This is a genomic window from Pseudomonas sp. fls2-241-R2A-110 (genome assembly GCF_030209165.1).
Taxonomy (GTDB): Bacteria; Pseudomonadota; Gammaproteobacteria; order Pseudomonadales; family Pseudomonadaceae; genus Aquipseudomonas.
This window is the reverse complement of record NZ_JARVSN010000017.1, coordinates 170,908-284,659: the sequence shown is the minus strand read 5'-3', so window position 1 is coordinate 284,659 and position 113,752 is coordinate 170,908. Positions and strand designations below refer to the sequence as shown.

At 58.9% G+C, this 113,752-nt stretch carries 109 protein-coding genes, 4 tRNA genes and 2 pseudogenes (2 of these 115 running past the window's edge); 47 read left to right on the top strand and 68 right to left on the bottom strand.

Annotation, left to right across the window (positions count from 1 at the left end; genetic code table 11):
• On the bottom strand, positions 1-787 hold the 5' portion of the coding sequence (locus QRN31_RS14010) for an amino acid ABC transporter substrate-binding protein (RefSeq protein WP_285432565.1). Its footprint begins 119 nt before the window's first position; 787 of the gene's 906 nt are visible here — the first part of the coding sequence; the start codon lies at positions 785-787; the stop codon falls past the left edge of the window.
• A gap of 48 nt (positions 788-835) precedes the next feature.
• Positions 836-2,176: a putrescine-ornithine antiporter gene (potE, locus tag QRN31_RS14005; RefSeq protein WP_285432564.1), complete on the bottom strand. Its 1,341-nt coding sequence runs from the start codon at positions 2,174-2,176 to the stop codon at positions 836-838.
• Positions 2,177-2,885: 709 nt separating this feature from the next.
• Here potE and QRN31_RS14000 point away from each other — a divergent pair.
• The 5 genes from QRN31_RS14000 to QRN31_RS13980 all read left to right on the top strand — a co-directional run bounded on the left by QRN31_RS14000 (position 2,886) and on the right by QRN31_RS13980 (position 6,337).
• Positions 2,886-3,512, top strand: a complete 627-nt coding sequence (locus QRN31_RS14000; RefSeq protein ID WP_003228301.1) for a DUF1780 domain-containing protein — start codon at positions 2,886-2,888, stop codon at positions 3,510-3,512.
• The gene (locus QRN31_RS13995; RefSeq protein WP_285432563.1) at positions 3,509-4,036 is read left to right on the top strand and encodes an MOSC domain-containing protein; all 528 of its coding nucleotides are present in this window, start codon (positions 3,509-3,511) and stop codon (positions 4,034-4,036) included. Before QRN31_RS14000 ends, QRN31_RS13995 begins: the two co-directional genes overlap by 4 nt.
• Before the next feature lie 51 nt (positions 4,037-4,087).
• Positions 4,088-4,261, top strand: a complete 174-nt coding sequence (locus QRN31_RS13990; RefSeq protein ID WP_090179818.1) for a DUF3094 family protein — start codon at positions 4,088-4,090, stop codon at positions 4,259-4,261.
• A gap of 60 nt (positions 4,262-4,321) precedes the next feature.
• Entirely contained in the window at positions 4,322-5,620 is a 1,299-nt protein-coding gene (locus QRN31_RS13985) for an NAD(P)/FAD-dependent oxidoreductase (RefSeq protein ID WP_090179815.1), read from the top strand.
• Positions 5,621-5,938: 318 nt separating this feature from the next.
• Positions 5,939-6,337 carry an HvfA family oxazolone/thioamide-modified RiPP metallophore gene (locus QRN31_RS13980; RefSeq protein ID WP_285432562.1) on the top strand — a complete coding sequence of 133 codons (399 nt, stop codon included), beginning with the start codon at positions 5,939-5,941 and terminating at the stop codon, positions 6,335-6,337.
• 61 nt (positions 6,338-6,398) lie between these two features.
• Here the strand turns inward: QRN31_RS13980 and QRN31_RS13975 are convergent, their stop codons facing one another.
• The 8 genes from QRN31_RS13975 to rluD form a co-directional block, all read right to left on the bottom strand.
• Entirely contained in the window at positions 6,399-8,024 is a 1,626-nt protein-coding gene (locus QRN31_RS13975) for a methyl-accepting chemotaxis protein (RefSeq protein WP_285432561.1), read from the bottom strand.
• A gap of 152 nt (positions 8,025-8,176) precedes the next feature.
• Positions 8,177-8,253 (bottom strand) — tRNA-Pro (locus tag QRN31_RS13970).
• 95 nt (positions 8,254-8,348) lie between these two features.
• A tRNA-Lys gene (locus QRN31_RS13965) sits at positions 8,349-8,424 on the bottom strand.
• A 5-nt stretch (positions 8,425-8,429) separates the two neighbouring features.
• Positions 8,430-8,506, bottom strand: a tRNA-Pro gene (locus QRN31_RS13960).
• Between the two features lie 9 nt (positions 8,507-8,515).
• Positions 8,516-8,591, bottom strand: a tRNA-Asn gene (locus QRN31_RS13955).
• A 298-nt stretch (positions 8,592-8,889) separates the two neighbouring features.
• Positions 8,890-11,454: an ATP-dependent chaperone ClpB gene (gene clpB / locus QRN31_RS13950; protein ID WP_285432560.1), complete on the bottom strand. Its 2,565-nt coding sequence runs from the start codon at positions 11,452-11,454 to the stop codon at positions 8,890-8,892.
• 131 nt (positions 11,455-11,585) lie between these two features.
• Positions 11,586-12,311, bottom strand: a complete 726-nt coding sequence (pgeF, locus tag QRN31_RS13945) for a peptidoglycan editing factor PgeF (RefSeq protein ID WP_285432559.1) — start codon at positions 12,309-12,311, stop codon at positions 11,586-11,588.
• Positions 12,308-13,270, bottom strand: a complete 963-nt coding sequence (rluD, locus tag QRN31_RS13940; protein WP_007942311.1) for a 23S rRNA pseudouridine(1911/1915/1917) synthase RluD — start codon at positions 13,268-13,270, stop codon at positions 12,308-12,310. Before rluD ends, pgeF begins: the two co-directional genes overlap by 4 nt.
• Positions 13,271-13,421: 151 nt before the next feature.
• Between rluD and QRN31_RS13935 the strand changes: the two genes are divergently transcribed.
• The 4 genes from QRN31_RS13935 to QRN31_RS13920 all read left to right on the top strand — a co-directional run bounded on the left by QRN31_RS13935 (position 13,422) and on the right by QRN31_RS13920 (position 17,712).
• A complete protein-coding gene (locus QRN31_RS13935) occupies positions 13,422-14,444 on the top strand; it encodes an outer membrane protein assembly factor BamD (protein ID WP_285432558.1) in 1,023 nt (340 codons plus the stop codon).
• A gap of 112 nt (positions 14,445-14,556) precedes the next feature.
• Positions 14,557-14,790, top strand: coding sequence for a PP0621 family protein (locus tag QRN31_RS13930; protein WP_285432557.1), 234 nt, complete (start codon positions 14,557-14,559; stop codon positions 14,788-14,790).
• Entirely contained in the window at positions 14,780-16,369 is a 1,590-nt protein-coding gene (locus QRN31_RS13925; protein WP_285432556.1) for a sensor histidine kinase, read from the top strand. The genes QRN31_RS13930 and QRN31_RS13925 overlap by 11 nt, the downstream gene beginning before the upstream one ends.
• Positions 16,366-17,712, top strand: coding sequence for a sigma-54-dependent transcriptional regulator (locus QRN31_RS13920; RefSeq protein ID WP_285432555.1), 1,347 nt, complete (start codon positions 16,366-16,368; stop codon positions 17,710-17,712). Before QRN31_RS13925 ends, QRN31_RS13920 begins: the two co-directional genes overlap by 4 nt.
• A gap of 6 nt (positions 17,713-17,718) precedes the next feature.
• On the opposite strand, the gene thiO is transcribed toward QRN31_RS13920, so the two are convergent.
• Genes thiO through QRN31_RS13885 form a run of 7 tightly spaced genes read right to left on the bottom strand, consistent with a single transcriptional unit; the run spans position 17,719 to position 24,473 of the window.
• The gene (thiO, locus tag QRN31_RS13915; RefSeq protein WP_285432554.1) at positions 17,719-18,819 is read right to left on the bottom strand and encodes a glycine oxidase ThiO; all 1,101 of its coding nucleotides are present in this window, start codon (positions 18,817-18,819) and stop codon (positions 17,719-17,721) included.
• 53 nt (positions 18,820-18,872) lie between these two features.
• Positions 18,873-19,274 (bottom strand): type IV pilin protein, encoded by a 402-nt coding sequence (locus QRN31_RS13910; protein ID WP_285432553.1) that lies wholly within the window; start codon positions 19,272-19,274, stop codon positions 18,873-18,875.
• Positions 19,275-19,288: 14 nt separating this feature from the next.
• The gene (locus QRN31_RS13905; RefSeq protein ID WP_285432552.1) at positions 19,289-22,381 is read right to left on the bottom strand and encodes a pilus assembly protein; all 3,093 of its coding nucleotides are present in this window, start codon (positions 22,379-22,381) and stop codon (positions 19,289-19,291) included.
• The gene (locus QRN31_RS13900; RefSeq protein ID WP_285432551.1) at positions 22,368-22,847 is read right to left on the bottom strand and encodes a pilus assembly PilX family protein; all 480 of its coding nucleotides are present in this window, start codon (positions 22,845-22,847) and stop codon (positions 22,368-22,370) included. The genes QRN31_RS13905 and QRN31_RS13900 overlap by 14 nt, the downstream gene beginning before the upstream one ends.
• Positions 22,844-23,557 (bottom strand): PilW family protein, encoded by a 714-nt coding sequence (locus QRN31_RS13895; RefSeq protein ID WP_285432550.1) that lies wholly within the window; start codon positions 23,555-23,557, stop codon positions 22,844-22,846. Before QRN31_RS13895 ends, QRN31_RS13900 begins: the two co-directional genes overlap by 4 nt.
• Positions 23,554-24,003 (bottom strand): type IV pilus modification protein PilV, encoded by a 450-nt coding sequence (pilV, locus tag QRN31_RS13890; RefSeq protein ID WP_285432549.1) that lies wholly within the window; start codon positions 24,001-24,003, stop codon positions 23,554-23,556. Before pilV ends, QRN31_RS13895 begins: the two co-directional genes overlap by 4 nt.
• The gene (locus tag QRN31_RS13885; protein ID WP_285432548.1) at positions 24,000-24,473 is read right to left on the bottom strand and encodes a GspH/FimT family pseudopilin; all 474 of its coding nucleotides are present in this window, start codon (positions 24,471-24,473) and stop codon (positions 24,000-24,002) included. Before QRN31_RS13885 ends, pilV begins: the two co-directional genes overlap by 4 nt.
• Positions 24,474-24,604: 131 nt before the next feature.
• On the opposite strand from QRN31_RS13885, the gene QRN31_RS13880 reads away from it, so the two are divergent.
• Entirely contained in the window at positions 24,605-25,120 is a 516-nt protein-coding gene (locus QRN31_RS13880; protein WP_285432584.1) for a GspH/FimT family pseudopilin, read from the top strand.
• A gap of 3 nt (positions 25,121-25,123) precedes the next feature.
• On the opposite strand, the gene ispH is transcribed toward QRN31_RS13880, so the two are convergent.
• From ispH to murJ, 6 genes are all read right to left on the bottom strand, one after another.
• Positions 25,124-26,071, bottom strand: coding sequence for a 4-hydroxy-3-methylbut-2-enyl diphosphate reductase (gene ispH / locus QRN31_RS13875; protein WP_090179764.1), 948 nt, complete (start codon positions 26,069-26,071; stop codon positions 25,124-25,126).
• Between the two features lie 96 nt (positions 26,072-26,167).
• The gene (gene fkpB / locus QRN31_RS13870) at positions 26,168-26,605 is read right to left on the bottom strand and encodes an FKBP-type peptidyl-prolyl cis-trans isomerase (RefSeq protein WP_285432583.1); all 438 of its coding nucleotides are present in this window, start codon (positions 26,603-26,605) and stop codon (positions 26,168-26,170) included.
• A gap of 7 nt (positions 26,606-26,612) precedes the next feature.
• Complete coding sequence (gene lspA / locus QRN31_RS13865) at positions 26,613-27,125, bottom strand: signal peptidase II (protein WP_090179761.1); 513 nt, start codon at positions 27,123-27,125, stop codon at positions 26,613-26,615.
• Positions 27,118-29,949 carry an isoleucine--tRNA ligase gene (gene ileS, locus QRN31_RS13860; RefSeq protein WP_285432547.1) on the bottom strand — a complete coding sequence of 944 codons (2,832 nt, stop codon included), beginning with the start codon at positions 29,947-29,949 and terminating at the stop codon, positions 27,118-27,120. The genes lspA and ileS overlap by 8 nt, the downstream gene beginning before the upstream one ends.
• On the bottom strand, positions 29,950-30,900 hold the full coding sequence (gene ribF, locus QRN31_RS13855; protein ID WP_222588517.1) for a bifunctional riboflavin kinase/FAD synthetase: 951 nt from the start codon (positions 30,898-30,900) through the stop codon (positions 29,950-29,952).
• A 129-nt stretch (positions 30,901-31,029) separates the two neighbouring features.
• Positions 31,030-32,568 carry a murein biosynthesis integral membrane protein MurJ gene (gene murJ, locus QRN31_RS13850; RefSeq protein ID WP_285432546.1) on the bottom strand — a complete coding sequence of 513 codons (1,539 nt, stop codon included), beginning with the start codon at positions 32,566-32,568 and terminating at the stop codon, positions 31,030-31,032.
• Between the two features lie 252 nt (positions 32,569-32,820).
• Here murJ and rpsT point away from each other — a divergent pair, with 252 nt between their 5' ends.
• Positions 32,821-33,099 (top strand): 30S ribosomal protein S20, encoded by a 279-nt coding sequence (gene rpsT / locus QRN31_RS13845; protein ID WP_008154937.1) that lies wholly within the window; start codon positions 32,821-32,823, stop codon positions 33,097-33,099.
• Positions 33,100-33,284: 185 nt separating this feature from the next.
• Here the strand turns inward: rpsT and QRN31_RS13840 are convergent, their stop codons facing one another.
• The 5 genes from QRN31_RS13840 to rplU all read right to left on the bottom strand — a co-directional run bounded on the left by QRN31_RS13840 (position 33,285) and on the right by rplU (position 37,059).
• Positions 33,285-33,749 carry a CreA family protein gene (locus tag QRN31_RS13840; protein ID WP_285432545.1) on the bottom strand — a complete coding sequence of 155 codons (465 nt, stop codon included), beginning with the start codon at positions 33,747-33,749 and terminating at the stop codon, positions 33,285-33,287.
• 12 nt (positions 33,750-33,761) lie between these two features.
• A complete protein-coding gene (gene proB, locus QRN31_RS13835) occupies positions 33,762-34,880 on the bottom strand; it encodes a glutamate 5-kinase (RefSeq protein WP_285432582.1) in 1,119 nt (372 codons plus the stop codon).
• Between the two features lie 137 nt (positions 34,881-35,017).
• Positions 35,018-36,241 carry an Obg family GTPase CgtA gene (gene cgtA, locus QRN31_RS13830; RefSeq protein WP_285432544.1) on the bottom strand — a complete coding sequence of 408 codons (1,224 nt, stop codon included), beginning with the start codon at positions 36,239-36,241 and terminating at the stop codon, positions 35,018-35,020.
• Positions 36,242-36,434: 193 nt separating this feature from the next.
• Positions 36,435-36,710 carry a 50S ribosomal protein L27 gene (gene rpmA / locus QRN31_RS13825; protein WP_017340859.1) on the bottom strand — a complete coding sequence of 92 codons (276 nt, stop codon included), beginning with the start codon at positions 36,708-36,710 and terminating at the stop codon, positions 36,435-36,437.
• A gap of 34 nt (positions 36,711-36,744) precedes the next feature.
• A complete protein-coding gene (gene rplU / locus QRN31_RS13820; protein ID WP_003176051.1) occupies positions 36,745-37,059 on the bottom strand; it encodes a 50S ribosomal protein L21 in 315 nt (104 codons plus the stop codon).
• A gap of 240 nt (positions 37,060-37,299) precedes the next feature.
• Between rplU and QRN31_RS13815 the strand changes: the two genes are divergently transcribed.
• From QRN31_RS13815 to QRN31_RS13805, 3 genes are all read left to right on the top strand, one after another.
• Positions 37,300-38,268, top strand: coding sequence for a polyprenyl synthetase family protein (locus QRN31_RS13815; RefSeq protein ID WP_208671383.1), 969 nt, complete (start codon positions 37,300-37,302; stop codon positions 38,266-38,268).
• Positions 38,269-38,458: 190 nt separating this feature from the next.
• Positions 38,459-38,800 (top strand): zinc ribbon domain-containing protein YjdM, encoded by a 342-nt coding sequence (locus QRN31_RS13810; RefSeq protein WP_222588519.1) that lies wholly within the window; start codon positions 38,459-38,461, stop codon positions 38,798-38,800.
• A gap of 205 nt (positions 38,801-39,005) precedes the next feature.
• Complete coding sequence (locus QRN31_RS13805; protein ID WP_285432543.1) at positions 39,006-39,263, top strand: PA4570 family protein; 258 nt, start codon at positions 39,006-39,008, stop codon at positions 39,261-39,263.
• A gap of 72 nt (positions 39,264-39,335) precedes the next feature.
• On the opposite strand, the gene bamJ is transcribed toward QRN31_RS13805, so the two are convergent.
• The 3 genes from bamJ to QRN31_RS13790 form a co-directional block, all read right to left on the bottom strand.
• Positions 39,336-39,953, bottom strand: a complete 618-nt coding sequence (bamJ, locus tag QRN31_RS13800; RefSeq protein WP_285432542.1) for a BamJ family beta-barrel-assembly machinery protein — start codon at positions 39,951-39,953, stop codon at positions 39,336-39,338.
• A gap of 121 nt (positions 39,954-40,074) precedes the next feature.
• Positions 40,075-40,383 (bottom strand): DUF6482 family protein, encoded by a 309-nt coding sequence (locus QRN31_RS13795; RefSeq protein WP_259155886.1) that lies wholly within the window; start codon positions 40,381-40,383, stop codon positions 40,075-40,077.
• Between the two features lie 134 nt (positions 40,384-40,517).
• Complete coding sequence (locus tag QRN31_RS13790; RefSeq protein WP_149418392.1) at positions 40,518-41,006, bottom strand: TIGR00645 family protein; 489 nt, start codon at positions 41,004-41,006, stop codon at positions 40,518-40,520.
• Between the two features lie 171 nt (positions 41,007-41,177).
• On the opposite strand from QRN31_RS13790, the gene QRN31_RS13785 reads away from it, so the two are divergent.
• Positions 41,178-43,007 carry a hypothetical protein gene (locus QRN31_RS13785; RefSeq protein WP_285432541.1) on the top strand — a complete coding sequence of 610 codons (1,830 nt, stop codon included), beginning with the start codon at positions 41,178-41,180 and terminating at the stop codon, positions 43,005-43,007.
• 5 nt (positions 43,008-43,012) lie between these two features.
• On the opposite strand, the gene QRN31_RS13780 is transcribed toward QRN31_RS13785, so the two are convergent.
• Positions 43,013-43,354, bottom strand: coding sequence for a PA4575 family protein (locus tag QRN31_RS13780; protein ID WP_090179723.1), 342 nt, complete (start codon positions 43,352-43,354; stop codon positions 43,013-43,015).
• 254 nt (positions 43,355-43,608) lie between these two features.
• Positions 43,609-46,047: a Lon protease family protein gene (locus tag QRN31_RS13775; RefSeq protein WP_285432540.1), complete on the bottom strand. Its 2,439-nt coding sequence runs from the start codon at positions 46,045-46,047 to the stop codon at positions 43,609-43,611.
• A 277-nt stretch (positions 46,048-46,324) separates the two neighbouring features.
• On the opposite strand from QRN31_RS13775, the gene QRN31_RS13770 reads away from it, so the two are divergent.
• The 4 genes from QRN31_RS13770 (at position 46,325) to QRN31_RS13755 (ending at position 49,900) form a co-directional block, all read left to right on the top strand.
• Positions 46,325-46,813: a DUF3015 domain-containing protein gene (locus QRN31_RS13770; RefSeq protein ID WP_285432539.1), complete on the top strand. Its 489-nt coding sequence runs from the start codon at positions 46,325-46,327 to the stop codon at positions 46,811-46,813.
• A 94-nt stretch (positions 46,814-46,907) separates the two neighbouring features.
• Complete coding sequence (locus tag QRN31_RS13765; RefSeq protein WP_285432538.1) at positions 46,908-48,761, top strand: Lnb N-terminal periplasmic domain-containing protein; 1,854 nt, start codon at positions 46,908-46,910, stop codon at positions 48,759-48,761.
• 217 nt (positions 48,762-48,978) lie between these two features.
• The gene (locus QRN31_RS13760) at positions 48,979-49,335 is read left to right on the top strand and encodes a hypothetical protein (protein WP_285432537.1); all 357 of its coding nucleotides are present in this window, start codon (positions 48,979-48,981) and stop codon (positions 49,333-49,335) included.
• A 70-nt stretch (positions 49,336-49,405) separates the two neighbouring features.
• Positions 49,406-49,900: a GreA/GreB family elongation factor gene (locus QRN31_RS13755; protein WP_285432536.1), complete on the top strand. Its 495-nt coding sequence runs from the start codon at positions 49,406-49,408 to the stop codon at positions 49,898-49,900.
• Positions 49,901-50,088: 188 nt separating this feature from the next.
• Here QRN31_RS13755 and ettA read toward each other — a convergent pair whose 3' ends face one another.
• Positions 50,089-51,753: an energy-dependent translational throttle protein EttA gene (gene ettA, locus QRN31_RS13750; RefSeq protein WP_222588529.1), complete on the bottom strand. Its 1,665-nt coding sequence runs from the start codon at positions 51,751-51,753 to the stop codon at positions 50,089-50,091.
• A 282-nt stretch (positions 51,754-52,035) separates the two neighbouring features.
• Between ettA and QRN31_RS13745 the strand changes: the two genes are divergently transcribed.
• The 6 genes from QRN31_RS13745 to QRN31_RS13720 all read left to right on the top strand — a co-directional run bounded on the left by QRN31_RS13745 (position 52,036) and on the right by QRN31_RS13720 (position 61,377).
• A complete protein-coding gene (locus QRN31_RS13745) occupies positions 52,036-55,884 on the top strand; it encodes a bifunctional diguanylate cyclase/phosphodiesterase (RefSeq protein ID WP_285432535.1) in 3,849 nt (1,282 codons plus the stop codon).
• A 247-nt stretch (positions 55,885-56,131) separates the two neighbouring features.
• Positions 56,132-57,385, top strand: coding sequence for a serine hydroxymethyltransferase (gene glyA / locus QRN31_RS13740; protein ID WP_222588531.1), 1,254 nt, complete (start codon positions 56,132-56,134; stop codon positions 57,383-57,385).
• A gap of 273 nt (positions 57,386-57,658) precedes the next feature.
• Positions 57,659-58,225: a hypothetical protein gene (locus QRN31_RS13735; RefSeq protein ID WP_285432534.1), complete on the top strand. Its 567-nt coding sequence runs from the start codon at positions 57,659-57,661 to the stop codon at positions 58,223-58,225.
• A gap of 357 nt (positions 58,226-58,582) precedes the next feature.
• Positions 58,583-59,896 carry a C4-dicarboxylate transporter DctA gene (locus QRN31_RS13730; protein WP_285432533.1) on the top strand — a complete coding sequence of 438 codons (1,314 nt, stop codon included), beginning with the start codon at positions 58,583-58,585 and terminating at the stop codon, positions 59,894-59,896.
• A 67-nt stretch (positions 59,897-59,963) separates the two neighbouring features.
• Positions 59,964-60,668, top strand: a complete 705-nt coding sequence (locus tag QRN31_RS13725; protein WP_090179689.1) for a FadR/GntR family transcriptional regulator — start codon at positions 59,964-59,966, stop codon at positions 60,666-60,668.
• Between the two features lie 25 nt (positions 60,669-60,693).
• Complete coding sequence (locus QRN31_RS13720) at positions 60,694-61,377, top strand: GntR family transcriptional regulator (protein ID WP_285432532.1); 684 nt, start codon at positions 60,694-60,696, stop codon at positions 61,375-61,377.
• Positions 61,378-61,463: 86 nt separating this feature from the next.
• Here the strand turns inward: QRN31_RS13720 and yjiA are convergent, their stop codons facing one another.
• From yjiA to QRN31_RS13705, 3 genes are all read right to left on the bottom strand, one after another.
• A complete protein-coding gene (gene yjiA / locus QRN31_RS13715) occupies positions 61,464-62,435 on the bottom strand; it encodes a GTPase (protein WP_285432531.1) in 972 nt (323 codons plus the stop codon).
• A 170-nt stretch (positions 62,436-62,605) separates the two neighbouring features.
• Positions 62,606-62,803 carry a YbdD/YjiX family protein gene (locus QRN31_RS13710; RefSeq protein WP_007895266.1) on the bottom strand — a complete coding sequence of 66 codons (198 nt, stop codon included), beginning with the start codon at positions 62,801-62,803 and terminating at the stop codon, positions 62,606-62,608.
• 15 nt (positions 62,804-62,818) lie between these two features.
• Positions 62,819-64,885, bottom strand: coding sequence for a carbon starvation CstA family protein (locus tag QRN31_RS13705; RefSeq protein WP_285432530.1), 2,067 nt, complete (start codon positions 64,883-64,885; stop codon positions 62,819-62,821).
• Between the two features lie 158 nt (positions 64,886-65,043).
• On the opposite strand from QRN31_RS13705, the gene QRN31_RS13700 reads away from it, so the two are divergent.
• On the top strand, positions 65,044-65,412 hold the full coding sequence (locus tag QRN31_RS13700; RefSeq protein WP_285432529.1) for a PilZ domain-containing protein: 369 nt from the start codon (positions 65,044-65,046) through the stop codon (positions 65,410-65,412).
• 119 nt (positions 65,413-65,531) lie between these two features.
• Here the strand turns inward: QRN31_RS13700 and radA are convergent, their stop codons facing one another.
• The gene (gene radA / locus QRN31_RS13695) at positions 65,532-66,899 is read right to left on the bottom strand and encodes a DNA repair protein RadA (protein WP_010467488.1); all 1,368 of its coding nucleotides are present in this window, start codon (positions 66,897-66,899) and stop codon (positions 65,532-65,534) included.
• A 587-nt stretch (positions 66,900-67,486) separates the two neighbouring features.
• Between radA and mscL the strand changes: the two genes are divergently transcribed.
• A complete protein-coding gene (mscL, locus tag QRN31_RS13690) occupies positions 67,487-67,900 on the top strand; it encodes a large-conductance mechanosensitive channel protein MscL (RefSeq protein WP_285432528.1) in 414 nt (137 codons plus the stop codon).
• Positions 67,901-67,944: 44 nt separating this feature from the next.
• On the opposite strand, the gene QRN31_RS13685 is transcribed toward mscL, so the two are convergent.
• A complete protein-coding gene (locus tag QRN31_RS13685) occupies positions 67,945-68,721 on the bottom strand; it encodes a ferredoxin--NADP reductase (RefSeq protein WP_285432527.1) in 777 nt (258 codons plus the stop codon).
• Positions 68,722-69,068: 347 nt separating this feature from the next.
• Here QRN31_RS13685 and QRN31_RS13680 point away from each other — a divergent pair, with 347 nt between their 5' ends.
• Positions 69,069-69,779, top strand: a complete 711-nt coding sequence (locus QRN31_RS13680) for a LuxR family transcriptional regulator (protein WP_285432526.1) — start codon at positions 69,069-69,071, stop codon at positions 69,777-69,779.
• 188 nt (positions 69,780-69,967) lie between these two features.
• A complete protein-coding gene (locus QRN31_RS13675) occupies positions 69,968-71,092 on the top strand; it encodes a methyltransferase (protein WP_285432525.1) in 1,125 nt (374 codons plus the stop codon).
• Between the two features lie 78 nt (positions 71,093-71,170).
• Here the strand turns inward: QRN31_RS13675 and QRN31_RS13670 are convergent, their stop codons facing one another.
• From QRN31_RS13670 to QRN31_RS13660, 3 genes are read right to left on the bottom strand one after another with little or no spacing between them, the layout of a single operon-like run.
• Positions 71,171-71,338 carry a DUF2474 domain-containing protein gene (locus QRN31_RS13670; protein WP_222590291.1) on the bottom strand — a complete coding sequence of 56 codons (168 nt, stop codon included), beginning with the start codon at positions 71,336-71,338 and terminating at the stop codon, positions 71,171-71,173.
• A gap of 57 nt (positions 71,339-71,395) precedes the next feature.
• The gene (gene cydB / locus QRN31_RS13665; protein WP_285432524.1) at positions 71,396-72,403 is read right to left on the bottom strand and encodes a cytochrome d ubiquinol oxidase subunit II; all 1,008 of its coding nucleotides are present in this window, start codon (positions 72,401-72,403) and stop codon (positions 71,396-71,398) included.
• A 3-nt stretch (positions 72,404-72,406) separates the two neighbouring features.
• Positions 72,407-73,846: a cytochrome ubiquinol oxidase subunit I gene (locus QRN31_RS13660; protein WP_285432523.1), complete on the bottom strand. Its 1,440-nt coding sequence runs from the start codon at positions 73,844-73,846 to the stop codon at positions 72,407-72,409.
• A 485-nt stretch (positions 73,847-74,331) separates the two neighbouring features.
• On the opposite strand from QRN31_RS13660, the gene QRN31_RS13655 reads away from it, so the two are divergent.
• The gene (locus QRN31_RS13655; protein ID WP_285432522.1) at positions 74,332-75,570 is read left to right on the top strand and encodes an MFS transporter; all 1,239 of its coding nucleotides are present in this window, start codon (positions 74,332-74,334) and stop codon (positions 75,568-75,570) included.
• On the opposite strand, the gene QRN31_RS13650 is transcribed toward QRN31_RS13655, so the two are convergent.
• Genes QRN31_RS13650 through QRN31_RS13640 form a run of 3 tightly spaced genes read right to left on the bottom strand, consistent with a single transcriptional unit; the run spans position 75,567 to position 79,281 of the window.
• Positions 75,567-77,768: a xanthine dehydrogenase family protein molybdopterin-binding subunit gene (locus QRN31_RS13650; RefSeq protein ID WP_259155993.1), complete on the bottom strand. Its 2,202-nt coding sequence runs from the start codon at positions 77,766-77,768 to the stop codon at positions 75,567-75,569. The genes QRN31_RS13655 and QRN31_RS13650 overlap by 4 nt on opposite strands.
• Entirely contained in the window at positions 77,765-78,754 is a 990-nt protein-coding gene (locus tag QRN31_RS13645) for an FAD binding domain-containing protein (protein WP_285432521.1), read from the bottom strand. Before QRN31_RS13645 ends, QRN31_RS13650 begins: the two co-directional genes overlap by 4 nt.
• Entirely contained in the window at positions 78,751-79,281 is a 531-nt protein-coding gene (locus QRN31_RS13640; protein WP_285432520.1) for a (2Fe-2S)-binding protein, read from the bottom strand. Before QRN31_RS13640 ends, QRN31_RS13645 begins: the two co-directional genes overlap by 4 nt.
• Positions 79,282-79,482: 201 nt before the next feature.
• Here QRN31_RS13640 and QRN31_RS13635 point away from each other — a divergent pair, with 201 nt between their 5' ends.
• Together QRN31_RS13635 and QRN31_RS13630 are read left to right on the top strand one after the other, a co-directional pair.
• The gene (locus QRN31_RS13635; RefSeq protein ID WP_285432519.1) at positions 79,483-79,761 is read left to right on the top strand and encodes a type II toxin-antitoxin system RelE/ParE family toxin; all 279 of its coding nucleotides are present in this window, start codon (positions 79,483-79,485) and stop codon (positions 79,759-79,761) included.
• Between the two features lie 13 nt (positions 79,762-79,774).
• Positions 79,775-80,062, top strand: a complete 288-nt coding sequence (locus tag QRN31_RS13630; RefSeq protein ID WP_222588550.1) for a HigA family addiction module antitoxin — start codon at positions 79,775-79,777, stop codon at positions 80,060-80,062.
• A gap of 6 nt (positions 80,063-80,068) precedes the next feature.
• On the opposite strand, the gene QRN31_RS13625 is transcribed toward QRN31_RS13630, so the two are convergent.
• Positions 80,069-80,620: a DJ-1 family glyoxalase III gene (locus tag QRN31_RS13625; RefSeq protein WP_285432518.1), complete on the bottom strand. Its 552-nt coding sequence runs from the start codon at positions 80,618-80,620 to the stop codon at positions 80,069-80,071.
• Positions 80,621-80,687: 67 nt separating this feature from the next.
• Positions 80,688-81,146 (bottom strand): DUF4879 domain-containing protein, encoded by a 459-nt coding sequence (locus tag QRN31_RS13620; RefSeq protein ID WP_502942481.1) that lies wholly within the window; start codon positions 81,144-81,146, stop codon positions 80,688-80,690.
• A gap of 206 nt (positions 81,147-81,352) precedes the next feature.
• Here QRN31_RS13620 and QRN31_RS13615 point away from each other — a divergent pair, with 206 nt between their 5' ends.
• Both QRN31_RS13615 and trmA read left to right on the top strand, forming a co-directional pair.
• The gene (locus QRN31_RS13615; RefSeq protein WP_222588552.1) at positions 81,353-82,648 is read left to right on the top strand and encodes an NCS2 family permease; all 1,296 of its coding nucleotides are present in this window, start codon (positions 81,353-81,355) and stop codon (positions 82,646-82,648) included.
• Positions 82,645-83,724 carry a tRNA (uridine(54)-C5)-methyltransferase TrmA gene (gene trmA / locus QRN31_RS13610; protein ID WP_285432517.1) on the top strand — a complete coding sequence of 360 codons (1,080 nt, stop codon included), beginning with the start codon at positions 82,645-82,647 and terminating at the stop codon, positions 83,722-83,724. Before QRN31_RS13615 ends, trmA begins: the two co-directional genes overlap by 4 nt.
• 54 nt (positions 83,725-83,778) lie before the next feature.
• Here trmA and QRN31_RS13605 read toward each other — a convergent pair whose 3' ends face one another.
• The 3 genes from QRN31_RS13605 to QRN31_RS13595 form a co-directional block, all read right to left on the bottom strand.
• Entirely contained in the window at positions 83,779-84,225 is a 447-nt protein-coding gene (locus QRN31_RS13605) for a DUF2442 domain-containing protein (protein ID WP_285432516.1), read from the bottom strand.
• Positions 84,222-84,650 (bottom strand): DUF4160 domain-containing protein, encoded by a 429-nt coding sequence (locus QRN31_RS13600; RefSeq protein WP_285432515.1) that lies wholly within the window; start codon positions 84,648-84,650, stop codon positions 84,222-84,224. Before QRN31_RS13600 ends, QRN31_RS13605 begins: the two co-directional genes overlap by 4 nt.
• 212 nt (positions 84,651-84,862) lie before the next feature.
• Complete coding sequence (locus QRN31_RS13595) at positions 84,863-85,069, bottom strand: tautomerase family protein (RefSeq protein ID WP_208671354.1); 207 nt, start codon at positions 85,067-85,069, stop codon at positions 84,863-84,865.
• Between the two features lie 116 nt (positions 85,070-85,185).
• On the opposite strand from QRN31_RS13595, the gene QRN31_RS13590 reads away from it, so the two are divergent.
• From QRN31_RS13590 to QRN31_RS13580, 3 genes are all read left to right on the top strand, one after another.
• The gene (locus QRN31_RS13590; protein WP_285432514.1) at positions 85,186-86,097 is read left to right on the top strand and encodes a LysR family transcriptional regulator; all 912 of its coding nucleotides are present in this window, start codon (positions 85,186-85,188) and stop codon (positions 86,095-86,097) included.
• 139 nt (positions 86,098-86,236) lie between these two features.
• Positions 86,237-86,677, top strand: a complete 441-nt coding sequence (gene aroQ, locus QRN31_RS13585; protein ID WP_285432513.1) for a type II 3-dehydroquinate dehydratase — start codon at positions 86,237-86,239, stop codon at positions 86,675-86,677.
• A gap of 5 nt (positions 86,678-86,682) precedes the next feature.
• Positions 86,683-87,537, top strand: a complete 855-nt coding sequence (locus QRN31_RS13580) for a shikimate dehydrogenase (RefSeq protein WP_285432512.1) — start codon at positions 86,683-86,685, stop codon at positions 87,535-87,537.
• 37 nt (positions 87,538-87,574) lie between these two features.
• Here QRN31_RS13580 and QRN31_RS13575 read toward each other — a convergent pair whose 3' ends face one another.
• Both QRN31_RS13575 and quiC read right to left on the bottom strand, forming a co-directional pair.
• Entirely contained in the window at positions 87,575-88,252 is a 678-nt protein-coding gene (locus QRN31_RS13575; protein ID WP_285432511.1) for a TetR/AcrR family transcriptional regulator, read from the bottom strand.
• Between the two features lie 102 nt (positions 88,253-88,354).
• The gene (quiC, locus tag QRN31_RS13570; RefSeq protein WP_285432510.1) at positions 88,355-90,256 is read right to left on the bottom strand and encodes a 3-dehydroshikimate dehydratase QuiC; all 1,902 of its coding nucleotides are present in this window, start codon (positions 90,254-90,256) and stop codon (positions 88,355-88,357) included.
• A 306-nt stretch (positions 90,257-90,562) separates the two neighbouring features.
• Between quiC and QRN31_RS13565 the strand changes: the two genes are divergently transcribed.
• On the top strand, positions 90,563-91,864 hold the full coding sequence (locus QRN31_RS13565) for an MFS transporter (protein WP_285432509.1): 1,302 nt from the start codon (positions 90,563-90,565) through the stop codon (positions 91,862-91,864).
• Between the two features lie 53 nt (positions 91,865-91,917).
• Here the strand turns inward: QRN31_RS13565 and QRN31_RS13560 are convergent, their stop codons facing one another.
• The 4 genes and pseudogenes from QRN31_RS13560 to QRN31_RS13545 form a co-directional block, all read right to left on the bottom strand.
• Positions 91,918-92,796, bottom strand: a complete 879-nt coding sequence (locus QRN31_RS13560; RefSeq protein ID WP_285432508.1) for a DMT family transporter — start codon at positions 92,794-92,796, stop codon at positions 91,918-91,920.
• Positions 92,797-92,805: 9 nt separating this feature from the next.
• On the bottom strand, positions 92,806-93,648 hold the full coding sequence (locus QRN31_RS13555) for a sugar phosphate isomerase/epimerase family protein (protein WP_285432507.1): 843 nt from the start codon (positions 93,646-93,648) through the stop codon (positions 92,806-92,808).
• Between the two features lie 40 nt (positions 93,649-93,688).
• Positions 93,689-93,799, bottom strand: a pseudogene (locus QRN31_RS13550) (gfo/Idh/MocA family oxidoreductase); the annotation flags it as partial.
• A gap of 114 nt (positions 93,800-93,913) precedes the next feature.
• Positions 93,914-94,690 carry an IclR family transcriptional regulator gene (locus QRN31_RS13545; RefSeq protein ID WP_285432506.1) on the bottom strand — a complete coding sequence of 259 codons (777 nt, stop codon included), beginning with the start codon at positions 94,688-94,690 and terminating at the stop codon, positions 93,914-93,916.
• A gap of 178 nt (positions 94,691-94,868) precedes the next feature.
• On the opposite strand from QRN31_RS13545, the gene QRN31_RS13540 reads away from it, so the two are divergent.
• The 4 genes from QRN31_RS13540 to QRN31_RS13525 all read left to right on the top strand — a co-directional run bounded on the left by QRN31_RS13540 (position 94,869) and on the right by QRN31_RS13525 (position 99,495).
• Entirely contained in the window at positions 94,869-96,617 is a 1,749-nt protein-coding gene (locus QRN31_RS13540) for an FAD-dependent oxidoreductase (protein ID WP_285432505.1), read from the top strand.
• On the top strand, positions 96,601-97,434 hold the full coding sequence (locus QRN31_RS13535; RefSeq protein WP_285432504.1) for an aldo/keto reductase: 834 nt from the start codon (positions 96,601-96,603) through the stop codon (positions 97,432-97,434). Before QRN31_RS13540 ends, QRN31_RS13535 begins: the two co-directional genes overlap by 17 nt.
• Before the next feature lie 213 nt (positions 97,435-97,647).
• Positions 97,648-98,535, top strand: a complete 888-nt coding sequence (gene ypfJ / locus QRN31_RS13530) for a KPN_02809 family neutral zinc metallopeptidase (protein WP_285432503.1) — start codon at positions 97,648-97,650, stop codon at positions 98,533-98,535.
• On the top strand, positions 98,536-99,495 hold the full coding sequence (locus tag QRN31_RS13525) for an alpha/beta fold hydrolase (protein ID WP_285432502.1): 960 nt from the start codon (positions 98,536-98,538) through the stop codon (positions 99,493-99,495). It begins immediately after the preceding gene.
• 139 nt (positions 99,496-99,634) lie between these two features.
• Here QRN31_RS13525 and QRN31_RS13520 read toward each other — a convergent pair whose 3' ends face one another.
• The 3 genes from QRN31_RS13520 to QRN31_RS13510 all read right to left on the bottom strand — a co-directional run bounded on the left by QRN31_RS13520 (position 99,635) and on the right by QRN31_RS13510 (position 101,769).
• Positions 99,635-100,228 (bottom strand): HAD family hydrolase, encoded by a 594-nt coding sequence (locus QRN31_RS13520; RefSeq protein WP_285432501.1) that lies wholly within the window; start codon positions 100,226-100,228, stop codon positions 99,635-99,637.
• Positions 100,225-101,094 carry an acyl-CoA thioesterase II gene (gene tesB, locus QRN31_RS13515; RefSeq protein WP_090179593.1) on the bottom strand — a complete coding sequence of 290 codons (870 nt, stop codon included), beginning with the start codon at positions 101,092-101,094 and terminating at the stop codon, positions 100,225-100,227. The genes QRN31_RS13520 and tesB overlap by 4 nt, the downstream gene beginning before the upstream one ends.
• A gap of 105 nt (positions 101,095-101,199) precedes the next feature.
• Positions 101,200-101,769, bottom strand: coding sequence for a GNAT family N-acetyltransferase (locus QRN31_RS13510; protein WP_285432580.1), 570 nt, complete (start codon positions 101,767-101,769; stop codon positions 101,200-101,202).
• A gap of 88 nt (positions 101,770-101,857) precedes the next feature.
• On the opposite strand from QRN31_RS13510, the gene QRN31_RS13505 reads away from it, so the two are divergent.
• Entirely contained in the window at positions 101,858-102,778 is a 921-nt protein-coding gene (locus QRN31_RS13505) for a histone deacetylase family protein (protein ID WP_285432500.1), read from the top strand.
• 284 nt (positions 102,779-103,062) lie between these two features.
• Positions 103,063-104,304, top strand: a complete 1,242-nt coding sequence (locus QRN31_RS13500; RefSeq protein ID WP_285432579.1) for a TIGR03862 family flavoprotein — start codon at positions 103,063-103,065, stop codon at positions 104,302-104,304.
• Between the two features lie 125 nt (positions 104,305-104,429).
• Here QRN31_RS13500 and rhlE1 read toward each other — a convergent pair whose 3' ends face one another.
• Positions 104,430-105,764 carry an RNA helicase RhlE1 gene (rhlE1, locus tag QRN31_RS13495; RefSeq protein ID WP_090179585.1) on the bottom strand — a complete coding sequence of 445 codons (1,335 nt, stop codon included), beginning with the start codon at positions 105,762-105,764 and terminating at the stop codon, positions 104,430-104,432.
• 78 nt (positions 105,765-105,842) lie between these two features.
• On the bottom strand, positions 105,843-106,769 hold the full coding sequence (yedA, locus tag QRN31_RS13490) for a drug/metabolite exporter YedA (RefSeq protein ID WP_285432499.1): 927 nt from the start codon (positions 106,767-106,769) through the stop codon (positions 105,843-105,845).
• Between the two features lie 162 nt (positions 106,770-106,931).
• Here yedA and QRN31_RS13485 point away from each other — a divergent pair, with 162 nt between their 5' ends.
• Positions 106,932-107,387, top strand: coding sequence for an Lrp/AsnC family transcriptional regulator (locus QRN31_RS13485; RefSeq protein WP_222588574.1), 456 nt, complete (start codon positions 106,932-106,934; stop codon positions 107,385-107,387).
• A gap of 124 nt (positions 107,388-107,511) precedes the next feature.
• Here QRN31_RS13485 and QRN31_RS13480 read toward each other — a convergent pair.
• The 5 genes and pseudogenes from QRN31_RS13480 to QRN31_RS13460 form a co-directional block, all read right to left on the bottom strand.
• Positions 107,512-107,691: pseudogene (locus QRN31_RS13480) on the bottom strand (3'-5' exonuclease); the annotation flags it as partial.
• Positions 107,692-107,771: 80 nt separating this feature from the next.
• A complete protein-coding gene (locus QRN31_RS13475) occupies positions 107,772-108,287 on the bottom strand; it encodes a BRO-N domain-containing protein (RefSeq protein WP_285432498.1) in 516 nt (171 codons plus the stop codon).
• Positions 108,288-108,750: 463 nt separating this feature from the next.
• A complete protein-coding gene (locus QRN31_RS13470) occupies positions 108,751-109,362 on the bottom strand; it encodes a 3'-5' exonuclease (RefSeq protein ID WP_285432497.1) in 612 nt (203 codons plus the stop codon).
• Positions 109,363-109,384: 22 nt separating this feature from the next.
• On the bottom strand, positions 109,385-109,864 hold the full coding sequence (locus tag QRN31_RS13465; protein ID WP_090179562.1) for a LabA-like NYN domain-containing protein: 480 nt from the start codon (positions 109,862-109,864) through the stop codon (positions 109,385-109,387).
• Positions 109,865-110,001: 137 nt separating this feature from the next.
• Complete coding sequence (locus tag QRN31_RS13460; protein ID WP_285432496.1) at positions 110,002-110,757, bottom strand: DUF2076 domain-containing protein; 756 nt, start codon at positions 110,755-110,757, stop codon at positions 110,002-110,004.
• 178 nt (positions 110,758-110,935) lie between these two features.
• Here QRN31_RS13460 and QRN31_RS13455 point away from each other — a divergent pair, with 178 nt between their 5' ends.
• Together QRN31_RS13455 and QRN31_RS13450 are read left to right on the top strand one after the other, a co-directional pair.
• Complete coding sequence (locus QRN31_RS13455; RefSeq protein WP_285432495.1) at positions 110,936-111,610, top strand: YciC family protein; 675 nt, start codon at positions 110,936-110,938, stop codon at positions 111,608-111,610.
• A 66-nt stretch (positions 111,611-111,676) separates the two neighbouring features.
• A complete protein-coding gene (locus tag QRN31_RS13450) occupies positions 111,677-112,756 on the top strand; it encodes an endonuclease/exonuclease/phosphatase family protein (RefSeq protein ID WP_285432494.1) in 1,080 nt (359 codons plus the stop codon).
• 7 nt (positions 112,757-112,763) lie between these two features.
• On the opposite strand, the gene QRN31_RS13445 is transcribed toward QRN31_RS13450, so the two are convergent.
• Together QRN31_RS13445 and QRN31_RS13440 are read right to left on the bottom strand one after the other, a co-directional pair.
• The gene (locus QRN31_RS13445; protein ID WP_285432493.1) at positions 112,764-113,600 is read right to left on the bottom strand and encodes an ABC transporter ATP-binding protein; all 837 of its coding nucleotides are present in this window, start codon (positions 113,598-113,600) and stop codon (positions 112,764-112,766) included.
• Positions 113,588-113,752 carry the 3' end of an ABC transporter permease gene (locus QRN31_RS13440; protein ID WP_208671336.1) on the bottom strand. The gene runs 639 nt beyond the window's last position, so only the last 165 of its 804 coding nucleotides appear in the window; its start codon lies beyond the right edge, outside the window — the gene reads right to left on this strand; it ends in the stop codon at positions 113,588-113,590. Before QRN31_RS13440 ends, QRN31_RS13445 begins: the two co-directional genes overlap by 13 nt.

Genomic DNA, 113,752 nt, shown 5'->3' with positions numbered 1-113,752 from the left:
CCAGCAAGCGAAAGTTTTCATCGTTGCGATCCACCGCCATTGCCGTCGGCGCGTATTCGAAAATGCGATCCAGCAAGATCAGATTCGCGGCTGCGTAATGGGTGGAGAGAAGATTTTTGAGCATCATGCGTTCAGCCAAGAACGCATCGACTTTACCCTCGGCGACCAACTTGATTCCTGCATCAACGTTCGGAACCGTGACGAGCGTTGCCACCACACCCAGCAACTGCATTTTCTGGCGAATCCACGCTTCAGTGACTCCGCCCGCTATAGTCGCGTAGGTTTGGTTCGACAGCCCATGATTGACCGTTGCGCGCCAAGTCGGCCCGGTATAAGCGACTTTGCCGTTGAGCACATTCATTAACGGCTCCGACGCATCCTCGCGCACCACGGCAGAGAGGCCGGCGGTGTAGACAGGCACCGAGAAGCTTACGATTTTGCGCTCTTGCAGGGTGGGCGGCGTCGGTGTGCAAAGGATGTCAACTTTGCCTGAACTGACGGCACTCATCTTCTCTGAGTCAGTGACAGCCTGATAACGTACTTGCAGCCCCTGCAAACCCAAATCGGCCTTGACCTTATCGGCAATTTTCAAACAAAGATCGATGGCATAACCCGTAGCTTTATCGCCTGCCTGGATGCTGAAAGGTGCGAAGTCAGGCAAGTAACCGAGGGTGAAGGTGTTGCTCGCACGCACCCGTTCAAGGGTATTGGCACCGGCCAACAACGGCATCAGCCCAAGCAAGCCGACGAAGAAGAGGTGGATTGTTTTTATCAGTTTTACGTTCATGTCCCGGTTACCCGAATTCAGATGACTGTGCATGACTGAACACAACGACTAAGGATTATCGATCCTGGCTTGAACGGTTGAAGGCGCCTCGACAGAGCGCTTGGCGAGGAAGCCGTACAGCAAGTACCCGAACACAAGGACCAGGGCACCGCCGAATACCGCGTCTCTACCGCAGGCAAACAGGGCGTACAGAGAATAGGCCACGGCGATCAGCAAGAGCGTGGTGTTGCGCATGAAGACCCCCGCGCTGACGCGGGCCTTGTACATCATGACCAGCAACCCGGTAGCCGCCGTCACGTAGGGGATCAGGTTGGTCACCGCTGCGAGGCTGACGAGTTTTCCGAACTGGGCACTGGCATTGGGCGAGATGGTCGACAACGCCATCAGCGTTTGAAGCACACCGCAGACGAGCATGCCGACGATGGGGGCATCGAGGGAGGTCACTCTGCTGAAGAGTTTGGGGAACATGCCTTGGTCAGCCGTCATTTTGGCTGTTTGTGCCAAGGTGAACTGCCACCCCAGCAACGACCCCACACAGGCCATCACCGCCAACGCCATGATGATGTGACCGACCGCCGGATTGAACATGTGCGCGTAGACAAGCGCAAACGGTGCCGTCGAGTTGGCCAGCTCGGCGTTTGGAATGACACCCTGAATGACCGTCGTCGACAGCACATAGATGACTGCCGCACCCAGCGTGCCGAACAGACAGGCCAGCGGCACGGTGCGTTTGGGATCTTCCACGGCATCGGACGCTTGCGCCGCTGACTCCATGCCAAGGAATGCCCACAGGGTCAGGGGAATTGCCTTGCCGATGGCTTTGGAGATGGGCAGGTTGTTCGGGTTCCAGGCGGCAATCAGCAGTTCGGGCTTGAACCAGAACCAGCCGATGATGCTCAAGCCGGCCACCGGGATGATCACCCCCCACACGGTAATCGCGCCAATCTTGCCGGTGATGCCGGGGCCGCCAAAATTCGCCACGGTGGTCAGCCAAAGCAGGCCGACCGTACCGATGAACAACGGGATGGCACCGCTACCCAGCCAAGGCACGAACGATGTCATGTACCCGACTGCGGAGATAGCGACCGCGACGTTGGCGATGGCCAGCGAGAGAAAGTACAGGTACGAGCAAAGGAAGAACCCCGATTTGGCATGGGCTTCTTCGGTGTAGGCTGACAACCCGCCGGAGCGCGGACAGTAGATTCCGCACTGGGAAAAACAGTAGGCGATGGCCATGGAACCGATGGCGGTAACGATCCACGACAGAAGCGAAACCGCCCCGAGCTGGGCCATGCTCGTTGGCAACATGATGATGCCCGAGCCCATCATGTTCACCGTCACCAGTGTGGTGAGCCCCATGAGGCTCATTTTTTTGCTTGAGTCGGCCATCGGAAACTCCTTGATCTGCTCAACGGATTGACCCACGCGTCCGGCGATACGCTAAGGAAAGTTAACAAGCTGGCCGTCTCAAAACCTTGAATCGATAACTGACAACATTAGCTATAGACATAACTGGGGCAGCGCGTTTCTTTTCTTCACTCCCTCGAGAAGAGTTGAGTATCACGCGTGAGAGCATTGCTTAAGGGGCGGAGTACATCGTGTTGATTCTGGGCTGGACTGTTTCAGATCTTTCTTTGGTAACAGAGAATAATCTCCAATCATATACAGGGCATGTGGCGCATTGATTCGCGAGTTCAATCGTTCGACAAAAGATTCAGCACCATCAAGACTGCGAAAACTTACGACCCACACATCCATGTGAACCCACCAGCGATTCAATGCGGGGTCCTTTTCAATAAAAATCTTCATTGAAGATGCTCCGAAAATACAAAAATGATGAGCCGGGTCATCCTTGGCTTTGTGAGTTAGCTGCAGATGAGCAAACTATTAAATTGCATCATTGCTTAGTTGGAATCGTGTCCTCAGTCATGCGGAAATCCATTGATAAAAATCAATAATTCCAGCGTAGCGACTCACAGCGCACTGCATAGCGAATGGCAAGCGTTCGCGCAAAAGCACGCGAAATCCCGGCAGACTTTTTTTCTTTCGCCACTGACTTTATTCCTTAGGGTCACATTTGAACGCTAAGCTTGGGCCTATGGATGACTCAGATTATTTACGCCTGCTGACCATCGCGGCCGAGCAAGCCAACGCCTTTCTGTCCAATGCCCGCAAATGGGAGCGTGAGCGTTGGGTCTGCCAGCGCCTGTTGCAAGGCCTGAACATTCCCTATCGCGCCGACGAATTCGCACCCGCCGGGGAACCGCCGGACGTACTGTTTCGCGACGCCAATTTCGAGGTGTTCTTCGTACTCGATGAAGGCCGGCGCCTCAACGATGAATGGCGCGACGAGCTGCAACGTCGACGCAGCGCGTTTTCCCTCAGTCAGTTGGTCCGGCGCGAGGCCAAGCCCCGGCGCATTCCAGCCAATGAATTCTTGCTCAGACTGGCGCCGACCTTGCGTAAAAAAGCGCACAACTACAAAGAACGCGGCATGGACCTGGGGGAGCTGGACATCATCGCGTTCGCCAGCCTCAAGCGCGAAGTGCTGGACCTGAACAGCCATTTCCCGCCGCCCACCGAATACCTGCGCCAAGGCTGGCGCTCGTTATCGCTGGTCGGTCCGACGTTCGCCCGGGTGCTCTTCGCCCATCCGGACGCGCCGGATTTCCTGCGCAGCAACCTTGGTCGCAGCATTGTTTTCGATGTCGGGATCAGCCTGTGAGCCCATTGCAGGAACTGATCGTGCAAGTCCCGCAGATCGGCCGCGTACGCTGGATCGGCGTACGCCCGGAACCTCACGTACCGATGATCGAACTGGAAGCCGTGGAAGCGCGACTTGAGGCTGGCCTGACCGGTGATCGCGCACGGCCCGGCGTACGCAATGCGCGGCAGGTGACGCTGATTCAGTGGGAGCATCTGGCGGTGATCAGTTCGCTGATGGGCCGCCCGGACGATCAACCGGTGTTACCGAATGATTTGCGGCGCAACCTGGTTGTCAGCGGTATCAACCTGTTCAGCCTCAAGGGCCGACGCTTCAAAATCGGCCAGGCGATTTTCGAAACCACCGGTTGGTGCCAGCCTTGCGCACGCTTGCAAAACAACCTCGGGCCGGGGACTTTTCAGGCAGTTCGCGGACATGGCGGAATCACCGCTCGAGTGTTACAAAGTGGAATCATTCGCCTGGACGACACGGTGAGCGTCGAGCCTGTTCCGGACAGCGGCTATGCTCCGTTCAACGTTCGTTAAATCAGCCTGTAGCTTCCACACATTCAGCAACGTCTACCTGACGAGGCCTTTATGACCAGCCGCCTGAACCCCGACGACCAGAAGCATGTCGAAGAGTACCTGCACCTGTCCCAGCACCGAGTCGAGCGCCGGCCTTTCCGGCCGTGGATGCTCCTGGTGCTGGTGCTGGCAGTGACCATTGGTTTGGGCCTGTTGAGCCGACTTATCGGTTACCTGGCGCTATGAGCCGCATTGCGCTCGCGAGGGTAACTGCACCGATTTCCTTTAGCCTTGCGAGATATCCCCATGACTCATCGTATTGTCATCGTTGGCGGCGGCGCCGGCGGTCTGGAGTTGGCTACCCGTCTGGGTAAGACTCTGGGCAAGCGTGGCACGGCCAGTGTGATGCTGGTCGACGCGAACCTGACGCACATCTGGAAGCCGCTGTTGCACGAAGTGGCGGCCGGGTCGCTGAACTCTTCCGAAGACGAACTCAACTATGTTGCCCAAGCCAAATGGAACCACTTCGAGTTCCAGCTGGGGCGCATGAGCGGGCTTGATCGCGAACAGAAGAAAATCCAGTTGGCCGCCACCTACGACGAAGCCGGTGTGGAGCTGGTCCCGGCCCGTGAACTGGGTTACGACTCGCTGGTGATCGCCGTCGGCAGCACCACCAATGATTTCGGGACTCAGGGCGCAGCGCAACATTGCCTGTTCCTCGATACCCGCAAGCAGGCCGAGCGCTTCCACCAGCAATTGCTCAACCACTATCTGCGTGCCCATGCCGGGCAAACCGACAAGGTCGAGCAGATCAGCGTCGCCATAGTCGGCGCGGGTGCCACCGGCGTCGAACTGGCCGCCGAACTGCACAACGCCGCGCATGAACTGGCGGCTTACGGGCTCGACCGGATCAAACCGGAAAACATGCACATTACCCTGATCGAAGCCGGGCCTCGGGTATTGCCAGCCCTGCCGGAACGCATCGGCGGGCCTGTGCATAAAACCCTGGAGAAACTCGGGGTCAACGTCATGACCAATGCCGCGGTCAGCGAAGTCACGGCCGACAGCCTGATCACCGCCGATGGCAAAGTGATCAACGCCAGCCTGAAAGTGTGGGCCGCCGGGATTCGCGCACCGGGTTTCCTCAAGGACATCGATGGCCTGGAAACCAACCGCATCAATCAGCTGCAAGTGCTGCAGACCCTGCAAACCACCCGCGACGAGAACATCTTCGCCTTCGGTGACTGCGCGGCCTGCCCGCAACCGGGCAGCGATCGCAATGTGCCGCCGCGTGCCCAAGCGGCGCATCAGCAAGCTTCGTTGCTGGCCAAATCGCTGAAGCTGCGGATCGAAGGCAAGGCATTGCCTGAATACAAATACACCGACTACGGCTCGCTGATCTCGCTGTCGCGTTTTTCGGCTGTGGGTAACTTGATGGGTAACCTGACCGGCAGCGTGATGCTGGAAGGCTGGCTGGCACGGATGTTTTACGTGTCGCTGTACCGCATGCACCAGATGGCGCTGTATGGCGCGTTTCGTACGGCGATGCTGATGCTGGGCAGCAAGATCGGGCGTGGGACAGAGCCGCGACTGAAGCTGCACTAACTCGGTCCATTGTGGGAGCGAGCCTGCTCGCGATAGCGCAGTGACATTCAGCCTATCTGTTGAATGTTAGTGCCAATCGCGAGCAGGCTCACTCCTACAGTTGGTCTCTATTGATTTACAGATCTGTGTCTCACTGTATCTCCCCCCGCGATTTCGACCCTTCGCTTACAAACTCCCCCCTTGCGCGACACAGTACCGATACACCCCGCCCGTTAAATGACCACATCCGAGCAAGGCAACCCAGCCAGCTACGGTTACCGCCGCCTGACGTGGCGTCCTTTATCGAACGGTTGTGTCGTGCAACCCAGGAGAGTTGAAATGTCCCGTACCACCAAAAACACTATTGGTCTGCTCGGCGCCGTCTTGGCCGGTGGCATGATGTTGACCGGCTCGGTTTTCGCTTCGCAGCCTCTGACTCAGGGTTACCTGCTGGCTTCGGCCGAACAGGTGGTTAAAACCCCTGAAGGCAAATGTGGTGAAGGCAAGTGTGGCGATGCGTCGATGGCCAAGACCGATACGGATGGCGACGGCAAAGTCTCTCGCGCCGAATTCCAGAAAGTCGCGCCGAACTCCAATTTCGACAAGATCGACACCAACCATGACGGCTTCATCGATGAGCAAGAGGCTTACAACAACGTGAAAGCCAACTTCGAAGCCAACGGCAAGAAAATGCCAAAAGGTCTGTTCGAGCACCTGAAAGACCAAGACGGCGCCTAAACGCCCAAAAACCAGGCCGCGCTTCTCCACCGAGAGGCGCGGCTTTTTTTGTCTGGCGGATTTACACCTGGAAGCGTTGCACCATCGTGCGCAACGAGTTGGCCAACCGTGAAAGCTCATGACTTGAAGCGTTGGTCTGGTCTGCCCCGGCGGCGGATCGCACCGACAGGTCACGGATGTTCACCAGGTTGCGATCAACTTCACGCGCCACTTGCGCCTGCTCTTCTGCGGCACTGGCGATGACCAGGTTGCGTTCGTGAATCTGGTGCACCGACGCAGTGATCGTCTGCAACGCCTCCCCTGCTCGCTCGGCCAGAGCCAGCGTGGCGGCTGCGCGCGAGGAACTGGCCTGCATCGAATCCAGCGCCTGGGTTGAACCGCTGCGCATGCCTTGGACCATTTGCTCGATTTCCTGGGTCGACTGCTGTGTGCGATAAGCCAGTGCGCGAACTTCGTCGGCAACCACCGCAAACCCCCGACCGCTTTCCCCGGCACGCGCCGCTTCGATCGCCGCGTTGAGCGCCAGCAAATTGGTTTGCTCGGCAATCGCCCGAATCACATCCAGTACCTTGCCAATGTCTTGGGATTGATTGGCCAACGACTGCACCAACCCGCCGGTAACTTGCACATCACTGGCGAGGGCGCCGATGGCCGTCACCGTTTCGCTGACGCGCTCCTGGCCGGCGTGCGCAGATTCGCTGGACTGGCGCGTGGCATCGGAAGTCGACACGGCATTGCGCGCGACCTCCTCCACCGCCGTGGTCATTTCATTGACGGCGGTGGCGGCTTGTTCGATCTCGTTGTTCTGCTGCTGCAGGTTTTGCGTGCTGTCGAGGGTGACCGCGTTCAACTCGTCAGCCGCCGTGGCCAATTGCGCCGCCGAGCCGCTGATACCCTGCAAGGTCTCACGCAGGTTCTGTTGCATGGTCGCCAAGGCCTTGAGCAAGCGGCTCACTTCGTCGTTGCCGTGGGTTTCGATGGGGCGAGTCAGATCGCCTCGGGCGACGTTCTCCGCGGCATTCAACGCATCGCCCAAAGGCTTGACGATGCTGCGCGTCAGCAACATCGCCAAGCCGACGGTGGCCAAGGCTGCGAGGGCGATGAACAGGCTGACGATCATTCGCGAAGTGTCGTAGTGCGCTGCGGAGTTCTGGCTTTCGGTGGCGACCTGTTTGGCAAACAGGTCTGCCAGGTCATTGAGCTGTTTGCCGGAGCCATCGACCACGGTTTTCATGTCCACCAACAACAATTTGGTCAGCTCGTCACGGCGCCCTTGTTCGGCCAGGGAGAATGATTGGGCGATGCCGGCACGGTAAGCCGCAAACGTGGTTTTGAACTGGCCATACAGAGCCTTGCCTTCGTCGGTGTTGACCAACTGGTCATAGGCGGCGATTTTGTCGCTCAGCTCCTTGTCCCGGGTATCCATCTGGCTGCGGTACTGAGCAATGTTCTTCGGGTCCTGATCCAGCGCCATACGCAGGGAGATCGTACGGATGCGCAGCATGATTTCGCGAATCTCGTCGCCACCGCGAATACTCGGCAGCCATTGCTTCTCCACCGCCACCTCACTGCTGCGGATACTCGACATCTGCCCCAGGGCGAAAACGCCGAGCAAGGCCACCAGCACGGCGATCAAGGCAAACCCCAGAGCGGCCCGAGGAGCAATATTCAACTGACGAAGCAACATGACGAACGCCCTTTTCTTGTAGTGGTCAGGATTGGGGGCGTCATTTGGCAGTACCCCGCAGCCTCGTTATCGGCCGGTTGTACGATGACTGAAGTGTTGTTTTTCGAAGACAAAAAAAATCCCCGTATCTTTCGATACGAGGATTTTTAATATGGTCGGGGTAAGGGGATTCGAACTCCTGACATCCTGCTCCCAAAGCAGGCGCGCTACCGGACTGCGCTATACCCCGGTAAAAAAAAGGCACCTTTTAAAGGCGCCTTCTGCGAACAGAGCTTTTGGCGTCTGATCTTAAGATCTGATCCCAGCGTTAACTGGTTTCAAAAATGGTGGGTCGTGTGGGATTCGAACCTACGACCAATTGGTTAAAAGCCAACTGCTCTACCAACTGAGCTAACGACCCAAAAATGGTCGGGGTAAGGGGATTCGAACTCCTGACATCCTGCTCCCAAAGCAGGCGCGCTACCGGACTGCGCTATACCCCGGTTTGAAATTGGCTCCGTGACCAGGACTCGAACCTGGGACCCAATGATTAACAGTCATTTGCTCTACCGACTGAGCTATCACGGAACTACATATTTCAATTTACAACGGTGAAGCTTGTTGCATCTCTTCGACCCGTTCGCATCGCTGCGTTCGTGTGTCTGAGGCGCGCTATTCTACAATCTTAAGCACCTCTGTCAACCCCCTAAATTGCATTCAAGTTAATGATTTGCAACTTATTTCAGATTCCTGCTTGGGGAGCAGAAACCCTTCCGGGTGACTTACTGCGGGGCGCACTTTACAAGCCTTTTCCTTTCAGTTCAACAACCTGACGAAAAAAAGGCCTCGCAATGCGAGGCCTCTTCACTTTTGCTGCCCTCAGGGATCAGGCAAAGACGATTTCGTCGTTTTCCACTACACCTTTGGCGGTGTCGCCGGGCATGAACCGACCGGACAGAATCAGCTGTGCCAACGGGTTCTCGATCCAGCGCTGAATCGCACGTTTGAGCGGCCGTGCGCCATACACCGGGTCGTAACCGACCGCGATCAGCTTATCCATGGCCTCTGGACTGAGTTCCAGTTTCAGCTCGCGCTCAGTCAGACGACTGCGCAGACGGCCCAGCTGGATCTCGGTGATACCCGCGATCTGATCCCGAGCCAGCGGCTCGAAGATCACCACTTCGTCGACCCGGTTGATGAACTCCGGCCGGAAATGTGTGGAGATGGCATCCATCACCGCCGCACGCTGCGCCTCGCGATCACCCACCAGTTCCTGGATCTGCACCGAGCCCAGGTTGGATGTCATGACGATCACGGTGTTCTTGAAATCCACCGTGCGGCCATGACTGTCGGTCAGTCGGCCATCTTCCAGCACTTGCAGCAAGATGTTGAAGACGTCCGGGTGGGCCTTCTCGACCTCGTCCAGCAGGATCACCGAATAAGGCTTGCGACGCACCGCCTCGGTCAGGTAACCGCCCTCCTCGTAGCCCACGTAGCCTGGTGGCGCACCGATCAGTCGGGCCACGGAATGTTTCTCCATGAACTCGGACATGTCGATCCGCACCATCGCCTCTTCAGTATCAAAGAGGAACTCGGCCAGCGCCTTGCACAACTCGGTTTTACCGACACCGGTCGGGCCGAGGAACATGAACGAACCGCTCGGACGATTCGGGTCGGACAACCCGGCCCGCGAACGCCGCACCGCGTTGGAAACCGCGATCACCGCTTCGTCCTGGCCGATCACACGCTGGTGCAACAGGCTTTCCATCTTCATCAGCTTGTCGCGCTCGCCTTCGAGCATTTTCGACACCGGAATACCGGTCCACTTCGACACGACTTCGGCGATTTCTTCCTCGGTCACCTTGCTGCGCAGCAACTGGTTTTCGCTTTTGCCATGCTGGTCGACCATTTGCAGGCTGCGCTCCAGGTCCGGGATGATCCCGTATTGCAGCTCGGCCATGCGGTTGAGGTCGCCTTTGCGGCGCGCAGCTTCCAGTTCCTGACGGGACTGTTCGATTTTCTGCTGGATCTGCGCAGAACCCTGGACTTCGGCTTTTTCCGCGTTCCAGATTTCTTCGAGGTCCGAATACTCACGTTCATGACGAACGATTTCTTCCTGCAGTTTCTCCAGGCGTTTCTTCGCCGCGTCGTCGCTTTCTTTCTTCAGCGCCTGGGATTCCACTTTCAGCTGAATCAGGCGACGCTCAAGACGATCCAGCACTTCCGGCTTGGAATCGATCTCCATGCGAATGCGGCTGGCGGCCTCGTCGATCAGGTCGATGGCCTTGTCCGGTAACTGACGGTCGGTAATGTAGCGATGACTGAGCTTGGCCGCGGCGATGATCGCGCCGTCGGTGATCGCCACCTTGTGGTGAACCTCATAACGCTCTTTCAGGCCACGCAAAATGGCGATGGTGTCTTCTTCGCTCGGCTCGTCCACCAGCACTTTCTGGAAGCGCCGTTCGAGGGCCGCATCCTTCTCTATATATTGGCGGTACTCGTTGAGCGTAGTCGCGCCGACGCAGTGCAACTCACCGCGAGCCAGTGCCGGCTTGAGCATGTTGCCGGCGTCCATCGAGCCTTCGCCTTTACCGGCGCCGACCATGGTGTGCAGTTCGTCGATGAACAGAATGATCTGCCCTTCCTGCTTCGACAGCTCGTTGAGCAACGACTTCAGGCGTTCTTCGAATTCGCCGCGGTACTTGGCGCCAGCGATCAGCGACCCCATGTCCAGGGACAACAGGCGCTTGCCTTTAAGGCCGTCCGGCACTTCACCATTGATGATGCGCTGGGCCAGGCCTTCGGCGATGGCGGTTTTACCCACGCCAGGCTCACCGATCAGGACCGGGTTATTCTTGGTGCGGCGCTGCAGAACCTGAATGGTCCGGCGAATCTCGTCGTCACGGCCGATAACCGGGTCAAGCTTGCCTTCTTCGGCACGCTTGGTCAGGTCGACGGTGTATTTGTCCAGCGCCTGGCGCGATTCTTCGTGGTTGGCGTCATTGACCGCCTCGCCACCACGCAGGTTGGTAATCGCATTTTCGAGAGCTTTTTTACTGACGCCCTGACCCAGCAGCAATTTGCCGAGCTTGCTGTTCTCGTCCATTGCGGCGAGCAGCACCAGCTCGCTGGAAATGAACTGATCGCCCTTCTGCTGGGCCAGGCGATCGGCCTGGTTGAGCAGGCGCGCCAGGTCCTGCGACATGTTCACGTCGCCGGTCGGGTTCTGGATTTTCGGTAGTTGGTCGAGCTCTTTGGTCAGCTCTTTACGCAAGCTGTTGACGTCGAAACCCACCTGCATTAGCAGAGGTTTGATCGAACCACCCTGCTGTTCAAGCATGGCTTGCATCAAGTGCGCCGGCTCAATGCCGGGATGGTCGAGACCGACAGCCAGGGATTGGGCGTCGGACAGGGCTAACTGCAACTTGCTGGTTAAACGGTCTATACGCATGGGTCACCTTCCTTTTGAGCAGGCCGGACCTAAGAAACCATCCTGAATGAAGAAACCTGCCAGATACCTCACTAGATGCGGTCGATTCTGGGAGATTCAAGCGGCGAGATGTTGATGCAGGTCAGCTAAGTTTAGCGTTCGAGCCAGACAAGGGAGGCAAACCGACCAGTGCGAGGACTGCGGCGGTAAGAAAAGAAGCGTGAATCGGTCACGGTACAGAAACCGCCACCATAGACAGCGGTGACACCACGAACGGCCAGGCGCAAACGCGCTAGTTCATAGATGTCAGCCATGAATTTTCCAGCATTCTGGCTCGGCACGAAAGCCTTGGCGGCTTCGGGCAATTGCTCGACGAAGGTCTCGCGAACTTCCGGACCGACCTCAAAGGCTTGCGGGCCGATGGCCGGGCCCAGCCAGACCAGCACTTCGTCCGCAGGCACCGCCAGACTGTCGAGGGTCGCTTCCAGAATACCCGCCGCCAACCCGCGCCAACCGGCGTGGGCTGCTGCCACGCGAGTCCCGGCACGGTCGCAAAACAGTGCTGGCAGGCAATCGGCGGTCATTGCCGTGCAGGCAATGCCGGGCGTTGCTGTCCAGCTGGCGTCTGCGGTGACCACTCGGCCTGGGTCAGCATGTGCCACGACAACGCCGTGGACCTGTTGCAACCAGGCCGGTTGAATAGAGAAATGATCGGTGAGGCGACGGCGGTTTTCGGCGACAGATTCGGGATTGTCGTCGACGTGATCGCCGAGGTTGAGGCTGTCGAACGGCGTCAGACTGACGCCGCCCGCACGGGTGGTTACACAGGCTTTCACCCCGGCAGGCGCAGGCCAGTCGGGAATCAGCCAGTCACTCATCCGATGAACGCCTCACGGTCTTGCTTGAGCAGTGTCAGCAACCAGACGAAATCGTCCGGCAACGGCGATTCCCAGCTCATGCGTTTACCGGTGGTCGGATGATCAAGCTCCAGGAACCGCGCATGCAGTGCCTGACGCGGGAACGCCTTCAACGATTCGACCATGGTCACGCTGGCTGCCGGCGGAATGCGGAAGCGACCGCCGTAGGCAGGGTCTCCGACCAACGGGTAGTTGATGTGTGCCATGTGCACGCGAATCTGGTGCGTACGACCGGTTTCCAGTTTCACCCGCACATGCGTGTGGGAGCGGAAACGCTCGAGCACGCGGTAGTGGCTGACAGCTTGCTTGCCGCCTTCCATCACCGCCATGCGCTGGCGTTGCTGGCCGTGACGACCGATCGGCGCGTTGATCTTGCCACCGGCGGTCACCACACCAATCACGATGCATTCGTAGATCCGGCTTACGCTGCGGCTCTGCAATTGCGTGACAAGCTGTGTCTGCGCTTGAATGGTCTTGGCCACCACCATCAGACCGGTGGTGTCCTTGTCCAGGCGATGCACGATACCGGCGCGCGGCACATTGATAATGTCCGGCACGTGGTGCAGCAAGGCGTTGAGCAAAGTGCCATCAGCGTGACCGGCAGCCGGGTGCACCACCAGGCCCGCAGGCTTGTTGATCACCAGGATGTCGTCGTCTTCATAGACGATGTCCAGCTCGATGTCCTGAGCGATCCATTCGCCCTGAGCTTCCTGCTCGGCAGTCAGTTCAAGAATGGCGCCACCGTGAACGATGTCTCGCGGGCGGATTACCGCCCCATCCACAGTCAGGCGGCCGTCTTTGATCCAGGCGGAAAGGCGCGAGCGCGAGTGCTCAGCGAATAATTGTGCGGCGACTTGATCGAGGCGTTGGCCGCCCAATTCGGACGGCACCTCTGCGCGAAGTTCAATTTTATCGGACATGCTCAGACTAGGCGTCGGCACAGCCTTTGGTTTCGGCTGCGCGCTTGTGGTTAAATACGGCGTCTTTTGCCCCGAGGCTATTCAACGGGGCACTCATCATAACAGGACGGCCCCGCCCAAGACAGCGGCCGTCATAGGGACGCAAGCCGCCATGCAAGTGAAACACCTGCTGCTGATCGCCATCCTCGCATTGACCGCTGCTTGCTCATCGAAGGAAGTCGTAGACGAAAACCTGAGCGAGGTCGAGCTGTACCAGCAGGCTCAGCACGATCTGGACAACAATAGCTACACCGCCGCCACAGCCAAGCTGAAGGCGCTGGAGTCGCGTTATCCATTTGGTCGCTACGCCGATCAGGCTCAACTCGAGCTCATTTACGCCAACTACAAGAACACCGAGCCTGAAGCGGCGAAATCTGCCGCCGAGCGATTCATTCGTCTGCACCCACAGCACCCGAACGTGGATTACGCCTATTACCTCAAGGGCCTGACTTCCTTTGATCAGGACGTCGGCCTGCTGGCGCGCTTCCTGCCACTGGACATGACCAAGCGTGACCCGGGTGCCGCTCGCGACTCCTACAACGAGTTCGCCCAGCTCACCAGCCGCTTCCCGAACAGCCGCTACTCGCCGGATGCCAAGCAGCGCATGATCTACCTGCGCAACCTGCTGGCCTCCTACGAAATTCACGTTGCCGACTACTACCTGACCCGTCAGGCCTACGTCGCCGCCGCGAACCGTGGTCGTTACGTGGTGGAAAACTTCCAGGAAACCCCTTCGGTCGGTGACGGCCTGGCGGTCATGACTGAAGCCTACCAGCGTCTGCACCTGGACGACCTGGCAGCCACCAGCCTGCAAACCCTGAAGCTCAACTACCCGAACCACCCAAGCCTGGTGGACGGTGAGTTCAAGCCGTCGGTCGCAGAAGCCGACAACCGGTCCTGGCTGAGCAAGGCCACTTTGGGCCTGATCGACTCCCGTCCGCCGCTGCCGCCGGGCGAAACCCGCGCCAACCAGGACGTGCAGAAGCAGTTCCAGGATGCCAAGGACGCGATTCCGAACGAGCTCAAGCCTAAAAATGAAAAAGGCGACGTGATCGAAGAAGAGGAACACGACTCCGAAGCCAACAACAGCGACCGCTCGTGGTTCAGCTACATGACTTTCGGCGTGTTCGACTGACACATCGGGTTGTGCAAAAAGGGAGACTCTTGAGTCTCCCTTTTTTATTACGCTGTGCGACTGCCATGTCCTTGGCTAAACTGGCTAATCACTCGCCATAAAGCAGCTCGCCATGCTTCGTTTATTGTTCTGGATCGCCCTGATTGCCGCCGCGGTATGGTTCTGGCGCAAGTTCAAGGGAGCGACTTCCGCCCCCAGGTCCTCCGCCGAGCTGGAAGCAGCACCCATGGTCCGATGTGCGCATTGCGGCGTGCATCTGCCCCGTGATCGTGCATTGAGCCTTCAACAACAGTGGTATTGCAGCCAGGCTCACCTTGAGCAAGGCCCGGGCCCCAGTGCTCGCTGAGACGTCCAGTCCCGGCAGCAAACAGGCCCTGCGACTGCTGCGCCTTTACCATCTCTACCGATTAAGCGTCGGCATCACGTTGGTGTTGCTGATTTCCAGCAACATGGACAACCAGTTGCTGGCCTTCGCCAAGAATGACTTGCTGCGCAGTGGCAGCTGGTTGTACCTGGTGCTGAATATCTTGCTGGTGGTGTTCTGGGAGAACACCCGGCGACCGGCACAGCTTTTCACCCTGGCATGGGTCGATGTCCTGATGCTGTGCGGATTGTTCTATGCCGCTGGCGGTGTCGGCAGCGCCATCGGCAACCTGCTGATCGTGTCGGTGGCCATCAGCAATACGCTGTTGCGCGGGCGCATCGGCCTGTTGATAGCCGCCGTCGCGTCCCTTGGCATCGTCGGTTTCAGTTTTCTCCTGAGCTTCAGCCAACCGACCAGCCCTGGCGATTACCTGCAAGTGGGCACGCTCGGTGCGTTGTGTTTTGCCGCGGCACTGCTGGTGCAAGGCCTGACCCGACGCCTGGAAGTCAGCGAAAACCTTGCCCAGCAGCGAGCCAGTGAAGTGGTTGGTCTCGAAGCGCTCAACGCATTGATCCTGCAACGCATGCGCACCGGCATTCTGGTGCTGGACGACCAACGGCGGGTACAGCTGGCCAATCACAGCGCGTTGACCTTGCTGGGGCAGAAAAACCTCGACGGAGAGTTGATCGACGACTACTCGCCGACTTTGGTCGAGCGCCTTCAGCTATGGCTCAACAATCCGACGTTGCGACCGCAAAGCCTGAAGATCACCAGCAGCAGCCTGGAGTTGCTACCCAGCTTCATTGCCCTGGACCAAAGCCCGAACCATCGAACCCTGGTATTTCTCGAAGACCTCGCCCAGATCTCGCAACAGGCACAGCAACTGAAACTCGCGGCCCTTGGCCGTCTGACCGCCGGTATCGCCCATGAAATCCGTAATCCGTTGGGTGCCATCAGTCATGCTGCGCAATTGCTGCGCGAGTCTGAGGAACTGAACAGCGCGGACCGGCGTCTGACGCAAATCATCCAAGACCACTCTCAGCGAATGAATCGGGTTATCGAAAACGTCCTGCAATTGTCCCGCCGCCAGCAAGCCGTGCCACAAAGGCTCGATCTGAAGCCGTGGCTGGAACACTTCGTCGCCGAAACCCGCGAAAGAGCCAACGAGCGCCAGCACATCCATCTGCACATCGGCGCGGGCGACTTCAACACCCTGATGGACCCCAATCAACTGACCCAGATTCTCGACAATCTGTTGCGCAATGCCTGGCGCCACAGCGCCATGAATCATGACCAGGCGCAGGTCTGGCTCGAGTTGTTCGTCGACGCCGACAGCCAGCTACCCGTGCTCGAAGTCGTGGACGACGGCCCCGGCGTGGCGCCGGATCAACAGACGCATTTGTTCGAACCGTTCTTCACCACCAGCAGCCAGGGTACTGGCCTGGGGCTTTATCTGTCCCGTGAGCTGTGCGAAAGCAACCAGGCCCGCCTAGACTTCAAACCACGCCAAGGCGGCGGCTGCTTTCGCATCACTTTTGCTCACGGACGGAAACAAAGTTGAACATCAGCCCACGGCCGAAAGTCCTGATCGTCGACGACGAACCGGATATCCGCGAACTCCTGGAAATCACCCTGGGACGGATGAAACTCGATACCTTCAGTGCCCGTAACCTTGGCGAAGCCCAAGCCTTGCTGGCGCGGGAGGCATTTGATCTGTGCCTGACCGACATGCGCCTGCCCGATGGCACCGGCCTTGAGCTGGTGCATTTCATCCAGCAGCGTTACACACACGTACCGGTGGCAATGATCACCGCCTATGGCAGCCTGGAAACGGCAATCAACGCGCTCAAGGCAGGTGCATTCGACTTTCTGACCAAACCGGTCGATCTGACCCGCCTGCGCGAGCTGGTCAGCAGTGCCTTGCGATTGTCGGCGGCGGGCGGCGCCAGTACAGCCATTGATCGTCGACTCTTGGGTGACTCATTGCCCATGCGCAACCTGCGCAAACAAATCGACAAACTCGCTCGCAGCCAGGCGCCCGTGTACATCAGCGGTGAATCCGGCAGCGGCAAGGAACTGGTCGCACGGCTGATTCATGAACAAGGCTCGCGAGCCAATCAGCCCTTCGTTGCGGTGAACTGCGGGGCCATTCCTTCGGAGCTGATGGAAAGCGAATTCTTCGGCCATCGCAAAGGCAGCTTCAGCGGCGCCATCGAAGACAAACCCGGGTTATTTCATGCCGCCAATAGCGGCACTCTGTTCCTTGATGAAGTCGCTGATTTGCCGTTGGCCATGCAGGTCAAACTGCTTCGAGCCATACAGGAAAAAGCCGTTCGCAGCGTCGGTGGGCAACAGGAAACCGTCGTCGATGTGCGCATCCTGTGCGCTACCCACAAAGACCTCGATGCCGAAGTCGCCGCCGAACGCTTTCGCCAGGACTTGTACTACCGGCTGAACGTGATCGAGCTACGCGTGCCGCCTTTGCGCGAACGCCGAGACGATATCGAACTGTTGGCCAGCCATGTGCTCAAGCGTCTGGCCGCCGGCAGTGGTCACCCTGCCGTAAAACTCCACTCGCTCGCCCTCGACGCGCTCAAAGGCTACCGTTTTCCGGGCAACGTGCGTGAGTTGGAGAACGTGCTGGAGCGGGCTCACACCCTTTGCGAGAACCAGCAGATCGAAGCCAGCGACTTGCGCCTCTCCGACGGTAACTGCACCGCAGAGACCGGCGCGCCGGACCTGACGCAGATCGATAACCTGGAAGACTATCTGGAAAACGTTGAACGCAAACTCATTCTCCAGGCGCTGGAGGAAACCCGCTGGAACCGCACGGCGGCGGCTCAGCGGTTGAATTTGTCATTCCGGTCGATGCGCTACAGGCTGAAAAAACTGGGCCTGGATTGAGGGCGACTAAATCCGTCCCTCGGGAGCATACGGCGCCGGATCAATGATCGGCGCCCTGCCCAGCATTACATCGGCAAACAATTGACACGACGCCGGCGCCAGCACCAACCCGTTTCGGTAATGCCCACAATTGAGCCACAACCCTTCGAACCCTGGCACTCGGCCAATGTACGGAATGCCCTCCGGCGAACCCGGTCGCAATCCGGCCCAGTGCCCGACTACTTCGGCATCCGCCAGCGCAGGAATCAACTCCACCGCCGACGCCTTCAAGCTTTCCAGCGCGACGTCGGTCGGTGTCTTGTCGAAGCCTTCATGCTCCAGCGTACTGCCAATCAGAATGTGCCCATCGCGCCGCGGAATCGCATAACGGCCCTTGGCCAGGACCATGCTCGGCAGGAAGTCCGCCGCGCATTTATACAAAATCATCTGCCCCTTCACCGGTTCAACCGGCAGTTCCAGCCCCAGTTTTTTGAGCAAGTCACCGCTCCAGGCACCGGCGGTCAGAACCACCTCGTCGCCATGAACGGCACCTGCCGAGGTCTGCACGCCAACGACTCTATCGCCGTCACGAATGAACCCGCTGACTTCGCACTGCTCATGAATCGTCACGTTCGGCAGCGCCAGCAAAGCGGCCTTCAGCGACTTCACCAACCGGGGATTGCGCACGTTGGCCACGTCGGCCATGTAGATCGCCCGAGAAAAACCGGGACCCAATACCGGCACGGCATCATGGGCTGCCGAGATATCCACAGCCCGCAGCGGACGGTTTTCCCGCTGGGCCCAGGCCAGCGCCTCAGCCTCGTCATCCAGATCCAGCCAATACAGGCCGGTGGTATGCACTTCAGGATCAACCCCGGTCGCTGCAAACAACCGCTCACCGAGCTGTGGATAAAAATCCTGCGACCAATGCGCCAGCGCGGTGACGGCCGGGCTGTAGCGCCATGGATAGAGTGGCGAAACAATTCCGCCACCGGCCCATGACGATTCCTGTCCCACGCTCGAACGATCCAGCAGCACAACATGTTGCACTTCGGACGCGAGATTGAATGCCGTCAGCAGCCCGATCACGCCGCCGCCGACAATCACCACTTGCTGTTGCCTGCTCATGTTCTGATCCAACCATTAAAAAGACAGAGGGCGCAAAAGACGCCCTGAAAAATTCAGCGGCCCCAGCAATCCTTGGTGGTCAGCCCGGCGGTTGCATTGACCATGCTTCTGACGCCGGTGTTGGTGAGGGTGAAATCCCCACACTTGTCGGTCGCCATCGCAGTGCCCGTCTTGCGCGCAGCCGTCAGCAGGAAAGTCTGATCGGTCAGCGTCGGGGTGATGGTGTAGAAGTCATTGCCGACGCTCAGCCCGGTGATACCGGTGTAGACATTGTTCTTCGAGTAGAAACGCTCAAGGATCTGCGCCTGTTCGGAAAGCAGCCCGGCCACTTCGGTACGGCGGCCTTTTTTCACGTACTCGGTGAGGCTCGGGGCGGCAATGGTCATGACGATGCCGATGATCGCAATCACGATCATGATTTCGATCAGGGTGAAACCTCGGTTGGATCTGCGCATTCCTCAACTCTCGCTTACTGTATTTGTCGCCACATGATGCGACGGCTGCCGCCGCCGGATTTTTCCACCAGCGTGTCAACGCCGCCACCGGAATTGCTCACGGCCTTGCGCGTCCCACCGTTGAGGACGGCGTTCAAGGTCGGATTACCACTGCTGACAATCACCCCGCTGGATACTATGTCGTTGCTGTCGACCGTCAAATCGTTATTGGTGTCGAGCACCGCGTAGTTGAGCATCTTACCGCTGAACGCATCCAGTTCGATCAGTTTGCCGGTGCCGAAGCTGGCACACGGATCGGTGGTGTCGACACTGGCCGTGGTAAAGACGATCCGCCCCAACACCAGATTGGCCTGGTTGATCACCCGCTCCCCCGTCAGCACGTTGTTGTACACCAGTGGCAAGTACCAGCCCTTCTCGGCCGGATAGGTCACGTCGTTCTGGCTGGTAGTGATGAATTGACCAGTGCTGCCGGAGAATACGCCGGTCACGGCTTGAGCCTGCAAACTGGAAACGGTGATTTGACCAGACCCGCCTTCCGCGTCCCATACGGCGTAGAACGCCTGTAGATCCTTGTTGGTCTTGTCGGCAGTCTCATTGAATTTACCTGTGCCGAAAAACACTTCCTTGCCGCCCAACGAGTTGTCCGCCAGCAATGGCTGCGCTGTAATCGGCTGGGTCGCGCCGCCAGCGGTGGTGAACAGCGGCTTGCCGGAAAATGCCACGCCCCAGGTGTCAGGAGCCGTCGCGCTCAGGTCGAACTTCCATAACCGCCCTTTCAAATCACCGCCATAGGCCGCCTGCACCACATTCTGCGAATTGACCCTGAGCTTCACCGACGACAGGCCATTGTTGGTATCCGCGCTGTCGACCACGATTTTCTTGATCAATGAGCCGTCACGAACATCCACCACATACAACGCAGCCACCCCGGTGTTGCTGCCATAACCGTTGGAGATGAATGCCGCCCATCGACCGTCGGCCAAGCGTGCCACTTCCGGTCGTGCATAGGCATAACCCAGGTCATTGAATACGTTCGCGGGAGTGGCAGCGGCAGGCGCGCTGATCTCCCACAGCGCCTTGAACACGTTGCCTAGTGAGGCGTCGAACAGCTGCAGCGCATAGAAGGTCCTGCCGCCCGCCCCGGTTCCGCCAATAGCCAGTGTTTTCCAGGCGCTGCTGAACTGAGCATCGAACACTCCGACCTGACCATCGACCAAAAACTTGTGGCTCACACCATTGATGTAGGTCGGGTCGGCGATATAGCGCAATGATGGCAGCACACTGGACGGCATATAGGCATAACGCCGGACACCATTGGCCGAGTTGATGACATTCACAAAGCCGTCGTTGGCGTTCACCACCAGACTGGCACTCATGTTGGTGGACTTGGTGGACAGGTAAGTGCTGTAGGTGCTGTCACCCACCAGGTCGGACGCTGTTTTGTCTGTCGGTGAAGCCAGTACAAGGGGGGAATTGACGATGTCGCCGAGCAGTACGCTGCGCACCTTGAGCCCGGTTTTGTTGGTGCCCTTGCTCCATTCCACCAGATCGTTGCCGTTGATGCCCGTTGGCAGACTCTGGTTGAGAGAGGTCTGCTGTGCCGCAGAGAAGCTCGTGTAGGCCAGCGTGACAGGCACGTTGGTCAAGGTGTTCCAGGACTGGTAGGTGGGCGCGGTGGCACCGGGAACGATCGTGGTATCGGTGGTCCACTGCGTCGCGGCGGTATTTACCGTGCCGGCCGAGGTGAAGCCGAAGGATTTGATCGTTCCGCGCCAGTCCTTGGGGTCGTAACTGGTCTGGAAGTAACTCGAATTGCTGGCCAGGGTGGCGCCGCTGGCGACGCCACCGCCACCGGAGCCGGCCTTGGACGTAATGTCGCTCAGCGCCGAGGACAATGCGCTGTTGAGCCCCGCGCTGTCGGTCGCCTGGTAATACTTGCCCTGTCCGTAGTTGGCCGCGTCCGACAACATCTGGTTCGCTGCGGTAAAACCCACGGTGTAGGTGTTCATGTTCTGCTTGGGGAAATCCCCGGCATTCCAGCTTTTGCCTGCCAGATCGGTGCCGGTGGAGCGCATATCGATGTCGAAGGCGAACTTGGCGATATCGTCCAGATACAACGTATCGCCTTCACCGTCACCGTTGAGGTTGTTGCCGTCATTGTTCACACCGTCCCAGTTCGGAAGCCGGGTCAGCCCCAGCGGATCATTGCTGGGAAAAGTCCGGTCATACGTCGGCAAGCCATCAGTGATGACCACCCCGTAGTTCTTCTGGCAACGGTATTGAATCGGGCTGGTGTAAGTCGTCGGTGTGGAGTTGTAGTACGGCGCCATCCCACGAAAATACCGGGTGATTTCGTAGTAGGTTTCCGCCAGTGGCGTGTTGGCCACCGCACTCAATCCGTTAATGGAGGAGATCAGGTTGCTGTAGTTGTTATCGGCCTGTGACTGGGTAACGCTGCCGCTCACCGGCGACAGGTCACTGATTGATCGGGCGATGAAGCCGCCATTGCCGGGGTTATTGCTGGTGGCCGGATTGAAGGTTGCAAGGCCGATGCGCAGTGCGCGATTACTGGTAACCAATGTCGTGGACACGTTTCGCGCCACGTTTATGCGGTAATCGTTGGGGATCGAGCCGTTGGTGAAGTCCCGGTTGCTGCCGTTGGCAAGGCCCACCAGGTACGACAGATAATCGTCGGTATAGCGGGTATTTTCATTGCCGACCGGGTCCGGGAGCTTCAGGCACAAAGGCGCCGGGCTGTTGTTGTAAAACGCGTAGGCGCCCCCGGAACACCCGGACTGCGGCAGGCTGGAAAGGAAGATCGAATCCCCGACGATGTCGGTTCCGCTATAACACTGTCCAAAGAAGTAATTGCATTGTCTGGCGGGCGTTCGCCCGGTGACCGTCGGATCAAACCCGGCGGCATAAATGATGCTGTTCATGCTGCCCGAATCGTCGATCAGCAACATCACGTTGGGTACCACCGCCGCCGCACTTAACAGCGGCGAGTCAGAAGGCGTGAAGGCGTAGGCCGGAGCCGACAGGTACAGTCCCAGTACCGCGCCGAAAAACAGCTGCCACAGCCCTCCGCGCTTTTTAATACTTCGCATAAATACTCTCCACGACGCTGCGCGAGCTGCCCGCGATGCCGACGGCGGTCACCCGGTAAAGCGTCGCCGAGGTATTGCTCGGCACATTGACGGCGGTGAGCGTGGTGCCGATGTTCTGCACACCATAAAAGCCCTGGCCGGAAGCAATCCATGTCACCCCGGAGGTGGAATTGAGCCCTGCTGCGGAAACCGTTGTCGACTCGGCCGGGGGCGCGCATTGAGTGGTGCCACTGCAAACCGGCAAAGAGTAAGTGTCCAGTTGCACTGCGCTCTCCCCGACCCGCAGAGCCGCTTCCGCTCCCTGGAATGACTGGTTGCGCAGACCCACGCTGCCGGCCATTTTTTCCTGCAGCGTCGCGTTTTGCATCGACGAAAGCCCAATCAATGTCAGCAACAGCAGAAACACCAGGCTGACCAGCAGCGCCATGCCGCGTTGTGTGTGAGAAGTCATGCCGGTCACCCTCATGGCAACCTGTTGCGCAAGGCGGCAACCACGTTGAATGTCTGGTCGCGCACCCGACTGTTCGGGTCGGTGAGGGTCAGGCTCAGGCGTACGCTGCGAATTCGTGCAGGGTCGGACGGATTGCTGCTGTAACTGGAAGCGGCCACATCCGTGGCTGAACTGGCGAGACCGAAGCTCACGCTGAAGGCACTGACATTGTCCACCAACACGAACTGGGTCGGCGTGCCCGTGCCTGATCCCATCATTATTTTGTTGTTGCTGAAGCTGTAGATCTGCCGTCGAATCGGAAACGCCAGAAAACCCGACGCCGGCACGCGCAGCCCGGTGTAGGCAGTTGCCGTGTTTCGACAGTCGGAGACCACCGTCCAGGTCGGCGCCCCGCCGTTAGCGCCGACATCGGCTGTTACCAGGGTCAGCTTGAGGTTGGCGTTGTCCCAACTGATCGGCGCGAGCTGACTGGCATTGAAGTCCCCGGCAGTGCTGGAGTCAGTGATCGCACCCAGGCAGCCAAACATTCCCACCATACGGATTTCCTGAGTCAGCTTGCTCAGCACGAACCGTGCATCTTCCTGCATGGCGGCGGCGGTGTTCTGGCTGACGTAAGTGTTCTTGGCAGCGATGAAAATCTGCGCCACGCCCAGGACCACGATCAGGCTCAATGCGAGGGCGATCAACAACTCGATCAGTCCAAAACCTCGGCTGGAGCGGCTCATGGTGTCGCCACCGGATCGACGGTGGCACGACTGGTCAGGACAAAGCTGCGACGCGAGTTGGCTATATTGTCCGCACGCGAGTCATCCCACGTGATGGTGATGGTGTACACGCGCTGGTTCAACGTAATGGTGCCGGTAGCAGTGGCGCCGCCGAAATTAACGATGTTGGTGGTGAAATCGTAAAGGTCCTGGTCCCGGGCGACGCTCAGGTTGCCCGACGTCGGTGGCGTCACGGTGTAATCGGCGCCGGAGTTGGCACGGATACGGTCCATGATGTCGTAGGCGATAAAACTCGCCTGGCTGGTCATCCGTGAGCTGTCGGTGTACTTCAGCGCGTTGAGCTGAATCGCCGCCGCACCTAACAACCCCACGGTCAGAATCACCAACGCGACCAAGACTTCGATCAGCGTCATGCCTCCCTGTGCATGCTGGCTCCGCTCCCTCATCCGCAACTTCCACCCAATAGAATTCGTCCGTTCAAACACACATTCAGCGTCCTGCTTTGCGCCCCCAGCACATAGCTGATCACCACGGGTGTGGATGGCGCGGATAAACCGCCCAGATTGTTGAAATCGATAGCGGTCACTCCTGAGGTTAGCGTCAGAGTCGCGCCGCTGCTCATCGCAGGAACAACCCGCAACACATTGGCCGGCGTGCCAGTACCGTCGTAGACGGTCAACTCACCGGTCCAGACGCTGCCACCGGCCGTGGGGCGCAAACGGGTGGTAATGCCCCGGTCGATAGCTTCAAGCCGTGCGAAATTGAGTCCGCGTTGCAGATCACCGACTTCAGTGTCGGCCCTGGTGTTTTGCACCGACCGGGTAAACATTGGCACGGCCAGCGTGATCAGAATCAGAAAAACCGCGAGCGAGACCAGCAGTTCGATCAGCGTGAAACCTTTTGTACGAAGATCCATCAGTGCCCTCCGTTGCCGTCGGCTATACCTGCTTCTACACGCTAGAACATTCGACCGGCAGGCGTACGGTTGATTTGCCATTACTCGCGCAGGGAATGCGCGGGCTGCCGCACTCCATGGAGGGAGATGTCATGCATCAGCGAGGCTTCAGCCTGATCGAACTGCTTATGGGACTGACGATTGTCGGGATTGTTCTGCTATTGGTCAGTCCGGCGTTTGCAGCGCTTACGCAAGCGAACCATCGCGAGGAGGCGGCGAAGTCTCTCGCCAGTGGTATTCGCAACGCCAGAAGCGCAGCGATCACGCGTAATCAGACCGTCATCATCCACGGAATAAACGACGACTGGGGTCAGGGTTGGCGGATCATTGTGGATGTTAGCGGCAGAGGCCAGGAGGACAGCAGCAATCCGCTGCTGGTAGAGCACCAGAGCAGCACTCGGGTGTCGATCTTCGGCAATCAGCATGTCCAGACTTCCGTACGCTTCAGTCATCTGGGAGAACCGCTGTACGGTGGATTTCAATCGGGAACGCTGCACGTTTGCGCAGCCCGCGAACCGGTAAGTCAGTACCAGGTGGTGCTGGCCTCGAGTGGTCGCGTCAGCCTGCGCAGCAAACAGACTGCACAGGCGTTATGCGAACGAGGATAAAACTCAGAGCAGCGAGCGGACCCGTAACTCTTTAGGCATGGAGAACGTAATGTTCTCCTCGCGACCAGCCAGCTCATCGGCACCGGTTGCACCCCAGGCCTGCAACTGCTGGATCACACCACGCACCAGAACTTCCGGCGCAGAGGCGCCGGCGGTAATGCCGATGCGCTCGACACCTTCGAACCAGCTCTTTTGCAAGTCTTCGGCACCGTCGATCAGATAGGCCGGGGTAGCCATGCGCTCGGCGAGTTCACGCAAGCGGTTGGAGTTGGAGCTGTTCGGGCTGCCGACCACCAGTACCACGTCGCACTCGTCGGCCAGTTGTTTGACCGCATCCTGGCGGTTTTGCGTGGCATAGCAGATGTCGTCCTTACGCGGGCCACCGATCGCCGGGAAGCGCGTACGCAGCGCGTCGATCACGCGGCTGGTGTCGTCCATGGACAGGGTGGTCTGGGTCACAAACGCCAGTTTTTCCGGGTTGTTGACCTGCAACGAGGCGACGTCTTTCTCGTCTTCAACCAGATAGATCGCACCACCATTGCTGCCATCGTACTGGCCCATGGTGCCTTCGACTTCCGGATGACCGGCGTGGCCGATGAGGATGCATTCACGGCCGTCGCGGCTGTAGCGCGCAACTTCGATGTGCACCTTGGTTACCAGCGGGCATGTCGCATCGAATACTTTCAATCCACGGCCGGCTGCTTCGGTACGTACGGCCTGGGAAACGCCGTGGGCACTGAAGATAACGATGACATCGTCCGGCACCTGATCCAGCTCTTCGACGAAGATCGCCCCGCGCGCACGCAGGTCTTCGACGACGAATTTGTTGTGGACCACTTCATGACGCACATAGATCGGCGGCCCGAAGACTTCCAGGGCGCGGTTGACGATTTCGATCGCGCGGTCCACACCGGCGCAAAAGCCACGGGGGTTGGCGAGTTTGATTTGCATGCTGTGCCTCGTGTCTTGCGCGCAAGAAATAGCAAAAACAGTGAAAAACCGACTGTGGGAGCGAGCCTGCTCCCACAGTTGACCATGTTCGGTCAGTTACAGCGATTTTACGCTGATGATCTCGACGTCAAAGGTCAAGGTTTTACCGGCCAGCGGATGGTTGAAGTCGATGGTCACTTGCTCGTCATCGAATTCCTTCACCACACCGGGCAGTTCGGTATTCGCCGCATCGTTGAAGATCACCAGCAAACCGGGCGACAGTTCCATGTCCTTGAACTGCGAACGAGGAATGATCTGCACGTTCTGCGGGTTGGGCTGGCCGAACGCGTTTTCCGGCAGAATCGTCAGAGTACGCTTGTCGCCCGCCTTGAAGCCGAACAGCGCGGCTTCGAAACCTGGCAACAGGTTGCCGTCACCGACCTTGAAGGTCGCCGGGGCTTTGTCGAAGGTGCTGTCGACGGTGTCGCCATTCTCCAGGCGCAGTGCAAAGTGCAAGGTGACTTCCGTGTTCTGGCGGATGCGTTGCTCAGCCAATACCTGTTCAGTCATGAACGGCTTCTCCGGTCTTCTTACTTTTGAACATATCCAGCGCCAGCATCACGGCACCGACAGTAATTGCACTGTCGGCAAAGTTGAACGCCGGGAAATACCAGCGGTTCTGCCAATGCACCAGAATGAAGTCGATCACATGGCCCAGGGCAATGCGGTCATACAGATTGCCCAGCGCGCCACCGAGTACCAGGGCCAGCGCAATCGCCAGCCAGGTTTCGTTGCGCCCCAGGCGCTTGAGCCACACCACCAGCACCGCACTGACCACGACGGCAATCAGGGCGAACAACCAGCGCTGCCAGCCGGAGCTGTCGGCCAGGAAGCTGAACGCCGCGCCGGTGTTATAGGCCAGGGTCCAACTGAACAAATCGGGGATCACCACGATTTGCTGGTACATCTCGAGCTTGCCTTCGAAGTAGAACTTGCTGGCCTGGTCGATGACCAGGACCAGCAAACTCAACCAGAGCCAGCTCAGCCGTCCGAAACGGCCAGCCGCATTAGGCATAGTGACGAACCTCGCCAGCGCCGCTGATGTTGTCGACGCAACGACCGCAGATTTCCGGATGCTCCGGGTTCACGCCGACGTCCTCGCGGCAGTGCCAGCAACGGGCGCACTTGGCGTGGCTCGACTTGACCACTTGCAGTTTCAAACCGCTGACTTCGGTGACCACGGCATCGGCCGGCGCCTGCACGAACGGTGCAACCGTGGCGGTCGAGGTGATCAGCACGAAGCGCAGTTCGTTGCTCAACTTGGCCAGGTCGGCGCTCAGCGCCTCTTCGGCGAACAGCGTCACTTCGGCTTGCAGGTTGCCACCGACGGCCTTGGCCGCGCGCTGGATTTCCATTTCCTTGTTGACCGCTACCTTGACTTCCATGATCCGCTCCCAATAGGCGCGGCCCAGTTCGACGTCTGCCGGCAGTTCGCTCAGGCCTTCGTACCAAGTGTTGAGCATGACCGATTCGTTACGCTCGCCCGGCAGGTATTCCCACAGTTCGTCGGCGGTGAACGCAAGGATCGGAGCGATCCAGCGCACCAGCGCTTCAGAGATGTGGTACAGCGCGGTTTGCGCCGAGCGGCGAGCCTTGCTGTTGGCGCCAGTGGTGTACTGACGGTCCTTGATGATGTCGAGGTAGAAACCACCCAACTCCTGCACGCAGAAGTTGTGGATCTTGGAGTAGACGTTCCAGAAGCGGTACTCGCCGTAATGCTCTTGCAACTCGCGTTGCAGCAGCAGGGTACGGTCCACGGCCCAACGGTCCAGCGCCAGCATTTCTTCGGCGGGCAGGATGTCGGTGGCCGGGTTGAAACCGGTCAGGTTCGAAAGCAGGAAACGTGCGGTGTTACGGATACGCCGGTAGGCGTCCGCGCTGCGCTGCAGAATCTGCTCGGAAACGGCCATTTCGCCCGAGTAATCGGTCGATGCAACCCACAGACGCATGATGTCGGCGCCCAGGGTGTCGTTGACCTTTTGCGGCGCGATCACGTTGCCCAGGGACTTGGACATTTTGCGGCCGGACTCATCGACGGTGAAGCCGTGGGTCAGCAGCTCGCGGTACGGCGCGTGGTTGTCGATGGCGCAACCGGTCAGCAGCGACGAATGGAACCAGCCGCGGTGTTGATCCGAGCCTTCCAGGTACAGGTCGGCACGTGGACCGGTCTCGTGGCCCATCGGGTGCGAACCGCGCAGGACGTGCCAGTGCGTGGTGCCCGAATCGAACCAGACGTCCAGGGTGTCGCTGATCTTGTCGTATTGCGGCGCCTCATCACCGAGCAACTCGGCGGCGTCCATCTTGAACCAGGCTTCGATGCCTTCGACTTCGACGCGCTTGGCCACTTCTTCCATCAGTTCAGCGGTACGCGGGTGCAGTTCGCCGCTTTCCTTGTTCAGGAAGAACGGGATCGGCACGCCCCAGTTGCGCTGGCGGGAGATACACCAGTCCGGACGGTTGGCGATCATCGAGTGCAGGCGCGCCTGGCCCCAGGCCGGAACGAACTTGGTCTCTTCGATGGCTTTGATCGCCCGCTTGCGCAGGGTGTCGCCGGTCACAGGTTCTTTGTCCATGCCGATGAACCACTGCGCGGTGGCGCGGTAGATCAACGGAGTCTTGTGACGCCAGCAATGCATGTAGCTGTGTTCGATGATGCTGGTGTGCAGCAACGCACCGACTTCGGTCAGTTTGTCGACGATGGCCGGGTTGGCTTTCCAGATGAACTGGCCGCCGAAGAACTCCAGCGATGGCACGTAAACGCCGTTGCTTTGCACCGGATTAATGATGTCGTCGTTGACCATGCCGTACTTCTTGCAGGTCACGAAGTCGTCCACGCCGTACGCTGGCGAGGAGTGAACCACACCTGTACCCGCGCCCAGTTCAACGTACTCGGCCAGGTAAACTGGCGACAGGCGATCGTAGAACGGGTGACGGAAGTTGATCAGCTCCAGCGCTTTACCGGTAGTGGTCGCGATGACCGAGCCTTCCAGGCTGTAACGGGCCAGGCACGACTCGACCAGCTCTTCAGCCAGTATCAGCAGCTTGTCGCCGACATCGACCAGGGCGTAGTTGAATTCCGGGTGGACGTTCAGCGCCTGGTTGGCCGGAATGGTCCACGGGGTGGTGGTCCAGATCACGATCGAAGCCGGTTTGGCCAACGACGCCAGACCGAAAGCGGCAGCCAGTTCGGCCTCATCGGCAATCGGGAACGCTACGTCGATGGTCGAGGACTTTTTGTTTTCGTACTCGACTTCCGCTTCAGCCAGGGCCGAACCGCAGTCGAAGCACCAGTTCACAGGCTTGAGGCCCTTGAACACGAAACCGCCCTTGACGATTTCAGCCAGGGCGCGGATTTCACCGGCCTCGTTTTTGAAGTCCATGGTCTTGTACGGGTTGGCGAAGTCGCCCAACACGCCCAGACGGATGAATTCGGATTTCTGGCCTTCGATCTGCTCGGTGGCGTAGGCACGGCACAGTTCGCGGGTCTTGTCCGCGCCCAGGTTTTTACCGTGGGTCACTTCAACTTTGTGTTCGATCGGCAGGCCGTGGCAGTCCCAGCCCGGAACATAAGGCGCGTCGAAACCCGACAGGGTTTTCGAACGGATGATCATGTCCTTGAGAATCTTGTTCAGCGCATGACCGATGTGAATCGTGCCGTTGGCGTACGGAGGACCGTCGTGCAGTACGAACTTCGGACGATCCTTGCCAATCTCGCGCAACTTACCGTACAGGCCAATGCTGTCCCAGCGCTGCAGAATCTGCGGTTCGCGCTGAGGCAGGCCGGCCTTCATTGGGAAGGCGGTGTCCGGAAGGTTTAGCGTGGCTTTATAGTCGGTCATTTAAGGCTCTTCATTAGCGATTGGCGCTAGGTGCGACAGGGCACGGGCGGCGGCAACATCCGCATTGATCGCCGTCTTAAGCGCCTCCAGAGAGGCGAAACGCTGCTCTTCACGCAGCTTGTGGTGGAAAACCACCGTCAAACGCCGGTCATACAGATCGCCGGCAAAATCTAAAAGATGCACTTCAAGGTGGGCTTTGCCATCACCTTGAACAGTTGGCCGCACGCCAATATTGGCAACGCCTGGCCAGGTCTTGCCGTCGATGTCGACATTGACCAGGTAAACCCCGGTCAGTGGCACGCGACGACGCTTGAGTTGAATGTTGGCAGTCGGCGTACCCAACTGACGCGCCAGCTTCTGGCCATGCAACACGCGCCCGGCAATCCGGAACGGACGCCCGAGCAGCCGCTCGGCCAAGGCAAAATCGGCAGCGGCCAGGGCATTGCGGACCTGAGTGCTGCTGACGCGAATACCGTCCAGCTCGACGGTCTGCGCCGCTTCAACGGTAAAACCCTGAAGAACACCGGCGTGCTGCAGGAAATCGAAATCCCCGACGCGGTCACAACCAAACCGGAAGTCGTCACCGACCTCCAGGTGCTGCACGCCCAGGCCGTCGACCAGAATGGTATCGACGAACTCATTGGCGCTCAGCTTGCTCAGGCGCTGATTGAAGGCCAGGCACAGAACGCGGTCGACGCCTTCCTCGGCCAGCAGCTGAAGTTTGTCCCGCAGCCGGGCCAGACGGGCCGGCGCCGTGTCCGGGGCAAAGAATTCCCGTGGCTGTGGCTCGAAAATCACCACGCAGCTGGGCACACCCAACTCGATGGCGCGTTCACGCAGTCGCGCCAGGATAGCCTGGTGGCCACGGTGAACACCGTCAAAGTTGCCAATAGTGGCGACACAGCCCCGATGCTGGGGGCGCAGATTGTGGAGGCCTCGAACCAGCTGCATAACGCGCTTCTTGCTCATAAAGTGGTCGATTATAACCACACCCGGCGGCCGACGACAGGCAACACCGTAACCCAAAGTAATCGAGCCGACAAAACTGCCGGTTCGCCCATGTTTATCGAGGCAAAAGCCTCAGCTCAGTGCCTTGCGATTGAAGTCGCGCAAACGGAAGCCCATCAACAGCAGCATGCCAAAATAACTGACGACACCGGCCGTGACCAATGCGCCCAGGCGCAGGAACCGCTGCAGCATCTGCCCCTGATCCCAGGCGGGCATAAAGTGCATCCCGACCAGTAGCACCGCAGACATGACCAATACGGCAATCACCAGTTTAAGGCCAAACTTCGCCCAGCCCGGCTGCGGCTGATACATCTGCTGTTTGCGCAATTGATAGAACAATAGCCCGGCATTGATGCAGGCACCGACGCTGATCGCCAGGGCCAGACCGGCGTGAGCCAGCGGGCCGATCAGCACCAGGTTGAACAACTGTGTAACGACCAGGGTAAAAATCGCGATTTTTACCGGGGTCCGGATGTTTTGTTGCGCATAAAAGCCCGGCGCCAGCACCTTGATCACAATAATCCCGAGCAGACCAACAGAATAGGCAATCAACGCCCGCTGAGTCATGGACGCGTCAAACGCACTGAACTGGCCGTACTGGAACAGCGAAACCGTCAGCGGCTCGGCCAGGATCCCTAGCGCCAGCGAACATGGCAGCACCAGCACGAAGCACAGGCGCAGGCCCCAATCGAGAATGCGCGAGTACTCGTGGCGATCCTTGCTGGCGTAGGTCTTGGCCAGGGTCGGCAGCAGAATCGTTCCGAGCGCGACGCCCAGCACACCGGACGGCAATTCCATCAAGCGGTCGGCGTAATACATCCACGACACGGAGCCTGCGACCAGGAACGAGGCGAAAATCGTGTTGATGATCAGCGAAATCTGACTCACGGAGACGCCGAGAATCGCCGGCAACATCTGCTTCATGACGCGCCAGACGCCAGTGTCACGCAGATTCAGACGCGGAAGTACGAGCATGCCGATCTTTTTCAGGTGTGGCAGCTGATAGAGCAATTGCGCCAGCCCACCCACCAGTACCGCCCAGCCCAGCGCCATCACCGGCGGATCGAAATACGGCGTCAGAAACACCGAAAAGACAATCATGCTGACGTTGAGCAGGGTCGGCACGAAGGCCGGCACGGAAAAGCGGTTGTACGTATTGAGGATCGCGCCCGCCAAAGAGGACAGGGAAATCAGCAATATATAAGGGAAGGTCACCCGCAACAGGTTGGAGGTCAGCTCGAATTTTTCCGGGGTATCGGTGAAACCCGGCGCCGTGGCCCAGATAACCCACGGCGCGGCAAGTATGCCCAGCGCGGTGACCAGGGCCAGCACCAATGTCAGCAGGCCGCTGACGTAAGCAATGAAGGTTCGCGTCGCCTCTTCGCCCTTTTGGCTTTTGTATTCGGCAAGAATCGGCACAAATGCCTGGGAAAATGCCCCTTCGGCAAAGATTCGCCGCAGCAGATTGGGCAGTTTGAAGGCGATGAAGAAGGCGTCAGTCGCCATTCCGGCGCCAAATGTGCGCGCGATGAGAGTGTCACGAACGAACCCCAGAACCCGGGAAAGCATCGTGATAGAGCTGACGGCGGCCAACGATTTGAGCAGATTCATTGAAAGAGTTTGTGCCTGTCGATAAACAGCAGGCGAACAAAGCGCCTACTTATGCGATACTCCGCGCCGCAGCAGCACAGAGCCAAAGCTCGCGAGTTTACAGGTCAAGCGCCGGAAATAAATATCCCGCCTCTTTATACCTACCACTTAGCGGAACGTCTCAACCGCCCTTGACAAGACATCAACTCATCGGCATGATTCGCGGCCTATTTTGTTTGCTATTTCCTAAAAAGTCTTTCGAGGAGCTCGACGGTGGCCAACACACCTTCCGCCAAAAAACGTGCAAAACAGGCTGAGAAGCGTCGCAGCCACAACGCCAGCCTGCGTTCCATGGTTCGTACCTACATCAAGAATGTAGTTAAAGCCATCGACGCAAAAGACGCTGAAAAAGCTCAAGCAGCTTACGTTCTGGCTGTGCCAGTTATCGACCGTATGGCCGATAAAGGCATCATCCACAAGAACAAGGCAGCTCGTCATAAGAGCCGCCTGAACGGTCACGTCAAGGCTCTGAACCTTGCTGTTGCCGCATAAGCGATAAGCTTGTTAAAAAACCGACCCTAGGGTCGGTTTTTTATTGCCTGCGATTTAATAAATCGTCGCACAAAAAAATGTGGGAGCGGGCCTGCTCGCGAATGCGGCGTGTCAGCCAACATCAAATCACCTGACACACCGCATTCGCGAGCAAGCCCGCTCCCACAATTTGGATCTTCGCTAGGCTACTGAGCGTGTGTCCACGGCAGGATCGGGATGGCCGTCACCGCATTCTGCGGACTGCCTTCGATCAGGCGATCGCTATAAACCAGGTACACCAGCGTATTGCGCTTCTTGTCGAGGAACCGCACTACCTGCATGGTCTTGAACACCAGCGATGTGCGCTCCTTGAACACCTCGTCACCATCCTTGAGCTCGCCCTTGAAACTGATCGGACCGACTTGGCGGCACGCGATAGACGCCTCTGCACGATCTTCAGCCAATCCCAAACCGCCCTTCACGCCGCCCGTCTTGGCTCGCGACAGGTAGCAGGTCACGCCGTCTACCTTGGGATCATCAAACGCCTCGACGACGATACGGTCATTCGGGCCGACGAATTTGAACACCGTCGACACCTGGCCAATTTCCTCGGCCGACGCCAGCAGCGGCATCGCCAACAGCAGACCCAATAATCCTTTTGCCATGCGCATTCAGGTATTCCTTCAGACCAGAATCAGGTTATCGCGGTGAACCAGTTCCGGCTCAGCCATGTAACCCAACAGACCGACAATCGCCTCAGACGACTGACCGATGATTTTTTGTGCTTCAAGCGCACTGTAGTTGGCCAGGCCGCGAGCAATCTCCCGACCATCCGGGGCCACACAAACGACCATTTCACCACGCCGAAAACTACCCTGGACCAGCTTGACCCCCACCGGCAGCAGACTTTTGTTGCCCTTGGACAACGCTGTCACCGCACCCGCATCCAGCACCAGGGTGCCGCGAGTCTGCAGATGCCCGGCCAGCCATTGCTTGCGCGCCGCCAACATGCCGCGCTCCGGCGACAACAAGGTACCGATGCGCTCGCCCGCCTTCAGGCGATCCAGCACGCGATCAATGCGCCCGCCCACGATGATGGTGTGCGCACCGGAACGCGCCGCCAGACGCGCAGCGCGCAACTTGGTCTGCATACCGCCACGACCCAATGCACCACCGGTGCCGCCCGCGACGGCATCCAGCGCCGGATCATCAGCGCGCGCTTCGTAAATCAGGTTTGCGTTGGGGTTGTTGCGAGGGTCAGCATCGAACATGCCATCGCGATCGGTGAGAATGACCAGCAGATCAGCCTCAACCAGGTTCGCCACCAGCGCCGCCAAGGTGTCGTTGTCGCCGAAACGGATCTCGTCGGTGACCACAGTGTCGTTTTCGTTGATGACCGGGATCACTTTCAGCTCGACCAATGCTCGCAGCGTACTGCGCGCATTCAGGTAGCGTTTGCGATCAGACAAGTCATCGTGCGTCAGGAGAATCTGCGCAGTGTGCCGGCCATGCTCGGCGAAGCTCGACTCCCAGGCCTGCACCAACCCCATCTGACCGATGGCGGCAGCGGCCTGCAGTTCATGCATCGCACTGGGTCGCACCGTCCAGCCCAGGCGACTCATACCCGCCGCCACAGCCCCGGAGGACACCAGCACCAGCTCGACGCCAGCTTCATGCAAAGCAACCATCTGCTCGACCCAGACACCCATTGCCGCGCGATCCAGGCCCTTGCCGTCCGCCGTCAGCAAAGCGCTGCCGATTTTCACGACCCAACGCTGCGCACCTGTCACCTTGCTCCGCATCATCTTCAACCTTAGCTTGAGGACAGCGCGACGTAGCACTGCCCGTAACGTTATTCGTGGTTATTTGTGACCAACAATCGATTTCCAGATACTAAAACGCCGCTCTAGTAAGCGGCGTTTAAGTTTATCGCAACGAATCAGTCACGCACGTAAATGATTTCCGGACCGTCTTCATCATCCACATCTTCTTCGTCCCAATCATCGTCGCCGATGTCATGGACCGACTTCACGCCGCTGCGACGCAGGGCACGCTGATCATCCAGCGCCTGCAGCTGAGCACGGGCTTCGTCTTCGATGCGCTGATCGAGTTCGGCCAGCTCTTCCTTGTAGGCCGGGTCGTTAGCCAGACGATCAGCACGGTCTTCCATGTAACGCATGATGTCGTGACACAGACGTTCGGTACCAAGCTTGGAGATGGCCGAAATCACGTAGACAGGACCAGTCCACTCCAGGCGGTCGACGATTTCCTTGACGCGAGCGTCGTGCTCTTCTTCAAGGATCTGGTCGCATTTGTTCAGCACCAGCCAGCGATCACGCTCTGCCAGGGACGGGCTGAACTTGGTCAGCTCACTGACGATCACTTCAGCGGCATCCGGAGCGCTGGCATCATCCAGCGGCGCCATGTCCACGAGGTGCAGCAGCAAACGGGTACGCGACAAGTGCTTGAGGAAACGAATCCCCAGGCCTGCGCCATCGGAAGCGCCTTCGATCAGCCCCGGAATGTCCGCGACCACGAAGCTTTTCCAGCGATCGACACTGACCACACCCAGGTTTGGCACCAGCGTGGTGAACGGATAGTCAGCGACTTTCGGCTTGGCGGCCGATACCGAACGAATGAAGGTACTTTTGCCAGCGTTGGGCAGACCCAACAAGCCAACGTCAGCCAACACTTTCATTTCCAGCTTGAGATCACGCGCCTCACCCGGCTTGCCCGGAGTGGTTTGACGCGGAGCCCGGTTGGTACTGGATTTGAAGCGCGTGTTGCCCAGGCCGTGCCAGCCACCGTGAGCCACCAACAATTTCTGGCCAGCCTTGGTCAGGTCACCAATGACTTCCTGGGTGGCCGCATCGATAACGGTAGTGCCGACCGGTACACGCAGTACCAGCTCCTCACCTTTCTTGCCGGTGCAGTCAGTGCTGCCGCCGTTGGAACCGCGCTCGGCATCGAAGTGCCGGGTGTAACGGTAGTCCACCAGGGTGTTGAGGTTTTCGTCGGCGAGCATGTAGACCGAGCCGCCATCACCACCATCACCGCCGTTCGGGCCGCCGTTTTCGATAAACTTTTCGCGACGGAAGCTCATGCAACCGTTGCCGCCGTCACCGGCCTTTACTCGAATCGATACTTCATCAACAAACTTCATAACAAAACGCCTCTCGCCATACGGACGAGCCGAAAAAATCTAGACATAAGACTCTTGCAAAAATGAGCGCAGCGACCTCAATCAACGACCGCGAATCCAGCGCTGGAGCCCATTACAAACAGCTTTGCAAGAGACTCACCCCACAAACGAAAAAGCCCCGTCGCAAGACAGGGCTTTTCCAGCAACCACGTAATTATGCCGCGACGACTTCAGTCTTCGGGACAATGCTTACGTAACGACGACCGAAGGCGCCTTTTACTTCGAACTTGATCACGCCGTCGATTTTAGCGAACAGAGTGTGATCTTTACCCATGCCAACACCGTAACCGGCGTGGAATTGGGTGCCGCGCTGACGCACGATGATGTTGCCCGGAATGATAACCTGGCCGCCATACATCTTCACGCCAAGGCGTTTGGCTTCTGAGTCGCGACCGTTACGGGTACTACCACCAGCTTTTTTGTGTGCCATGAGTCAATTCTCCTAGTGAGGAATTAGGCTGAAATTAAGCCTGAATACCGGTGATTTTGATCTCGGTGTACCACTGGCGGTGGCCCATACGCTTCATGTGGTGCTTACGACGACGGAACTTGATGATGCGGACTTTATCGTGACGACCTTGGGAGATCACTTCAGCCACAACGGTAGCGCCGGCAACAACTGGAGCGCCGATGTTCACGTCATCGCCATTGGCGACCAACAGAACGCGATCAAAAGTAACGGATTCGCCAGTAGCGATTTCCAGTTTTTCGATCTTCAGGTATTCACCTGGGGCGACCTTGTATTGCTTGCCACCAGTAACAATTACTGCGTACGACATGGTATTTCTCCGATAATCCTGCTCACCCAGCTCTTTATAAGAAGAGGTATTGGCTGGCATGGCTGCATAAGGCTGGAAGGCCTGTTTGCAATTGCGTAAGGCAGGTGCTGCCCAGGAAGTTCAGGGTGCGCGATTGTACGCAAGCTGCCAAGACGATGCAAGAGGCCGTCCATCGCGCCTTGACACCCGCCGACGTGGGTCCTAGCATGCCGCGCAACCCTTCTGGAGCAACTGTCGCTGATGCAACCCCAAGCTTTCTACCGCGCGGTGGCGGACGATTTTAGCGCCGTCGACGGCATCATCAAGAAGCAGCTGACTTCACGCGTGCCGCTGGTATCGAAAATCGGCGATTACATCACCTCGGCCGGCGGTAAACGCCTGCGCCCATTATTAGTGTTGCTGTGTGGCAAGGCCCTGGGTCGCGAAGGCGATGACTTACGCCTGCTGGCCGCAACCATTGAGTTTCTGCACACCGCCACCCTGCTGCACGACGACGTGGTCGACATGTCGGGCATGCGCCGTGGCCGCTCGACCGCCAACGCCATGTGGGGCAACGCTCCCAGCGTACTGGTCGGCGACTTCCTGTACTCGCGCTCCTTCGAAATGATGGTCGAGCTGGGCTCCATGCCAGTGATGAAGATCCTTTCGCAAGCCACGCGCATCATCGCTGAAGGCGAGGTGTTGCAGCTGTCGAAGGTTCGTGACGCCAGCACCACGGAAGAAACCTACATGGAAGTCATCCGCGGCAAGACCGCGATGCTCTTCGAGGCGTCGACCCACAGCGCCGCAGCCCTGTGCGAAGCCACGGCGGAACAGGCCGAAGCACTGCGTACGTTCGGCGATCATCTGGGCGTGGCTTTCCAACTGGTCGACGACTTGCTGGACTACAAAGGCGACGCAGAAACCCTGGGCAAGAACGTCGGTGACGATCTGGCCGAAGGGAAACCGACTTTACCGCTGATCTACACCATGCGCGAAGGCACGCCGGAGCAGGCTGCACTGGTGCGCAAGGCGATCCAGAAAGGCGGGATCGAAGACCTGGAAAGCATCCGCGAGGCCGTTGAAGCTTCCGGCTCGCTGGAATACACCGCAACTCTGGCTCGTGATTACGTGGCCCGTGCGATCAAGTGCCTCGACGCTCTGCCTGCCAGCGAATACCGCGATGCGCTGGTTGAGTTGAGTGAGTTTGCGGTCGCCCGTACGCACTAACTGCACCGCAATACCCTGTGGGAGCGAGCCTGCTCGCGATTGCAATCTGCCAGTCGACACTGTTGTGCTGGCAGACGCACAGCAATCGCGAGCAGGCTCGCTCCCACAGGTTTATCAGCGCCCAACCCTCTCCCGCCTAAAACCCTATATAATGTGCGACTTTTAGCGATCCTCAATCCAAGGAGCCTTAGTGAGCACGTTGCCACCCTGCCCGAAATGCAATTCCGAATACACCTATGAAGACGGTGCGCAGTTGATCTGCCCGGAGTGCGCCCACGAATGGTCCGCCAACGGCGAAGCTGAAGCGGCGTCCGATGACTCCGTGAAAAAAGATTCGGTCGGTAATGTTCTGCAAGACGGCGATACCATCACCGTGATCAAGGACCTCAAGGTCAAGGGCACGTCGCTGGTGGTCAAGGTCGGCACCAAGGTCAAGAACATCCGCCTGTGCGACGGCGATCACGACATCGACTGCAAGATCGACGGCATTGGCCCGATGAAGCTCAAATCCGAGTTCGTCAGAAAAGTCTGATATTGCTGTCTTCCATCCCGCGCCCTGCGTGGGATGGCGCTTCACCCTCCCCCGCTTCGCCCAGCTATTCCTGGCAGTAGCCAACGCCAGCCGTTTTGACCTCACGCAACCTTTACCCGGAAAAAATCACAAATCGCCAATAGCCCCTTGCTATTCGACGAATAAGAATTATTCTCATTGAAACCCATTAAAGGAGATGAGACTCATGACTTACTTGATCGATGCCTGGCTGGACCGTCCACACCCCTACCTCAGGATCCTGCATCGGGAAACCGGAGAAGTCTGTGCGGTGCTTGAAGAGGAAGCCTTGAACGAATTGCAGGACCAGGGTGACCTGGACGTCAACAGCTTGAGTTCCAGCGAGCCAGTGGTGCTCAAGGAGCTGGTGCGTAATCTGTTTCTGTTTTGCTATGCCCGGGCGTTGCGCCCGACCAGCGATTTGAACCATAAGATCGAACTATGAGAAACCGTAAAACACTGTGGGAGCGACGGTGTGTCGCTCCCACATCAGCCCGACGTTAGATCGGGCCAGGTCTTACAGAACGTCGAGCAGCTCGACGTCGAATACCAGTACGCTGTGCGGTGGAATGCCGCCAACGCCTTGAGCGCCGTAAGCCAGTTCGCTCGGCACGTACAGACGCCATTTGCTACCGGCGTTCATCAGTTGCAGGGCTTCGGTCCAGCCAGGGATCACGCCGCCAACCGGGAATTCTGCTGGTTGGCCACGATCGTAGGAGCTGTCAAACACAGTGCCATCGATCAGGGTGCCGTGGTAGTGGGTGCGCACTTGATCTTCTCGGGTTGGCTTGGCGCCTTCACCTTGAGTCAGCACTTCAAATTGCAGGCCGGAAGCCAGGGTGGTGATGCCATCGCGCTTGGCATTTTCAGCCAGGAACGCCAGGCCTTCGCCAGCAGCCGCTTCAGCTTTTGCAGCTGCTTCGGCCTGCATGATTTCACGGATCACCTTGAAGCTTGCGGACATTTCTTCCTGGCCCACACGGCTAGGCTTGCCGGCGAATGCGTCAGTCAGGCCAGCCAGGATCGCGTCCAGGTTAACGCCCGGTGGCGGGTTGTCGCGCAGTTGATCGCCCAGCTGACGGCCAATACCGTAGCTGACGCGGGTTTCGTCGGTGGACAGATTTACTTCGGACATGACACTGCTCCGCTGTGCGGACGGCCCGGAACTTGCCGTGCTTGCACAGCGCATCCCGGATGCGCCCGGAACCAAAAGGGCCAGCAGACTAGCACAGATGTGGCAATGCTGATGAGCGCCGTCAGTGCGCCCAGAACGAACGGAAGGCTATCGGCAACTTAAGGCTTTCTTCCGCCGCGCTCAATCCGCACATTTCGTCATGAACAGAGGTGTGCACAAGATTGAATGGCAAGGCCGGGAAGGACTTGATCAGATCACGTGCATGCTCGACCGAGCGCAAATGAAACATATGCCCGCGAGTATCGCTCAACGGATACGCAGCACCGTGCATCCGAGCCTCCAGCAGATAGATCCCGCCCTCCATGGAAATCAGGTTCAGCTCATCGATTTTTCCGGCGATGGCATACGCACGCAACTCTTCAACATTCATGGAGGCACCTCACGCAGTGGCGAGCCAATATCAATACATGGATAGGCCTCGGCACCTCAAAGCACAAGTCAAAAACGGCACCGCCCGTCTGTTTCGCAACAGACGGGCGGCTTGAGCCTGCAAAAAGACAGCAATCAGTGCTTGGTCAGCTTGTCCAGATACCCCATGGCAAACGCCGATACCACAAACGTCATGTGGATGATCACGTACCATTTCAAATGCTCAGGATCGACGTTCTTGGCGTCCATGAAAATCCGCAGCAAGTGGATGGAGGAAATCGCCACGATGGAGGCCGCCACTTTCATCTTCAACGAAGACGAATCCATGGTGCCCAACCAGTTGAGCTTTTCCTTGTCGTCGTCGATGTCCAGTTGGGAGACGAAGTTCTCGTAACCGGAAATCATCACCATCACCAGCAGGCCGCCCACCAGGGCCATGTCGATCAACGACAGCAGCACCAGGATCAGATCCGACTCAGCCATCGAGAATACATTGGGGATGACGTGGAAGACTTCCTGGAAGAATTTCAGCGCCAGTGCCAGCAGCCCCAGGGACAGACCGAAGTAGATCGGCGCCAGCAGCCAGCGGGAGGCGTACATCGCATTTTCGATAAAGCGTTCCATTGAATCTCGCACGTAGGGTTGAAAATGGCCGCGAGTATACCAGCCGCCTGTCTGTCCTCAGAAGCAACCGGAAACCGTTGGGAAATCCATTACCTGCGCGTGTGTTACAAAGTTTTTCTGCTAGTGTCCAGACTATCGAAAGCTTAGCGACATCGGACAGGAAAACTGGAAATGGATGTGCGATTGCCTCTAAAGAGCGCCGGCATTTGCCTGGCTTTGCTGTTGAGTGCCTGCTCGCCAAGTGACGAGAAACGCCAGGTCAGCCTCGAGGAAAAGACCGCGCAGTTCGAAAAGTCTCTGGATGCCATTCAGGACCCCAAGCTCAAGGATGCCGTGGCCGAACTGGGCGGCTCACTGTTGCTGCTCGAACGAGCGCAGCTGAAACTCGACAGCAAGCCGGTCGAAACCGAGTACGGCGAAGACGTCCTCGCCGCGCTCAAGCATTACCCCACGCCACAGGCACTGGTCGATACCTACATCAACGGTCTGTTCGTGCTGCACAAGGATTCGAGCTCCGACTACCTGACCGACTTGCAACCGGTGTTCCCCTTCAATTTCAGCATCCCGGCGTCATTCCTCTTTCCCCATGGCCTGGAATGGCAATCGGTGACCCTGAGCAACAAGCGCGTCATCGCGTTTCAGCCGGAATGGTCGGAAACCGATCCTGGGATTCAGCTGAGCCCCTCGAGCTCCAACCTGAGCAACCCCGATGATTTGACGGTGACCTATCCGTTCATCGAAGGCCTGGACGTGGATATCAAGCACCAGCCCCAACCGGTGAGCCTGCAGGGCAAGGTGGAAGTGATTGCGCCGCGCCGCCTCTACACCTTTAAGCTGACGAAAAAGGACGTGGGTCAGACTCGCACCGATGACAACCTCAGTGTCACCTTGCTGCGCCTTACCAACAACTACGCTGAAATCGAATTCAACAACAGCGCACCACCCGCCCCCGACGTCGGCGATACGCCATTGAACCCCTTGATCGTCCAGGCCAGGGACTCCACCGGACAATTCCTGTCGCGCTCGGGTTCGATCAATGAAACCGCCGCGCAAATAGCCTTCTATCAACAACAGCTGACGAAGATGCAACAACAGAAGGCCTGGAGCGAGGCGTTCGAAAAGCAGATCGATGAGGAACAGCGCAACTTCGAGAAGCAGCAGAATCATCATTACACCAAGGTGTATTTCAACGGCTCGATCGACACCCTCGACGTCAGCGTATTGGACTTTTCAGCCGTCACGGTGACACGCAAAGACCTCAACCTGCCGGTGCGCCGCTTCGATCCGCACACCACGGCAAAAACCATCCAGCCACTGAGCTTGCCCGTCGTGGTGTATGACGATCAGGCCCCGCGCTGGCTCAAGGGCGCGACACTCGGCGAGGAACAATTGAAGAAGAGCGTCACCGTCACCCAGTCGGTGGACGACCCGAGTGCCGCACGCATTGAATTCGATCACCCCCGAAGCTTCAACGATGAACTGCTCGGCACCTCGTTCAGTCCCGGCGATAGCCCGGTCACTTTTTTTACAGCGGACGGAAATGGCAAGCGCGATGGCCCCATCGAGCTGCCACCAGAGGCTTACCAGGTCGACCCGCTTCACGGAACTATCTCCTATGACCTGAACCTGTTTCCGGAGACGCCAGCCTATGCAGTGGGCTCGATGCCGCTGTTTTTGGCGATAGTCGACAAACAATCGCTCAACGCCCACCCATTGCCCAAAGGCCTGGAACTCAAAGGCAATGCATTGGTGGTTGATCTGAAGCTGTTTCCAGCTCAGGACTGGCGTTTTTTTGCCAAGGACGACACTGGAAACTACCTCAAAGAGATTCTTTCGGTGACCCACGACGCGAGCACTGAAGGCCCTGCGTTATTTGCCGTGCATTACTTCTACGGCCAGCCAACACGTCTGGAAACTTACCAGCGAACCGACCTCACCACCGTGCAATACGGCTTCGAAGTCAAACTGGCCCAAGCGGACTTGACGCACCTCGGGCAATAGCCGGCTCAGTGATCGGGTCGGAACTCGAAGCCACCGAGATTGCGGCACCGGCCACCGTTGATTTCCCGAAGCTGGGCTTGCAGGTGCAGGCACCAGATTTGCGGGTCATCGGCCAGCTCGTAGCCATGCAGAGTCAGGCTCTCAACAATCGTGTCGAGAATTGATTCAGCCACGAAAGGACCGTGGAACGGGCCCTGTGCCTTGATGGCTGAAGGTTGTTCGCCGGCCATTCCGGCGGCAAAGAGCAAGGTCCACATGCCCGTATCCCCCGCCAATGGGCGGATGGCACATTCGATACGGGTCACAAGACCCAAACATTGACGGGTAAGGCAGAGGTTGCGCGACATGGCGGCGACCCTCGATAGATCCGGTATTCAGCCCCCACGGGAAGGCTGTCTCGATCCAGTGATTACTGTCGATATCCTTGAGCTGAGAATAGAAGAAAAGTCTGACCAGTACGTCAAGCGAAACCAGAAGGCGCCGAATGGTCATTGTGTGAATATTGGCGCCAGAGTGATGGCACATTGCAGGGTGCGTCGGATACAAATGTGGGAGCGAGCAGGCTCGCTCCCACAGTGGATCGTTGTGATCCTCAGATGGGTCAGGCCGGTTTGGCTTCGACCAACGCCTCCAGCGCCGCTTCTTTCTCGGCCTCCTTGAGGTCGTCTTCGCTGATCATTTCAGCGATCACCCGCAAGCGTTCCACCACCCGCGCATTCACGCTGCCCTCGGGAAACGCGCCATTCTCGTCCGGCGCTCCGGCCGGCTCGCCCACCAGCAGACTCAGCGCCTCATCGGCCTGGCGCACCGCATAGACGTGGAATTGACCCGCACGCACCGCCGACAACACCTTCTCATCGAGCATCAACGTGGCAACGTTGGCGTGGGGAATGATCGCCCCCTGCTCCCCGGTCAAACCGCGGGCTTCGCAGAGCCGGAAGAAGCCTTCGATTTTCTCGTTGACCCCGCCCACGGCCTGCACTTCACCAAACTGGTTGATGGAGCCTGTGATCGCAAAGCATTGCTTGAGCGGTGTTCTCGACAAGGCCGAGATCAGCGTGCACGCCTCGCCCAGCGACGCACTGTCGCCGTCGACGTAACCGTAGGACTGTTCCAGCGCGATACTCGCCGAGATCGCCAGCGGGAATTCCTGGGCGTAACGGCTGCCCAGATACCCGGTGAGGATCATCACGCCTTTGGAGTGAATTGGCTGGCCAAGGTTGACCTCGCGCTCGATGTCGACAATGCCGCTGCCACCCGGATACACCGTGGCCGAAATCCGCGCCGGCACACCGAAGGCCGAGTCGCCGACCTCCAGCACCGTCAGACCATTACATTTGCCCACCGCCGCGCCATCGGTATCGATCAGGATGATCCCGGCGAGCATGTCATCGAGAATCCGTGCCGAAACGCGCCCGGTGCGAGTCGCCTTGGCCTTCAGTGCGCGTTCGATGTGCCCGGCATCGGTCATATCGTCGCTCGCCAGGTTGCGAATGAAATCCGCCTCGCTGACCAGCTGGAAGAGATCGCCAATGCGCGCCGACAAACGTCCCTGATGCTCGGCCAGGCGTGCACTGTAGGTCGCCAGGCGTGCTACCGCGTCGGCGGTCAGCGGTGCCATGCCTTCTTCCGAAGTACGGGTCTTGAGCAACTGGGCGAACTGCTCCAGGCTTTCGTCGACCATCGGGATGTCTTCATCGAAGTCCACCAGGACGCGAAACATTTCCTGGAAGTCCGGATCGAGGTCTTGCAGCGTGTAATACAACTGCCGCGCACCAATGATGACGACCTTCACTTGCAATGGAATGTTTTGCGGCGTCAGGGTCACGGTGGCCAGACGGCCCAGCTCACCGAGCGGCGACTCCATTTTCAGCTTGCGCGATTGCAGGGCGCGTTTCAGCGCGTCCCACACGAACGGCTCGCTGAGCATTTTTTCCGCTTCAAGGATCAGGAATCCGCCGTTGGCGCGGTGCAATGCACCCGGGCGCAGCTGCCGATAGGTCGTGTACAGCGCCCCTTGGTCGGTGCTGTATTCGATGCGGCCAAACAGGTTTTCGTAAGTCGGGTGCGGCTCGAACACCACCGGCGCACCGCCGCTGGCGGAATGACCGACCACCAGGCTCGGCGCGTATTGTTCTTCCAGCATCTTGCGGGCTACCGCATCGACTTTACTGTCGTCGACCAATTGCTCGACCACGGTCTTGAGCAGATAAACCTGCATCGCTTGCAGATAACCGCACACCGCAGCGTTTTCGGCGTACTTCTCCGAGAGCGGAGACAGCAGCGGCTGCAAGGCCAGGGTGATGGTTTCTTCGTTGAGGTGGCGCAGTTGATTGCTCGACTCGCGCTTCCATTGCGGCAGGCTCGCGAGTTCTTCGTTGAGGCGTTCTTCCAGCCACGAGATATCGTCGTGGAAACGGTCGCGATCGGCTTCCGGCAACTGGGAAAATTCCGCCTCGTCCAGCGCCTTTCCCTCGGCCATCGGAGTGAACGCAATATTGCTGGCATCGCGGTACAGCGCGACCTCTTTCTCCAGCGCCAGACGCTCGATCACATCCAGAGCCTTGTCGTAGCGCTGGTTGAAGGCACGGTCGATGGCACTTTTCTTCTGCTGGTAGGACGGGTGTTCGAAGACCGCCGGAAAGGTTGCCAGCAGGTTGTCGATCAAACCGTTGATGTCAGCGATGAAGGCACCGGCCGTGCCCGAGGGCAGCTCCAGCGCGCGGGGTTCGCGAGGCTCGTCGAAATTGTTGACGTAGACCCAGTCTGCCGGGGTCTGCAGGCGTTTGCCTTCGGCTTTCAGGTAGCGTTTGACGAACGAAAACCGGCCGGTGCCGGGCTCACCCATGACGAATACGTTGTAACCGGGGCGTGGCATGGCCACGCCAAACTGCAAGGCTTCGACCGCACGTTCCTGGCCAAGCACACCGCGGAAGGGCTCCAGATCATTGGTGGTAGAGAAGCTGAACTGTTCAGCGGAAAACGGACGGGTCAGCGCTTCAGGCGCTAGACGCAAGCTGGCAGCAACAGGATCAGGCATCGGGCTTCCTTACATCAGGCGGGGCAGATAGCGGCATTCTGGCGCTGCCCCTACCTCACTTGCAAGGCGCGCCTCTTGCCAAAGCATAGACAAACCGTCATCCCCGGGTGCGCTGGGGCTAAATCAATGTTTAGTGCGAATGTTTCGTAAAAAAAGACGGAACCCTTGGAACGTGCCTAAACTCCAAACTGCGCGGCTGGAACTAATAACCGGCCCACTGGCGCCAGATCGGGCCAGACCCCTTGTCCATTGGTATGCACACAAAGAGAACATAGCTATGAAACGGATTCTTCTCGGTACTCTCTTCACCGTTGTATCCCTCAACGCCATGGCACAGGCACCAGGCGGCCCGGATTGCGGTTGGGGCAACATGCTGTTCGAAGGTCAGCGTGGCACTCCGGCTCACTTCCTGGCCTCCACCACCAACGGCACTTCCGGCAACGCAACATTTGGTATGACTTCCGGCACCAACGGTTGCTCGACCAATGCGTCGCTGACCTATGGCGGCAAATCCTGGCTTGCCATGAATGGCATGATGAACGAGCTGTCCGAAGACATGGCTAAAGGCAACGGCGAAGCGCTGACGACTTATGCCGTAGTACTGGGCGTGGCGCAGGAAGACCGTGCGCACTTCGCCGCTGTGACTCACGAGCACTTCCAGCAGATCTTCAGCAAGGCTGACGTGACCGCTGAAGACGTGCATACCAACACCCTCGCTATCCTGAAGAACGATCCTCGTCTGGCCAAGTACGCTACTCAAGCTTAAGCTCGACTCTGCCCGCTCCTCTCGAGGCGCGGGTTTTATTTTTTGGGCCCCTCCCTCTTTGGGTCTTTGTTTTTTTCGACTTAAGTTGCCCACTATGCTCAAACGCCTTGCCTGGCTGGCGCTCTGTGTCTGCGCCCCGCTGTCCGCCGCGCCACACATTGACGACCAACGTTTGCAGCAACTGGCCAATGACCCTTTCTGGATTTCCCTGGGCCATTACGAAACCGCCAAGCTCGGCGGCTGGCGCAGCTATGTCAGCGACAAGAAGTTCTTTCTGGCGCCCGACGGCAATGAACACCCCGACCACGAACTGGCCGCCACCGTGCAGGCGCTGTACGCACCGACCAGCGCTGGCGAACGGCATGCCCAATGCGTCTACCCTGCGCGTACCCGCTGGCTGAAGGCGCAACTCAACCTGACTGATCTTCCGTCACTCGATTGCACTGAATTCAAGCAGTGGTTCAAGGATGTCTCGCCCCACAGCGCGGTGATGATTTTCCCGGCGGCTTATCTGAACAGTCCTTCATCAATGTTCGGCCATACCTTACTGCGCATCGACCAGGCCGATGTAGAGAGCGACAAGACTGCACTGCTCAGTTATGCGATTAACTTCGGCGCCTATATCGAAGGTTCGGACAACAGCATCCTTTACGCCTGGAAAGGCTTGATGGGCGGTTATCCAGGGCTATTCGCACTGGTGCCCTACCAGGAAAAACTCTCGGAATACCGCAGCCTCGAAAATCGTGATCTGTGGGAGTACCGGCTGAACCTGACGCAGGCCGAAACCGAGCGCATGGTCGAGCACGTCTGGGAGTTGAAGCAGATCCAGTTCGACTATTTCTTCTTCGACGAAAACTGCTCTTATCGCTTGCTGGAGCTGCTGCAAGTGGCGCGGCCGAGCCTGCGCCTGACCGAACAATTTCCGCTCACGGCGATTCCGACCGACACCGTCAAAGCCGTGAAAGAAGCCGGCTTGGTGCAGTCCATTCAATATCGTCCATCACGCGAACGGGAGCTGTTGAGTCGCGCCCAGCCGTTGACCGATGCAGAGCAGCAGTGGGTGCTGAAAGTCAGCGCCGACCAGAAGCAGCTGCAGGCACCGGCGTTTAAAGCGCAACCACGCGAGCGTCAGGCACTGATCATCGACGCGGCGTACCGACTTGAACGTTATCGCGCCAATGGTCAGGAACGCGATCCGGAACGGGCACAACGCAGTTTCGAACTGCTGCGGGCGATCAACCAGAATCCGCCGCCAGAGCTGGATATCCCCCGCCCCGGGCTGCCCGAGGACGGTCATGAATCGCGCACCTGGCAGGCCGGCATCGGCACCCGGGGCGACAAGGCCTTTGGCGAATATGGCCTGCGCATGGCTTATCACGATCTGAATGACAACGCCGAGAGCTTCCCACTCGGCGCACAAATCGAAATCCTGCAGATGAAACTGCGCCAATACGAAGGCAATCACTGGCAGTTGCAGCAGCTCGACCTGGCGACCATCCGCTCCCTGACGCCGCGCAATGAGCTGTTGCAGCCGTTGTCGTGGCAAGTCACCGGCGGCCTGGAGCGGGTGCCGGGCAAACATGACGACGAAACACTGGTCAGCCACGTCAACGGTGGTGCCGGCGGCACCTGGCAACTGGGCGAAGACACGCTCGGGTTTGCGCTGGGCACGGTGCGCATCGAACACAACAACGACTTTGCAGGGTTCGTTGCCCCCGCGGCCGGCTTCAACAGCGGCTTGCTGTGGAAAAACCCGCTCGGCAACTTCAGCCTGGAAGCCAAGGGCGATTTCTTCACCAATGGCGAAGTGCGCCGCAGCATGAGCCTGAACCAGCAATGGGAATTGTCGCGCAACCTGGGGCTGCGCCTGAGTGCCCAACGCGAATTCAGCCACCTCTCCACACCCGAGAACGAAGTGATGCTTGAGGTGAAGTGGTATCACTATTGATTGGCCACACCACCATCCCTGTGGGAGCGAGCTTGCTCGCGATGACGATGTAACAGTCGCTGATATTGTCGACTGATCCACCGCCATCGCGAGCAAGCTCGCTCCCACATTAGATATTCGTTGGCCGAACGGACTAATCACAGGCCTTTCACACACGCCTCACGAATCCACTCCTAGACTTCCCTTATAGGCCGTTGAAACGGTCCGGGAGTCAGAGATGTGGCGTTGCGCAGCGTTGCTGGGGTTGTTGATGTTGATTGCGGGTTGCCAGACGACCCACGAAGATCTGATCGCCAAGGGGTATCCACCGGCCTTCGCCGATGGTTTCGATGACGGATGCAGCAGTGGCCGGCAGGCTGCCGGGGCCATCACCGGCGAGTTTCGCAAGAACGTCCCGCGCTACCTCAAGGACAAGCAATACGCCGAAGGCTGGAGCGACGGTTTCCGCCAGTGCCAGGCCATGCGCGAAAGTGAAGATCGAAAGGACTATCACAGCCGCCATTGGGACGATCGGGACAAAGCCTGGCAGCAACAGAAAGACCAAGGCGCTGCCCGGGCCTATCGCTCGCCATGAGTCGCTGACAGACATCCGTCGAAACTAAAAGCCTGCAACCATGGCCCAAACCCTATAACGGGAGAAAACCATGAGTCGCGCCTTCGTCAATGAAGATAACGCCGCCGCGCAAGCCGATCAGCCAGTCGAACGGCAAGTCAGCGCGCAGCCCAATTACGTCACGCCCGCCGGACTTGCTCAGCTTCAGGCGAAAGTCGCCGAGGTGCAAAACCTGCTCAATGAACAGAGCGCGAAAGGTGAACTGGCCGACAAACAGCGCCAGGCCGACCTAGAGCGTGACTGGCGATATTTCAACCAACGCCTGCAAAGCGCCCAGTTAGTCATACCGGCCTCATCGACCGAGAAGGTGCAGATGGGCGCCTGGGTGACGTTTGCCGATGAACAGGGCAACGAACAGCGTGTGCAGTTGGTCGGCGAGGATCAAGCGGATGCCGCCGCCGGGCTGATCAATTGGGGTTCGCCACTGGGGCGGGCGCTGCTGGGTGCGCAGATGGGGGATGAGGTGGTGTGGAAGCGGCCGGTGGGGGATTTGGTGATTGAGGTTCTGGGCATCGAGGTTGAGTGACCGAGATGACGCCATCGCGAGCAAGCTCGCTCCCACAGGGATTTGTGGTTGGCGACGAATCTGAAGTTCACTGCTGATCCACTGTGGGAGCGAGCTTGCTCGCGATAGTCGCGCCGCGATTCACCTGAATGACACCCATAAAAAAACGGAGCCCGAAGGCTCCGTTTTTTTATGCGACCAACTTGAAATCAGGCCAGTTTCTTGTGCCGTACACGATGCGGCTGGGAAGCTGCTTCGCCGAGGCGTTTCTTGCGATCAGCTTCGTACTCGGTGTAGTTACCTTCGAAGAACACTGCTTGCGAGTCGTCTTCGTACGCCAGGATGTGTGTCGCGACGCGGTCAAGGAACCACCGATCGTGAGAGATCACAATGGCAGCGCCCGGGAAGTCCAGCAGGGCTTCTTCCAGGGAACGCAGAGTTTCAACGTCGAGGTCGTTGGACGGTTCGTCGAGCAGCAGAACGTTGCCGCCCTCTTTCAAGGTCAGGGCCAGGTGCAAGCGACCGCGCTCACCACCGGACAGGTCCTTGACGAACTTCTGTTGATCGCCGCCCTTGAAGTTGAAGCGACCGACGTAGGTACGCGACGGAATCTCGTAGTTGCCGATGCGGATCTGGTCCGAACCGTCGGAGATTTGCTGGAACACAGTCTTGCTGCCGTCCAGGTCTTCGCGGCTCTGATCCACACAAGCAAGCTGCACGGTTTCGCCGACTTCGATGGTGCCCGAATCCGGTTGTTCCTTGCCCATCAGCATGCGGAACAGGGTCGATTTACCGGCACCGTTACCGCCGATCACGCCAACGATGGCGCCTTTAGGCATGGAGAACGACAGGTTGTCGATCAACACGCGATCGCCATAACCCTTGGAAACGTTCTTGAACTCGATGACCTTGTCGCCCAGGCGCGGACCGGCCGGGATGTAGATCTCGTTGGTTTCGCTGCGCTTCTGGAATTCCTGCGATTGCATTTCTTCGAAGCGTTGCAGACGAGCCTTGGATTTGGACTGGCGGGCCTTGGCGCCTTTGCGCACCCACTCCAGCTCTTCCTTCATGGCTTTTTCGTGGGCCGACTGTTGCTTGGATTCGGCGGCCAGACGATCGGACTTGGCTTCGAGCCAACCCGAATAGTTGCCCTCGTAAGGGATACCGGCGCCACGGTCGAGCTCGAGGATCCAGCCGGCAACGTTGTCCAGGAAGTAACGGTCGTGCGTGATCGCAACCACGGTGCCCGGGAAATCGTGCAGGAAATGCTCCAGCCAGGCGACGGAATCGGCGTCCAGGTGGTTGGTCGGTTCGTCGAGCAGCAGCATGTCAGGGGCGGACAGCAGCAGTCGGCACAGGGCCACACGACGCTTTTCACCACCGGACAGGAATTCGATCTTGGCATCCCACGCCGGCAGACGCAGCGCATCGGCGGCGACTTCCAGTTGGCGATCCAGGTTGTGGCCGTCGCTCGCTTGCAGGATGGCTTCGAGCTTGGCCTGTTCAGCGGCCAGTTTGTCGAAGTCGGCATCCTCATCCGCGTAAGCGGCGTAGACCTCGTCCAGGCGAGCCTGGGCGTTCTTGATCACGCTGACGGCTTCCTCGACCACTTCACGCACGGTCTTGGTCGGGTCCAGGATCGGTTCCTGCGGCAGGTAACCGATGTTCAGCTCCGGCATCGGGCGGGCTTCGCCTTCAAACTCGGTATCGACGCCGGCCATGATTTTCAGCAGCGTGGACTTACCCGAACCGTTGAGGCCGAGTACGCCGATCTTGGCGCCGGGGAAAAATGACAGCGAAATGTTTTTCAGGATTTCCCGCTTCGGCGGAACAACTTTGCCCAGCCGATGCATGGTGAATACATATTGAGCCATGGAGAACCTTGGGTCAGTGACAGATGATTTGGAGCGCAGGCGTTGCCCGGCCAGACCGTGCGCGTCGTCCGCTTGACGGGTATCAATGCGTGCGCGCTGAAAAAGTCTGAGTTTAGGAGCTGGAACGCTCCCGTGTAACCGGCAAAGCTACCTGAATGACAGATGGCAGTCCAGCCAGTAGGGGCTGGCACTTCGCCACAACACAAGGCATGCTAGCCGCCCTCCGGGCGTCCGGCTTATAGTGCACGTCGCGCCAGTCCAGCCAAACCGCAGGATTACAGTTTGTCTAACGTCTCTCCGCCATCGTCCGTGAGCGCACCGCAACCTGCGCCCGGCTCCCCCCTGCGCGGATCCTTGAAGGGTGCGCTGGCGACACTCGTGTTGTTGCTGCTCGCGCTGCTGTTCTGGCAGCTGCTGGATCAACTTCGCGAAACGCAGAAAAACCAGCGCCAGTACACCATCGATTACACCGCCGACCTGGCCTCGCAAGTCAGCCTGAACATGGCGCTCAACGCGCAGATCGCCCTGAATCTGCTACCGATCGTCGAACAACCGCAAAGTGACGACGAACAGCAGGCGCTGCTGCGCAAGCTGCAACAGTCGCTGCCTGGTCTGCGCAGCCTGGCGTTACTCAGCCCTTCCGGAAAAGTGCTCAGCGACAGCGCCGCCAACAGCGACGATGCCGACTACCTGAGCGACCTCGTCCGGCGCAGCCGCGCCCAGGCTCATTATTTCAGCAATGCCGACGACGGTTCAGTGGTGCATCTGCTGCTGCATCAAGCCAGCGGCAGCACCCGCGGCTATTGGGTGCTACGCCTGACACCGGGCTTTTTTTCGTCATTGACCCAACAGAACGAGGCCGGTATCCGCCCGTTGTGGCTGGTGGAAAACCGCGTCAATCACCAAATCATCAGCCGTGATGAAGCGTCGCCCTCAACCCGCCAGGGCGTGTTGTCCCCGGACGATCTGACCAACAGTGTGCTGACAGTGCCGCTGAGCAACAGCGACTGGCAATTGCGCGGGCTGTTCGACCGTCAGCAAGTGCTCGAACAACTGTTGCCGGCATTCATCGGCAAATGCCTGTTGGGCCTGGCGCTCTCCCTGCTGCCGTTCATCGTGCTGCTGAACATTCGCCGCCGACAGCGCCAGCTGCATGAGGGCCGCCGACGCTATCACGATATTTTCGAAGGCACCGGCGTCGCCCTTTGTGTGCTGGACGTCTCCGGTCTCAAGGGCTTCTTTGACAAGGCCCAACTGCACAGCAGCGAACAACTCACGGTGTGGCTCAAGAACCCGGAGCAACGCCAGCAACTGCTGTCGGAGCTGCGCGTTACCGAGGTCAATCAGGTCGCCCTGCAACTGCTGAACGTCAATTCCTGCGCTCAAGCCTGGAAACTGCTGATTGACGGCTCTGCGCTGGACGGCACCGCCATTGGCCATCAAGTGCTTGAAACGGTGCTCAACCAGCAGAAACAGCTTGAGCTGGAAATCAAGCTCCAGGATGCCAACGGCCGCGACCAGCATCTGTGGCTGGTGCTGCGCCTGCCGGAAAACCAGGAGGACTATAAAGCGGTCATCCTGAGCATCACCGACATCACCAGTCGCAAACTCGTCGAGCTGTCGCTGTTGGAGCGCGAAGGGTTCTGGTCCGACGTGGTGCGCACCGTACCGGATCACCTGTACGTGCAGGACGTGATCAGCCAACGGATGATCTTCAGTAACCATCACTTGGGGCAGACTCTCGGCTACAACCGCACCGAGCTGCACCAGATGGGCGAGTACTTCTGGGAAATCCTCCTGCACCCCGAAGACGCCGATGAATACCATCGCTCGCGCCAGACCCAGCGCCAAGGGGGGTACACCCAACTGCTGCAATGCCAGCTGCGTTTCCGTCATCGCGATGGAAAATGGCGACGTTTCGATATTCGCGAACAGGCGCTGGCGCGGGACAAACACGATCAAGTCACACGAATCATCGGCGTGGCCAAGGACATCACCGATCAGATCGAAGCCAGTGAATCCCTGCGAGACAGCGAACAGCGCTACCGGATGCTCGCCGAAAGCATCAGCGACGTGATTTTCTCCACCGACAGCAAACTGGCGCTCAACTACGTCAGTCCTTCGGTGCAGGCGGTGTTGGGTTTCGACGCCGACTGGATCTTCCAGAACGGCTGGCAGTCGACCATCGCCAACCCGCAACAACTGACCGGCATCTACAGCTTGATGGACCGGGTCAGCAAAGCGCTGAACAAACCCGAACAACTGGCGCTGCTGCGCAGTCAGGTGCAGACCCAACTGTTCCTGTTCGATTGCCTGCGGGCTGACGGTCGCAAGATCCCGATCGAACTGCGGCTGGTGCTGGTCTGGGACGAACACGGCGCCTTCGAAGGCGTGCTGGGCGTCGGTCGCGACATCAGCCAGCAACGCCGCGCGGAGAAAGACCTGCGCATGGCGGCCACGGTATTCGAACATTCCACGTCGGCAATCCTGATCACCGACCCGGCCGGCTACATTGTCCAGGCCAACGAAGCGTTCAGCCGCGTCAGCGGGTATGCCGTGGAGCAGGTGCTGGACCAGTTGCCGAACATGCTGACCGTCGACGAACAGCAGGAAGCACACCTGCGCTACGTGCTCAAGCAACTGCATCAGAACAGCACCTGGGAAGGCGAAGTCTGGCTCAAGCGGCGCAATGGCGAACACTACCCGGCCTGGGTCGGCATCACCGCCGTGCTCGACGATGAAGGCGATCTGGCCAGCTACGTGTGCTTCTTCAGCGACATCAGCGAGCGCAAGGCCAGCGAGCAGCGAATCCACCGCCTCGCCTATTACGATGCCCTGACCCACCTGCCCAACCGCACACTGTTCCAGGACCGTCTGCACACGGCGCTGCAATCGGCCGAGCGGCAGAAGTCGTGGGTGGTGCTGATGTTCCTCGACCTCGATCGCTTCAAGCCGATCAACGACTCCCTCGGACACGCCGCTGGCGACCGCATGCTCAAGGAAATGGCCACCCGCCTGCTCGGTTGCGTTGATGACGACGACACCGTGGCGCGCATGGGCGGTGACGAGTTCACCCTGCTGCTGCAACCGCGGGCCACTCGTGAAGTGGCGTTGAACCGGGCGATTCATGTCGCCGAACAGATCCTCGCCAGCCTGGTGAAACCGTTCGTGCTCGAAGGCCGCGAGTTTTTCGTCACCGCCAGTATCGGCATCGCGCTGAGCCCGCAGGATGGCAACGAACTCAGTCAGCTGATGAAGAACGCCGACACCGCGATGTACCACGCCAAGGAGCGCGGCAAGAACAACTTCCAGTTCTATCAGGCGGACATGAACGCCAGCGCTCTGGAGCGCCTGGAACTGGAAAGCGACTTGCGTCATGCCCTGGAACAGGACGAATTCGTTCTGTACTACCAGCCGCAGTTCAGTGGCGACGGCAAACGCCTGACCGGCGCCGAAGCGTTGCTGCGCTGGCGTCATCCGCGCCGTGGCCTGGTGCCGCCGGGGGATTTCATTCCGGTGCTCGAAGAGCTCGGGTTGGTGGTGGATGTCGGCGACTGGGTGATCAGCGAAGCCTGCCGCCAGCTCAAGACCTGGCATCAAGCCAAGGTGCGGGTGCCGAAGGTCTCGGTGAACATCTCGGCCCGGCAATTCTCCGACGGTCAGCTCGGCACGCGGATCGCCACCATTCTCAGGGAAACCGGCCTGCCACCGGCGTGCCTGGAGCTGGAACTGACCGAAAGTATTCTGATGCGCGAAGTCAGCGAAGCGATGCAGATACTCGCCGGGCTTAAAAACCTTGGCCTGAGCATTGCGGTCGATGACTTCGGCACCGGTTATTCATCGCTCAACTACCTCAAGCAATTCCCGATCGATGTGCTGAAAATCGACCGCACCTTCGTCGATGGGCTGCCGTCAGGCGAACAGGATGCGCAGATTGCCCGGGCGATCATCGCCATGGCCCACAGCCTGAACCTGGCAGTGATCGCCGAAGGCGTGGAAACCCATGAGCAACTCGACTTCCTGCGCGAGCATGGGTGCGATGAGGTTCAGGGGTATCTGTTCGGACGACCGATGCCAGCCAACCGGTTTGAGGCGCAGTTCAGCAATGATGCGCTGTTCATGTTCGACTGAGGCCTTGCGCAGAGGCTACCGGCCCCATCGCGGGCAAGCCCGCTCCCACCGTTTTTTGGGTGAATCCAGGATTTGTGACCACTGAAGATCCCTGTGGGAGCGGGCTTGCCCGCGATAAGGCCAGCACGATCACCGCTGATCCCGTCATGAAGCCCACTTGTCTGCGACATGATGTCCTTTCATATGCCATCTAAAAGCGGTTGGGTTAGAATGCCCCCCTTTTCTGCCCCGATCCTTGAGGACCGCCATGTTCAGCCGTGATTTGACTATTGCCAAGTACGACGCCGATCTTTTTGCCGCCATGGAGCAAGAAGCTCAGCGCCAGGAAGAACACATCGAGCTGATCGCTTCGGAAAACTACACCAGCCCAGCGGTGATGGAAGCTCAAGGCTCGGTACTGACCAACAAATACGCCGAAGGCTATCCGGGCAAGCGCTACTACGGTGGTTGCGAGTTCGTCGACGTGGTTGAGCAACTGGCCATCGACCGTGCAAAAGAACTGTTCGGCGCCGATTACGCCAACGTTCAGCCACACGCCGGTTCCCAAGCCAACAGCGCCGTCTACCTGGCCCTGCTGCAAGCGGGCGACACCATCCTGGGCATGAGCCTGGCCCACGGCGGTCACCTGACCCACGGTGCTAGCGTTTCCTCCTCCGGCAAGCTGTACAACGCCGTTCAGTACGGCATCGACGCCAATGGCCTGATCGACTACGACGAAGTCGAGCGCCTGGCTGTAGAACACAAGCCGAAAATGATCGTGGCCGGTTTCTCTGCCTACTCGCAGATCCTCGACTTCCCACGCTTCCGCGCTATCGCTGACAAGGTCGGCGCCTACCTGTTCGTCGACATGGCTCACGTGGCCGGTCTGGTCGCCGCTGGCGTCTACCCGAACCCGGTGCCATTCGCTGACGTCGTGACCACCACCACGCACAAGACCCTGCGCGGTCCACGTGGCGGCCTGATCCTGGCTCGCGCCAACGCCGACATCGAGAAGAAGCTGAACTCCGCGGTATTCCCGGGCGCCCAAGGTGGCCCGCTGGAGCACGTGATTGCTGCCAAGGCGATCTGCTTCAAGGAAGCGCTGCAGCCTGAGTTCAAGGCTTACCAGCAACAAGTGGTGAAAAACGCCAAGGCGATGGCCGGCGTGTTCATCGAGCGCGGTTTCGACGTGGTCTCCGGCGGTACTGAAAACCACCTGTTCCTGCTCTCGCTGATCAAGCAGGAAATCTCCGGTAAAGACGCCGACGCCGCTCTGGGCAAAGCGTTCATCACCGTGAACAAGAACTCCGTGCCAAACGATCCACGCTCCCCGTTCGTCACCTCCGGCCTGCGCTTCGGCACGCCGGCCGTGACCACTCGTGGCTTCAAGGAAGCTGAGTGCAAAGAGCTGGCCGGCTGGATCTGCGACATCCTGGCTGACCTGAACAACGAAGCGGTGATCGACGCCGTTCGTGAGAAGGTCAAGGCCATCTGCAAGAAGCTGCCGGTGTACGGCGCTTAACTGCACCGCTGAACCGCAGTACAAAAACCGGCCAGTGATGGCCGGTTTTTTTATATCTTCAATTCGATATATCCACGTATTAACACCCCACCCTAAAAAACCCAAAGCCACTATACGACCGCATAAACCCCACCACAGAAACAGCTTGAAAAGTTACTCCACACGCACGTCACACGCAAAACTCTTACTATTCGAAAACTCAGAAAACTTCTAGCGAGACTTCTTGTTTCCAATAACGGAAGAACGCTAACCCCACGAATAGAGAGACTGATCATGAGTTCTAATCAACAAAAATCCTTTACGGCGACCCTTGGCACCCACGATACACTTTTGCACTTCCTCAACTTGCTGCATGCACCTCGGGCCCTTGTCACGTATTCATTTGGCAGTGGCGGGTTCTTTACCGGAAAACGGCAACAGCGAGACGACTCGCATTTTTTAGGTCTGCGCCCCGAGGTCCCGGTAAACGCCAAACCCCGCCTCCTCCTGTACTTCAGGTACACCGGCAGCGATTACAGGCTCTACATCCGCACGCCGGGACCGTATTTCGGCCAGTGCCTGAGTATCAGTGAGACGGGGCTTATTGGTGCATATCCTGCCGCAGGTTCAACAACTTTCAATCTGGTCGACCGGCGTCACAATATTCTGACGCTGGATAATATCAAACAAGACCACCCGGAAATTTATATTCAAGCCAAAGGCTCTGGCCTTCTCCACAAACACAAACTTCATGACTCCAAGTATATTTATATCGGCGACAGGGGTGGAGCACCGATGCTTTTCAACTTAATCATTGAAGAAAGAAATGCACCCGACCTCAGCACTCCGAATGAAGATTAAATGTTTGATAAGCGCAGGCGCACTTAAATATAGAAACTAATCAAAGCAAGTCGTTGGGACTACAGAGACGACGGCAGGCATTTGCCTGACGCTCAGTCAATGCAAGATCGCCGAACCCAAAGAAAACCGGACAGTGATGACCGGTTTTTTTTCACCTGTAGAACCGCTCAAGCACGGGCCTTGACGCTTAACTGGTAAGACCGGTCATGCCAATTTTGCTTTTTCCACTTGCGAACGCCTAAAACCTGCGTCTAGACTGCGCCTGCACTGGACATACCGGTAAGACCACAATAATTAAGTCCTGAATCTGATGCGTTCAAGCGCACGGCAGCCAGGACACCGACCAGGATTCCTCCCATGCTCAGATGGTGCTCGCGTTCAATCTTCCTCCAAGTGGTTCTCGGACTGGTGCTCGGCATCGTCTGCGGGCTGACCCTTCCTGAATACTCTGCCCAGCTCAAACCGCTCGGCGACGGCTTCATCAAACTGATCAAGATGCTCATCGGCCTGATTGTATTTTGTGTGGTGGTCAGCGGCATCAGTGGTGCGGGCGACTTGAAGAAGGTCGGACGCATCGGCCTGAAATCAGTGATCTACTTCGAAATCCTGACCACCATCGCACTGGTGATTGGCTTGGTGTTCGCCTTCAGTACCGGGATCGGCAGTGGCGCGAACATTCATCTGGATCAGCTCTCGACCGCCGACATCGGCGACATCGCCCAGCGCGGCCAGCACATGCACACCACCACGCAGTTTCTGATGGACCTGATCCCGACCTCGGTGATCGGCGCATTCGCGGACAACAACATTCTGCAAGTGCTGCTGTTTTCAGTGCTGTTCGGCAGCGCGCTGAACCTGGTGGGTGAAGCGGCCTCCGGTATTTCCCGGCTGATCAACGAACTTAGCCACGTGATCTTCCGCATCATGGGCATGATTGTGCGTCTGGCGCCGATTGGCGTGTTCGGCGCCATCGCTTTTACCACCAGCAAATATGGCCTGGACTCGCTGCAGCATCTGGGCAGCCTGGTCGGCCTGTTTTACCTGACCTGCGTGGCGTTCGTGTCGCTGATTCTCGGCCTGGTGATGCGCCTGTCCGGCCTGCGGATGTGGCCACTGCTCAAATACCTGCGCGAAGAACTGTTGATCGTCATGGGTACCGCTTCCTCCGACGCAGTGCTGCCACAGATCATGCGCAAGCTTGAGCATCTGGGCATCGGCAGTTCCACCGTGGGGTTGGTGATTCCTACGGGTTACTCCTTCAACCTCGATGGGTTCTCGATCTACCTGACGCTCGCCATCGTCTTCATCGCCAACGCCACCGGTACGCCGCTGGCGATGACCGACTTGCTGACCATTCTGCTGGTGTCGCTGATCACCTCCAAAGGCGCCCACGGGATTCCCGGCTCGGCGCTGGTGATTCTGGCGGCGACCCTGACGGCGATCCCGGCGATTCCGGTGGTCGGCCTGGTGCTGGTGCTGGCGGTGGACTGGTTCATGGGGATCGGGCGGGCGATGACCAACCTGATCGGCAACTGCGTCGCCACCGTGGCCATCGCCCGCTGGGAAAAAGACATCGATATTCAGCGAGCGAACAAGGTGCTTTCCGGTCAGGTGGGTTATACCTTCCAGCCGAGAAAACCGGCGGCCCCGGCGCATCAGCAGGAATTTTGAATAATCGCCGTGTCTGCCCGCGGGCAGGCACGGCCATCAACCGTTTTGGATGCTCATGGAGCGAACAGTGATTACCTCGTCGACCGTTGTGAATTCAGTCGTGGAAAAACTCCGGGCCGCTTTGGCCCGTGGTCAGTGGCGTTCCGGCGACATGTTGCCAGGGCAACGTGAACTCGCCGAACAACTGGGCATCAGCCGTCCGAGCCTGCGTGAAGCGGTGATCGTGCTGGAAACCCTCGGCCTGGTGCGCTCCATGCCAGGCAAAGGCGTGGTGGTGCTGGAAGCCAATCTCAGCGACAGCCAAAGCCACGACAGCGCGGTGGCTGGTGCCAGCCTGGAAGACGTGCTGCAACTGCGCTACACCCTGGAGCCGTTCATTGTCGGCCTGGTCGCGCAGTCGATCAGCAGCAAGGAAGTCGGGCAATTGCGCTTGACCCTGATGGACATGCGCGAGGCGTTGGAGGCCAACGACAGCGAGGCAGGGGTCAACGCTTATATCGCGTTCCACGAGGAGCTGTTCACCCTGACCTCGAACCCGATCTTCCAGAGCGTGGTGCAGCAAACCAGCAACGCCCTCAAGCAAAGCGCCGAAGTGCTGCGCAATTCGCCGGAGCATCTGGCAGAACGCCTGGAAGAAAACGAAGCCGTGGTGCGCGCCATCCGCAGCAAGAACAGCGCCCAGGCCAGTGCCGAAATGCGTCGACACATCCTTCGCGAAGGCCAACGCATGGGCATTGAATTGAACATCCCGGACGACAACCTCGGCAGTTGAACCCTCTTCGAACTGGAGACAGGCCATGAACAGCTTCGCCTCATCGCAGACGCTTGCCGCCCTGCCCTTCCCCTCGCCAGCGGATAATCTTTATTCGCGGGTTTTCGATGCCATTCTCGAACAGCGTATCGATGCGACCAGTCGTTTTACCGAAGAAAGTCTGACGCAGATGTTCGGCGCCCGACGCAGTGACATTCGTGGCGTGCTGACCCGCCTGTCCCATCAGCAGATCATCGTCCTTCGGCCGAACCACCGGCCTCGCGTTGCCACGCTCGACCATGAGCAGACCCGGCAGATGCTGCATGCCCGGCGACTGACCGAGATTACGTTGGTGCGCCTGGCTTGCCGGCAACCCCGTATGGTGGACTTGAATCGCCTGCGTGCCCTGATCGAGAGCGAGCGTAGTTGTACGGCGCGTGGCCCGGCCATTCGGTTGTCAGGCGAGTTTCATTTGCACTTGGCGGAAATGGCGGGGAATGCACCGTTGGCGCATTTTCTGGGCAGTCTGGTGCCGCTGACTTCACTGGCGATTGCGTATTTCGATGTGCACTTGGAGAGTTATTGCGAGAGGCATGAGGAGATTGTCAATGCGGTGGAATGTGGGAATGCGGTGGCTGCCGAGGCATTGCTGAGCCAGCATCTGGATTTTCTTGAAGAGGCATTGCTGCACTCTGGGACGAGATCAGGCCAGAATCGTGTTGCCGGTTAGATCGCCATCGTCGGATCGCCGCCCCGGAGCCGGCTCCGGGCGGTGATCCGACGATGACGGGATCACGCCCGTTGAAATGTCAGGCTTTAGTCCGCCGCCACCCGCGCGAAACCTTCCCGAATCTTCTCTTCCGGCAAATCATCGGCAATGAACACAATCACGCTTTCGCGCGCCTCGTCGTCAGCCCATTCCGTGTCCCAATCGAAACCGTACAACTTCAGCACACCCTGGAACACCATCCGCCGCGGCTCGCCCAGAATGCTCAACACTCCTTTGTAACGCAGCAATTGCTTGCCATGTTCTTCCAGCAGCTCATTCATGAACTCGCTGAGCTTGTCGATATCCAGCGGCTTGTCAGTGCGTAGCACCAGGCTGGAAATCCGGTCGATGGACGGCGCTTTGCTCACCGGGCGCAGGCTCACGCCACCACCGAGATCGGCGTTGAGATTGAAACCGCGCACGTCGAGCAGTTCGGCCAGATCGATCTTGCCGTGGTCGACCACGCGGATCGGCGCACGACGGTTGATGCGAGTGAGGCGTTCGCTGAGGGCCGTGAACGTCGCCTCGTCCACCAGGTCCCGTTTGCTCACCAGCAGGCGGTCGGCAAATCCGATCTGTGCCTGGGCGATGGTCTGGGTCAGGTGAGTATCGGCGTGCGCCGCGTCCACCAGCGTGATGATGCCGTCGAGGATGTAGCGCTCGCGCAGTTCTTCATCGATAAAAAAGGTTTGAGCGACCGGTGCCGGATCGGCCAGACCGGTGCATTCGATCACCAGGCGATCGAAGGCGATTTCGCCGCTGTCGAGGCGTTCGAGCAACAGGTACAGGGCTTTGGTCAGGTCGGTGTGGATGGTGCAGCACACGCAACCATTGGACAGTGTCATCACTTGCACCGGCTCTTCACCCAGCAATTGGGTGTCGATACCGGCGTCACTGAATTCGTTCTCGATCACGGCGATTTTCAGGCCGTGCTCGGCTTTGAGCAGGTGGCGCAACAGCGTGGTTTTACCGGCGCCGAGGAAGCCGCTGAGGATCGTGACGGGGATGGGAGAGGACAAACTGGATCTCCTTCTACTACTCAAAAAAAGGGAGCGGTCCTGTGGGAGCGAGCTTGCTCGCGATGGCATCACCTCGGTGTTGACGATATACCGAGTTGTCTGCATCGCGAGCAAGCTCGCTCCCACAAAAGCCCGCTCCACATTACATCTGATAACTCGCTGCTAGTAGATTAACAGCATTTCGGCCCACCCTTGCCGCCGTAACGAGCCTCTTGGCGTTCCCGGAAGAACATCTCGTAGCTCATCACCGGTTTGTCCGGGTGTTTGGTTTGCATATGCTCGACGTAGTTGTCGTAGTCGGGCATGCCGACCATCAGGCGCGCGGCCTGACCGAGGTATTTACCGAGGCGACTCAGGTCATTGAACATGTTTGCAATCCTCGATTACGCGTCCGGAATAGCCTGGAATGGCGCTTCTTTATCCGTACGCTCTTTGCTGCCCCAGGCGGAAATACCGACCTTGAGCGCATAGAACAGGATACTGAAGACCACGAACAGGAACAGCGCCGTCAGCGTGGCGTTGGTGTAGGCGTTGAAGATCACGTGTTGCATCTGCGTAATGTCCTTGGCCGGGGCGAGGATCTGACCGTTGGCCAGCGCATCGCTGTATTTTTTCGCCAGTGACAGGAAGCCGATCGCCGGGTTGGCGTCGAACAGCTTGATGAAGCCGGCGGTAACGGTGCAGATCAGCAGCCACGCGGCGGGCAGCATGGTCACCCACACGTAGCGTTGGCGTTTCATTTTGATCAGCACAACGGTGGCCAACATCAGCGCGATACCGGCCAGCATCTGGTTGGAGATACCGAACAGCGGCCACAAGGTGTTGATGCCGCCCAATGGATCGATCACACCCTGGTACAGCAACCAACCCCACATCGCCACACAACCGGCGGTGGCGATCAGGTTGGCAGTCCAGGATTCGGTGCGTTTGAGCGACGGCACGAAGGAGCCGAGCAAGTCCTGCAGCATGAAGCGCCCGGCACGCGTGCCGGCGTCCACGGCGGTCAGGATAAACAGCGCTTCGAACAGGATCGCGAAGTGGTACCAGAATGCCATGGTGTTTTCACCTGGCAAGACACTGTGCAGGATCTGCGCGATACCGACCGCCAGGGTCGGCGCACCGCCGGCACGGGCCAGGACAGTGGTTTCACCGATGTCCTTGGCCACCGCTAGCAGCGCTTCCGGGGTAATCGCAAAGCCCCAACTGCTGACGGTTTGCGCCACAGCCACCACGTCACCGCCGACGACCGCCGCCGGGCTGTTCATGGCGAAATACACGCCAGGCTCGATCACCGACGCGGCAACCATGGCCATGATGGCGACGAAGGATTCCATCAGCATCGCGCCGTAGCCGATGTAACGGGAATTGACTTCGTTATCCAGCAGCTTCGGTGTCGTGCCGGAAGAAATCAGCGCGTGGAAACCCGACACCGCGCCACAGGCAATGGTGATGAACAGGAACGGGAACAAACCGCCCTTCCACACCGGGCCGGTGCCGTCGATGAACTGGGTCAAGGCCGGCATTTTCAGCTCGGGCATGGTGACAAGGATGCCAATCGCCAAGGCCACGATGGTGCCGATTTTGAGGAAGGTCGACAGGTAGTCGCGCGGGGCCAGAATCAGCCAGACCGGTAACGAGGCGGCTACAAAACCGTAACCGACCAGCATCCAGGTGATCTGAATCCCGGTGAAGCTGAAGGCCTTGGCCCAGAACGGATCGGCAGCGATTTGCCCGCCCAGCCAGATCGAACCCAGCAGCAACAGCACGCCGACCACGGAGATTTCACCGATGCGACCCGGGCGGATGTAGCGCATGTAGATGCCCATGAACATCGCAATCGGGATGGTCGCCATCACCGTGAAAATGCCCCATGGGCTTTCGGCCAGGGCCTTGACCACGATCAGCGCCAGCACCGCGAGGATGATGATCATGATCAGGAAGCAGCCAAACAGCGCGATGGTCCCGGGGATGCGGCCCATTTCTTCACGGACCATATCGCCCAGGGAGCGGCCGTTGCGGCGGGTGGACATGAACAGGACCATGAAGTCCTGAACCGCACCGGCCAGCACTACGCCGGCAATCAGCCATAGCGTGCCAGGCAAATAGCCCATCTGTGCAGCCAATACCGGACCCACCAGCGGGCCGGCGCCGGCAATGGCAGCGAAGTGGTGACCGAAAAGGATGTGTTTGTTGGTCGGTACATAGTCCAGACCATCATTGTTGAGCACGGCGGGGGTCGCCCGTCGCGGGTCGAGTTGCATCACATTGGTAGCGATGAACAGACTGTAATAGCGGTATGCAACCAGATAAATGGCCACGGCAGCGACCACGATCCACAAGGCGTTGATCGCCTCGCCTCGGCGCAATGCCACGACACCTAGGGCGCACGCTCCCACGATTGCCAGCAGAAGCCAGGGTAAATGGCGTAGCAGGCTATTATTATTTTTCATTTTATATTCCAGCCAGGGTGGACAAGAAAGACAGCCACCCCGAGTTTAGCTCTCCTGACGGCAAAGGCCATACCCCGACATTGGTCTAGCGGCATGCGTGTGCTGGCGGGCTTTATCAATGCGGGTCTATAGTCAGCGCACATCCAGAGGATTGCGCCATGAGCGAGCACCCTACCGATCGCCGCCGCTTCAAACGTATTGAGTTCGATGCCCGAACCGAACTGCGCCAGGACAAATACATCTGGCAGGTGAAGCTAATTGATCTGTCGCTCAAGGGGCTGTTGGTCAAGAAGCCCGAGCCATGGCTGGGCAATCGGGAACATCACTTTTGCGTCGATATACATCTGACGCCTGAAGTCGCGATCAAGATGGATGTGCTACTGACCCACGATGATCATGGGCAACTCGGCTTCGTCTGCAAGCACATCAGCCTGGAGTCTATCGAGCGCCTGCGGCGATTGATCGAGTTCAACCTGGGCGACCCTGAGGAGCTGGAGCGCGAATTGGGCGCCCTGATCGAAACCTAAAGACAAGCATTATTCAAATGTGGGAGCGAGCTTGCTCGCGATAGCGGTTTAGCACTCAACGATGATGTTGACTGATCGTCCGTCATCGCGAGCAAGCTCGCTCCCATAGGGGGGTTAGATTATTCGAAAAGCGCGTCAAGGGCCTGTTCCAGGCGAGTCACGGCAATAATCTGCAGACCCGGCGGCGCTTCTTTCGGCGCATTGCCCTTGGGCACAATGGCGCGCTTGAACCCGTGCTTGGCCGCTTCTTTCAAGCGTTCCTGACCACTTGGCACCGGTCGAACTTCCCCGGACAAGCCGACTTCGCCAAACACCAACAAATCATGGGGCAGCGGCCGGTTGCGCAAACTGGACATGACTGCGGCCATCAACGCCAGGTCGGATGCGGTCTCCAACACCTTCACACCACCGACCACGTTGAGAAACACGTCCTGATCGTGGGTCGGAATGCCGCCATGACGGTGCAACACTGCCAGCAACATCGCCAGGCGATTCTGATCCAGCCCCAGCGTTACCCGACGCGGGTTCGCCAGGTGGCTGTCATCCACCAGCGCCTGGACTTCCACCAACATCGGCCGCGTCCCTTCCCACGTCGCCATGACCACGCTGCCCGGCACTTCTTCCTGAGCGCGGGTGAGGAAAATAGCAGACGGATTGGACACTTCTTTCAGGCCTTTGTCGGTCATGCCGAACACACCCAACTCGTTGACGGCACCAAAACGGTTTTTCACCGCGCGCAGCAGGCGCAAACGCCCGTCGGACTCGCCTTCGAAATACAACACCGTATCGACCATATGCTCCAGCACGCGCGGCCCGGCCAATGCGCCTTCTTTAGTTACGTGGCCAACCAGGAAAATCGCCGTGCCACTCTGCTTGGCGTACCTCACCAACAATGCAGCGCTTTCCCGCACCTGCGACACGCCGCCCGGAGCCGACTGTAACTGCTCGGTGAAAATCGTCTGGATCGAGTCGATCACCATCACCTTCGGCTTCTCGACCCGGGCGGTGGCGATGATGGTTTCGATGCAGGTTTCGGTCATGACCCGCAGTTGATCCTGAGGCAAGCCCAGGCGACGGGCGCGCATGGCCACTTGCTGCTGGGATTCTTCGCCGGTGACGTACAGCGCCGGCATGACTTTGGCGAGGTTGCACAAGGTTTGCAGCAGGATGGTCGATTTGCCGATGCCGGGGTCGCCGCCAATCAGCACCACCGAACCATCGACCAGACCACCGCCCAATACCCGATCCAGTTCACTGGACGCGGTGGAAAAACGCGGGATTTCTTCGACGCTGACTTCGGCCAGGGTCTTGATCTGCGCCTGTTGACCGGTCCAGCCGGTACGACCGCTCGGGGCTGCGGCGCCACCGCTTTCCACCATGGTTTCCGTCAGGGTGTTCCAGGCCCCGCACTCGCCGCACTGGCCGGCCCACTTGGGGAAGGTTGAGCCGCACTCGGTGCAGCCGTACATGCGCTTGGCCTTGGCCATCTGAACTCCCGACAAAAAACGCGATGATAGCTCAGCTGAGATGAATGCGCAGCGAAGTTACCCAGTATTCCCTGCGCAGTAACTTTCCAAGGCGGTAACACACTAGTCATAGTGCAGAGGGTAAAGACCTGTACAACTGCGTCTAACAATAAATGACACCACATTCAATATATCGCTACAAAAACTGTACACACCCTTAATAACTCAAACTCAGATGTACAACTTCGTTGTTAAACTTAATTTTTCAATACCGACTTTCAAGCGACAGACCTCAACCATGAATAACCACTGACATCTATTCTCAGTCACGCTTTGGCTCACTGCTAAAAGCGCATTCTCACCCCCCCTCTTATCAGCAGTTAGTGACAGCAAGACTAATAACGCAAAAGAAATAAACAACCCATCGATAGCAAAAAAACGGGTTCACAGAGCCCGCCGTTTTTTGCAGCAATGATGACGTTTCGTAAACTTTTTTCCATGGGCCGGGTCAATCGCGGGCAGGCAACAAAACCGGGTGTTTCAAGCAGAATGCGCCTCGCTGATTTACACTGCGTTCACCAACCTCATCTGTAACAAGGAAATAACCTATGGGCGTGATAAGTGAGTTCAAGGCCTTCGCGGTCAAAGGGAACGTGGTCGACATGGCTGTCGGTATCATCATTGGCGCGGCGTTCGGCAAGATCGTTTCGTCGTTTGTCGGCGATGTGGTGATGCCGCCCATTGGCTTGTTGATCGGCGGGGTGGACTTCAGTGACCTGGCCATTACGCTCAAGGCTGCCAACGGCAATGTCCCGGCAGTGGTGCTGGCGTACGGCAAATTCATCCAGAGCATGATCGACTTCGTCATTGTCGCTTTCGCGATCTTCATGGGTGTCAAAGCGATCAACCGCCTGAAACGCGAGGAGGCTGTCGCGCCGACCCTGCCGCCGGTTCCGACCAAGGAGGAAGAGCTATTGAGCGAAATCCGCGACCTGCTCAAGGCCCAGAACAATCGGCCCTGATAGCAGATTGCAACAAGAAACGGCGCCTTGCAGGCGCCGTTTTTTTACCAGAAATTCTCCACCGCCACCTGGCCTGGACGACGGCTGAGGCTCAAGTGCATGTCTCGCTGCTTGAGCAACTTGCGCGTGTCATCGATCATCTGGGGATTGCCGCAAAGCATTACCCGCGAATGTTCCGGCGTCAGCGCCACACCGGCCACCCGCTCCAGCTCGCCATTTTCTATCAGCGTGGTGATTCGCCCGTTCAATGCCCCGTGGTGCTGCTCGCGGGTGACCGTGGCGATAAACTGCAGCTTATGGGCATACTCAGTCAGATAATCGCGCTGCGCCAACCCTGCGATCAGGTCCTGATACGCCAGTTCACGGGCTTCGCGCACACTGTAGACAAGGATGATTCGCTCAAACTTCTCCCACACCTCGAAGTCCTGCAGGATCGACAGGAACGGCGCTACGCCTGTGCCGGTGGACAGCAACCACAGATCCCGGCCATCGATGAAGCGGTCCAGTGTCAGGTAACCAAAGGCCTGACGGTCCACCAGCAGCGTATCGCCAACCTCCAGGCGACTCAGTTCGCTGGTGAACTCCCCACCTGGCACGACAATAGAGAAGAATTCAAGAAACTCGTCAAAGGGTGACGAAACCATTGAATAGGCGCGCCATACCGTGCTGCCGTCGGCCCGGGACACACCCAATCGAGCGAATTGCCCCGCCCGAAATCGAAACCCGGGATCCCTGGTGACCCGCAAGGTGAACAGGTTGGGGGTCAATGGCTGAACGTCGGTCAGGGTCTGGCGAGTGAATTTTTCTGCACTGGCGGTCATGAGGCGCTCCCTTCAACAGATACCCAGTGTCCCGCAAAGCAGGCGATGTAAACACCGGTTATTTGTAGTGTCTTTAGAAAGCGCCATTATTTCGCCTGCATTCACGTATCTAAAAATAGATCTTCCCTACCCCTTTTAACCAGATCGTACATCACCATTTTTCTAATTATATTATTGTACAAATCCTATAAAGTTTATTTACCAGTTAAGAACCAGATATAAAGTTTTAGACTTTTTCAAGAGCAAAAAAAATGCAGCATATGTGTGGGAATAGTCCTACACTTCGCCTCGTGCTGGATTTCGGATCCAATCTGCACCCCCCAAGATTCACCTATGGAGTTACCGCTATGGAAAGGTGGAAGGAGTCACAATTAAGACAGATATCCAATGCCAGGGATGTTGAGTCTGCATACGCAACGTCACTCGGTCTGGTTCAAAACCTTGGCTTTAATTTCTGTGCCTTTTCAATTACATCACACCCACGAGGTCCGCACTTCAAGAGATTGAGTCTCAACAACTACCCAAGCGACTGGATTGCCAAATATGAAGAGGGCCAATTTAGCGAAGTAGATCCAGTGCTAGCACATTGCAATCAATCTACCTTCCCCATAGTCTGGGACGAAAAGCTCTACTCGAATAGCCAAAACCTGTGGCAAGCGCAAAAAGAACAAGGCCTGGAACACGGCTGGTCGCACTCGCTGCACGATGACAAAGGTCTTCATAGCATGTTGAGTGTGGCCGGAAGCAGTCATCCCATCACGCCTTATGAATTGTACGAAAACCTTGGATACGCGCTGTTTATCAGCCACCACCTGCATGGGCTGGTCGCTCAAAATTTGCCTGAGCCCGTTCCTCATTCGTGCAAGCCTCGACTGTCGATACGGGAAATTGAGGTCCTGAGACTGTCGGCAGATGGCAAGACGGCCGGTGAAGCTGCCGTGATTCTCAGCGTCACTGAACGCACCATAAACTTCCATGTGCACAGTGCTATCCAGAAGCTGGGGGTCAACAACAAGATCGCGGCAGTCATAGCGGCGGCCAGGGCCTGCATGATCTGAGCAGTGCGTGCAAATATCCGAGGCTGAAAAACCTGCGGGTATTGCGAAAGAAAAAAACGTACCATTTGCGGTTCCTCCAGAGTGATGGCGTGCGAAACTTCACGACGCAGTGCACTCGGACGGCCCCGCCCGCTAGGCGCCTCAAGCAGCGGGATACTACCCGTTGACTACCCAGAGCCCCCTGCCTCATGCCCCTGCTCGATACGCCCTTCGCCCAACTCGATTTGATCCGCCAGCCAGAACAGCAGAACGAACCGCTGCAAGCTTTCGATGCGGCGGACGAATACCTGCTCACTCATTTGGCCGAGCAGCAACCGGCAGTTCAGACCCGGGTGCTGGTGCTGAACGACAGCTTTGGCGCGATTGCCGCCAGCCTTGCGGGCAAGGTTCAGGTGACCAGCAGCGGCGATTCGTTTCTGGCCTTTCAGGGACTGGAAAAGAACCTGATCCGCAACGGCCAGGCATTTGACGCGGTGCCGGTTGTTCCGGCGAATGAGCCGTTCACCGGCCCGTTTGACCGTGTATTGATCCGGGTGCCAAAAACCCTGGCGCTGCTGGAAGAACAACTGATTCGCTTGCAAGGCCAGCTGGCACCAGGCGCTCAGGTGATTGCGGCAGCGATGGTCAAGCACCTCCCCCGCGCTGCAGGCGATCTGCTGGAACGTTACATCGGCCCAGTGCAGGCGTCGCTGGCAGTAAAGAAAGCGCGGTTGCTGATCTCAACGCCTGAAGCCAAAAACCCAGTCGTGTCTCCCTACCCTTCACGCTATCAACTCGACATTCCGGCAATCGAACTGCTGAACCACGCCAACGTGTTCTGCCGCGAAGGGCTCGACATTGGCACACGGGCATTTCTGCCGCACTTGCCAAAGAACCTCGGCACAGCGCGGGTTGCCGACCTCGGTTGCGGTAACGGCGTGTTGGCAATCGCCAGCGCCCTGCAAAACCCTGAAGCCCATTACACATTGGTGGACGAGTCGTTCATGGCGGTGCAGTCGGCAACCGAGAACTGGCGCGCGGCACTGGGTGATCGCGATGTGATCGTGCGTGCCGGCGATGGCCTGGCCGGGCAAGAACCGCAATCGCTGGACGTGGTGCTGTGCAACCCGCCTTTTCATCAACAACAGGTCGTCGGCGATTTTCTCGCTTGGCGGATGTTTCAGCAGGCACGCGAAGCCCTGGTGGTAGGCGGTGCGCTGTACATCGTCGGCAATCGTCATCTGGGTTATCACAGCAAGCTGGCGCGGTTGTTCCGTGGTGTTGAACAAGTGGCGGCCACGCCCAAGTTCGTGATTCTCAAAGCTCGCAAATAATCGCAGGCAAAAAAAACCCTCCGTTCTGGAGGGTTGATAAATCCGTGCCGCGAGGCGACGGGATGGGATTTTGCGAATTCAGTGCGTGGTCAGACCGGCAGCGTTCATGAACATGCGCATCAGGCTCGCTACGATAAACAGAGCCCCGACACTACCGACCCAGATCAGTGCCAGCCAGCCGAGACGCTGCCACAGCGGTTTGCTCTCCGCCGCTTTGATTTCCTGCAGGGAATGTTTGCCAGCCATCATCGTAACCTCCTCTGAAACGGCGCAGTCATTGACCCTGCGCCATTGTCGTGTGCTCTAGTGATAACCATCTTCATGGGTAACCTTGCCGCGGAACACGTAGTAGCTCCAGAAGGTATAACCCAGGATGAACGGGATGATGAACAGTGTGCCGACCAGCATGAAACCCTGACTCTGCGGCGGTGCGGCGGCGTCCCAGATCGAGATCGACGGCGGTACTATGTTCGGCCACAGGCTGATGCCCAGGCCGCTGTAACCGAGGAAGATCAGCACCAGCGTCAGCAGGAACGGCGTGTAGTGCGCATTTCGGGCCACCGCGCGGATCAGACCATACATGGTCACCAACACCAGGATCGGCACCGGCAGGAACCAGAACAGGTTCGGCAAGGTGAACCAGCGAGCCGCAATCTCGGCGTGGGCCAGCGGGGTCCAGATGCTGACGATGCCAATCACCGCCAACACCACGAACGCCAATGGCCGCGCCAGATCATGCATCTGTTGCTGCAACTTGCCTTCGGTTTTCATGATCAGCCAGGTGCAACCGAGCAGCGCATACGCCACCACCAACGCCACACCGCAGAACAGGGTGAACGGCGTCAGCCAGTCGAGTGAACCACCGGCAAACTGCCGATTTACCACCGGCAATCCATCGATGAACGCGCCCAATGCCACGCCCTGAAAGAACGTCGCGGCAACCGAACCACCGATGAACGCCTTGTCCCACAAGTGTCGCTTGGCGTCCTTGGCCTTGAAGCGGAACTCGAACGCCACGCCGCGAAAAATCAGCCCGATCAGCATGAAAATCAGCGGCAGGTACAAGGCCGAGAGCACTACCGAATAGGCCAGAGGGAACGCGCCGAACAACGCCGCGCCGCCCAGTACCAGCCAGGTTTCGTTGCCGTCCCAGACCGGGGCGACGGTGTTCATCATCACGTCACGGTCAGTCTTGCCGGGGATGAACGGGAAAAGAATCCCGATTCCCAGATCAAAACCGTCCATGACCACGTACATCATGATGCCGAAGATGATGATCACGGCCCAGATCAGCGGAAGATCAATACCCATGACTCAAATCTCCTTGGTCAGGCTGGGGCTGTGGTTGTCATCGCCAGTGTCATCAGCGGCGGACAGCGGACGGGCCGGCGTGCGTTTCTGGCCAGGGCCACCTTCGTTGGTTTCCTTGCCCTCGTCGATTTTCGGCCCTTTGCGCACCAGGCGCATCATGTAGCCCAGACCGGCACCGAACAGCGCGAAATACACCACCACGAACATGATCAACGTGATGCTCATCTGCATGAAACTGTGGTTGGAGGAGGCATCCGCCGTGCGCATCAGCCCGTACACCACCCACGGTTGACGGCCGATTTCAGTGGTAAACCAGCCCGCCAGGATCGCGATCAGGCCGGACGGCCCCATCCACAACGCCAGGTACAGGAACGGTCGCGAGGTGTACAGCTTGTCGCGTTTGCGCAGCCACAGGCTCCACAATCCGGTGAAAATCATCAGGAAACCCAGGCCGACCATGACTCGGAACGACCAGAAAACAATGGTCGAGTTAGGCCGGTCTTCGGGCGGGAACTCTTTGAGCGCCGGGACCTGTTTGTCCAGGGAGTGGGTCAGGATCAGGCTGCCGAGGTAGGGGATTTCCACCGCGAATTTGGTCTTTTCGGCTTTCATGTCCGGCCAGCCGAACAGGATCAGCGGAGTTGGTTCATCGCCCACGTTTTCCCAGTGACCTTCGATCGCGGCGATTTTTGCCGGTTGATGCTCAAGGGTGTTCAACCCGTGGAAGTCACCGATGACCGCCTGAATCGGCGCCACGATCAACGCCATCCACATGGCCATCGAGAGCATGGTGCGGATGGCCGGATTGTCCTTGCCGCGCAGCAAGTGCCAGGCTGCGGAGGATCCGACGAAGAATGCCGTCGCCACAAACGCGGCCGTCGCCATGTGCATCAAGCGGTACGGGAACGATGGGTTGAAGATCACCGCCAGCCAGTCCACCGGAATGACTTGGCCATTGACGATTTCATAACCCTGCGGCGTCTGCATCCAGCTGTTGGAGGCGAGAATCCAGAAGGTCGAAATGAGCGTGCCGATGGCGACCATGACCGTGGAGAAGAAGTGCAGATTGCGCCCGACCTTGTTCCAGCCGAACAGCATCACGCCGAGGAAACCGGCTTCCAGGAAGAATGCGGTCAGCACTTCATAGGTCAATAGCGGCCCGGTTACTGAACCGGCAAAGTCCGAGAAGCGGCTCCAGTTGGTGCCGAACTGATAGGCCATGACCAAACCGGACACCACCCCCATGCCGAAGTTGACGGCAAAAATCTTCGACCAGAAATGGTACAGATCTCGGTAGGTGTCGTTATGCGTTTTCAGCCACAACCCTTCGAGCACCGCAAGGTAACTCGCCAGGCCGATGGTGATGGCCGGGAACAGGATGTGGAATGAGATGGTGAACGCAAACTGCATCCGGGCGAGATCAAGCGCCTCCAAACCGAACATAAGTCTTCCTCTGTCAGTAATACCGGCTGAAGGCTTGCGGCCTGCACCCACTGCCCCCACGGATATGGAGTGTGGCGAATTTCAATTCGTTCTTTTTTTACAAACATCACAACGTAGGGAGTCTGGCCATGTGGCCGCCGGATCAATTCCATGAAAGGTCTTGATCTGGATCAAGCAATGGTTAAAAGAGTAGTCCCATTTTTGACGATGGACGGTGTGGTCTTTTGCCGCGTGACAGGTTGCCTCATCGCTTTGGCAATCAGTCGCAACACATCCCTTGTGGGAGCTCGCTTGCTCGCGAATGCGATCTGCCTGTCACCTTCATGCTGGATGTGCCGGCGCCATCGCGAACAGGCTCGCTCCCATAAGGGGATTTCGGTGATTTGGAGATCGGTGTTTAGCTAACTAAATTTTCCAGACCTGCAACTTCTGGTTACAGCTTGGTGATAATCTCGAGCCTTCCCTCGCCCAAGACCTGCCTTCAGATGCCCAGCCAAGCGCCTTTGCTGTTACGTCACCATCGCCCCTTTATCGCGTTCTGGCTGGCTCGGGTGTTTACCGCCAGCGGCTTTCAGATGCTGACCGTGGCCATCGGCTGGAACCTGTATCAGCTGACGGGCAACGTGTTGGACCTGGGTTTAGTGGGGTTGGTGGAGTTCGCCCCTCGGGTGCTGTTCATGTTGCACACCGGGCATGTCGCGGACCGCTATGACCGGCGCAAGGTCGCGGCAATCTGTCAGTCCCTGCAAGCATTGATCGCCCTGTCGCTGGCCATCGGCAGTGCGACCGACCATGTCACACGGGAAATGATCTTCATCCTCGCGTTCCTGCTCGGTGCCGCGCGCTCCTTCGAGATGCCGACCACCCAGGCCTTGCTGCCGAGCATCGTACCCAGCGCGCTGTTCCCTCGCGCCGTTGCCGCCGCACAGTCGGCGCAACAATCAGCAACCATCGTTGCTCCGGCCCTGGGCGGTTTGCTCTATGCGTTTGGCAGCGTCTGGGTCTACGGTCCGACGGTGATCCTGTACATCATTGCCTGCCTGCTGATGCTCAACCTGCCCGCCCGGCAAACGCCACTGAACAAGGGCAAGGCAACCCTGGATTCGCTGCTGGCCGGTATCCGTTTCATTCGCAGTCGCCCAGACATTCTCGGGGCCATTTCCCTGGATCTGTTTGCGGTATTGCTCGGTGGCGCGACGGCGCTGCTGCCGGTGTTTGCCAAAGACATTCTGTTGACCGGGCCGTGGGGCCTGGGACTGCTGCGCTCGGCGCCGGCCGTCGGTGCGTTGCTGATGTCGCTGTTCCTGGCGCGATTTGCCGTGGAGCGCAACGTCGGGCGGGTGATGTTCACCGCCGTCGGTGTGTTCGGCGTTGCGACCATTGCGTTCGGCCTCTCCACCTCGTTCTGGTTTTCCCTTGCCGTATTGGTCGTACTGGGCGCGGCGGACATGATCAGCATGGTGATCCGCGCCTCGTTCGTGCAACTGGAAACCCCGGATGAGATGCGCGGACGGGTCAGCGCCGTGAACGGTCTGTTCATCGGCGCTTCGAACCAGTTGGGCGAATTCGAATCCGGCCTCACCGCCCACTGGTTCGGCACTGTGCCGGCGGTGGTGATGGGCGGCATCGGCACACTGCTGGTAACCGGGGCATGGATCAAACTGTTCCCGACTTTGGCCAATCGCGACCGCATGCATATGCCGGTCGAAGAAGCCAAAGTCTAGAGAAGCTTGTCGAGGGTGATGGGGAAGTCCCGCACCCGCTTGCCCGTGGCGTGGTAGATGGCATTGGCCACCGCCGCCGCGACTCCGACGATACCGATTTCCCCCACGCCCTTGGAACCCAAGGCATTGACGATCTCGTCCTGTTCTTCGACGAACAGCACATCAATGTCGCCGATATCGGCGTTTACCGGGATGTGGTATTCGGCCAGGCTGTGGTTCATGTGACGCCCCAGCGCATGATCGGTTTGCGTTTCCTCGTGCAGCGCCATGCCGATGCCCCAGACCACGCCACCGAGAATCTGGCTGCGGGCCATTTTCGGGTTGATCACCCGGCCGGCGGCGATAGCGCTGACCACCCGGCTCACCTTCACTGAGCCCAAATCCTCATCCACCAAGACTTCGACGAACACCGCTGAATGGGTGGCGGTAGCGTAGGCATCGCGCTTCTTGTCCGGCGCAGCGTCGACCTGAACCTCGAGGGTGTCTTCGCCACTGTCGCGGACCAGATCGGACAGCTTTATACGTGCCTCACCGTACGACAGCTGCCCGTCTTCGAACACCGCTTGCTGCGAGGTCACGCCACTGAATGCAGGAGACGTTTGCCGTGCCACGGCGAGCAGTTTTTCCTGCAGGGCTTCACAGGCTTGTTGCACCGCAGTGCCGACCGACGAAACGGTGAACGATCCGCCCTGCAACGGCGCGGTGGGCAAGGAAGAGTCGCCAAGGACAAACGTGACGTCCTTGAGCGCAACGCCTGCCGACTGCGCGGCGATTTGCGTCATCACCGTGTAGGTTCCGGTGCCGATGTCCGTCGTCGCGCTGCTGACCGTCAGTTTGCCGTGCTGATCAAGGCAAGCCTTGGCGCTGGCTTTCTGCTGCATTGCCTCCCAGACACCGCCAGCCATGCCCCAACCGACCAATTGCCGGTCCCGGCGCATGCTGCGCGGTTCGGGGTTGCGTTGATCCCAACCAAAACGTTGGGCGCCCTGGGCGTAGCATTCACGCAGTTCTTTGCTGGAGTACGGTTTGTCTTCGTTCTGATTGCGCTCGGAAAAGTTGCTCAGGCGCAGTTGCACCGGATCAATCGCCAGCGCGCAGGCCAGTTCATCCATCGCGCACTCCAGGCCGATCAATCCCAGCGCCGCGCCCGGTGCTCGCATGTCCAACGGCGTGAACACGTCCAGCGGCACCAGTTTGTAGGTCAGTTGAACGTTGTCGCAGTGATAGAGCATGCCGCTCCATTCCACGACGTGCTCGGTGAAATCTTCGAACCGCGAAGTCTGGCCAATGGCCGTGTGCGCGACCGCGAGCAAGCGACCATTGGCCGCCGCGCCCAATTGCAGGCGCTGCAAGGTGCGGGGCCGATAGCCAAAGGTGAACATCTGCTGACGTGTCAGCGTCACGCGCACCGAACGCTTGAGGTGCAACGCCGCCATCACCGCCAGTGGCAGCTGATATTGCGGACGCAAACCGGACCCGAATGCGCCGCCGACAAAGGCCGCGAAAATTCTGACCTGCTCTTTCTCAAGTCCGAAGACCTTTTGCACATAGGACTGACAGTTCTGCGGCCCCTGGTTCTTGTCATGGATGTGCAAGCTGCCGTCGGCCTGATACAGCACCGTGCTGGCGTGCGGCTCCATGGGATTGTGGTGTTCGATCGGCGTGCTGTAGTTCAGGTCCAGGCTGATGGCCGCGCCAGCGAATTCGGCCTGAAAATTCCCACGAGGCTTGGGCAGTTCGGCGGGCGCCGGATGCGCCTCGTCCTGCAGGCTAAACAGATCGGTCTGATGGCTGTCGGTGGCGTATTCAATTTTGATCAATGAGCCGGCATGGCGCGCCAGCTCAAGGTTGTCCGCGACCACCAGCGCCAGCGGTTGACCGCTGTACAGAACACGGTCGTTGTAAAACGGACGAAACGGCGAACCTTCGGCCGAGTCGGCGTCTTCGTAGTCATCGTCGTAACTGGCGATTTTCGGTCGATTTGTATGGTCAATCACCGCTATGACGCCGGGCAGCGCCAGCGCTCTGGATGCGTCAATACTGACCACACGCCCGCTGGCGATGCTGCTTGAAACAACGCTGCCGTGCAGCAAGCCGTCCTCGGGAAACTCTGCGGCATAGCGCGCCTGACCAGTGACTTTGAGCAGACCATCGACCCGGTCCAGTGGTTGCCCCATGGGTTTGGTAATCGTATTCATCGGGTTTGCCCTCCCTGCGCTGCGTCGCCAAGGGCGCGGACAATGGCCCGGTGCGCCAATTTAACTTTAAAGGCGTTGTGTTCGAGTGGTTTCGCGTCCTGCAAAAGCGCATCGGCGGCAGCGCTGAAGGTTTCACGGCTCGGCGCTTTGCCCACCAGCCATTCTTCAACGCCCTGATCACGCCAGGGTTTGTGCGCCACACCACCGAGCACCAGCCGCGCCTGACGAATGACTGGCCCGTTCATGTCGAGCGCCGCCGCGACCGAGACCAGCGCAAAGGCATACGAAGCGCGATCCCGAACCTTCAGGTAATGGCTGTGGTTGGCGAAACCGGCGGCTGGCAATTCAACGGCAGTGATCAGTTCATCGTCGTCCAATTGGTTGTCACGTTCGGGTGTCTCCCCCGGCAGCCGGTGAAAATCAGCGAACTCAATGGTCCGCGCACCGTCGCGACCTTGCACGTGGACCACAGCTTCCAGCGCGGCCAAGGCGACGCACATGTCGGACGGATGAGTGGCCACACACTGGGCGCTGGCGCCGAGGATCGCGTGGATGCGATTCAGCCCCTCACGCGCCGGGCAGCCGCTCCCGGGTTCGCGTTTGTTGCACGGCACGCTGGCATCGTAGAAGTAATAGCAGCGCGTGCGTTGCAGCAGATTGCCGCCGGTGCTGGCCATGTTGCGCAACTGCGGTGAAGCACCGGCCAGAATGGCTTGCGATAACAATGGGTAGCGCTGCTCGATCAACGGGTGCCACGCCAGATCGGCATTGCTGACCAGCGCGCCGATCAACAATCCACCGTCTGCCGTTTCGGTGACCTCACGCAACGGCAGACCGGTGATGTCGATCAGGTGCTCGGGGCGGGTGACATTTTCTTTCATCAAATCCAGCAGGTTCGTCCCCCCGGCGATGAAACGCGATGCCGGCCCGGCGAGATGAACAGCGTCTTGCAGCGAATCGGGTTTGCTGTACTGGAAAGGATTCATCGGCCACCTCCTTGCCCAGGCTGGCGGCAGGCTGGAAGCGCCTCTTCGATGGCATCGCGGATGTTGCTGTACGCGCCGCAGCGGCACAGGTTGCCGCTCATCAGCTCGCGGATCTCGTCCGGTGTGTGTGCCCGATCTTCGTTGACCAAACCCACCGCCGAGCAGATCTGCCCTGGCGTGCAATAGCCGCATTGAAAGGCGTCGTGCTTGATGAAGGCTTGCTGCATCGGATGCAGTTCGTCACCGCTTGCCAACCCTTCGATGGTGGTCAACTCACTGCCGTCGCACATCACCGCCAGCGTCAGGCAGGCGTTCACCCGCTTGCCATTGAGCAACACCGTACAGGCACCGCACTGCCCGTGATCGCAGCCTTTTTTGGTGCCGATCAGGTCCAGTTGCTCGCGCAGCAAATCCAGCAACGTGGTCCAGGGCAAGACCTCAAGCTGACGATCCTGACCGTTCAGGGTCAGGCGTAACGGATGACGTGCAAAGGTCGGCTGCGCCGCCTCGGGAGTGGTCGCGCTCATAAACACCTCACGGTTGGTCGTACGTTCGCGGCGCTTGGTAAACCGCCGTCTTAAGGGGTACGACTTCGGGGTGGGATGAGCGTTCAAGGGAATTGATGGGCGTGAAAAAAGGCTGAAATAAAGGACAACGCATACATTTGCCGACCACGTGCAATACATAGATAGCGCACAAGGTGTAATGTATCGCCTTACACTCGTCCCATGATCAGATCCTTTCAACACAAAGGCCTGCGTGGCTTCTATGAAACAGGTTCGACTCGTGGGATCCGCGCAGACCATGCGAAGCGCCTGTCTCGAATGCTTCAGTTCATGGACCGGGCGGTACTGCCAGGCGACCTCAACCTGCCGGGATGGCGATTGCACCCACTCAAGGGTGAGTTGGCCGACTATTGGTCGCTGAGTGTTTCAGGAAACTGGCGGGTTATTTTTCGTTTTATCGGCTCGGATATCGAACTGGTCGACTATCTGGACTATCACTGACAGGAGGCAGGATATGCCCTTGCACAACCCGCCACACCCTGGCGAAACACTGTTGACGGATGTTTTGCCCGAGCTTGGCATCAGTGTCGCTGAGTTGGCTCGCCACCTTGGATTTGCACGCCCGCATCTTTCGCGAGTCCTGCATGGTCACGCGCCAATCAGCCCTGACCTGGCGGTACGCCTGGAGCGGGCCGGGATTGGTAAAGCCCGGATGTGGCTCGGTGTACAGACCGACTACGATCTTTGGCAAGCTGAGCATCGTGAGCAACCGGCTATCGAACCTATTGCTGCCCACGCCTGAAATTCGTCAAGCCTTCAACTCTCCCGCCACCGCCGTTCGCGTGGCTTTACCACAGAGTTGCTCGACCAGCGTCAACGCAAACTCCATTGCCCCACCCGATCCCTGTGCGGTAACGCAGTTGCCGTCCACCACCACGGGTTGGTCAACAAAGGTGCAGCCCGACAGTTGGTGGCTGGCCGATGGAAGGCAAGTCATGCGCCGCTGACGCAAAACCCCAAAGGCTTGCAGCGCCGACGCCGGAGATTCGGCGATGCCCGCGAACAGCCGTCCGGCGGCGGCCTGGTCCTTGATCAGTTGTTGCAGGGGTTGATGCGCGGCGAGGTGCTGCGAGCCCACCTCACCGCCAGGCAGAGCAATCAGGTCAAACGGCTGGGCCAGCAAATCCACCAGCATGGCATCGGCGGTCAAGCGAGTGCCGCGGGCGCAGGTAAGCATGCGCCGTCCCTCGATACTTGCGACCACCACTTCAACCTTGGCGCGGCGCAGTACATCGATCAGGGTCACGGTTTGCAAATCATCGATGCCCTCGGCGAGGGTAATCAGAGCTCTAAAGGTCATGGGCACAGTCCACTGGGTGATCTTTAAAGCGTAGTCAGCTTTCCTGACCCTTGTTCGAGCGCAGGCGTTACTTGATGTAAAGCTGCGTCGAAACAGTATTGCCCGGCGCGTTGATCGAGCGGTTACTGAAGCTGAAGGTCCCTTCCTGTTTGCCGCCCAGGTCAAAGATGTATAGCGTGCCAACAATCTTCATCGAGGTACCGGTGCATTCGGTCGGGTTGCCGTTATCGTAGGCGCAGACCTTGGTTTGCATGCCATCGAGGTTGAAACCGTCGAGTTGCACGGTCGGCGCTCGGCCGTAGCCCATCTCCAGCACGTAGACCTTGATATTCGCGCCGCCGTGATCGCAGGTCGTGCGCTCCTGCCCCGCCGAGATGTTTTCAATCCCGCACGCCGCCGACTGGACCTTGAGCACCTGGACGTTGCTCAACGGTGGTGCCGACTCCGCCATGACGGCGGGCACACTGGCCAGCAATGCGAAAAACAGCCCCGACGCCCGAACGATATTGCGCTTGATGCCCACCATGACCACTCCCCCAAAACAGGCGCGCAGTATGGCTCAGTTCAGCGAACCGCAAAACATCGCCGACGATCGCAGCCATTACCCCACGCTGCTGGTATGATGCGCGGCTTTTTCCGGCCCACAGAAAATTACCAGGCGCGATCAGCGGTCTGTGCTTTGCTGTTGAGGTCGATACATTCACGGCGCACTGCGCGCCACGGGGAGCAGACATGCTGGAAAGGCTGTTTCAACTCAAGGCACACAACACCAACGTGCGCACCGAGATTCTTGCGGGCGTCACGACCTTCCTGGCCATGGCCTACATTCTGTTCGTCAACCCGAGCATCCTCGGCGAGACCGGCATGGACAAGGGTGCGGTGTTTGTCGCGACCTGTCTGGCGGCGGCAATCGGCTCCACGGTGATGGGCCTGATCGCTAACTACCCGATCGCCCTCGCGCCGGGCATGGGCTTGAACGCATTCTTTACCTACACCGTGGTCCTGCACATGGGGCACACGTGGCAAGTGGCGCTGGGGGCAGTGTTCATCTCCGCCGTGTGCTTCTTCCTGCTGTCGATCTTCCGCATCCGTGAATGGATCATCAACAGCATCCCCCTGCCTCTGCGCTCGGCGATTGCCGCCGGTATCGGCCTGTTCCTGGCACTGATCGCCCTGCACAACGCCGGTATCGTGGTCAGCAACCCGGCTACCATGGTTGGCCTCGGTGACTTGAAGCAACCGGCACCGATCCTCGCCACCCTCGGCTTTGCCCTGATCGTTGCACTGGAAGCGCTCGCCGTGCGCGGCGCGGTGCTGATCGGCATCCTGGTGGTGACCATCGCTTCCATCGCCTTGGGCTTTACCCCGTTCGGCGGCGTGATGTCGATGCCACCTTCGCTGGCTCCGACCTTCCTGCAACTGGACATCAAAGGTGCACTGGACATCGGTCTGGTCAGCGTGATTTTTGCCTTCCTGTTTGTCGACCTGTTCGACAACTCCGGCACCCTGATCGGCGTCGCCAAGCGCGCCGGCCTGATGGGCAAGGACGGCCACATGCCGAAAATGGGCCGCGCCCTGATCGCCGACAGCACCGCCGCCATGGCCGGCTCCTTGCTGGGTACTTCGACCACCACCAGCTACATCGAATCCGCCGCCGGCGTGAGTGCCGGTGGCCGCACCGGCCTGACCGCCGTGGTCGTGGCGATCCTGTTCCTGCTGGCGTTGTTCTTCTCGCCACTGGCCGCCAGCGTTCCGCCGTTTGCTACCGCGCCTGCGCTGCTGTTCGTCGCGGTATTGATGACATCCGGGCTGGCCGAAATAGACTGGGACGACATCACCGTTGCCGCACCGGTCGTGGTCACCGCCCTGGCCATGCCATTCACTTATTCCATCGCCAACGGCATCGCCTTCGGTTTCATCTCCTGGACGGCAATCAAACTGCTGTCCGGTCGCGGCCGTGAGCTGAACCCGGCGCTGGTGATTCTGTCGATTCTGTTCGTGATCAAGTTGGGTTGGTTCAACGCATGACTTTTGATTCCCAGGCCTACGCCGTTCAGCTTGAAGAAAAGGTCACGCGCTTGCGTGACCTGCTGGCCCCGTTCGATGCACCCGAGCCGACTGTGTTCGACTCACCGCTGCAGAACTTCCGCCTGCGTGCCGAATTCCGCTTGTGGCGCGAAGGCGGCGAGCGTCACTACGCAATGTTTTCCCAGGAAGACAAACGCACGCCGATCCTGATCGAAGAGTTCCCGATCGCCAGCCTGCGTATCAATCAATTGATGCCGCAGCTCAAGGCTGCGTGGAAAGCCAGTGCGGCGCTGAGCCACAAGTTGTTTCAGGTGGAGTTCCTGACCACCCTGGCCGGCGATGCAATGATCACGCTGTGCTATCACCGTCCGCTGGATGAACATTGGCACGCGGCGGCGTCGAAACTGGCTGCCGAGCTGAACGTCAGCGTGATCGGCCGCTCCAAGGGCAAGCGCGAAGTGATCGGCCACGACTATGTGGTCGAGCAACTGGAAGTCGGCGGTCGCACGTTCAGCTACCGTCAACCGGAAGGCGCGTTTACCCAGCCCAACGGCACCGTGAACCAGAAGATGCTCAACTGGGCTTACGAGGCCCTCGGTGATCGTTCCGATGATCTGCTGGAGCTGTATTGCGGCAACGGCAACTTCACCCTGCCGCTCGCGACCCGCGTACGTAAAGTGTTGGCCACTGAAATCAGCAAGACGTCGGTCAACGCAGCGCTGAGCAACCTCAGCGAAAACGCTGTGGATAACGTCACGCTGGTGCGCTTGTCTGCCGAAGAACTGACCGAAGCGCTGAACGAAGTTCGCCCATTCCGTCGCCTGCAAGGCGTCGACCTCAAGAGCTATGAGTTCGGCAGCGTCTTCGTCGACCCGCCCCGCGCCGGCATGGACCCGGACACTTGCGAGCTGACCCGGCGCTTCGACAACATCCTCTACATCTCCTGCAACCCGGAAACCCTGGCGGCCAACATCGCCCAGTTGCACGACACCCATCGCATCACCCAGTGCGCGATGTTCGACCAGTTTCCATGGACGCATCACATGGAATCCGGAGTGTTGTTGACGCGCCGTTGAGTCGTTGCTGCGCATTCAAATCAGCCGTCATCACGACGGCTTTTTTGTGCGTGCTCAATCGGTGACATCAGCCTTGCGCGGACGCCCGCCTTTACGGCCATTAGCCCGCGCGGCCTCGGCTTTGGCAGCGCTGCTCTGACGTCCATTGCGCGAGGCGATGACCGAGGTAGCCATGTCCATCAACGGTTTGCTCGCCGAAATCATCCCCGAGATGGACACATGTAGATCCTTACCTTCATGGCACAGGGCAGTTCCGGAAAAGCCGACTTCCAGGTTCGCGAAATCCTTGATGTCAAAATCATCGAATTCCGGATAGTGCTGCACGGGCAGCAGCACGCCACTGCCATCCATGAAACTGACCGCCAGACAAGGTTCCACAAACTTCACCGAAATTGCATGTAATCCGTTTTTCTGGCGAACTTGTCCGCGTTGAATGGCTTCATCCAGCACTTTCTCGGTTACGGGCCGATCGGCCAGCATTCCTGCCTGTATCGTCTTCATAGTTGGATCTCCACACTCTCCGCACTGCCGATCACCGCCAGCAGGGTCTTGTTCGTCTCGGGTTCATAGCAAGCCGAACCAATCATCCAGGTCGTACTCGCAATCCTTTTCATCACCACGACTTCGCTGGTCTGCCAATCCCATATCTGATGATCAAGACAGACCGTGTGCAGCTTGTCCCACCAGATGGCCCGGGCGCGTCGCAAGTGAGCGGGTTGTCCGAGCGCGTGACGCAATCCTTCCAGGACTGCCACAGGTGGCCGTTTTGAATGAGGGACCACATCCCACAGCTCGACACTGTTGTGCCAAAAGCAGAATTTAAAGCGTGCACTCCAGCTGCCGGCGTCCACATGCGCGTGCGGCGGGCAGTGTTCATCGCGCAACATGATCGCCATTGAAAATCCTTTGTAGCTGAATACTCGCATGCTAACCCATCTGTTAGGTTAATGAGTCCAAAGACCCGACATTCCATGGAAAATCTGACCATTGGCTCTACGCCAAATCGCCTTTACACCTCTGAGCCTAGCGCCAAGACATGCCTTGGACCGGTGAATAGCTGCGCTGAATCGTAAGCAATCCTTTCCTCGCGCTCACAAAAAAGCCGTCACGTAGACGGCTGTCTTTTCGGCTCAAAAAATCATCCCGGCTGATTTTTTCGATATTCGGTGGTGGTCATACCGGCATAACCCCAGTTATCGGTGTCGACTTCTTCAATCACGATGTGGGTCAGTTTTGGGTCCTTGCCGAGGACTCGTTGCAAGGTGTCGGTGATTTCGGCAATGACCTGGGCTTTCTGCTCTCGGGTGACGCCATCACGGGTAATACGCACGCTGACGAAAGGCATGATGCTGCTCCTGTCTGGTAATCGAAGAAGATGCCGGGCAAGTAAAGCACCGCAGAGTCGATTTCATCTACAGTGGCGAAATCCAGCTCCTTATTCGATCCCCGGTGTAATAAATCATGCAGCGACTCTTCGACGATCTTCAGCTGGGCAGCATCGAACTGTTTTGCCTGGCCGCCGAGGCCGGCAGCTTTACTGCCGCCGCACTGGTGGCAGGCGTAACGCCTGCGGCGGTGAGCCGCTCGGTGTCGCGCATGGAAGAACGCCTCGGTGTGCGCCTGTTTGCGCGTACCACCCGTAGCGTCAAGTTGACCGACAGTGGTCGTCGTTATTACGAGGAATGCCGTCAGGCACTGGCGCAACTGGTCGAGGCTCAGCGCGAAGTCATGGGCCAGCAACAGCAACCGGCCGGCACGCTGCGCATCAGTATTCCCACAACGTATGCGCACCATCGAATTTTGCCGTTATTACCGGCGTTTCGGGCGCGCTTTCCAGACGTGAAAGTCGAGTCGCACATCAGTAATCGCAATATCGACTTCGTCGGTGAAGGCTATGACATGGCCATTCGCGTGCGCGCGATTCCGGATTCCGGCCTGATTGCCCGGCACCTCGAAGACGCCGAACTGGTGATGATTGCCAGTCCCGATTACCTGAAGCACGTCGGCATCCCGCAAACCCTGGACGACCTGGCACAACACGAATGCATTCAGTACGAGTTGCCCAGCAGCGGTCGGCGCATTGCCTGGTTGTTCACGGATAACGGCGTCCAGCGGGAGATTCTCGCCGAGGGCAGCCTCAGTTGTTCTGATGACGTGCTCGGTGGCGTGACCTTGGCCAAACACGGGGCCGGTCTGTTTCAGACCTATCGGTTTATCGTCGAGAACGAACTGGCCGATGGCTCCCTGGTGGAAGTGCTCAAGCCTTACGGTGGGCGTTCGCGACCGTTCACTCTGCTCTACCCGCAAAGCCGTCATGTGCCCCTGAAGTTGCGGGCCTTTATCGATTTCCTGGTGGAGCATCTGCCTCGATAAGCATCGAAACTGTCCGATCACCGCACACAAACGCCCCAGGAAACGTCTGTTCAATTGACCAAATTAACCAGCTAGTACAATTTATCTCCACAGGCTGAGACCACAGCCGATTCCAAAAATAATAAGTGGAGAGACCCCGATGTCCCCTCTCGTTCTGGTGCTCAACGGCCCGAATCTGAACCTGCTTGGCACCCGCGAACCGGCCACCTACGGCCATGAAACCCTGGCCGATATCTCCGCCTTGTGCGCCCGTTCTGCCAAAGAATTCGGCCTGGCGGTGGAGTTTCGCCAGACCAACCATGAAGGCGAATTGCTTGACTGGATTCACGGCGCTCGCGGTCGCTGCGCCGGGATCGTCATCAATCCGGCGGCCTGGACTCATACCTCGGTCGCGATCCGCGATGCATTGATCGCCAGTGAACTGCCGGTGATCGAAGTCCACTTGTCCAACGTTCACGCCCGCGAACCCTTCCGGCACCACTCCTTCGTCTCCGCCATTGCCACTGCGGTGATGGCCGGTTTCGGCAGCCACGGTTATCGCCTGGCGCTGGATTATTTCAGCCAACGCTTGAAAGGGTGAGCGCCATGACACAAAACACCGTGGTATTGGCCGGCCTGATCGGCGCCGGTATTCAGGCCTCGCGCACCCCTGCGCTGCACGAATTTGAAGGCGATGCGCAAGGCATGCGCTACGTATATCGCCTGATCGATCTGGACTATTTAAAGCTCGACAGCAGTGCCCTGCCCGACTTGTTGACGGCCGCCGAACGCATGAACTTCACCGGCCTGAACATTACCTTCCCGTGCAAGCAGGCGATCATCCCGCTGCTCGACGAGTTATCGCCGGAAGCCCGTGGCATCGGCGCGGTCAACACGGTGGTGTTCAAAGACGGCAAACGTATCGGGCACAACACCGATTGCCTGGGCTTTGCCGAAGGTTTTCGCCGTGGCTTGAAGGACGTTGCCCGTGAGCGTGTAGTTCAAATGGGTGCCGGTGGCGCAGGCGCAGCCGTGGCCCACGCGCTATTGAGCGAAGGCGTACAGCTTCTGAGTATTTTCGATGTCGAGATCAGCCGTGCGCAGGCTCTGGCGGACAATCTCAATCAACATTTCGGCGCGGGCCGTGCGGTGGCTGGCCATGATCTGCCGAGCACACTGGCCCAGGCAGACGGCTTAGTGAACACCACGCCCATGGGCATGAAAAAATTGCCGGGCATGCCGGTGCCGGTGGAGTTGCTCCGATCTGCGTTGTGGGTGGCGGAAATCGTTTACTTCCCGCTGGAAACCGAACTGCTGCGCAACGCCCGCGCCTTGGGTTGCCGAACGCTGGATGGCGGCAACATGGCGGTGTTTCAGGCGGTGAAAGCGTTTGAATTGTTCAGTGGCGTGGTGCCGGATGCGCAGCGAATGCTGGCGCATTTTCAAAGCATGAATGACTGAAACGCTGCGCGGGCAATCTTGATTGCCCGCGAAGGCGTCAGGCTTGCAAATACCGCAGAACCGACTCGCAAATCATCTCCCGATGACGCTGCTTGATGCTCTCGTCAGGCAAGTCGATCTGGAAGATCTCGCCGAAGGTATGGCGGTTCGACACACGATAGAAGCAGAACGAGCTGATCAGCAAATGCACATCCAGCGGCTCCAGCCCGGAACGAAACACACCGTCCTCGGCCCCGCGACGCAAAATCTCGCCCAGTGAATCAAGGATGGTGTTGTTCATCGCCTTGATCGCATCGGAACGCTTTACGTATTCGGCGTTGTGAATGTTTTCGATGCTGACGATGCGCACGAAATCGACGTTGCGATCATGGTGATCGAAGGTGAATTCCACCAGCCGCCGAATCGCCTCGACGGGCGCCAGCTCGGTCAGGTGCAGACGGTTTTCAGTGCTGCGGATATCGCCGTAGAGTTTCTCCAGCACCTCGATGTAGAGCTGTTCCTTACTGCCGAAGTAGTAATAGATCATGCGTTTGGAGGTGTGGATGCGCTCGGCGATTGCATCGACGCGAGCCCCGGAAAGCCCTTGCTGAACGAACTCGACAATCGCCTCTTGAAGGATGTTCTCGCGGGTTTTTTCAGGGTTGTTCTTGCGACTCTTGCGCGGCTCGGCAACGGGTTCGTCGGCTGCTGCGGAAAGTTCTGAAATTATCGTCATTGCGGGCTCACGGCCATCACTGCACAGGTGGGCGATTATGGGCCGCGCCGCACAGTGAAGGAAGCCGCGCGGCAACGGTTTGTCTCCGTCTTTACGATTTTCCTACAACTTTGCCTGTCTTACAGCCCCACTTCGTGACTTGGCCATCGCCGCCAGTCGGACCGCGACATTGGCCGCACCGTAACCGGCATAGCCGTTCTTGCGCTGGATGATCTCGAAGAAAAAGCGCCCCTCGAACGGTTCGGTGTAGACGTGGAACAGCTCGCCGCCCTGGGCATCGCGGTCATACAGCACGTTGAAGTAGGCCAGTTCACTGAGAAACTCATCGTCGAAATCAAACCGCGCCGCCAGGTCATCGTAGTAATTGAGCGGAATATCGAGCAGCGGCACACCCGCTTCTTTCGCACGGCTGACTTCGGCAAAGATGTCATCGCAATCAAACGCAATGTGATGCACACCGGAACCGCGATAACTCGACAACGCGTGTGAGATTGCGGTGTTGCGGTTCTCGGAAATGTTCAGCGGCAAGCGGATCGAACTGTCACGACTGCGCAAGGCACGGCTCTTTACCAGGCCATACGGATCGGGCAGCACCACTTCATCGTCGGCTTCAAAATCCAACAGGCTTTTGTAGAACAGCACCCAACTGTCGAGGCTGTCGGCCGGCAACGCCATGGCCATGTGGTCGATGCGTTTGAGGCCGCCACTGGCCACCGCAGCGGGTTGCAGATTGAAGTCAGTGGCGTAGACATCGGCCTCCTGATCCACCAGATAAATCAGGCTGCCATCCGGCGCACGCACCGCCGCCAGCTCCAGCTCGTTTGGCCCGACCAGTCCGCGATACGGTTGGCCTTTATAGGCCACGGCCCGGGCCAGCGCACTGGCGCTGTCCTTGACCCGCACGGCCGTGGCGCACAGCGATGGACCGTGTGCCTCGAAAAAACTGTGGGCGAAGGAATAAGGTTCGGAGTTGAGGATCAGGTTGATATCGCCCTGACGCAGCAAGCTCACGTTCTTGGAACGATGTTGCCCGGCCTTGACGAAACCCAGGCGCTCCAGCCAATGGGACAGCTTGGCGCCAAGGGTCTCATCCACCGCAAACTCGAGAAATTCGATGCCGTTGTATTCGCTGGCCTTGGGCGTCTCGAACAGAATATCGAGGTGGGTCGCAGGCATGGTTTCCTGCGCCAGACGCTGGCGGGTTTTCTCTTCGAGGTACAGCAACGAACGCAAACCGTCCGCCGCGTTAGCACGAGGCGGCGCGGCGCGAAAGCCATCGTTAAAGATTTCCAGCGACAGCGGCCCGGTGTAACCGCTCTTGATGATCGGTGCTAGGAACCCCGGCAAATCGAATTCACCCTGGCCCGGGAAGCAGCGGAAATGCCGGCTCCACTCCAGCACGTCCATGGCCAGGATCGGCGCGTCGGCCATTTGCACGAAAAAAATCTTGTCCCCGGGAATCTCGGCAATCGCACTCGGATCACCCTTGAGCGACAACGTGTGAAAACTGTCCAGCAACACCCCAAGGCTTGGGTGATCCGCCTGGCGCACGATGTTCCACACCTGTTGATAAGTGTTCACATGCCGGCCCCAGGCCAGCGCTTCGTAGCCGATTCGCAGGCCTCGGGCGCCCGCGTGTTCGGCCAGCAAGCGCAAGTCATCTATAAGGATTTGCTCATCACCGACGGAGTCGGCAGACGCGTTACTGCACACCAGCACCAGGTCGGTGCCCAGCTCCTGCATCAGGTCGAACTTGCGCTCGGCCCGCTCCAGGTTGCGGTGCAAACGGTCGCGGCGGCAGCCTTCGAAGTCGCGGAATGGTTGAAACAGGGTGATCGCGATCCCGAGATCGGCGCACATCTGTTTAATTTCCCGCGGGCTGCCGTCGTAGTAGAGAAGGTCATTTTCGAAAATCTCCACCCCGTCAAAACCGGCGGCGGCAATGGCTTCGAGTTTTTCCGGCAGGGTACCGCTCAAGGACACGGTGGCAATGGAACGCTGCATGTTTTCGACTCCCGGTGGAGGCTTCGGCTACAGGGAATTTGCGCCGCTTTTAAAAGAGTGAGCGGATTATTGAGCTGACGGCCTTCTTGAGCAATTCAAAGTGTACTACCCGGTTAGTTTTCCGTTCGATAATCGAACACAATGGCCCTTGGCGAATTGACGATTTTTCGTCCACTGCCCAACATCGACTCCACATTGAGTCCGGTCACCCATCGGTCTCGGTGACCAAAGACCCAGAACACCACATAAAAATAATCGGTGGCCTAAATGACTCCTTCTCAAAGCTCTCCCGTAGAGCGTTCCTCCATGATTTCTGCCACCGGCGGCGTCGGTGCCAAGATCCGCGGTGCCATGGCGGTGGGCAAAACCCGCTGGGGCATGCTGGCGCTGGTATTTTTCGCCACCACGCTCAACTACATCGACCGCGCCGCGCTAGGCGTCATGCAGCCGATCCTCGCCAAGGAAATGAGCTGGACGGCGATGGACTACGCCAACATCAACTTCTGGTTTCAGGTCGGCTACGCCATCGGTTTCGTGCTGCAAGGGCGGTTGATCGATCGGGTCGGCGTCAAGCGCGTGTTCTTCTGCGCGGTGCTGCTCTGGAGCATCGCCACCGGCGCTCACGGCTTGGCCACGTCGGCAGTCGGCTTCATGGTTTGTCGCTTCATTCTCGGTCTGACCGAAGCCGCCAACTACCCGGCCTGCGTGAAAACCACGCGATTGTGGTTCCCGGCCGGTGAACGGGCCGTCGCCACCGGCATCTTCAATGCCGGGACCAACGTCGGTGCGATGTTCACGCCGATGCTGTTGCCGCTGATTCTGCACGTGTGGGGCTGGCAAGCCGCGTTCCTGTGCATGTCGGCACTGGGCGGTATCTGGTTGCTGTTCTGGGGCTTGAAGTACTTCAACCCGGAAGATCACCCAAGCGTCAAACAATCGGAACTGGACTACATCCAGAAAGAAGTCGAACCGGAACAGGTCCGCGTGCCGTTCTCGAAAATCCTGCGCATGCGTGGCACCTGGGCCTTCGCACTGGCCTACTCGATGACCGCGCCGGTGTTTTGGTTCTACCTCTATTGGCTGCCACCGTTCCTCAATCAGCAATACAACCTGGGGATCAACGTGACCCAGATGGGTATCCCGCTGATCATCATCTACCTGACGGCAGACTTCGGCAGCGTCGGCGGCGGCATCCTCTCTTCGTTCCTGATCGGTCGCGGGATCAACCCGATCAAGGCGCGGTTGATGTCCATGTTGCTGTTCGCCTGCTGCATCGTCGGCGTGATCATGGCGGCAGGTTCAAGCAGCCTGTGGGTCGCTGTGTTCGCCATCTCCCTGGCCATCGGCGCGCACCAGGCCTGGACTGCGAACATCTGGAGCCTGGTGATGGACTACACGCCCAAACACATGATGAGTACGGTGTTCGGCTTCGGCGGCATGTGCGCGGCCATCGGCGGGATGTTCATGACTCAGTTGGTCGGGCACATTCTGACGGTGACCAACAACAACTACACCGTGCTGTTTACCCTGATTCCGGCGATGTATTTCATCGCGCTGATCTGGATGTACTTCATGGCGCCGCGCAAGATTCCTAGCGTCACCGAGTAACAATCCCCTCCCCCCCGGCAGGCCTGATTCCAGGCCTGCCTTTTTTGTTTCTTCTACCGACGACTCTGTTGCCAGGCCGCGGCCAGCCCGCTGCAGCAAATCACCGCGATCCCGACCACGGTGGTCAGGGTCGGCGTGTGGGAAAACAGTAGCCAGCCCAACAACCCGGCAAACACAATCTGGCAGTAGCCAAAGGGCGCGAGCAGCGCAGGGGCGGCGTAGCGGAAGGCCTGAGTCAGAAACAAATGCGCCGTCATCCCGCAGGCGCCCAGCGCCACCATCATGAAGCCATGCCCCAAGGTCGGTACTTGCCAGAAGAACGGCACCAGCGCGCTCATCACCAGGGTGTTGCACAGACCGGCGAAGAAGTTGCTGGTGGTTGGGCTGTCGATGCTGCTGAGCTTGCGGGTGAGCAATTGATAAAAGCAGAAAAACAGCGCCGAGCAGAGCGGCAACAGCACGGCCGGAGTGAACAATTCACCGCCGGGGTGGACGATGATCAACACACCGATAAATCCGCAAATCACCGCGATCCATTGGCCCCGGGTGACACGTTCACCCAGCAGTGGCACCGACAGCGCGGTCACCAGCACCGGCGCAAGAAAGTTGACCGCCGTGGCTTCGGCCAACGGGATGTACTGCAAACCCGTGGTAAAAAACAGGCTGGTGCCCAACAGGCACAACGCTCTCGCCAACTGCAGCAACGGCCGTTTGGTACGCAGGACGCGCAACCCGGATTGCGGCAGGAAGATCCCGGCCATCAGTAACGTGTGAACCACATAACGGGCCCAGACCACCATGACGATCGGGTAAAACCCCGACAGATACTTGGAAAAGGCGTCATGGCTGGAGAAGAGAAAGGTGGCAACAACAATCAGCAAGATCCCCTTGAAGGGTTGGTTAACGCCAGAAAGCGGGGTGCTGACAGTCATGGGCATTCCTTAAGGCTTGAAATCAAAAACATCACGGGCAAGCCGTGCCAACAATTCCCGGGTTTTATCCAGCGCCATCTGCGCCCGCTGCAACCCGCTCACGCCCTGCTCCAGCAACTGCACGGTGGGAATCTCGAGGCTCAGCGCAATATCGCTCGGTAAACATCGCAACAACCCTGCCAGGTCGCACTCGCCATCGCCGGGAAAACGCCGCTCGTTACGGGCCTGACGCAAAATTTCCGCCATGTCCGTCGGCCTCGGTCCTGCGACATCACACAACTGTGCATACCGTAACCGCGACGGCGCCACCCTGGCCAGATCTTCCAGCCGTGAAGCCGAACGGTCGAAGTGAAAAGCGTCGACCAACACCGCACCATTTTCGCGCCTCGCATTTTCGACGATGCGCACCGCTTGCTGCAGGTTGCAGGCATCGGTCCACGGCATGAACTCCAGATGCGGATGAAGCCCGTACGGTGCCGCCAGGTCACACAGCCGCGCAAAGTTCTCGGTGAGCCGTTGTTCGTCAGAATCGTTACCGGCCACCAGCAATTCACTGGCACCGAATTCGGCACCGACCGCCAGTATCTTCTCGAAACCGGCGACCACCGTGTCCGGTTTGAGCCGCAGGATTTCAACATCCAGTACCCGCATGCCGGTATCGCGCAGTCGCTCCAAGGTCTTGCGCCGCAAGCCGGCATCGGCGACCAACGCAAAGTGATGCTCCTCAGGTGTCGCCGGTTCGAGGCGCAATCCGACATGGCTGTAACCGGCGCGAGCAGCGACTTCGACCATCTGCGGCGGTGACAGCTCCAGTACCGTCAGACTGGCCAGGGAAAAGATCCGTTCACTCATGTTTATTCCCGCATCCGACAGCAGTCGGCGAAAAAACCCACGGATCGACGACGGCGCACGGTTTCACGTGCGTCAGGGATTTGAGAGGGTGGTAATGCTGCCGGCCCATATTGCCAGCGCCGATCAACGCGATACGAAGGGGCAAACTCATCGTACGGTCCTCTTGCGATTATTGTTGGAAGGGGTCATTCCAACAATCTAGAACCTGGTTCCAGATTCTTACACAAGCAAATCGAAAAAGTGTGCGAACAGCGCACACCTTCACTTATATGAACAGTTCTGACGCCAGGCTTGCCGCCGACAGCTCTTCAGTAAATTTCAACAACAGCGGGGCCAATTCATGCAGCCGCGCCCCCGGCATCCGCGCGCTGGGCCCGGCAATACTCAGCACGCCGATCACTCGCCCATCACTCGGATGACGCACCACCGCCGCTATCGCTGAGGTGCCCACCGCCGAACTCTCCTCGACCCAGGCATAACCTTGCTCGCGCGCCAGGCGCAGGCGCTCAAGCAATTCGATATTGGAACGCGGTGCATTCGGCCCCAGGTCCTTGGGGCGCTCTCCACCTTGGCGCTCCACCAATGACAAGGCTTCCGCATCACTCATGCACGCCAGCCACGCATGGCCAGACGCGGTATAGAACAACGGCGCATCGCGGCCCATGTCCGGGTCGTAACGCAGCCCGGACCGAGCGCCTTGCGACTTGGCAATCCAGACCTGCCGCTCACCTTCGATCACGCCAAGACGCACCAGCTCGCCCGTCTCCTGAGCCAGGCGATCAAGCACCGGCTGAACGATATCGGCGCCGCTGCTCGACAGGTAACGAAAGCCCATCGCCACCAATTTGCTCGACAAGTGATAGCGCAAAGTCTCCGGATTCTGGCGCACGTAACCGAGCCGTATCAGCTCGGCGAGCAGGCGGTGGGTCGCGCTTTTGGGGATGTCCAGTTGCTCTGCCAGCGTCTGCATCGGCAGGCCGCGAGGGTCACTGGTGAGGCTTTCCAGCACGCTGAAAACACGTTCGATCTGACTGCCAGCCATGGGGAGTTCCACGCAAATTTTGGCCGATTCTAGAAGACAATCGGTGGAATGCGAAATCTGGAACCCACTGTCCGATAACCGCCCGTTTTGCGCCTCTCGCGGTTGCCGAGCAGGAACCACCTCCTATATTTTCTGGAATCAAATTCCAAAAACATACAAACCGCTGGAGTGCCACACCATGCCTGCCGAACCCCGTTCACTCCCGGACATCGATTGCGATGTGCTGATTGTCGGCTCTGGGGCTGCCGGATTATCGGCAGCCGTCACGGCGGCGTGGCACGGGTTGAAGGTGATCGTGGTCGAGAAAGACCCGGTGTTTGGTGGCGCCACGGCGTGGTCCGGCGGTTGGGCCTGGGTGCCGTGCAATCCTTTGGCACGACGCGCCGGCATTGTCGAAGATGTCGAGCAACCGCGCACTTACCTGAAACACGAATTGGGCGAGCATTACCAACCGGCAATGATCGACGCGTTCCTGGAGGCCGGCCCACGGATGGTGGCGTTCTTCGAGCAACACACCTCACTGCAATTCGCCGACGGCAACGCGATTGCCGACATCCACGGCGACACACCAGGCGCCGGCACCGGCGGGCGATCAGTGATCGCCGCGCCGTATGACGGGCGAAAAGTCGGCAAGCTGCTCAAGCGTCTGCGCCGAACCCTGCGGGAAACGTCGTTCATGGGCATGCCGATCATGGCGGGCGCGGACCTGGCGGCGTTTCTCAATCTGACGCGTTCACTGAAATCCGCCTGGCACGTGACCCGACGCTTAACCCGGCACCTGCTGGACCTCGCCATTCATGGTCGGGCGATGCAATTGGTCAACGGCGTGGCGCTGGTCGCTCGCCTGGCAAAATCCGCCGAAGACCTGGGTGTGTTGCTCTGGGAGTCAGCGCCAGTCACCGAATTGCTGCGCGATAACGAACAGGTCCGAGGCGCGCAGGTCAGCACGGCCAAGGGCAACATCCGCATCCATGCGCGCAAGGCTGTGGTACTGGCCGCCGGTGGTTTTGCCCATGACATCGAACGGCGTAAATCCTTGTTCCCGCGCACCCCGACCGGCCATGAACACTTGGCGCTGCCGCCTCTCGGAGTCTGCGGCGATGGCTTGCGCCTGGGCGAAAGCGTGGGCGCGCTAGTCAACACTGAAATGGCCTGCGCCGTGGCCTGGGCACCGGTTTCACGGGTGCCTCACAAGGACGGCAGCGTCGGGCACTTCCCGCACATCATCGAGCGTGGCAAGCCAGGAATCATCGGCGTGCTGAGCAACGGCCAGCGGTTCGTCAATGAAGCCAACGGTTACTACGACTACGTCAGCGCCATGGTCAACGCCGCGCCTTCGGGTGAAGACGTCGCTTCGTGGCTGATCTGCAGCCATGCTTTCCAGCGACGTTATGGCTTGGGGATCTCCCGACCGTTTCCGGTGCCGCTGTCAGGCTTTATCCGCAGCGGTTATCTGAAAACCGGCAACACGCTTGAAGAGTTGGCACGCGCCTGCGGCATCGACCCGAACGGATTACGCCACACTGTGTCGCATTACAACCAGCACGCGCGCAACGGCGAAGACCCGCAGTTCGGTCGCGGTTCGACGCCTTACAACCGCAAACAGGGTGATGCCTTGCAGCACCCCAACCCCTGCGTCGCCCCCATCGAACAGGGGCCGTTTTATGCGGTGAAGGTCCAGCCCGGTTGTTTCGGCACCTTTGCCGGGCTCAAGGTCAACCAACACGCCCAGGTGCTGGGCGAATCGGGTCAGGTCATCCCCGGGCTTTACGCGGCGGGCGGTGACATGGCCAGCCTCATGGGTGGGCACTACCCCGCCGGCGGCATCAATCTGGGTCCGGCGCTGACGTTCGGCTACATCGCCGCGCGCCATATCGCCGGGATCACCGCTTACGAACAGGAGATCGATCATGCAGCGAATCGTTAATGCTCAAGGACTGAACATGCCCAAACTCGGTCTCGGCACCTGGCCGATGCTGGGTGAAGAATGCACCCGTGCGGTCGAACAGGCGTTGATCTCAGGCTATCGACACATCGACACTGCGGCGGCCTACAACAATGAAGACGCGGTCGGTCAAGCGTTGGCGAACAGTCCTACGCCTCGCGATCAGATCCACGTCACCACCAAAGTCTGGTGGGACCAACTGCAACCGGACGCCATGCGCCATTCCATGGACCGCAGCCTGAAAGCCTTGCGCAGCGATTACGTCGACCTGTTCATGATCCATTGGCCGACGACCGATTGGGACTTGCCACAGACCATCAAGACCCTGGTGTCGCTCAAGGAACAAGGTCTGGCACGGCACATCGGCGTGGCGAATTTTCCGTTGCCGCTGCTGCGCAAAGTCGTCGAAGAACTGGGCGCGCCGCTGTCCGCCATCCAGGTCGAATACCATGTGTTGCTCGGGCAACATGCGCTGCTGGACTACGCCCGTCGACATGACATAGCGCTGACGGCCTATTCACCCTTGGCCCGCAACAAGGTCTCGGAAATTGCGGCACTCCAGCAGATCGCGGCCAAACACGGGGTGCTGCCGACCCAGGTCGCGCTCAAATGGCTGCTCGACCAAGCCAATGTGGCGGCGATTCCCAAAGCCAGCAGCAAGGCCAATCAACTGGCCAACCTTGCATCGCTGCAAGTGAACCTGGACGACGAAGACCGGGCATTGATTGCCGGTCTCTCCAAGCGCGAGCGTCAGGTCAATCCCGATTTCGCGCCGGTGTGGGACCCGTTCGACCAGTAATTTGTGGTACAGGCCGTCGCCTGCTCGATAAAAACCCATCACCTGACGGAATTAGATGGGTTGTCTACGTTCAATACAGACCTGAGAGGTTCCCGGCGACCGCCACTGGTTGCCGGGAATGCTGCCGTGCGCGATAAAAGCCGGACGGCCGGACTGGCGCCGCTCCCACTCACCAGCAACACTCATCCCCACGGACAATCAGAGGATTCCCACATGCTATGGAAAAAAGGCCGACGCAGCGACAACGTGGTCGATGCCCGTGGTGACGATGTCGGTGGCGGTGGGATGCGTTTTGGCGGTGGCAAAGGCCTGAGCCTGACCGCGATCATCCTGATCGTCGGGATCGGCTGGATCACCGGCCAGGACCCGATGCAGATCCTCGGACAACTGACCGGGCAAATGAGCGAGCAATCGGCACCGGCCACCAACCAGACCCGCAAGGCGCCGCCGGCCAATGACGAAGGCGCCGAGTTCGTGCGTTCAATCCTTGGCGACACCGAAGACACCTGGGGCCAGATTTTCCAGCAGGCGGGTCATCAGTACAAAAATCCGACGCTGGTGCTGTTCAGCAACCGCGTCAACTCGGCCTGTGGCCTGGCGACATCGGCGACCGGCCCGTTCTATTGCCCGGCAGACCAGAAGGTCTACCTGGACATGAGTTTCTTCCAGGAAATGTCGCAACGCTTTTCAGCGGCAGGTGATTTCGCACAGGCTTACGTGATCGCTCACGAAGTCGGACACCATGTTCAGACCTTGCTCGGCGTTTCGGCGAAAATTCAGACAGCCCGTCAGCAAGGCCGGAAAATGGAAGGCGACGGAGGTTTGCTGGTGCGTCAGGAATTGCAGGCCGATTGCCTGGCCGGCGTCTGGGCCAACAATGCACAAAAGCGTCTGAACTGGCTGGAACCGGGTGACATCGAAGAAGCCTTGAATGCGGCCAACGCCATCGGCGACGACCGTTTGCAGCAACAGGGCCAAGGTCGCGTGGTCCCGGACTCGTTTACCCATGGCACGTCGGCGCAAAGGGTGCGCTGGTTTAAAACCGGATTTGCGCAAGGCCAGGTGGGCCAGTGCGATACCTTTGCGGCGAAAAACCTGTAAATGAAAAATTGGCTGTTGATGTTGCTGTTCACCTGCATGTGCACCCAGGCTGCCGAACATGCGGTCAAAGAGATCAGCCCCGGGCGCTTGTTGTTGAAAGAAGGTGAGATGGCGGTGGGCATCAGCCCGGCGCCGGCGAAAATCGAACGGGTGCTGATCATCATCCATGGCCGTCTGCGCAACGCCGAAACCTACCGCCAGAGCGCCGAACGCGCGGCGCAACTGGCCGGGCAAAGTGCCAACACCCTGGTGATTGCTCCGCAATTTCTCAACGAAACCGACATTGCCCAACATCCGGTGGCGGACACCGTGTTGCGCTGGCAGGGCAATGACTGGATGGCCGGTGGCTTATCCACCGCTCCGTTTCGGGTGAGTTCCTATGCGGCACTGGATCAGATCATCGAGAGAATCAGCGATCGTCGGCAGTTTCCCGACGTGAAGGAAATCATCATCGCCGGTCACTCCGGTGGCGCCCAGGTCGTTCAACGCTATGCGCTGTTGGCTCACGACCTGCCGGCATTGACGGCTGCGGGTGTGAAACTTCGCTATGTGGTCGCCAACCCTTCGTCCTACGCATACTTCAATGAGCAGCGGCCCGTGGCGTTCAATCATGCCGGCTGTCCTGGGTTCAATCGCTGGAAGTATGGACTGACGGATCTGCCCATTTACGCCAGTGGGCAAACGGCTCCGCAGATTGAAGGCAATTACGTCAAACGCGACGTGACTTATCTGCTCGGGCAGCAAGACATCGACCCGCAGCATCCGGCGCTGGACAAAGGCTGCGAGGCCGAAGCCCAAGGCGCTTACCGATTGGTTCGCGGACAGAATTATTTCAACTACCTGCTGCGTCGCAACCCGCAAGGGGTGAATCAGCGACTGATAGAAGTGCCTGGGGTTGGGCATAACGGAGAGGGGATGTTTACGTCGCCGGAGGGGCAAAAGGTTTTGTTTGGGCAGTGAGTTTTGTATTGCCTGATCCGACGCTATCGCGGGCAAGCCCGCTCCCACAGGGTTGTGTGCCGGTCGGATAACTCAGGCATGGCACATAACTGTGGGAGCGGGCTTGCCCGCGATGGTTTCGGATCAGACAACAATTGCATCAAGCCGAAAGCATTTCCCGCAACACCACACAGTCAGCAGCATGCCAATCCGTCAGCTCAGGCCACGGATTATCCGGCAGGTTAACCAGCACCGTCCGCGCCCCCGCCGCCCGGCCGCAATCCAGATCAAACCGGTAATCACCGACCATCACCATCTCGCTCGCCGGCACGTTCCAGGCCTCGGCCAATTTCAGCAGACCACCGGGATGCGGTTTCGGCGGCGCTTCATCACGGCCCAGCACGTCCTCCGCCGCAAAGCAGTCAGCCAGGCCGATCGCCTCCAGCGTCACATGCGCCAGCTCCCGGGCATTGCGCGTGAGAATGCCCAGGCGATAACCGCGTCCGGCCAATTCCCGCACCAGCTCCACCGCGCCGGGCGCCGGTTTCGAACCCAGCGCCAGATCCCGTTCGTGTTCCAGCAGCCAGGCGTGTTTGGCAGCGGCTTCATCGGCCGGCAACGCCGCGAGGTGAGTCAGGATGTCGTCTTCGGCCGGGATCGCCAGCGCCACGCGAATGGCCGCGAAGTCATGCACAGCCACCGTCAGGGTGCCGTCCATGTCGAACACCCAGTGCCGCACCTCGGCCAGGCTCATGCCCAATCCTTGCGATGACGGATCAGCCCTTCCTGAGTGACCGAGGCCACCAGTTGGCCGGCACGGTTGAACACGCTGCCACGGGTGAAGCCTCGCGAATTGCCGGCCCACGGGCTGTCCATCGCGTACAGCAACCAGTCATCGGCGCGCAGGTCAGCATGGAACCACAGCGCGTGATCGAGGCTGGCGACCTGCATGTCTTTCTGCCAGACCGATTTGCCGTGGGGTTGCATCGAGGTGGTCAGCAGACCGAAGTCCGAGGCGTAGGCCAGCAGGTATTTGTGCAGCGCCGGGGAGTCGGCCAAGGCACCGTCGGCGCGAAACCAGACGTACTTGACCGGATCGGACGGTTGCGGGTTGTAGGGGTCTTTCTCGGTGATCGGTCGGAACTCGATCGGTTTGGGGCACAGCAGTTTTTCGCGCATGTGTTCGGGAATCAGGTGCGCACGCTGCTGAGCCAGTTCAAGCTCCGAGGGCAGGTTTTCCGGGCCGACCACAATCGGCATCTCGGCCTGGTGCTCGAAGCCTTTTTCGTCGTACTGGAACGAGGCGCTGCAGGTGAAGATCGGGTTGCCCTTCTGGATCGCCGTCACCCGACGCGTGCTGAAACTGCCGCCGTCACGCACCCGATCAACCTGATAGACCACCGGCAACGCGGAATCGCCGGGACGCAGGAAATAACCGTGCATCGAATGCACATGGCGCGTTTCTTCGACCGTCTGACTAGCGGCCGACAGAGACTGACCGATTACCTGACCACCGAACAATTGACGAAAACCCAGGTCCTGGCTGCGGCCACGAAACAGGTTTTCTTCGATCGGTTCCAGGGTCAGCAAGTCGACCAGATCATCCAACACTTGGCTCATTCAGACTCTCCTCACACAACGCAATGCCGCGCAGTCTTGGCTGCGGCGGTCGATTCAGATTCTGGCCCGGGCCACTAGGCAGCCATTGTAAACGTCCGTGCCCGCTTATCCATGCAAGGTTTGCAGCCATTGTTCACGGGTAATGCGGTAGAGCACATGGTGACGCAGGGGATGATCGGCCGCGAGCCTGGGGTGTTCGAAATCATCGGCTGAATCATGGTGCATGCCGATGGCCTGCATGACTTTTTCAGAAGGCAGGTTGTCTTTGGCGGTAAAGGACACGACCTCGTCCAGTGCCAGACGGTCAAACCCGCAGCGCAGAGCCGTCCATGCTGCTTCACTGGCATAGCCCAGGCCCCAATGCTCGCGCGCCAGGCGCCAGCCGATTTCGGTCGCCGGGGTGAAGGGCGCGTCAAAGCCAACCACGCCGAGGCCGGTAAAACCGATAAAGGCTCCGGTGTCTTTGCGCTCCAATGCCCAAAGGCCGAAACCATGCTCGGCAAAATGCCCGCGAATCCGTCCGATCAGCGAAGCACTTTCCATACGACTCAACGGCGCCGGAAAATAGCGCATCACCTGGGGGTCGGCGCACATTGCCGCAAACTCAGGCAAATCCTCATCGCGCCACTGTCGCAACAGCAGCCGCGCGCTCTCGAGTTCCAGTATCGGCTCCATCATGTCCTCCCCTTTCCATGCCGCAAGTCTACATCGCTGGTAGGATCGTTCCTTCATTCCTGCTTGCCGTACTGAATAAAAGCCCGCCATGTCCCTGCCGCTGATTTACCACGAAGACTACAGCCCCGAATTCCCGGCGGACCACCGCTTCCCCATGGACAAGTTTCGCCTGCTGCGCGATCACCTGGTCGACAGCGGCCTGACCCGGGACGCCGATCTGCTGCGACCGGAACTCTGCCCAGCGGACATTCTCGCCCTGGCCCATGACGCTGCCTATATCGAACGCTACATGAGCGGCGAGTTGTCCCGCGAGGACCAACGGCGACTCGGCCTGCCCTGGAGCGAAGCACTGGCCCGGCGCACGGTGCGAGCGGTGGGCGGCTCACTGCTGGCGGCCGAGCAGGCGCTGGAACATGGGCTGGCCTGTCACTTGGCCGGCGGCACGCATCACGCGCATTACGATTACCCGGCCGGCTTCTGCATCTTCAATGACCTGGCGGTGATCAGCCATTACCTGCTGGAAAGTGGCCGGGTGAACCGGGTGCTGATCTTCGATTGCGACGTGCACCAAGGCGACGGGACTGCACGGATTCTGCACAACACCCCGGACGCGATAACGGTTTCCCTGCACTGCGAAAAGAATTTTCCTGCACGCAAAGCCGAAAGCGACTGGGACATCCCGTTGCCCAAGGGCATGGGCGATGCCGAATACCTGAAAGTGGTGGACGATGCGCTCAACTATTTGCTGCCGCTCTATCAACCCGATCTGGTGTTGTATGACGCGGGCGTCGATGTGCATAAGGACGACGCACTCGGTTACCTGAAGCTGACCGACGAAGGCGTGGCTGCCCGCGATGAAAGCGTGATGCGTCATTGCCTGGGGCGTGATATTCCAGTGGTCGGGGTGATCGGCGGCGGCTACAGCAAGGACCGCCAGGCATTGGCACGCCGTCATGGAATCCTGCATCACAGCGCGCAACGGGTCTGGACGTCATCAGGTTGTCATTGAGCTGTGGGTGCTTTACCCACAATGCCTGTGGAACTGCCTGTGGATAACCTGAGTGAAAGGGTCTGCAGGCCAGGCTTTGTATAGCTCTCAGAATACTGGTTGTTTTTTGATCACACTTTTACAAACACCAAAAAAAACCCTGTGGGAGCGGGCTCGCTCGCGAATGCGGTGTATCAGACAACATTAATATCGACTGACCCACCCTCTTCGCGAGCAAGCCCGCTCCCACAGGGAATGGTGCTGATAGAATGCGCCGCTTATCCAGCCATACCGCAGCGCATTCCATGACCCAGCCCTCGACTCCTCTCTTCCCTCGCGTCGCCATCATCGGCGGCGGCCCCGCCGGTTTGATGGCGGCCGAAGTGTTGAGCCAGGCCGGAATCCGCGTCGACCTGTACGACGGCATGCCTTCGGTGGGACGAAAATTCCTCCTTGCCGGTGTCGGCGGCATGAACATCACTCACTCCGAAGCCTACCCGGCCTTTCTCTCGCGCTACGCCGAACGTGCGCCACAGATTGCGCCGCTGCTGCGGTCCTTCGGCGCCGACGCACTGTGCCAATGGATTCATGACCTGGGCATCGAAACCTTTGTCGGCAGCTCCGGCCGGGTGTTTCCAACCGACATGAAAGCCGCGCCGCTGTTGCGCGCCTGGCTTAAACGCCTGCGCGATGCGGGCGTGGTTATCCACACCCGTCACCGTTGGCTCGGCTGGCATGACAGCGGTGGATTGCGCATCGACAGTCCCGAGGGCGAAAAAATCATCCAGACGGACGCCACGTTGCTGGCCCTTGGTGGCGGCAGCTGGTCGCGCCTTGGTTCGGACGGCGCGTGGATGCTGCCGCTGGAACAACGCGGCGTAGGACTGATGCCTCTGCAACCGAGCAATTGTGGTTTCGAGGTGCAGGCCTGGAGCGAACTGATGGTCAGCAAATTCGCCGGAGCACCGCTGAAAAACATCGCCATCGGCCTCAATGACGACGTGCCACGACTCGGCGAATGTGTGATCACTGCCACGGGGATTGAAGGCAGTTTGATCTACGCCCTGTCAGCACCGATCCGCGAAGCGATCAACCTGCACGGTTCGGCGACAGTCCATCTCGACCTGTTGCCGGGCCGACCTGTGGATAAAGTTCAGGCAGCACTGAGCAAACCCCGTGGCTCACGCTCCATGTCCAAACACCTGCACAGTCAGCTTGGAATTGATGGCGTGAAAGCGGCGCTGTTGCGAGAGCTGACGCCGGCCGACTGCTTCACCGATCCGGCACTGCTGGCCAAAGCAATCAAGTCGTTACCACTGACCCTGGTAAAAACCCGCCCACTGGACGAGGCCATCAGCAGCGCGGGTGGCGTGATGTTCGAGGCGATGGATGAACGCTTGATGCTCAAGCAACTGCCCGGCGTGTTCTGCGCAGGGGAAATGCTCGATTGGGAAGCGCCGACAGGCGGCTATCTGCTGACCGCGTGTTTCGCCAGTGGGCGCGCAGCGGGGTTGGGGATGATCGAATGGTTGAAACACCGAACCTGATCGACTGATCGTTCCCACGCTCTGCGTGGGAATGCATCTTCGGACGCTCCGCGTTCGGCTTTGAAGGGACGCGGAGCGTCCCGGGCTGCATTCCCACGCAGAGCGTGGGAACGATCCTTAAGCGATCAAGGCTTCTTCTTACGCGGCCCAGTGTTGAACACCGGCACTTTGCGCACTGGTTTGATCGAAGGTTCCGGCGCCGAAGCATCGCCACTCTCGACCCACTTACCCAGATTGCGTTTACCGCCACCGGAAGTCTTGGGCTTCTTCGGTTTCTTCGGCTTCTTGACCACCTGACCACTGGCATCGGTGTCCGGCACCCGGTGCTCGGGTTCAAAGTCGTGTTCCATCTGCCGAGGCAGCGTCTGACGGGTCAACGTCTCGATGGCCGACAGCAGATTTACTTCATCGGCGCAGACCAGCGAAATCGCCTGCCCGGTTGCACCCGCACGGCCGGTGCGACCGATGCGGTGGATGTAATCTTCAGCCACGATCGGCAGGTCGAAGTTGACCACCAGCGGCAAATCTTCGATATCCAGACCACGGGCGGCAACGTCGGTAGCCACCAGAATCTGCACTTCACTGGCCTTGAAACGGTCCAGCGCACGCTGACGGGTTGCCTGCGGTTTGTCGCCGTGGATGCCGTCGGCGTTGATGCCCAGCCCCTGGAGTTTTTCCACCAGCGCATCCACACCGTTGCGGGTCTTGGCGAACACCAGCACCTGCTTCCACTTGCCCTTGCGCATCAAGTGGACGAACAGCTCCGGCTTGCGCTTCTTGTCCACCGTCACCACCCACTGCTTGACGGTATTGGCCGCCACGTTGCGCGGGCTGACTTCAATGCTCAGCGGGTCGTTGAGCATTTGTCCGGCCAGGGTGCGGATTGCGTCGGAGAAGGTCGCCGAGAACAACAGCGTCTGGCGTTTCTTCGGCAGCGCCTTGTAAATGTTCCCCAGCTCTTCGGAGAAGCCCAGATCGAGCATGCGATCCGCTTCATCCAGCACCAGGGTTTGCAGCTGGTTGAACTTCAGCGCGTTCTGACGGAACAGGTCGAGCAAGCGACCCGGGGTCGCCACCAGCAGATCGACGCCTTTGCGCAGCTTCATCATCTGCGGGTTGATGCTGACGCCGCCGTATACGGCGTACGTGCTCAGCGGCAGGTTCTCGGCGTATTGACGCACGGCTTCGTGAACCTGTTCGGCCAGCTCGCGGGTTGGCACGAGGATCAGCGCGCGTACCGAGTTGGCGGTGACTTTCGGCCCTTCCATGGCCAGCAATTGCAGCAGCGGCAACGCGAAACCGGCGGTCTTGCCGGTGCCGGTCTGGGCGGCGGCCATCAGGTCGCGACCGGCCAGCACCGCCGGAATGGCTTGCGCCTGAACCGGCGTCGGGGTCTGGTAGCCGAGCGTCTCGAGAGAGCGCAGCAAGGGTTCGATCAGGCCAAGGGAGGCGAAAGTCATGGGAGTACCGTAGGAAAATTCAGCGCGGGTTTTTCAAAACAAGTGTGCAAAACAAGATGCAATGGCGCGCAGTTTACCCTAATTCACACGGGATTCTGTCGGCACCGCTACGGCCGGCTGAACAGGCGCCCTGCGCCACTGCGGCAATCCGATCAACACCACGGCACTGATGATCACCAGCATCGCCAGCCCCTCTTCAATACCGATGGTCTCGCCGACAAACACGATACCCAGCAACACCGCCACCGCCGGATTGACGTAGGCATAACTGGTGGCGGCCGCCGGACGCACGTTTTTCAACAGGTACATGTAAGCGTTGAAGGCGATGATCGAACCGAAGAAAACCAGGTAGGCCAAGGCTGCCCACCCTTCTATTGGTGGCATGGCTTGCAGATGCTCGCCGCTCAGCGCACTGCCGATCAACAACACTACACCGCCGACCAGCATTTCCACGGCACTGGCCATCGCCCCTTGAGGCAACGGCAAGTGTTTGCTCCAGACCGAACCGAACGCCCAGGACGCCGCCGCGAACACCAGCAACAGCGCACCCAACGGGCTCGATTGCAGGTTCGAACCCAGATTGAGCATGGCGATGCCAATCAGCCCCAGCACAATCCCGGCCCATTCGAGACGGGTATTGCGCGCGCCCCAGAAATAGCCGCAGAGCAAGGTAAACAGCGGCACCGTCGCCACCGCCAACGCCGCAACCCCCGAAGCGACGCCCATGTGTTCCGCCACGCTGACCCCGCCGTTACCGCAAGCCAGCAGCAAGATTCCGATGATCCCGGCAGCCTTCCACTGCGCCCAGGTCGGTGCCGGCGCCCCGCGCCAGCGCAGGAACGCATACATCAACGTCCCGGCGATCACAAAGCGGATACCGGCGAGCAGCAGCGGCGGCCAATATTCGACGCCAATGCGAATCACCAGGTAAGTCGAACCCCAAATCACGTACAACGCGAAAAAGGCAGCGATCAGCGGAAAGGGAAAACGACGTAAGCCAGGCATGGGCAGCTCGATGACAAGACAAGGTGAACGGCTATTCTAGAAAGGCTAACGGCGAAAAATAAGTTACAAAACCTGTTTATAGCGTCGGTACACTTTTCAAAACACGGAGATCAGCGCTATAAACCGTGTTTTCGAAAGTCAGGCATTTTCAGGAATACGATGATGGACAAATACGACCGCATGCTGCTCGGCGCCCTGCTGGAAAACGGTCGTGCGTCCTACGCCGACCTGGCGCGCAAAGTGAATCTCTCCGCCCCGGCCGTGGCCGAGCGTGTGGCTAAACTCGAAGCCAGCGGGGTGATCACCGGATACCAGGCGAAAGTCGACATGGCCAAGCTGGGATTGCCGATTCAGTGCGTGATCGAACTGCGCCTGAACCAGCACGGCAACCAAAAGGCCTACGACGACCTGATCAAAATCCCGCAACTAACGGAATGCCACCGGGTGACCGGTGATCCGTGCGTAATCATGCAAGCGGCGGTGGGTTCGATGCCGGAGCTGGAGGAGTTGATTAACCGGATCGCCAAATTCGGCTTCAGCAAGACCTCGATTGTGCTGTCGAGCGCCATCGAAAAGCGCGTGCCGCTGGGGCAGTTGGAAGGGAATGGAAAGCTCTGATACGCCACATACCCTGTGGGAGCGAGCCTGCTCGCGATAGCGGAGTGTCAGTCGACATCAATATTGAATGATAAATAGCTATCGCGAGCAGGCTCGCTCCCACAGGGGATTTGTGGTGTGTCAGTCAGAACCCGCGATGGCGCTTGAGATGTTCATTGATCTTCGCCGCCGGCACTTTCTGCAAACTCACCAGCAGATCATGGGACAACTCGCGCAAGCCATGCTTTTGCCGCAGCTCTTGCGCCAGGTGCGCAGTCAGGTTGGCCGCCATCTCGGCATCGGCCATGGCCCGGTGAGCCTTGCCAACAACCCGTTCCCACTGGTGTTACCTCATTCCTGTGGGAGCGGCGGTGCGACGATTCGACTTGCCCGCGAAGCGATCGGTCAGACGCCGCTGTAACTTGCAGGCAACAAACCCGGCATATCCCGCAGGCGCACCCAAGGTTCCTTGCGCCAATGCAGCAGCCGCAGCGTCCCGCCCGCCCATTCCATCGCCCGCATATGCGGCGCTTGATTCGAAATGGTCCCCGCTTCCTCCCGCAACATCGGCACCACGTCGTGTGTCAGCCAACGCCGTAAATGGCGGTTTTCCGGGCAATAGTGATACACCAGCATCGCGTATACGCCTGATTCACTCAGCATCAAGGTCTCTCGGAGACCATCATTTCCGGACAGACACATCAGTTGCTTCTGATCCGCATCAAGCTTGAGCACTTGCCTTCCATTTATGTCCACACCCATCAATCGACCTATATCGTGGGCGCAGAACCAGGGCTCTGCATGCAGCAACAGTGCGCGCAGCTGGATGTGGTGACGGATGAATGTTTTGGGGGTGAAGTGAGCTGCGCTCATAATCGATTGCGCAGAATCTTCAGGAGGGTTGGGGGTAACTTTGATCATGGCGAATCTCCTAAGAATGTCGGAGCTGCCAGCATCACTTGCAGATGATGGGTGGCAGCTATGTGCGGGTCTGCAAGACCGAGTAGGAGACCACCCCGGCAGACCCGAAGGTCTCCCGCACACAGCTACCATAAAATCGATGGTCGCTCATTAAAGCGACGCGATTATAGGTGCGCCGGTGGTCTCATAACAAACTGTCGGCGGGCTTGCAGACCCGGTCGCTGAATTGGCAGCGACAGCAAAAGGTTATCGATGCCACAGATGAGGAGCAAGACAGACATTCCCTAAAATTCGGTAGGACCGATCATCGAATCGGAGGCGTCGTTAAACACGAATCTAACGGCGCAGGAGATCCAATGTGGGAGCGAGCTTGCTCGCGAAAGCGGAGTGTCAGTCAACATCAATACTGAATGATGAATCGCTTTCGCGAGCAAGCCCGCTCCCACAGGTTTTTGCAGTGTTTTTAGAACCCGCGATGGCGCTTGAGATGCTCATTGATCTTCGCCGCCGGCACTTTCTGCAAACTCACCAGCAGATCATGGGACAACTCGCGCAAGCCATGCTTTTGCCGCAGCTCTTGCGCCAGGTGCGCAGTCAGGTTGGCCGCCATCTCGGCATCGGCCATGGCCCGGTGAGCCTTGCCGGTGTCGGGCAGGCTGGCGAAGGTGGTGAGGGTGCCAAGTTTGTGGTTCGGTGCGGCGGGCATCAGGCGTCGGGCGAGCAACAGCGAGCAGGCAAAGTTCTGCAAGCGGGTGCGTTTGATCCGTCCCAGCTCGAAGTCCCAGAACTTCTGGTCGAATGCCGCGTTGTGCGCCAGCAGTGGCGTGATGCCAACGAACTCGTTGACCTCGTTCATCACCTGCTCGGCCGACGGCGCGGTGCGCAGCATGGCGTTGCTGATGCCGGTGAGTTGTTCGATGAAGCCCGGCACGCGCACGCCAGCGTTCATCAGGCTTTGGTAACGGTCGACGATGCGCCCCTGCTCAAGGATCACCACGGCAATTTCCGTGGCCCGGCAACTGCTGCTCGGGGAGATCCCGGTGGTTTCAAAGTCGATGACTGCTATGCGTTCCAAACCTGTTTCAGCTCCGTAAAAATCAATTCTTGAGCAGCAACGCGCCTTCGATCGGCACGTAGCGGCTGGCGGCGCGGATCAGCGAGTTGGCGGTCAGGCCCGGTACGCCGTAGGCCACCGCTTGCACGCCGTGCTTGTTGATGATGCGCTCCAGCAGCATGTCGAAATCGCCGTCGCCGGATGCCAGGACCACTTCATCGACGTGATCGGCCGCGTCCATGATGTCGAGGGTGATGCCCACGTCCCAGTCGCCCTTGGCCGAACCGTCACTGCGCTGGATATAGGGTTTGAGTTTCACAATGAAACCGAGGTTGCGCAGGATTTGCTGGAATTGCTGTTGTTTGCTGTCGCCACGATCGATGGCGTAGGCATACGCTTCGACGATCTCGCCCTGTTTGCTGATATCAGCCCACAAAGCGGCGTAGTTGAAGTGGCAACCATAGGCCTGGCGCACGGTGTAATAGAGGTTTTGAACATCGGCGAACACTGCGATTTTTTTCACCGGTCATCCTCATTTGCGCGCCAAAGCGCGGGCAGGATCGGGCGCAAGGCCCGAAAAGTTGCCCAGTATGCCAGCCTGAAGGATTGTTCCGCGAATAATCGGCCCGAAGCGCCGTAGCGCTCCGGACGAATGGCACATCAGACGAAGGAATCGTCGTCGTTGTCAAAGAACGATGAGCTGTCATCGCTGTAGTCGGCGTCGCTGAAGCCGCCCTGGTCGTTGCCGTTGTCGGCCACGCGCTGGTCGTCGCCCCAGCCGTTGTCACCGCTTTTATCGGCAACCTGGGCCGGTTCTTCCTTGATGACTTCAACCACTTCCGGTTGCTGGTTGTGGTGAAACAGGCTGCTGATGCCTTCTGCCAGCATGACACCACCGGCCACACCGGCCGCGGTTTTCAACGCGCCGCCGAGGAAACCGCTGCCAATCGGTTGTTGCGGTTGTGCGTAGTTCTGCTGTGGCGGTGCGGCACCGTAGTTCTGCTGTGGCGGCTGCGAATTGAATGACGGCCGCGCGGGTTCACGCCATCCGCCCGTGGAAGGCGGCGCACTCTGGGTCGGCGCGGGTTGTGGCTCGCGGGAGCTTCCACCAAAGATGCTCGATAAAAAGCCACCGCTGGCCGGTGCTGGCGCCGGTGCCTGCGCCTTGGCTGCTTGCAGTTCGGCCTGCAATTGCTGCACTTGCTGGGTCAATTGCTTGTTCTGTTCGTCGAGGCTTTTGATGGCCGCCTCTTGAACCAGAATCGCCTGGGTCATGAAATAGCCTGCCGCGGGTTGGCGAGTCAGGTGTTCCTTGATCCGCGCCTCAGCCTGGGCGTCGCGCGGGGCTGAGTCCGTTTCGGCCTGTTGCAGCCGGGAAAACAGTCCATCGATCAGGGTTTGTTCTTCGCTGTTCATGGCGACCTCGTAGATTGCCGGAGAAATCGTTGCTCTTTTCCAAAGAGGATAAGGTGCCCAACCTTAATGGAGGCTGAAACAAGTTGTTTCAATAGTCTTTACCGAACGTTTACGTTTGCTTGCGACAGCGCATCATCGGTTAAAGTGGGCCATTGCTTTCAACCTGCGATACCGACTGATGAATCCGTTCGACGTACTGCGTGACTCTTTGTATTTCTTCAAGCGCAATCTGGGCCAGATTGTGCAGCTGTGCCTGCCGCTGGTGATCATCGAGGCATTGCTGCAACAAGTGGTCGACCACTCCACCCAGCCGGACGGCTTCCCCGGTATGAGTGTGCTGGTCGGCCTGCTGGTGTATCCGCTGTACACCGCCGCGCTGATCCTGTTTCTCGATGCCCGCAGTCGTGGCGAATCGCCGACCACCCGCGAGCTGCTGTCGAGGTCGGCCTATCTTTGGCCGCGCTTCGCCCTGCTCACGGGCCTCAATACGTTGCTGATCCTGGTGGGCCTGTCGCTGTATTTCCTGCCGGGTATCTGGCTGATGGTGACGCTGGCCTTCGGCGAATACCTGCTGGTACTCAGAGGCCTGTCCCCGCTGGCCGCGATGAAAGAAAGCCTGCGCCTGACCCGCGGCCATTTCATGCGGATCCTGGTGTGCATATTGTGTGTGATGGGCCCGTTGTGGGTGCTCAAGGGAGCCACCCTGGCGGTCTATCCCGACCCGCAGAACCCGGTGATTTCACTGTTGATCGACAGCGCTCACAGCTTCCTGCAATTGTTCACCAGCGTGGTGCTGTTTCGTCTGTTCATGCTCATCGGCGATGTGCCCGAGAAAATTGACGGACCACGCTGACCGTGGGCTTAAACCCGACGGTCGGTTATGCTCGGGCCCATCTTTTGTAACGCTATAAGCCGAGCCATGACCCGTCTACTGCGCTACACCCTGCTGGCCCTGTTGATCGTGACCGGCCTGATTGCCCTGCTGATCTACAGCCTGACCTGGCGCCCACAGGCCAGGGAAGTTTTGCCGGTGAGCTGCAACGCTCAGGCACCGACGCTGGTGCCCGGGCAGGCATTGAAAGTGATGACCTGGAACGTCCAGTACCTGGCGGGTAAACGCTATGTTTTCTGGAATGACCTGGCCGCCGGCAACGACGAAAAACCTACTCTCGAAGACATGGCGTTCAGCCTCGATGAAGTGGCGCGGGTGATTCGCGACGAGCAACCCGATGTCGTCCTGTTGCAGGAACTGGATGACGGCGCCAAGGCCAGCGATTACCAGAATCAGTTCAAGTTGCTCCAGGAACGCCTCGCCGACCTCTATCCGTGCAGCGCCCGCGCCTTCGACTGGAAAGCCGACTTCGTACCTGAGCCGCACATCTTCGGCAGCGTCGGCCGGCAACTCGCCACCCTCAGCCGCTTCCAGATCGAACACGCCGAACGCCTGCAGTTGCCGGTCGCGCCGGCTAACTTCATCAGTCGTCAGTTCAAACCGAAAAACGCTTTGCTGGTGGCTTATATGCCGTTGAGCGACGGCGGTCAGATGGCGCTGCTCAACACTCATCTGGACCGCGTCGTCCAGCCCGACGACACCTTGCAGGCGCAAGTGACCGCCGTGGCCAAAGTGCTCGACAAGTACGAAAGCCGCGGCACGCCGTGGTTGATCGGTGGTGATTTCAACCTATTGCCACTGGGCCAGTATCGACGCCTGCCCGATGAACAACGCACGCCCTACTCCGCCGACAGCGCCTTGCATGTGCTGTGGGACAAATACCCGATGATCCCGACCAACAACGAAGCCAGCGGCGTCGACCGGGCGCACTGGCTGACCCACTACCCGAATGATCCGGGTTTGAACGGCCCCGACCGGACGGTCGACTACCTGTTCTACAGTCCGCGGATCAAACGGGTCGAGGCGATGGTGAGGCAGGACGATACGTTGCGTATCTCCGATCATTTGCCGGTGATTGCGCGGTTCCTGTTGCCGCCGGCCCCGTAGAACCGGATCAATGCACCTCCTCCAAATCGTCATGCAGCAACCCGAAGATCCTGCGTTTCATGTCGATGAACGAGCGCTCCATGACCATGTCCAGCGTCCGTGGGCGTTCGATCGGCACGTCCAGGATCTGCTTGATCCGCCCAGGCCTGGCGCCCATCACGTAGACCCGATCGCCCAGCAGAATCGCTTCGTCGATGTCGTGGGTCACGAACAGTACGGTCTTCTTGCTGTTGCCCCAGACCCGTAGCAGCAGCTGTTGCATTTGCAGGCGCGTCTGGCTGTCGAGCGCACCGAACGGTTCGTCCATCAGCAGGATTTGCGGGTCGTTGGCCAGCGCCCGGGCAATCGCCACACGCTGCATCATGCCGCCGGACAACTGCTTGGCGTAGTTGTCGGCGAATCCCGTCAGGCCCACTTCATTGACGTAATAGTCGACGATTTCCTTGCGCTGGGCCGATGCCATGCCGCGCCGCTTGAGACCGAACTCGACGTTCTGGCGCACGGTCAGCCACGGGAACAGCGTGTAGCTCTGGAACACCATGCCGCGATCCGCACCCGGCCCTTGCACCTGCTGGCCACCGACGTAGATCTCACCTTCGGTCGGCTCATTCAGGCCCGCCGTGAGGTACAGCAAACTCGACTTGCCGCAGCCCGACGGACCGACCAGCACGGCAAACTGTTGATCCGGCACTTCAAACGACACCTGTTCCAGCGCGGTGAACATGCCGCCGTCAGGTTTCTGATAACGCAGGCTGACTTTGTCCACTTGCAGTCGTGGCGCAGCCTGCACCGGGGCGGCCGTCGGTGTGACGAAACGAGGGTTTACGGCGCTTACTGAGCCCATGCGGCGATCCTCAGACGAAGGAAACGGAACAGTTGATCGGTGACCAGGCCCAGCAGGCCGATGATCGCGATAGCGAGGAAAATCACATCCACTTGAAAGCCGCGCATGGCTTTAAGGCTCAGGTAGCCCAGACCGCTGGAGGCTGCGACCAG

Coding starts and splice junctions, on each gene's coding strand:
- QRN31_RS13710 (WP_007895266.1), bottom strand. CDS start 62,803: ATGTTCAATGACCTGAGTCGCCTCGGTAAATACCTCGGTCAGGCCGCG.
- QRN31_RS13985 (WP_090179815.1), top strand. CDS start 4,322: ATGACTCATCGTATTGTCATCGTTGGCGGCGGCGCCGGCGGTCTGGAG.
- aroQ (WP_285432513.1), top strand. CDS start 86,237: ATGTCCCCTCTCGTTCTGGTGCTCAACGGCCCGAATCTGAACCTGCTT.
- QRN31_RS13895 (WP_285432550.1), bottom strand. CDS start 23,557: ATGAGCCGCTCCAGCCGAGGTTTTGGACTGATCGAGTTGTTGATCGCC.
- mscL (WP_285432528.1), top strand. CDS start 67,487: ATGGGCGTGATAAGTGAGTTCAAGGCCTTCGCGGTCAAAGGGAACGTG.
- QRN31_RS13720 (WP_285432532.1), top strand. CDS start 60,694: ATGAACAGCTTCGCCTCATCGCAGACGCTTGCCGCCCTGCCCTTCCCC.
- tesB (WP_090179593.1), bottom strand. CDS start 101,094: ATGAGCCAAGTGTTGGATGATCTGGTCGACTTGCTGACCCTGGAACCG.
- QRN31_RS13475 (WP_285432498.1), bottom strand. CDS start 108,287: ATGATCAAAGTTACCCCCAACCCTCCTGAAGATTCTGCGCAATCGATT.
- QRN31_RS13500 (WP_285432579.1), top strand. CDS start 103,063: ATGACCCAGCCCTCGACTCCTCTCTTCCCTCGCGTCGCCATCATCGGC.
- QRN31_RS13525 (WP_285432502.1), top strand. CDS start 98,536: ATGAAAAATTGGCTGTTGATGTTGCTGTTCACCTGCATGTGCACCCAG.
- rpmA (WP_017340859.1), bottom strand. CDS start 36,710: ATGGCACACAAAAAAGCTGGTGGTAGTACCCGTAACGGTCGCGACTCA.
- glyA (WP_222588531.1), top strand. CDS start 56,132: ATGTTCAGCCGTGATTTGACTATTGCCAAGTACGACGCCGATCTTTTT.
- QRN31_RS13660 (WP_285432523.1), bottom strand. CDS start 73,846: ATGTTCGGTTTGGAGGCGCTTGATCTCGCCCGGATGCAGTTTGCGTTC.
- ribF (WP_222588517.1), bottom strand. CDS start 30,900: ATGCAGCTGGTTCGAGGCCTCCACAATCTGCGCCCCCAGCATCGGGGC.
- QRN31_RS13680 (WP_285432526.1), top strand. CDS start 69,069: ATGGAAAGGTGGAAGGAGTCACAATTAAGACAGATATCCAATGCCAGG.
- QRN31_RS13615 (WP_222588552.1), top strand. CDS start 81,353: ATGCTGGAAAGGCTGTTTCAACTCAAGGCACACAACACCAACGTGCGC.
- QRN31_RS13635 (WP_285432519.1), top strand. CDS start 79,483: ATGATCAGATCCTTTCAACACAAAGGCCTGCGTGGCTTCTATGAAACA.
- QRN31_RS13910 (WP_285432553.1), bottom strand. CDS start 19,274: ATGCGCAGATCCAACCGAGGTTTCACCCTGATCGAAATCATGATCGTG.
- QRN31_RS13785 (WP_285432541.1), top strand. CDS start 41,178: ATGGATGTGCGATTGCCTCTAAAGAGCGCCGGCATTTGCCTGGCTTTG.
- QRN31_RS13980 (WP_285432562.1), top strand. CDS start 5,939: ATGTCCCGTACCACCAAAAACACTATTGGTCTGCTCGGCGCCGTCTTG.
- QRN31_RS13455 (WP_285432495.1), top strand. CDS start 110,936: ATGAATCCGTTCGACGTACTGCGTGACTCTTTGTATTTCTTCAAGCGC.
- QRN31_RS13730 (WP_285432533.1), top strand. CDS start 58,583: ATGCTCAGATGGTGCTCGCGTTCAATCTTCCTCCAAGTGGTTCTCGGA.
- QRN31_RS13900 (WP_285432551.1), bottom strand. CDS start 22,847: ATGAGGGTGACCGGCATGACTTCTCACACACAACGCGGCATGGCGCTG.
- rluD (WP_007942311.1), bottom strand. CDS start 13,270: ATGTCCGATAAAATTGAACTTCGCGCAGAGGTGCCGTCCGAATTGGGC.
- QRN31_RS13645 (WP_285432521.1), bottom strand. CDS start 78,754: ATGAATCCTTTCCAGTACAGCAAACCCGATTCGCTGCAAGACGCTGTT.
- potE (WP_285432564.1), bottom strand. CDS start 2,176: ATGGCCGACTCAAGCAAAAAAATGAGCCTCATGGGGCTCACCACACTG.
- QRN31_RS13545 (WP_285432506.1), bottom strand. CDS start 94,690: ATGGCTGGCAGTCAGATCGAACGTGTTTTCAGCGTGCTGGAAAGCCTC.
- QRN31_RS13655 (WP_285432522.1), top strand. CDS start 74,332: ATGCCCAGCCAAGCGCCTTTGCTGTTACGTCACCATCGCCCCTTTATC.
- QRN31_RS13560 (WP_285432508.1), bottom strand. CDS start 92,796: ATGACTGTCAGCACCCCGCTTTCTGGCGTTAACCAACCCTTCAAGGGG.
- QRN31_RS13575 (WP_285432511.1), bottom strand. CDS start 88,252: ATGACGATAATTTCAGAACTTTCCGCAGCAGCCGACGAACCCGTTGCC.
- QRN31_RS13880 (WP_285432584.1), top strand. CDS start 24,605: ATGCATCAGCGAGGCTTCAGCCTGATCGAACTGCTTATGGGACTGACG.
- QRN31_RS13885 (WP_285432548.1), bottom strand. CDS start 24,473: ATGGATCTTCGTACAAAAGGTTTCACGCTGATCGAACTGCTGGTCTCG.
- QRN31_RS13685 (WP_285432527.1), bottom strand. CDS start 68,721: ATGACCGCCAGTGCAGAAAAATTCACTCGCCAGACCCTGACCGACGTT.
- QRN31_RS13505 (WP_285432500.1), top strand. CDS start 101,858: ATGTCCCTGCCGCTGATTTACCACGAAGACTACAGCCCCGAATTCCCG.
- murJ (WP_285432546.1), bottom strand. CDS start 32,568: ATGAATCTGCTCAAATCGTTGGCCGCCGTCAGCTCTATCACGATGCTT.
- QRN31_RS13605 (WP_285432516.1), bottom strand. CDS start 84,225: ATGAAGACGATACAGGCAGGAATGCTGGCCGATCGGCCCGTAACCGAG.
- cgtA (WP_285432544.1), bottom strand. CDS start 36,241: ATGAAGTTTGTTGATGAAGTATCGATTCGAGTAAAGGCCGGTGACGGC.
- proB (WP_285432582.1), bottom strand. CDS start 34,880: ATGCGGAGCAAGGTGACAGGTGCGCAGCGTTGGGTCGTGAAAATCGGC.
- QRN31_RS13600 (WP_285432515.1), bottom strand. CDS start 84,650: ATGCGAGTATTCAGCTACAAAGGATTTTCAATGGCGATCATGTTGCGC.
- QRN31_RS13840 (WP_285432545.1), bottom strand. CDS start 33,749: ATGCGCATGGCAAAAGGATTATTGGGTCTGCTGTTGGCGATGCCGCTG.
- QRN31_RS13650 (WP_259155993.1), bottom strand. CDS start 77,768: ATGAATACGATTACCAAACCCATGGGGCAACCACTGGACCGGGTCGAT.
- QRN31_RS13755 (WP_285432536.1), top strand. CDS start 49,406: ATGAGTCGCGCCTTCGTCAATGAAGATAACGCCGCCGCGCAAGCCGAT.
- QRN31_RS13535 (WP_285432504.1), top strand. CDS start 96,601: ATGCAGCGAATCGTTAATGCTCAAGGACTGAACATGCCCAAACTCGGT.
- QRN31_RS14000 (WP_003228301.1), top strand. CDS start 2,886: ATGGATGACTCAGATTATTTACGCCTGCTGACCATCGCGGCCGAGCAA.
- QRN31_RS13805 (WP_285432543.1), top strand. CDS start 39,006: ATGACTTACTTGATCGATGCCTGGCTGGACCGTCCACACCCCTACCTC.
- QRN31_RS13520 (WP_285432501.1), bottom strand. CDS start 100,228: ATGAGCCTGGCCGAGGTGCGGCACTGGGTGTTCGACATGGACGGCACC.
- QRN31_RS13935 (WP_285432558.1), top strand. CDS start 13,422: ATGCAAGTGAAACACCTGCTGCTGATCGCCATCCTCGCATTGACCGCT.
- QRN31_RS13780 (WP_090179723.1), bottom strand. CDS start 43,354: ATGTCGCGCAACCTCTGCCTTACCCGTCAATGTTTGGGTCTTGTGACC.
- cydB (WP_285432524.1), bottom strand. CDS start 72,403: ATGGGTATTGATCTTCCGCTGATCTGGGCCGTGATCATCATCTTCGGC.
- QRN31_RS13640 (WP_285432520.1), bottom strand. CDS start 79,281: ATGAGCGCGACCACTCCCGAGGCGGCGCAGCCGACCTTTGCACGTCAT.
- QRN31_RS13775 (WP_285432540.1), bottom strand. CDS start 46,047: ATGCCTGATCCTGTTGCTGCCAGCTTGCGTCTAGCGCCTGAAGCGCTG.
- trmA (WP_285432517.1), top strand. CDS start 82,645: ATGACTTTTGATTCCCAGGCCTACGCCGTTCAGCTTGAAGAAAAGGTC.
- QRN31_RS13625 (WP_285432518.1), bottom strand. CDS start 80,620: ATGACCTTTAGAGCTCTGATTACCCTCGCCGAGGGCATCGATGATTTG.
- QRN31_RS13620 (WP_502942481.1), bottom strand. CDS start 81,146: ATGGTGGGCATCAAGCGCAATATCGTTCGGGCGTCGGGGCTGTTTTTC.
- quiC (WP_285432510.1), bottom strand. CDS start 90,256: ATGCAGCGTTCCATTGCCACCGTGTCCTTGAGCGGTACCCTGCCGGAA.
- ypfJ (WP_285432503.1), top strand. CDS start 97,648: ATGCTATGGAAAAAAGGCCGACGCAGCGACAACGTGGTCGATGCCCGT.
- QRN31_RS13510 (WP_285432580.1), bottom strand. CDS start 101,769: ATGGAGCCGATACTGGAACTCGAGAGCGCGCGGCTGCTGTTGCGACAG.
- yedA (WP_285432499.1), bottom strand. CDS start 106,769: ATGCCTGGCTTACGTCGTTTTCCCTTTCCGCTGATCGCTGCCTTTTTC.
- pgeF (WP_285432559.1), bottom strand. CDS start 12,311: ATGAGTGACTGGCTGATTCCCGACTGGCCTGCGCCTGCCGGGGTGAAA.
- QRN31_RS13815 (WP_208671383.1), top strand. CDS start 37,300: ATGCAACCCCAAGCTTTCTACCGCGCGGTGGCGGACGATTTTAGCGCC.
- QRN31_RS13790 (WP_149418392.1), bottom strand. CDS start 41,006: ATGGAACGCTTTATCGAAAATGCGATGTACGCCTCCCGCTGGCTGCTG.
- thiO (WP_285432554.1), bottom strand. CDS start 18,819: ATGAGCAGGCAACAGCAAGTGGTGATTGTCGGCGGCGGCGTGATCGGG.
- clpB (WP_285432560.1), bottom strand. CDS start 11,454: ATGCGTATAGACCGTTTAACCAGCAAGTTGCAGTTAGCCCTGTCCGAC.
- bamJ (WP_285432542.1), bottom strand. CDS start 39,953: ATGTCCGAAGTAAATCTGTCCACCGACGAAACCCGCGTCAGCTACGGT.
- rplU (WP_003176051.1), bottom strand. CDS start 37,059: ATGTCGTACGCAGTAATTGTTACTGGTGGCAAGCAATACAAGGTCGCC.
- QRN31_RS13765 (WP_285432538.1), top strand. CDS start 46,908: ATGCTCAAACGCCTTGCCTGGCTGGCGCTCTGTGTCTGCGCCCCGCTG.
- QRN31_RS13445 (WP_285432493.1), bottom strand. CDS start 113,600: ATGGGCTCAGTAAGCGCCGTAAACCCTCGTTTCGTCACACCGACGGCC.
- QRN31_RS13760 (WP_285432537.1), top strand. CDS start 48,979: ATGTGGCGTTGCGCAGCGTTGCTGGGGTTGTTGATGTTGATTGCGGGT.
- lspA (WP_090179761.1), bottom strand. CDS start 27,125: ATGCCTAATGCGGCTGGCCGTTTCGGACGGCTGAGCTGGCTCTGGTTG.
- radA (WP_010467488.1), bottom strand. CDS start 66,899: ATGGCCAAGGCCAAGCGCATGTACGGCTGCACCGAGTGCGGCTCAACC.
- QRN31_RS13735 (WP_285432534.1), top strand. CDS start 57,659: ATGAGTTCTAATCAACAAAAATCCTTTACGGCGACCCTTGGCACCCAC.
- QRN31_RS13670 (WP_222590291.1), bottom strand. CDS start 71,338: ATGGCTGGCAAACATTCCCTGCAGGAAATCAAAGCGGCGGAGAGCAAA.
- QRN31_RS13700 (WP_285432529.1), top strand. CDS start 65,044: ATGAGCGAGCACCCTACCGATCGCCGCCGCTTCAAACGTATTGAGTTC.
- QRN31_RS13675 (WP_285432525.1), top strand. CDS start 69,968: ATGCCCCTGCTCGATACGCCCTTCGCCCAACTCGATTTGATCCGCCAG.
- QRN31_RS13450 (WP_285432494.1), top strand. CDS start 111,677: ATGACCCGTCTACTGCGCTACACCCTGCTGGCCCTGTTGATCGTGACC.
- QRN31_RS13485 (WP_222588574.1), top strand. CDS start 106,932: ATGGACAAATACGACCGCATGCTGCTCGGCGCCCTGCTGGAAAACGGT.
- QRN31_RS13540 (WP_285432505.1), top strand. CDS start 94,869: ATGCCTGCCGAACCCCGTTCACTCCCGGACATCGATTGCGATGTGCTG.
- QRN31_RS13460 (WP_285432496.1), bottom strand. CDS start 110,757: ATGAACAGCGAAGAACAAACCCTGATCGATGGACTGTTTTCCCGGCTG.
- ispH (WP_090179764.1), bottom strand. CDS start 26,071: ATGCAAATCAAACTCGCCAACCCCCGTGGCTTTTGCGCCGGTGTGGAC.
- QRN31_RS13795 (WP_259155886.1), bottom strand. CDS start 40,383: ATGAATGTTGAAGAGTTGCGTGCGTATGCCATCGCCGGAAAAATCGAT.
- pilV (WP_285432549.1), bottom strand. CDS start 24,003: ATGAGGGAGCGGAGCCAGCATGCACAGGGAGGCATGACGCTGATCGAA.
- QRN31_RS13555 (WP_285432507.1), bottom strand. CDS start 93,648: ATGAGTGAACGGATCTTTTCCCTGGCCAGTCTGACGGTACTGGAGCTG.
- QRN31_RS13930 (WP_285432557.1), top strand. CDS start 14,557: ATGCTTCGTTTATTGTTCTGGATCGCCCTGATTGCCGCCGCGGTATGG.
- QRN31_RS13975 (WP_285432561.1), bottom strand. CDS start 8,024: ATGTTGCTTCGTCAGTTGAATATTGCTCCTCGGGCCGCTCTGGGGTTT.
- ileS (WP_285432547.1), bottom strand. CDS start 29,949: ATGACCGACTATAAAGCCACGCTAAACCTTCCGGACACCGCCTTCCCA.
- QRN31_RS13590 (WP_285432514.1), top strand. CDS start 85,186: ATGCAGCGACTCTTCGACGATCTTCAGCTGGGCAGCATCGAACTGTTT.
- QRN31_RS13905 (WP_285432552.1), bottom strand. CDS start 22,381: ATGCGAAGTATTAAAAAGCGCGGAGGGCTGTGGCAGCTGTTTTTCGGC.
- QRN31_RS13705 (WP_285432530.1), bottom strand. CDS start 64,885: ATGAAAAATAATAATAGCCTGCTACGCCATTTACCCTGGCTTCTGCTG.
- QRN31_RS13595 (WP_208671354.1), bottom strand. CDS start 85,069: ATGCCTTTCGTCAGCGTGCGTATTACCCGTGATGGCGTCACCCGAGAG.
- ettA (WP_222588529.1), bottom strand. CDS start 51,753: ATGGCTCAATATGTATTCACCATGCATCGGCTGGGCAAAGTTGTTCCG.
- QRN31_RS13770 (WP_285432539.1), top strand. CDS start 46,325: ATGAAACGGATTCTTCTCGGTACTCTCTTCACCGTTGTATCCCTCAAC.
- QRN31_RS13990 (WP_090179818.1), top strand. CDS start 4,088: ATGACCAGCCGCCTGAACCCCGACGACCAGAAGCATGTCGAAGAGTAC.
- QRN31_RS13565 (WP_285432509.1), top strand. CDS start 90,563: ATGATTTCTGCCACCGGCGGCGTCGGTGCCAAGATCCGCGGTGCCATG.
- QRN31_RS13630 (WP_222588550.1), top strand. CDS start 79,775: ATGCCCTTGCACAACCCGCCACACCCTGGCGAAACACTGTTGACGGAT.
- QRN31_RS13580 (WP_285432512.1), top strand. CDS start 86,683: ATGACACAAAACACCGTGGTATTGGCCGGCCTGATCGGCGCCGGTATT.
- rhlE1 (WP_090179585.1), bottom strand. CDS start 105,764: ATGACTTTCGCCTCCCTTGGCCTGATCGAACCCTTGCTGCGCTCTCTC.